The organism is Paenibacillus sp. S150 (assembly GCF_019352175.1).
In the GTDB taxonomy this organism is placed as follows: domain Bacteria; phylum Bacillota; class Bacilli; order Paenibacillales; family Paenibacillaceae; genus Paenibacillus_AQ.
The window spans coordinates 1-115,343 of the sequence record NZ_JACBYI010000016.1; the positions used below are offsets into that span (position 1 = coordinate 1).

The 115,343-nt window shown below is 53.3% G+C and carries 111 protein-coding genes, 3 riboswitches and 1 other annotated feature (1 of these 115 running past the window's edge); of the genes, 21 read left to right on the forward strand and 90 right to left on the reverse strand.

Features of this window, described 5'->3' with window-relative positions:
- Positions 1 to 161: 161 nt before the first annotated feature.
- From HYD27_RS15745 to HYD27_RS15895, 31 genes are all read right to left on the reverse strand, one after another.
- Entirely contained in the window at positions 162 to 341 is a 180-nt protein-coding gene (locus HYD27_RS15745; RefSeq protein ID WP_020427670.1) for an IDEAL domain-containing protein, read from the reverse strand.
- 18 nt (positions 342 to 359) lie between these two features.
- Complete coding sequence (locus HYD27_RS15750) at positions 360 to 866, reverse strand: gamma carbonic anhydrase family protein (protein ID WP_219216698.1); 507 nt, start codon at positions 864 to 866, stop codon at positions 360 to 362.
- Between the two features lie 112 nt (positions 867 to 978).
- Positions 979 to 2,064, reverse strand: coding sequence for a hypothetical protein (locus HYD27_RS15755; protein WP_219216881.1), 1,086 nt, complete (start codon positions 2,062 to 2,064; stop codon positions 979 to 981).
- 90 nt (positions 2,065 to 2,154) lie between these two features.
- Positions 2,155 to 2,742 (reverse strand): histidine phosphatase family protein, encoded by a 588-nt coding sequence (locus HYD27_RS15760; protein WP_219216700.1) that lies wholly within the window; start codon positions 2,740 to 2,742, stop codon positions 2,155 to 2,157.
- Positions 2,743 to 2,960: 218 nt separating this feature from the next.
- On the reverse strand, positions 2,961 to 3,407 hold the full coding sequence (locus HYD27_RS15765; protein ID WP_219216702.1) for a hypothetical protein: 447 nt from the start codon (positions 3,405 to 3,407) through the stop codon (positions 2,961 to 2,963).
- Positions 3,408 to 3,559: 152 nt separating this feature from the next.
- Entirely contained in the window at positions 3,560 to 4,147 is a 588-nt protein-coding gene (locus HYD27_RS15770) for an RNA polymerase sigma factor (protein WP_219216703.1), read from the reverse strand.
- 809 nt (positions 4,148 to 4,956) lie between these two features.
- On the reverse strand, positions 4,957 to 5,097 hold the full coding sequence (locus tag HYD27_RS32695; RefSeq protein ID WP_219216704.1) for a starch-binding protein: 141 nt from the start codon (positions 5,095 to 5,097) through the stop codon (positions 4,957 to 4,959).
- Between the two features lie 803 nt (positions 5,098 to 5,900).
- A complete protein-coding gene (locus HYD27_RS15780; RefSeq protein ID WP_219216705.1) occupies positions 5,901 to 6,995 on the reverse strand; it encodes a prephenate dehydrogenase in 1,095 nt (364 codons plus the stop codon).
- A gap of 47 nt (positions 6,996 to 7,042) precedes the next feature.
- Positions 7,043 to 8,140, reverse strand: coding sequence for a histidinol-phosphate transaminase (gene hisC / locus HYD27_RS15785; protein WP_219216706.1), 1,098 nt, complete (start codon positions 8,138 to 8,140; stop codon positions 7,043 to 7,045).
- Positions 8,141 to 8,192: 52 nt separating this feature from the next.
- The gene (gene trpA / locus HYD27_RS15790; RefSeq protein ID WP_219216707.1) at positions 8,193 to 9,014 is read right to left on the reverse strand and encodes a tryptophan synthase subunit alpha; all 822 of its coding nucleotides are present in this window, start codon (positions 9,012 to 9,014) and stop codon (positions 8,193 to 8,195) included.
- On the reverse strand, positions 9,014 to 10,210 hold the full coding sequence (gene trpB, locus HYD27_RS15795) for a tryptophan synthase subunit beta (protein WP_219216708.1): 1,197 nt from the start codon (positions 10,208 to 10,210) through the stop codon (positions 9,014 to 9,016). Before trpB ends, trpA begins: the two co-directional genes overlap by 1 nt.
- Entirely contained in the window at positions 10,207 to 10,884 is a 678-nt protein-coding gene (locus HYD27_RS15800; protein ID WP_219216883.1) for a phosphoribosylanthranilate isomerase, read from the reverse strand. Before HYD27_RS15800 ends, trpB begins: the two co-directional genes overlap by 4 nt.
- A complete protein-coding gene (gene trpC, locus HYD27_RS15805; RefSeq protein ID WP_219216709.1) occupies positions 10,877 to 11,707 on the reverse strand; it encodes an indole-3-glycerol phosphate synthase TrpC in 831 nt (276 codons plus the stop codon). The genes HYD27_RS15800 and trpC overlap by 8 nt, the downstream gene beginning before the upstream one ends.
- Positions 11,697 to 12,737, reverse strand: a complete 1,041-nt coding sequence (gene trpD, locus HYD27_RS15810; protein WP_219216710.1) for an anthranilate phosphoribosyltransferase — start codon at positions 12,735 to 12,737, stop codon at positions 11,697 to 11,699. Before trpD ends, trpC begins: the two co-directional genes overlap by 11 nt.
- A gap of 71 nt (positions 12,738 to 12,808) precedes the next feature.
- Entirely contained in the window at positions 12,809 to 14,362 is a 1,554-nt protein-coding gene (trpE, locus tag HYD27_RS15815) for an anthranilate synthase component I (RefSeq protein ID WP_219216712.1), read from the reverse strand.
- A 342-nt stretch (positions 14,363 to 14,704) separates the two neighbouring features.
- Entirely contained in the window at positions 14,705 to 15,076 is a 372-nt protein-coding gene (gene aroH / locus HYD27_RS15820) for a chorismate mutase (protein ID WP_219216714.1), read from the reverse strand.
- Entirely contained in the window at positions 15,070 to 16,173 is a 1,104-nt protein-coding gene (aroB, locus tag HYD27_RS15825) for a 3-dehydroquinate synthase (protein ID WP_219216884.1), read from the reverse strand. The genes aroH and aroB overlap by 7 nt, the downstream gene beginning before the upstream one ends.
- A 2-nt stretch (positions 16,174 to 16,175) precedes the next feature.
- Complete coding sequence (gene aroC, locus HYD27_RS15830) at positions 16,176 to 17,345, reverse strand: chorismate synthase (protein WP_219216716.1); 1,170 nt, start codon at positions 17,343 to 17,345, stop codon at positions 16,176 to 16,178.
- A 198-nt stretch (positions 17,346 to 17,543) separates the two neighbouring features.
- Positions 17,544 to 17,705 (reverse strand): hypothetical protein, encoded by a 162-nt coding sequence (locus tag HYD27_RS15835; RefSeq protein ID WP_219216718.1) that lies wholly within the window; start codon positions 17,703 to 17,705, stop codon positions 17,544 to 17,546.
- Positions 17,706 to 17,821: 116 nt separating this feature from the next.
- On the reverse strand, positions 17,822 to 18,625 hold the full coding sequence (locus tag HYD27_RS15840; protein WP_220101633.1) for a CheR family methyltransferase: 804 nt from the start codon (positions 18,623 to 18,625) through the stop codon (positions 17,822 to 17,824).
- 26 nt (positions 18,626 to 18,651) lie between these two features.
- On the reverse strand, positions 18,652 to 19,095 hold the full coding sequence (ndk, locus tag HYD27_RS15845) for a nucleoside-diphosphate kinase (RefSeq protein ID WP_219216720.1): 444 nt from the start codon (positions 19,093 to 19,095) through the stop codon (positions 18,652 to 18,654).
- Between the two features lie 99 nt (positions 19,096 to 19,194).
- Positions 19,195 to 20,163, reverse strand: coding sequence for a polyprenyl synthetase family protein (locus tag HYD27_RS15850; RefSeq protein WP_219216722.1), 969 nt, complete (start codon positions 20,161 to 20,163; stop codon positions 19,195 to 19,197).
- Positions 20,160 to 21,020: a menaquinone biosynthetic enzyme MqnA/MqnD family protein gene (locus HYD27_RS15855; RefSeq protein ID WP_219216724.1), complete on the reverse strand. Its 861-nt coding sequence runs from the start codon at positions 21,018 to 21,020 to the stop codon at positions 20,160 to 20,162. Before HYD27_RS15855 ends, HYD27_RS15850 begins: the two co-directional genes overlap by 4 nt.
- A gap of 3 nt (positions 21,021 to 21,023) precedes the next feature.
- Positions 21,024 to 21,626: a UbiX family flavin prenyltransferase gene (locus tag HYD27_RS15860; RefSeq protein WP_219216726.1), complete on the reverse strand. Its 603-nt coding sequence runs from the start codon at positions 21,624 to 21,626 to the stop codon at positions 21,024 to 21,026.
- The gene (locus HYD27_RS15865) at positions 21,623 to 22,498 is read right to left on the reverse strand and encodes a UbiA-like polyprenyltransferase (protein WP_219216728.1); all 876 of its coding nucleotides are present in this window, start codon (positions 22,496 to 22,498) and stop codon (positions 21,623 to 21,625) included. Before HYD27_RS15865 ends, HYD27_RS15860 begins: the two co-directional genes overlap by 4 nt.
- On the reverse strand, positions 22,491 to 23,243 hold the full coding sequence (locus HYD27_RS15870) for a demethylmenaquinone methyltransferase (protein WP_219216729.1): 753 nt from the start codon (positions 23,241 to 23,243) through the stop codon (positions 22,491 to 22,493). Before HYD27_RS15870 ends, HYD27_RS15865 begins: the two co-directional genes overlap by 8 nt.
- A gap of 3 nt (positions 23,244 to 23,246) precedes the next feature.
- On the reverse strand, positions 23,247 to 24,116 hold the full coding sequence (locus HYD27_RS15875) for a heptaprenyl diphosphate synthase component 1 (protein WP_219216730.1): 870 nt from the start codon (positions 24,114 to 24,116) through the stop codon (positions 23,247 to 23,249).
- Between the two features lie 114 nt (positions 24,117 to 24,230).
- Entirely contained in the window at positions 24,231 to 24,770 is a 540-nt protein-coding gene (locus HYD27_RS15880; RefSeq protein WP_219216731.1) for a hypothetical protein, read from the reverse strand.
- A 110-nt stretch (positions 24,771 to 24,880) separates the two neighbouring features.
- On the reverse strand, positions 24,881 to 25,129 hold the full coding sequence (mtrB, locus tag HYD27_RS15885) for a trp RNA-binding attenuation protein MtrB (protein ID WP_219216732.1): 249 nt from the start codon (positions 25,127 to 25,129) through the stop codon (positions 24,881 to 24,883).
- 112 nt (positions 25,130 to 25,241) lie between these two features.
- Positions 25,242 to 25,514, reverse strand: a complete 273-nt coding sequence (locus HYD27_RS15890; RefSeq protein WP_019909963.1) for an HU family DNA-binding protein — start codon at positions 25,512 to 25,514, stop codon at positions 25,242 to 25,244.
- Between the two features lie 98 nt (positions 25,515 to 25,612).
- On the reverse strand, positions 25,613 to 25,837 hold the full coding sequence (locus tag HYD27_RS15895) for a hypothetical protein (protein ID WP_219216733.1): 225 nt from the start codon (positions 25,835 to 25,837) through the stop codon (positions 25,613 to 25,615).
- 31 nt (positions 25,838 to 25,868) lie between these two features.
- On the opposite strand from HYD27_RS15895, the gene HYD27_RS15900 reads away from it, so the two are divergent.
- Entirely contained in the window at positions 25,869 to 26,177 is a 309-nt protein-coding gene (locus HYD27_RS15900; RefSeq protein ID WP_219216734.1) for a hypothetical protein, read from the forward strand.
- 220 nt (positions 26,178 to 26,397) lie between these two features.
- On the opposite strand, the gene spoIVA is transcribed toward HYD27_RS15900, so the two are convergent.
- From spoIVA to HYD27_RS15990, 18 genes are all read right to left on the reverse strand, one after another.
- Complete coding sequence (gene spoIVA / locus HYD27_RS15905) at positions 26,398 to 27,876, reverse strand: stage IV sporulation protein A (RefSeq protein ID WP_219216735.1); 1,479 nt, start codon at positions 27,874 to 27,876, stop codon at positions 26,398 to 26,400.
- 382 nt (positions 27,877 to 28,258) lie between these two features.
- A complete protein-coding gene (locus HYD27_RS15910; protein WP_309242075.1) occupies positions 28,259 to 29,011 on the reverse strand; it encodes a hypothetical protein in 753 nt (250 codons plus the stop codon).
- A 42-nt stretch (positions 29,012 to 29,053) separates the two neighbouring features.
- Positions 29,054 to 29,422 (reverse strand): 2Fe-2S iron-sulfur cluster-binding protein, encoded by a 369-nt coding sequence (locus tag HYD27_RS15915; protein ID WP_219216736.1) that lies wholly within the window; start codon positions 29,420 to 29,422, stop codon positions 29,054 to 29,056.
- Positions 29,423 to 29,449: 27 nt separating this feature from the next.
- On the reverse strand, positions 29,450 to 30,061 hold the full coding sequence (locus HYD27_RS15920) for a hypothetical protein (protein ID WP_219216737.1): 612 nt from the start codon (positions 30,059 to 30,061) through the stop codon (positions 29,450 to 29,452).
- Between the two features lie 82 nt (positions 30,062 to 30,143).
- On the reverse strand, positions 30,144 to 30,323 hold the full coding sequence (locus tag HYD27_RS15925; protein WP_219216738.1) for a DUF2768 family protein: 180 nt from the start codon (positions 30,321 to 30,323) through the stop codon (positions 30,144 to 30,146).
- Positions 30,324 to 30,487: 164 nt separating this feature from the next.
- Positions 30,488 to 30,763: a stage VI sporulation protein F gene (locus HYD27_RS15930; RefSeq protein ID WP_219216739.1), complete on the reverse strand. Its 276-nt coding sequence runs from the start codon at positions 30,761 to 30,763 to the stop codon at positions 30,488 to 30,490.
- 68 nt (positions 30,764 to 30,831) lie between these two features.
- The gene (locus HYD27_RS15935; RefSeq protein WP_219216740.1) at positions 30,832 to 31,872 is read right to left on the reverse strand and encodes an NAD(P)H-dependent glycerol-3-phosphate dehydrogenase; all 1,041 of its coding nucleotides are present in this window, start codon (positions 31,870 to 31,872) and stop codon (positions 30,832 to 30,834) included.
- Positions 31,865 to 32,482: a glycerol-3-phosphate 1-O-acyltransferase PlsY gene (gene plsY / locus HYD27_RS15940; RefSeq protein WP_219216741.1), complete on the reverse strand. Its 618-nt coding sequence runs from the start codon at positions 32,480 to 32,482 to the stop codon at positions 31,865 to 31,867. Before plsY ends, HYD27_RS15935 begins: the two co-directional genes overlap by 8 nt.
- 11 nt (positions 32,483 to 32,493) lie before the next feature.
- Positions 32,494 to 33,819: a ribosome biogenesis GTPase Der gene (gene der, locus HYD27_RS15945; protein WP_219216742.1), complete on the reverse strand. Its 1,326-nt coding sequence runs from the start codon at positions 33,817 to 33,819 to the stop codon at positions 32,494 to 32,496.
- Between the two features lie 174 nt (positions 33,820 to 33,993).
- Positions 33,994 to 35,331 carry a 30S ribosomal protein S1 gene (rpsA, locus tag HYD27_RS15950; protein WP_228745166.1) on the reverse strand — a complete coding sequence of 446 codons (1,338 nt, stop codon included), beginning with the start codon at positions 35,329 to 35,331 and terminating at the stop codon, positions 33,994 to 33,996.
- Positions 35,332 to 35,501: 170 nt separating this feature from the next.
- On the reverse strand, positions 35,502 to 36,089 hold the full coding sequence (locus HYD27_RS15955; protein ID WP_219216743.1) for a lysophospholipid acyltransferase family protein: 588 nt from the start codon (positions 36,087 to 36,089) through the stop codon (positions 35,502 to 35,504).
- Positions 36,086 to 36,796, reverse strand: a complete 711-nt coding sequence (cmk, locus tag HYD27_RS15960) for a (d)CMP kinase (RefSeq protein WP_219216744.1) — start codon at positions 36,794 to 36,796, stop codon at positions 36,086 to 36,088. The genes HYD27_RS15955 and cmk overlap by 4 nt, the downstream gene beginning before the upstream one ends.
- 180 nt (positions 36,797 to 36,976) lie before the next feature.
- Positions 36,977 to 37,630: a flagellar brake protein gene (locus HYD27_RS15965; RefSeq protein WP_219216747.1), complete on the reverse strand. Its 654-nt coding sequence runs from the start codon at positions 37,628 to 37,630 to the stop codon at positions 36,977 to 36,979.
- 1,709 nt (positions 37,631 to 39,339) lie between these two features.
- Positions 39,340 to 40,698, reverse strand: a complete 1,359-nt coding sequence (gene ypeB / locus HYD27_RS15970; RefSeq protein ID WP_219216749.1) for a germination protein YpeB — start codon at positions 40,696 to 40,698, stop codon at positions 39,340 to 39,342.
- Between the two features lie 112 nt (positions 40,699 to 40,810).
- Positions 40,811 to 40,957: a hypothetical protein gene (locus HYD27_RS15975; protein WP_219216751.1), complete on the reverse strand. Its 147-nt coding sequence runs from the start codon at positions 40,955 to 40,957 to the stop codon at positions 40,811 to 40,813.
- Positions 40,958 to 41,033: 76 nt separating this feature from the next.
- Positions 41,034 to 41,729 (reverse strand): glutamic-type intramembrane protease PrsW, encoded by a 696-nt coding sequence (gene prsW / locus HYD27_RS15980; protein WP_219216753.1) that lies wholly within the window; start codon positions 41,727 to 41,729, stop codon positions 41,034 to 41,036.
- 103 nt (positions 41,730 to 41,832) lie between these two features.
- Positions 41,833 to 42,447: a genetic competence negative regulator gene (locus HYD27_RS15985; protein ID WP_219216755.1), complete on the reverse strand. Its 615-nt coding sequence runs from the start codon at positions 42,445 to 42,447 to the stop codon at positions 41,833 to 41,835.
- A 221-nt stretch (positions 42,448 to 42,668) separates the two neighbouring features.
- Positions 42,669 to 43,040, reverse strand: a complete 372-nt coding sequence (locus tag HYD27_RS15990) for a hypothetical protein (RefSeq protein ID WP_219216757.1) — start codon at positions 43,038 to 43,040, stop codon at positions 42,669 to 42,671.
- Between the two features lie 85 nt (positions 43,041 to 43,125).
- On the opposite strand from HYD27_RS15990, the gene HYD27_RS15995 reads away from it, so the two are divergent.
- Positions 43,126 to 44,070, forward strand: a complete 945-nt coding sequence (locus HYD27_RS15995) for a polysaccharide deacetylase family protein (protein WP_220101634.1) — start codon at positions 43,126 to 43,128, stop codon at positions 44,068 to 44,070.
- Positions 44,071 to 45,660: 1,590 nt separating this feature from the next.
- Here the strand turns inward: HYD27_RS15995 and HYD27_RS16000 are convergent.
- The 3 genes from HYD27_RS16000 to HYD27_RS16010 are packed head-to-tail and all read right to left on the reverse strand — an operon-like array spanning position 45,661 to position 47,476.
- Positions 45,661 to 46,515, reverse strand: a complete 855-nt coding sequence (locus HYD27_RS16000) for a metallophosphoesterase (protein WP_219216760.1) — start codon at positions 46,513 to 46,515, stop codon at positions 45,661 to 45,663.
- The gene (locus HYD27_RS16005) at positions 46,509 to 46,886 is read right to left on the reverse strand and encodes a hypothetical protein (protein WP_219216762.1); all 378 of its coding nucleotides are present in this window, start codon (positions 46,884 to 46,886) and stop codon (positions 46,509 to 46,511) included. Before HYD27_RS16005 ends, HYD27_RS16000 begins: the two co-directional genes overlap by 7 nt.
- Positions 46,883 to 47,476: a CPBP family intramembrane glutamic endopeptidase gene (locus tag HYD27_RS16010; RefSeq protein ID WP_219216764.1), complete on the reverse strand. Its 594-nt coding sequence runs from the start codon at positions 47,474 to 47,476 to the stop codon at positions 46,883 to 46,885. Before HYD27_RS16010 ends, HYD27_RS16005 begins: the two co-directional genes overlap by 4 nt.
- 65 nt (positions 47,477 to 47,541) lie before the next feature.
- Here HYD27_RS16010 and HYD27_RS16015 point away from each other — a divergent pair, with 65 nt between their 5' ends.
- Together HYD27_RS16015 and serA are read left to right on the forward strand one after the other, a co-directional pair.
- The gene (locus tag HYD27_RS16015) at positions 47,542 to 48,447 is read left to right on the forward strand and encodes a hypothetical protein (protein WP_219216766.1); all 906 of its coding nucleotides are present in this window, start codon (positions 47,542 to 47,544) and stop codon (positions 48,445 to 48,447) included.
- Between the two features lie 112 nt (positions 48,448 to 48,559).
- Positions 48,560 to 48,787, forward strand: a binding site (T-box leader).
- A 244-nt stretch (positions 48,788 to 49,031) separates the two neighbouring features.
- The gene (serA, locus tag HYD27_RS16020; protein ID WP_219216768.1) at positions 49,032 to 50,624 is read left to right on the forward strand and encodes a phosphoglycerate dehydrogenase; all 1,593 of its coding nucleotides are present in this window, start codon (positions 49,032 to 49,034) and stop codon (positions 50,622 to 50,624) included.
- 120 nt (positions 50,625 to 50,744) lie between these two features.
- Here serA and HYD27_RS16025 read toward each other — a convergent pair whose 3' ends face one another.
- Complete coding sequence (locus HYD27_RS16025; RefSeq protein ID WP_219216770.1) at positions 50,745 to 51,587, reverse strand: SDR family NAD(P)-dependent oxidoreductase; 843 nt, start codon at positions 51,585 to 51,587, stop codon at positions 50,745 to 50,747.
- A gap of 163 nt (positions 51,588 to 51,750) precedes the next feature.
- Here HYD27_RS16025 and HYD27_RS16030 point away from each other — a divergent pair, with 163 nt between their 5' ends.
- From HYD27_RS16030 to HYD27_RS16055, 6 genes are all read left to right on the forward strand, one after another.
- On the forward strand, positions 51,751 to 52,725 hold the full coding sequence (locus HYD27_RS16030) for a helix-turn-helix transcriptional regulator (RefSeq protein WP_219216773.1): 975 nt from the start codon (positions 51,751 to 51,753) through the stop codon (positions 52,723 to 52,725).
- Between the two features lie 107 nt (positions 52,726 to 52,832).
- The gene (locus HYD27_RS16035; protein ID WP_219216894.1) at positions 52,833 to 54,083 is read left to right on the forward strand and encodes a methyl-accepting chemotaxis protein; all 1,251 of its coding nucleotides are present in this window, start codon (positions 52,833 to 52,835) and stop codon (positions 54,081 to 54,083) included.
- Positions 54,084 to 54,578: 495 nt separating this feature from the next.
- Positions 54,579 to 54,672, forward strand: a riboswitch (cyclic di-GMP riboswitch).
- A 213-nt stretch (positions 54,673 to 54,885) separates the two neighbouring features.
- On the forward strand, positions 54,886 to 56,529 hold the full coding sequence (locus HYD27_RS16040) for a thiamine pyrophosphate-binding protein (RefSeq protein WP_219216776.1): 1,644 nt from the start codon (positions 54,886 to 54,888) through the stop codon (positions 56,527 to 56,529).
- Between the two features lie 82 nt (positions 56,530 to 56,611).
- Complete coding sequence (locus HYD27_RS16045; protein ID WP_219216777.1) at positions 56,612 to 56,980, forward strand: carboxymuconolactone decarboxylase family protein; 369 nt, start codon at positions 56,612 to 56,614, stop codon at positions 56,978 to 56,980.
- A 191-nt stretch (positions 56,981 to 57,171) separates the two neighbouring features.
- A complete protein-coding gene (locus HYD27_RS16050; protein WP_219216780.1) occupies positions 57,172 to 57,522 on the forward strand; it encodes a hypothetical protein in 351 nt (116 codons plus the stop codon).
- 167 nt (positions 57,523 to 57,689) lie between these two features.
- Positions 57,690 to 58,682 carry a 3-oxoacyl-[acyl-carrier-protein] synthase III C-terminal domain-containing protein gene (locus HYD27_RS16055; protein ID WP_219216782.1) on the forward strand — a complete coding sequence of 331 codons (993 nt, stop codon included), beginning with the start codon at positions 57,690 to 57,692 and terminating at the stop codon, positions 58,680 to 58,682.
- 129 nt (positions 58,683 to 58,811) lie between these two features.
- Here the strand turns inward: HYD27_RS16055 and glpK are convergent, their stop codons facing one another.
- The 12 genes from glpK to ytfJ form a co-directional block, all read right to left on the reverse strand.
- Positions 58,812 to 60,305: a glycerol kinase GlpK gene (gene glpK / locus HYD27_RS16060; RefSeq protein ID WP_219216784.1), complete on the reverse strand. Its 1,494-nt coding sequence runs from the start codon at positions 60,303 to 60,305 to the stop codon at positions 58,812 to 58,814.
- A gap of 127 nt (positions 60,306 to 60,432) precedes the next feature.
- Positions 60,433 to 61,872: a HAMP domain-containing sensor histidine kinase gene (locus HYD27_RS16065; protein WP_219216786.1), complete on the reverse strand. Its 1,440-nt coding sequence runs from the start codon at positions 61,870 to 61,872 to the stop codon at positions 60,433 to 60,435.
- Entirely contained in the window at positions 61,873 to 62,589 is a 717-nt protein-coding gene (locus tag HYD27_RS16070; protein WP_020427515.1) for a response regulator transcription factor, read from the reverse strand.
- A gap of 74 nt (positions 62,590 to 62,663) precedes the next feature.
- A complete protein-coding gene (ccsA, locus tag HYD27_RS16075; RefSeq protein WP_219216787.1) occupies positions 62,664 to 63,926 on the reverse strand; it encodes a cytochrome c biogenesis protein CcsA in 1,263 nt (420 codons plus the stop codon).
- Complete coding sequence (resB, locus tag HYD27_RS16080; protein WP_219216896.1) at positions 63,923 to 65,593, reverse strand: cytochrome c biogenesis protein ResB; 1,671 nt, start codon at positions 65,591 to 65,593, stop codon at positions 63,923 to 63,925. The genes ccsA and resB overlap by 4 nt, the downstream gene beginning before the upstream one ends.
- Positions 65,594 to 65,607: 14 nt before the next feature.
- On the reverse strand, positions 65,608 to 66,132 hold the full coding sequence (locus HYD27_RS16085; protein ID WP_219216789.1) for a redoxin domain-containing protein: 525 nt from the start codon (positions 66,130 to 66,132) through the stop codon (positions 65,608 to 65,610).
- Positions 66,133 to 66,243: 111 nt separating this feature from the next.
- Positions 66,244 to 67,002 carry a pseudouridine synthase gene (locus HYD27_RS16090; RefSeq protein ID WP_219216790.1) on the reverse strand — a complete coding sequence of 253 codons (759 nt, stop codon included), beginning with the start codon at positions 67,000 to 67,002 and terminating at the stop codon, positions 66,244 to 66,246.
- Positions 67,003 to 67,022: 20 nt separating this feature from the next.
- Complete coding sequence (locus tag HYD27_RS16095) at positions 67,023 to 67,367, reverse strand: peptidoglycan recognition protein family protein (protein ID WP_219216791.1); 345 nt, start codon at positions 67,365 to 67,367, stop codon at positions 67,023 to 67,025.
- A gap of 181 nt (positions 67,368 to 67,548) precedes the next feature.
- Entirely contained in the window at positions 67,549 to 68,082 is a 534-nt protein-coding gene (locus HYD27_RS16100; protein WP_304623773.1) for a spore maturation protein, read from the reverse strand.
- Positions 68,083 to 68,089: 7 nt separating this feature from the next.
- Positions 68,090 to 68,755, reverse strand: a complete 666-nt coding sequence (locus HYD27_RS16105) for a nucleoside recognition domain-containing protein (RefSeq protein ID WP_219216792.1) — start codon at positions 68,753 to 68,755, stop codon at positions 68,090 to 68,092.
- A gap of 33 nt (positions 68,756 to 68,788) precedes the next feature.
- Complete coding sequence (locus tag HYD27_RS16110; protein WP_219216793.1) at positions 68,789 to 70,003, reverse strand: D-alanyl-D-alanine carboxypeptidase family protein; 1,215 nt, start codon at positions 70,001 to 70,003, stop codon at positions 68,789 to 68,791.
- A 185-nt stretch (positions 70,004 to 70,188) separates the two neighbouring features.
- Positions 70,189 to 70,677, reverse strand: a complete 489-nt coding sequence (gene ytfJ / locus HYD27_RS16115) for a GerW family sporulation protein (protein WP_219216794.1) — start codon at positions 70,675 to 70,677, stop codon at positions 70,189 to 70,191.
- Positions 70,678 to 70,913: 236 nt separating this feature from the next.
- Between ytfJ and HYD27_RS16120 the strand changes: the two genes are divergently transcribed.
- Positions 70,914 to 71,828 carry a hypothetical protein gene (locus HYD27_RS16120; RefSeq protein WP_219216795.1) on the forward strand — a complete coding sequence of 305 codons (915 nt, stop codon included), beginning with the start codon at positions 70,914 to 70,916 and terminating at the stop codon, positions 71,826 to 71,828.
- A gap of 117 nt (positions 71,829 to 71,945) precedes the next feature.
- Here HYD27_RS16120 and HYD27_RS16125 read toward each other — a convergent pair whose 3' ends face one another.
- The 8 genes from HYD27_RS16125 to mscL form a co-directional block, all read right to left on the reverse strand.
- Positions 71,946 to 72,668, reverse strand: a complete 723-nt coding sequence (locus HYD27_RS16125; RefSeq protein ID WP_219216796.1) for a DUF2953 domain-containing protein — start codon at positions 72,666 to 72,668, stop codon at positions 71,946 to 71,948.
- 174 nt (positions 72,669 to 72,842) lie between these two features.
- On the reverse strand, positions 72,843 to 73,448 hold the full coding sequence (gene scpB / locus HYD27_RS16130) for an SMC-Scp complex subunit ScpB (RefSeq protein ID WP_219216798.1): 606 nt from the start codon (positions 73,446 to 73,448) through the stop codon (positions 72,843 to 72,845).
- A complete protein-coding gene (locus HYD27_RS16135) occupies positions 73,417 to 74,208 on the reverse strand; it encodes a segregation and condensation protein A (RefSeq protein ID WP_219216799.1) in 792 nt (263 codons plus the stop codon). The genes scpB and HYD27_RS16135 overlap by 32 nt, the downstream gene beginning before the upstream one ends.
- A gap of 136 nt (positions 74,209 to 74,344) precedes the next feature.
- A complete protein-coding gene (gene ribH, locus HYD27_RS16140) occupies positions 74,345 to 74,812 on the reverse strand; it encodes a 6,7-dimethyl-8-ribityllumazine synthase (protein WP_219216800.1) in 468 nt (155 codons plus the stop codon).
- Between the two features lie 38 nt (positions 74,813 to 74,850).
- Entirely contained in the window at positions 74,851 to 76,104 is a 1,254-nt protein-coding gene (locus tag HYD27_RS16145; protein WP_219216801.1) for a bifunctional 3,4-dihydroxy-2-butanone-4-phosphate synthase/GTP cyclohydrolase II, read from the reverse strand.
- Between the two features lie 60 nt (positions 76,105 to 76,164).
- On the reverse strand, positions 76,165 to 76,833 hold the full coding sequence (locus tag HYD27_RS16150; protein WP_219216802.1) for a riboflavin synthase: 669 nt from the start codon (positions 76,831 to 76,833) through the stop codon (positions 76,165 to 76,167).
- Positions 76,834 to 76,857: 24 nt separating this feature from the next.
- A complete protein-coding gene (ribD, locus tag HYD27_RS16155) occupies positions 76,858 to 77,958 on the reverse strand; it encodes a bifunctional diaminohydroxyphosphoribosylaminopyrimidine deaminase/5-amino-6-(5-phosphoribosylamino)uracil reductase RibD (RefSeq protein ID WP_219216803.1) in 1,101 nt (366 codons plus the stop codon).
- 221 nt (positions 77,959 to 78,179) lie between these two features.
- A riboswitch (FMN riboswitch) is annotated at positions 78,180 to 78,350 on the reverse strand.
- Between the two features lie 96 nt (positions 78,351 to 78,446).
- Positions 78,447 to 78,848 (reverse strand): large conductance mechanosensitive channel protein MscL, encoded by a 402-nt coding sequence (gene mscL, locus HYD27_RS16160; protein ID WP_219216804.1) that lies wholly within the window; start codon positions 78,846 to 78,848, stop codon positions 78,447 to 78,449.
- Between the two features lie 194 nt (positions 78,849 to 79,042).
- On the opposite strand from mscL, the gene HYD27_RS16165 reads away from it, so the two are divergent.
- The 4 genes from HYD27_RS16165 to HYD27_RS16180 all read left to right on the forward strand — a co-directional run bounded on the left by HYD27_RS16165 (position 79,043) and on the right by HYD27_RS16180 (position 83,876).
- Entirely contained in the window at positions 79,043 to 79,744 is a 702-nt protein-coding gene (locus HYD27_RS16165) for a response regulator transcription factor (RefSeq protein ID WP_219216805.1), read from the forward strand.
- A 6-nt stretch (positions 79,745 to 79,750) separates the two neighbouring features.
- A complete protein-coding gene (locus HYD27_RS16170) occupies positions 79,751 to 80,866 on the forward strand; it encodes a sensor histidine kinase (RefSeq protein ID WP_219216899.1) in 1,116 nt (371 codons plus the stop codon).
- A gap of 109 nt (positions 80,867 to 80,975) precedes the next feature.
- On the forward strand, positions 80,976 to 82,343 hold the full coding sequence (locus tag HYD27_RS16175; RefSeq protein WP_219216807.1) for an MBOAT family O-acyltransferase: 1,368 nt from the start codon (positions 80,976 to 80,978) through the stop codon (positions 82,341 to 82,343).
- A 54-nt stretch (positions 82,344 to 82,397) separates the two neighbouring features.
- Complete coding sequence (locus HYD27_RS16180) at positions 82,398 to 83,876, forward strand: copper amine oxidase N-terminal domain-containing protein (RefSeq protein WP_219216809.1); 1,479 nt, start codon at positions 82,398 to 82,400, stop codon at positions 83,874 to 83,876.
- A gap of 79 nt (positions 83,877 to 83,955) precedes the next feature.
- Here the strand turns inward: HYD27_RS16180 and HYD27_RS16185 are convergent, their stop codons facing one another.
- A complete protein-coding gene (locus HYD27_RS16185) occupies positions 83,956 to 87,396 on the reverse strand; it encodes a collagen binding domain-containing protein (RefSeq protein ID WP_219216811.1) in 3,441 nt (1,146 codons plus the stop codon).
- 356 nt (positions 87,397 to 87,752) lie between these two features.
- On the opposite strand from HYD27_RS16185, the gene HYD27_RS16190 reads away from it, so the two are divergent.
- A complete protein-coding gene (locus HYD27_RS16190) occupies positions 87,753 to 88,508 on the forward strand; it encodes a YwaF family protein (protein WP_309242076.1) in 756 nt (251 codons plus the stop codon).
- 126 nt (positions 88,509 to 88,634) lie between these two features.
- Here the strand turns inward: HYD27_RS16190 and HYD27_RS16195 are convergent, their stop codons facing one another.
- The 5 genes from HYD27_RS16195 to HYD27_RS16215 form a co-directional block, all read right to left on the reverse strand.
- Positions 88,635 to 89,066 carry a peptidylprolyl isomerase gene (locus tag HYD27_RS16195; protein ID WP_219216815.1) on the reverse strand — a complete coding sequence of 144 codons (432 nt, stop codon included), beginning with the start codon at positions 89,064 to 89,066 and terminating at the stop codon, positions 88,635 to 88,637.
- 144 nt (positions 89,067 to 89,210) lie between these two features.
- The gene (lysA, locus tag HYD27_RS16200) at positions 89,211 to 90,545 is read right to left on the reverse strand and encodes a diaminopimelate decarboxylase (protein WP_219216817.1); all 1,335 of its coding nucleotides are present in this window, start codon (positions 90,543 to 90,545) and stop codon (positions 89,211 to 89,213) included.
- A gap of 194 nt (positions 90,546 to 90,739) precedes the next feature.
- Entirely contained in the window at positions 90,740 to 92,467 is a 1,728-nt protein-coding gene (locus HYD27_RS16205; protein WP_375373922.1) for a spore germination protein, read from the reverse strand.
- A gap of 903 nt (positions 92,468 to 93,370) precedes the next feature.
- Positions 93,371 to 93,796 carry a stage V sporulation protein AB gene (locus HYD27_RS16210; protein ID WP_219216818.1) on the reverse strand — a complete coding sequence of 142 codons (426 nt, stop codon included), beginning with the start codon at positions 93,794 to 93,796 and terminating at the stop codon, positions 93,371 to 93,373.
- Positions 93,793 to 94,455: a stage V sporulation protein AA gene (locus tag HYD27_RS16215; protein ID WP_219216820.1), complete on the reverse strand. Its 663-nt coding sequence runs from the start codon at positions 94,453 to 94,455 to the stop codon at positions 93,793 to 93,795. Before HYD27_RS16215 ends, HYD27_RS16210 begins: the two co-directional genes overlap by 4 nt.
- A gap of 306 nt (positions 94,456 to 94,761) precedes the next feature.
- Between HYD27_RS16215 and HYD27_RS16220 the strand changes: the two genes are divergently transcribed.
- Entirely contained in the window at positions 94,762 to 95,796 is a 1,035-nt protein-coding gene (locus HYD27_RS16220; protein ID WP_219216822.1) for a glycoside hydrolase family 53 protein, read from the forward strand.
- A gap of 1,043 nt (positions 95,797 to 96,839) precedes the next feature.
- Here HYD27_RS16220 and HYD27_RS16225 read toward each other — a convergent pair.
- The 3 genes from HYD27_RS16225 to HYD27_RS16235 are packed head-to-tail and all read right to left on the reverse strand — an operon-like array spanning position 96,840 to position 101,986.
- A complete protein-coding gene (locus tag HYD27_RS16225) occupies positions 96,840 to 98,555 on the reverse strand; it encodes a type 2 periplasmic-binding domain-containing protein (protein ID WP_219216824.1) in 1,716 nt (571 codons plus the stop codon).
- Between the two features lie 30 nt (positions 98,556 to 98,585).
- Positions 98,586 to 100,226, reverse strand: coding sequence for a response regulator (locus HYD27_RS16230; protein ID WP_219216826.1), 1,641 nt, complete (start codon positions 100,224 to 100,226; stop codon positions 98,586 to 98,588).
- Between the two features lie 2 nt (positions 100,227 to 100,228).
- The gene (locus HYD27_RS16235; protein ID WP_219216827.1) at positions 100,229 to 101,986 is read right to left on the reverse strand and encodes a sensor histidine kinase; all 1,758 of its coding nucleotides are present in this window, start codon (positions 101,984 to 101,986) and stop codon (positions 100,229 to 100,231) included.
- Positions 101,987 to 102,083: 97 nt separating this feature from the next.
- On the opposite strand from HYD27_RS16235, the gene HYD27_RS16240 reads away from it, so the two are divergent.
- Together HYD27_RS16240 and HYD27_RS16245 are read left to right on the forward strand one after the other, a co-directional pair.
- The gene (locus tag HYD27_RS16240; protein WP_219216828.1) at positions 102,084 to 102,224 is read left to right on the forward strand and encodes a hypothetical protein; all 141 of its coding nucleotides are present in this window, start codon (positions 102,084 to 102,086) and stop codon (positions 102,222 to 102,224) included.
- An 11-nt stretch (positions 102,225 to 102,235) separates the two neighbouring features.
- Positions 102,236 to 102,454 carry a hypothetical protein gene (locus HYD27_RS16245; protein WP_219216829.1) on the forward strand — a complete coding sequence of 73 codons (219 nt, stop codon included), beginning with the start codon at positions 102,236 to 102,238 and terminating at the stop codon, positions 102,452 to 102,454.
- 911 nt (positions 102,455 to 103,365) lie between these two features.
- Here HYD27_RS16245 and HYD27_RS16250 read toward each other — a convergent pair.
- The gene (locus HYD27_RS16250; RefSeq protein WP_219216830.1) at positions 103,366 to 104,355 is read right to left on the reverse strand and encodes a DMT family transporter; all 990 of its coding nucleotides are present in this window, start codon (positions 104,353 to 104,355) and stop codon (positions 103,366 to 103,368) included.
- Between the two features lie 125 nt (positions 104,356 to 104,480).
- Positions 104,481 to 104,630, reverse strand: a riboswitch (FMN riboswitch).
- A 206-nt stretch (positions 104,631 to 104,836) separates the two neighbouring features.
- Here HYD27_RS16250 and HYD27_RS16255 point away from each other — a divergent pair.
- Positions 104,837 to 106,012 carry a PstS family phosphate ABC transporter substrate-binding protein gene (locus tag HYD27_RS16255; protein ID WP_219216831.1) on the forward strand — a complete coding sequence of 392 codons (1,176 nt, stop codon included), beginning with the start codon at positions 104,837 to 104,839 and terminating at the stop codon, positions 106,010 to 106,012.
- A 995-nt stretch (positions 106,013 to 107,007) separates the two neighbouring features.
- Here the strand turns inward: HYD27_RS16255 and HYD27_RS16260 are convergent.
- The 4 genes from HYD27_RS16260 to HYD27_RS16275 form a co-directional block, all read right to left on the reverse strand.
- Positions 107,008 to 108,516 (reverse strand): carboxylesterase/lipase family protein, encoded by a 1,509-nt coding sequence (locus HYD27_RS16260; protein ID WP_219216833.1) that lies wholly within the window; start codon positions 108,514 to 108,516, stop codon positions 107,008 to 107,010.
- A gap of 19 nt (positions 108,517 to 108,535) precedes the next feature.
- The gene (locus tag HYD27_RS16265) at positions 108,536 to 109,684 is read right to left on the reverse strand and encodes an AI-2E family transporter (protein ID WP_219216835.1); all 1,149 of its coding nucleotides are present in this window, start codon (positions 109,682 to 109,684) and stop codon (positions 108,536 to 108,538) included.
- A gap of 147 nt (positions 109,685 to 109,831) precedes the next feature.
- A complete protein-coding gene (locus HYD27_RS16270) occupies positions 109,832 to 110,677 on the reverse strand; it encodes a GNAT family N-acetyltransferase (protein ID WP_219216837.1) in 846 nt (281 codons plus the stop codon).
- Positions 110,678 to 110,814: 137 nt separating this feature from the next.
- Positions 110,815 to 111,174, reverse strand: a complete 360-nt coding sequence (locus HYD27_RS16275; RefSeq protein ID WP_219216839.1) for a (2Fe-2S) ferredoxin domain-containing protein — start codon at positions 111,172 to 111,174, stop codon at positions 110,815 to 110,817.
- A gap of 183 nt (positions 111,175 to 111,357) precedes the next feature.
- Here HYD27_RS16275 and HYD27_RS16280 point away from each other — a divergent pair, with 183 nt between their 5' ends.
- On the forward strand, positions 111,358 to 111,579 hold the full coding sequence (locus tag HYD27_RS16280; protein ID WP_219216842.1) for a YczF family membrane protein: 222 nt from the start codon (positions 111,358 to 111,360) through the stop codon (positions 111,577 to 111,579).
- On the opposite strand, the gene HYD27_RS16285 is transcribed toward HYD27_RS16280, so the two are convergent.
- The 3 genes in view from HYD27_RS16285 to HYD27_RS16295 are tightly spaced (at most 36 nt apart) and all read right to left on the reverse strand, a layout consistent with a single transcriptional unit that may run on beyond the window.
- Positions 111,573 to 112,679, reverse strand: a complete 1,107-nt coding sequence (locus tag HYD27_RS16285) for a GerAB/ArcD/ProY family transporter (protein ID WP_219216843.1) — start codon at positions 112,677 to 112,679, stop codon at positions 111,573 to 111,575. The genes HYD27_RS16280 and HYD27_RS16285 overlap by 7 nt on opposite strands.
- Before the next feature lie 36 nt (positions 112,680 to 112,715).
- Positions 112,716 to 113,921: a Ger(x)C family spore germination protein gene (locus tag HYD27_RS16290; protein ID WP_219216845.1), complete on the reverse strand. Its 1,206-nt coding sequence runs from the start codon at positions 113,919 to 113,921 to the stop codon at positions 112,716 to 112,718.
- Positions 113,918 to 115,343: the 3' portion of a spore germination protein gene (locus HYD27_RS16295; RefSeq protein ID WP_219216846.1), read on the reverse strand. It continues 146 nt past the right edge of the window; the window shows 1,426 of its 1,572 coding nt (coding positions 147-1,572); its start codon lies beyond the right edge, outside the window — the gene reads right to left on this strand; the stop codon is at positions 113,918 to 113,920. Before HYD27_RS16295 ends, HYD27_RS16290 begins: the two co-directional genes overlap by 4 nt.

Below are 115,343 nucleotides of genomic sequence, written 5' to 3' on the forward strand. Positions count from 1 at the left end.
CGTTTGAGCCTGAACATCTCAATTCTATCGGAATGGTCTTGGTGGTCAAACCCTCGTTCCCTCCACCCGCATAGCGGGTGGTTTTTTGTTTCGCGCGTTTCACGCACTCAACTGGCTAAAGCCAGAAAAAAAGAAATGCGCAAAGCGCATTTCCGGTATTTTTAAGCCAAACTTTTCAATTCTTCAGTTAGATTGCGGAACGCCGTCTTATCCCCGGCAGCCAGCGCCGTGTCGATCTCCCGGTACAAGATGTCGGTACGACGCTTTCGCAGCGCTTCATCCCACACCATTTCTGCCGCAAGTCCTAGCATCACTTCATAGGTAGCCTTCATTTTGTCCATTCGATACACCTCCGCTGTTTAGATCCTTCCATATTCCTTTGCTTTTTGTACATAGCTTTCACTTGTGCGGGCCATTCGCTGCAGATCCCGCTCGGTTAATTCTCGGACCACTTTGGCAGGCGAACCAAATGAGAGGGTATAGGGCGGTATGACTTTGTTTTCGGTTACAATAGATCCGGCTCCTATTAAAGCATATTCACCAATCTCGGCCCCGTTCAATACAATTGCACCCATTCCGATTAATGTGCCTCTGCCTATCCTGCAGCCATGGATAATCGCGGAATGACCCACAGATATGTCATCACCCAGCAAGAGCTGCTGCCCGTCCGCCACATGCCCTACGGAGCCGTCCTGGATATTGCAGCGGTCCCCGATAATTACCGGAGCCAGATCTCCCCGAAGTACGGCGTTGAACCACACACTGGACTGTCGTCCAATCCTTACATCACCTACCAGCTTCGCACCTTCCGCGACGTATACAGACTCATCAAGCTGCGGTATGTAGTTCCCATAAGCAATCCGCATTTCTTCTCCCCCCAGCACTCGTTCAACACCTGCTGCAATTCGAACTTACCCTAGCTTCCGCCGTCAAAAATGCTTCTGTGACTTCCCCGGCTGCGGCTCCAGGCGTACATATCTACAGCAGTTGCTTCGGCACAGCCGCCTCCAGCCCCCATGGCGTCATCATAACGGCCGGCCCCTCCGCCGTTTCGCCCAGCCGCAGCATTCCCAGATGCAGCAGCATCCGGAGGATGCGCTGCTCCAGAATCGAAGCGGCATCATCGTAATAAAACGGCTTGACCAGCCAGCCCAGAGCTTCTACGAGCGAAGCCACCGTGACCCACTTCCCCGCACTTATACTAATCCAGTATACGAGAGATGGCAGATTTGGTATAGCGCCTTTATACAGTTTTAACCAAAACATGTATAACTGCATCAGCTTCTCGGATTTCCCCTGCTCCAGCAGCGTTTCTCCGGCCAGGGTAAGCTTCAGCCGCTGGCCTTCCTCAGAGGTCCAGCGGCGGTGGCGGGCATAATCAACCATCAGGGCGAGCCGTGGAGGATAATGCTCACCCGCTCTTCCATAGCCGAATTTCCAGCCGCCCTTGCCGAGGAGAGGCTCAGAAATTTGGATTGCGTTCATCACCCCCTGCTGGTACCTTTTGTGCATCGCACCCTCCTGGTTCAGTTCGGGTTCATTCTCCTTCACATAACGCAGAAAGAGCAGCAGGTCGCCAGCAAGCATATCTCCTTCACCGCGGTAAATTGCAGGCTCGGCACTTGGAGAGACTTGCTCCTTGAGAAATTCCCCCATCCGCTCACGGAAGCGGTTCTTCAGATCCTGCGGCACTTGAAACAGGTACCTGCCTTGCAGGGAAGCGCCATTGAAGAGCCAACCGCCATTTTTGAACCTTGCGACCATCTCGCGGTACCCTCCGCCAGTGCCGGGAAGAGCATCGAAGGAGGCCTGCCTTGCCGCAGCCAGCAAATCCTCAAGGCTGAAGTGGCTGCGCTCATCGAACAGCAGCGTATTCAGAAACCGCAAGTCCTCGGGTGCGCACTCCCTGATGTGGTTCTCCATGAACTCGCGGCTTCCCAGTGTGATCAATATACTCTGAATCAAATCATGTTTGGAATTTCGTTTGCAATCACACTGGTAGCGTCCCGCAATGGCGGTAAGCTGACCAATGTCCGCATAGTTAAGCATATCCGCCAGATTCATCATTTATCGCCTCACCGTTTTACTACCATTATGGGAAATACAGCCCTTTTTATTCCTGAATGTACAAAAAAAATAACCCGAAGGGTCGGGTCAATGCTGATTTTGCAGAATATGGCGTGTACAGTTGTACAACAGCGGGTTCCATTCCTTCTCTTTCTTCTCCAGAATAGTGAGCGATAGATTGCCAAGACGCTCGGAATATTTGTCCTTGTACAATGCGATATAGAGCTGAGCCAGAAATCCTCCATGAGAGATGACCAGGATATTCTTCTCCGGATACCGCGCTGCAATCTCTTCCATAAAAGCCAGGGCACGCACCTGAAGCTGCTCATCCGTCTCCTGTCCAAGGGACAGCAGATTCCAATCCTTGCCCCATTTCTCCTCACGCTGCATTGACGTCATGCCCTCAACCTGTCCGTAGGCACGTTCACGGATGCGCTCGTCCGGTTCAAGCAATGGAATTCCCAGCTTGGCCGCGATAATTCTGCCCGTCTCTGCTGCCCGGGAAAGACTGCTGGTGATACAGTAATCCCAGCGGTACGTTTCCTGCAGCAGGCGGTCTCCCAGCATCTCAGCCTGCCTCCGGCCTTCGTCGTTAAGCGGAATGTCGCTTTGCCCTTGTATCCTGCCTTCCGCATTCCAATCCGTCAGCCCATGGCGTATTAAGCCGATCAGCATCTCCTATCACCCTTCCTTTCCACTATGTTTGCTTAATAATGTAACACGAATGAAAACAAATGTCTTCTTTTTAAAGGTTTATTATGCATATTCATGACCTCTGCAGGACGCGCCTCGGAAAGCTCTCCAAATGCGGCTCCGGCTTCGTTGCCTGTCAGGTGCCTGCGGGACTCCAAATGCAAAAAAAGCCCGCTTTACCCTGGAGTAAAGAGAGCTTCCTATTGTCTGCGGTAACGGTTCAGCCGGAACAGCAAAAAAATCGACAGGCCTACACCCAGCATGGACAGCATCATCCAATATTGCGGATGGGTAGGTCCCATGCTCACCACGAGCGGTTCAATAATACCGCCGCCAGATTCGGAGGCGGGATAGGAGGAGGACCAGTCCAGAGACAAGCCGGCTACTCCGGTCTCCACAATTCCGCTTTGCGCCGCCGTCGTATTGGCGGGTGTTCTGAACATCGTGAAATACAGAAAGCTGGATATAAAAACAGCCAAAAAACAGGCAATCCAGAGACTGAGCCGGCGGCGGAAAACGGCAGTATTCCCTGCAGACTTACCATCTCCAGGCATGAGCCAGGGACTTTCCAGATAGATCCGCTCCATGACCCGGAGATTCACAGCCTCCGCACGTTCTTCGCTGACCTCAACCCGTGTTTCTTGCATAAGCTGGCTGCTCTCCTGCCACAACGCCCCTTCAGCGGCACAGTAAGGACAGTTCGCAATATGCCTTTCAAGCTTAATCCGCTTAGGGTCGGTGGGGGGAGCGTCCCACAAAAGCGGAATGGAATTCTGTGCTTCCCTGCAATTCATAGGCCTTACACCCTCTCAGCCTGCTCTTCTGCTTCAGGCTCATAAAAATAGGATTCGAGTTGAAGCTTCACACTGCTCCTGGCACGGAACAATAATGATTTCACGGAGCTGACACTCTGATCCAGAATCACAGCAATTTCCTGGTAGTCCATTTGATCGTATTCCCGCAGAATCAGCGCGGAGCGCTGCTTCTCCGGAAGATTATTAATCGCTTCACGAACCAGGTTCATCCGCTCTTTACGGAGAGCAGCCTGTTCCGGCGCCACCTCAATCGGGGCTACCGGTGTATATCCGCTTTCCTCCAGAGATACGTTCCCGGCACGGTTCTTGCGAAGCTCGCTGAGCACAGTATTCCGCGCAATCGTATACAGCCAAGTCGAGAATGACGCATCCACTTCCCGGAAGGAATGCAGGCTGCGGAACGCTTTATAGAAGGTCTCCGAGCATAGATCTTCGGCTAGAAGCTCCATGTGGGAATTTTTGAGCATATGGTAGACAAAAGCCAGTATTTTACGTTGATACCGCCGCATTAATTCTGAATACATTTCTGTGTCGCCTTGCTTGATTAGCTGGATCAACTGGGAATCCGTCATGGTGAGTTCGGCCCTCCTCGCCCTAGCGCATGAAATCCCGTCCGGTCCATACTTCTTATACCGGCCGAGACTTCAAAAGTTGCGGTGCTTCTTCAAATTTGCACAGTTAAACGCAATACTTCCTATGTATATTCAGGCACCCGATAAATAAGGCATGCTGTAAATGAATACAGAAAGAAAAACGCATATCCGCAGATTTCCGGCAATCCCCGACAGGTCGCATTCTGGCACCTACTGGAAATCTATAAATATACTTAACCCAGTATAGCACACAATCTAACAGTATGACATTAATAGACTTATGACAGCAGCTATGATTGTATTTCCCATCATATGGAGTCGAATTCCGCAGGAAATGTCATACTGGGGAGAATGGCGCACCCTATCGCCGGTCGGCTGGCAGGGCCTCTTGCAGGAACGGATAGTCAGATTGGCCGTAATGGTTCGGTCAGGATAAACAGGTTCGCCTCCCTTTAGCTGGTCCCAAATCCCCGGCCGGGGATGCTCCCTGAAAGATATACATTTCATCTCATTACTGCCGTTGTGTTCTTGACAGTGAACGTAGCTGCGACTGTGCCAGCAGCACTGCTAGCGTCCTTCTATGTGACTGCAACCTCCAGGCTATCGCCGCTGAAGCTGCCCTCCGCTTCGTCAATTGTGATTGTTGATGCAGCCACATCGGGGTTTTGCGTGTAGATTACGCCGTCCTTGATCCATACTTCACCGCTTACGCCATACCCGGCCTGCCGGGGATGCGGGAATCTGGCTGCTGCCTGGGTTGAAGATGACTTCTCCCTGCGTCCAGGAGGTTATTGAACAGGGTACCAGCCGTTGCCTTCATTGGTCATTCCACTTCCCGGCCAGGCGGGTCCAGTCTTGGTTGGGGTCACGCTGTCATCATAATAATAGATGTTCGGAGTACCCCAGGCCGCCGGCTTGGAATAGTGCACTGTTAACGCTGCATTAGGGTCTTCTTTTACAAAATTGCAGGACCGAAGATTTTCTAAATAATCTTTGAATAAAGTGTTGACAAAATGTAAACGGATACATATAATAAAAGTACAGTATGGTTTCTCTCCACTCCTATCCAAATACTATACGGTTCCAAGTAATTGTGAACTGTAACCGCTTATTATGTAAGCGGTCTTTTTTTTGTCCATTTTTAGCATCAATTGGCGAAAAGGGTTAAGTCCCTCTGACTCCCCATGCGGCAGCAAATCCTTGACACTTGTGGACGCCCGGTAAATATTATGCTCCTATATAAGCTGAGCTTGAAACAACAAAATAACCCCACAAAGCCATCCATGCCGCTGACGCGGCACCACAGATGATGGAAATGGGGGCGTAAAGTTATTTCCAGGGTAGTGGGGCCTTGGCTTCGATGATCAAGATGAACTTGAACCATTCATCCAAAGGGCAGCCATTTTAGTGGGAAAAAGGATAACTAAGGTAGCACATTCAGATTCCGGATCATCCCTAGTGGGAAAAAGTACAACTAATTCGGCTGAAATCAGGCATTTGGGGGGAGTGGGCCTCCATTAGGTGTACAAAATCCCACTAAAGCCCGTTCAAGCCAGAATTCCAGACCATTAGTGTTACTTTTTACACTTCGCTTTCGTTCCCTGTGAGCCTCCTTGCATTCCACCAGCTTTTTCGGGTTCTCCGCTTTAAAAAAACCCCTTCAAGTCCACTCATCCTTATATCTAACTAATCAAGGGGTTTATGAGCGGCTTAAAAGGGGGGTTATCCGTTTCTACACGTATACAGTATAATTGCTCTGCTGCAGCAGAAGCTTGGCCCGCTCCATATCATTCTCCTGGCGGAAGGAGAGGCGCATAATGCCCGGCACATCCTCACGGCTCTCAATAATCTGCACGTTGCTGAGGTTGATGCCCTGGTCTCCCAGCTCGGTGGCGATCCGTCCGATGATGCCCGGGTGATCGGGAACATCGATATGCAGATCGAACAGCGGCGTGATCATCCCCTTGCGCCGCTCCGGCAGCTGGCTGCGGAAGCCGCCCGCTTCAACAAAGGCTTCTTCTATGCCCTCTCCGTCCGCATTCTCCAGCAATTGAACAAATGAGGAAACCTCCTCGTTCCAATCCTTCAGCAAACGAAGCATAACCAGGCGGTTATTCAGCAGAATATCGCGCCAGATGATCGGATCGCTGGATGCAATGCGCGTGATATCACGGAACCCCCCGGCAGCCAAGGTGCTGTACAAGGAGTCTGTGTCGTCATACGCGCGGATCTGATTCACCAGGGCTACCGCAATAATATGCGGCAAATGGCTGATCGCACCGACAATCTCATCATGGCGCTCCGGATTAAGCCGGACGATCTGCGCTTTGGTATGTAGAAGCAAAGCTTCAAGCGCCTTATACGCTTCCTCCGGCACTCCCGGCGGCGGTGTCAGCACATAATAGGCGTTCTCGAACAGCAGCGAGGAAGCCGCTTCCACACCCGAACGCTCGGAGCCGGCCATCGGATGTCCGCCGATGAAATGCACCCCGGGAAGGTCCAGCGAAACCGCGCAGGCGGCAATCGTGGCCTTGGTGCTGCCGACATCCGTAATAATACAGCCCGGCTTGAGGGGAAGCTTGCTGAGACGCTGCAAGTAGTCCTCCAGCATGCCTACAGGCACGCACAAAAAAATGAAATCGGCGTCCAGCGCCGCTTCCTCAAGCGAAAGTGTGGCCTGATCGACCACACCTCTGCTGACGTATTTAATTGCCGATTCAGGACGGTGGGCATGGCCTACAACGGTCAGGCCTTCCTTGCCTTTGAAGCAAAGGGCCAGTGAGCCTCCGATCAGACCGACACCGAAAATTGCTATTTTTGTCGTCATGTCCTTTGAACTACCTGCCTTCTGTAGATTCGTCTGCCGGCTGCCCCTCAGACCCTTACTCCCTGTTCCTTCAGCGCCTGCTCCAGAGCTGCGATAAAAGCCTTGTTCTGCTCAGCCGAACCGACGGTGACACGAATATGGGTCGGGTACAGCTTATGCCCCGCTCTGACAATAATCCCCTGCCGCAGCAAGGCATCAAAAACATCGGTTGCCGGCTTCCGCACATCCACCATAATGAAATTGCCATGAGCCGGAAAAGAGTCAAGGTCCAGCCGTTTGAACTCATCCTGAAGCTGCAGAATTCCTGCGCTGTTAAGGCGGCGGCACTCCTGCACGTAATCCTGGTCGGCCAGCGCAGCCAGTGCCCCAGCCTGCGCCAGACGGGTGGTATTAAAAGGTTCCCGCACCTTGTTGATCAAGGAAATGATCTGCGGACTCGCCACCCCGTAGCCGATGCGCAGCGCAGCCAAGCCATAAATCTTGGAGAAGGTGCGCAATACAACCAGATTCGGATAAGCGTCCAGCAGCTTGATGCCGTCTGTGTAGGACAGGTCCGTCACATATTCAAAATAAGCCTCATCCAGAACAACCATTACTCCGGCCGGGACCGCGTTCAGGAACGTGATCAGCGCTTCCTCCGGCACAATCGTTCCGGTAGGGTTATTCGGATTGCAGATCCAGATAATTTTGGTCCGCTCTGTAATCCGGGCCAGCATCGCATCCAGATCATGTGTACCGTGTGCCAGAGGCACTTCAATGGAGACCGCACCTTCAATATCGGCATTGCTCTTATATACGGAAAAGGTCTGGTCCGCCATAATAGTCTCGTCCCCCGGCAGGAAGAAAGCACGGGCAATCAAGGCAATGATCTCATCGGAGCCGCAGCCAAAAATGAGGTTGTCGCTCTGCACACCAAGGTGGCCGGCCAGCGCAGCCGTCAATTCGGCAGCTGAACCGTCCGGGTAGAGATAAAGGTTGTCGAGCTCCGCAACTATGGCGGCTCTTGCACTCGGTGAAGACCCGTAAGGATTCTCATTGGAGGCCAGCTTAATGACATCGCTTAAGCCAAGCTCCTTCTTCACCTCCTCGATAGGCTTCCCCGGTTTATATACAGGGAGGTTAACGATATTCGGTTTCGGGTTCATGAACGGTCCTCGCTCTCCATAAATAGTAAAACCCCGGTCTGCCAGCAGACCGTTATGGTCTTAATTGTGCCACAAATTCACGAATTTGCAACAGGCCATCACTTCGGGTGGCAGGATTGTCCAGCAGCGGTATAACGTCCTCCACCTTGCGGACGATTGCGCTGCCTACGACTACACCATCGCAGATGCGGGCAAAGCGCGCCACCTGCTCGCCGGTCGAGATGCCGAAGCCCACCGCCACAGGAAGGTCCGTAGCCTGGCGGACAGACGCAATGAATTCATCCACACCGGCATGAAACGTGGAGCGTTCTCCCGTAACTCCAAGCGAGGAGACACAGTAGACGAAGCCGCTGGCGCCGGAGACAATCCGGGCGATGCGTTCGCTGGAGGTAGGCGCAACAAGCGGAATGAGGTTCACTCCGGCTTCATGGCTGAGCCTGCGCATTTCCTCCGACTCTTCCACCGGAAGATCGGGGATAATCAGACCGCTGATCTCATGGGCGTCAAGTGCGGCGAAGAAGGTCTCCAGTCCCATCTGCATGACCGGATTATAATAGGTGAACAGAATAAAAGGCAGCTTGCTGCCCGCCTGCCGGGCCTTCAGCGCCGTCTCCATACAGGTGCGCAAATGGATATTGCCGCGCAGCGCCCGGGAAGAAGCCCGCTGGATCACCGGACCGTCCGCAAGCGGGTCGGAATATGGCACACCCAGCTCCAGAAGATCCGCCCCGGCCGCTTCCAGCTCGGCGATGATCTCAAGGGTAGTCTCCAGATCGGGATCGCCGACAGTCAGAAAAGGAATCAGCGCCGTCCGGCCTTCCTCCTTAAGCCTGCGGAAGGTCACATCCATACGGTTCGTCGTTTCGGTTGTCATCACTTACCCGCTCCTTCCGTATAGGCCATGATTGATTCAACATCCTTATCGCCGCGTCCGGACAAGCAGATGACCACGATATCATCCTTGGTCAGCGTCGGCCCTATCTTGGCGACATGGGCAATGGCATGCGCAGACTCAAGGGCCGGAATAATGCCTTCGGTAACGCACAGCAGCTTCAGGGCTTCCAGCGCTTCATCATCCGTAATCGGAACATACACTGCCCGGTGTACATCCTTAAGATAGGAGTGCTCAGGGCCAACTCCAGGATAATCCAGACCGGCCGAAATCGAATGCGCCTCCTGAACCTGACCATGCTCATCCTGCAGCAGATAGCTGAGCGAGCCCTGGAATACCCCCTGGGTGCCTTTGCTCATTGTTGCGGCATGAAACGGAGTATCTACGCCCTTGCCGGCAGCTTCCACGCCGATCATCCCCACCCGCTCATCCTCCATGAACGGATAGAACATGCCAATAGCGTTGCTGCCGCCGCCTACTGCGGCTACGAGCAAATCCGGCAGCCTGCCTTCGGCCTCCAGAATCTGCCGCCGGGTCTCATCCCCGATAATCCGCTGGAAGTTGCGGACCATCATCGGGTACGGATGCGGTCCGACAGCGGAACCAAGCACATAGAATGTGTCTTCCACGTTGCTGACCCAGTAGCGCAGCGCTTCATTCCCTGCATCCTTAAGGGTCCGGGAGCCGGAGGTCACCGGAATGACTTCTGCGCCCAGCAGCTTCATGCGGAATACGTTCAGCGCCTGGCGGCGTGTGTCCTCTTCCCCCATGAACACCTTGCATTCCATGCCGAGCAGTGCGGCTACCGTAGCCGTTGCCACCCCGTGCTGGCCTGCGCCGGTTTCGGCGATGACCTTGGTTTTGCCCATCATTTTGGCAAGGATGCCCTGGCCGATCGCATTGTTGATCTTGTGTGCTCCGGTATGGTTGAGATCTTCACGTTTCAAATAGATTTTGGCTTCTCCCAGATGCTTGCTGAGCCGCTCCGCGTAATAGAGCGGAGTCTCCCGTCCTGAGTATTGCTTAAGCAGGTAATCCACTTCCGTCTGGAAAGCCGGATCTGCCGAAAATCTGTTATAGGCCTCCTCCAGCTCAATCAGTGCATTCATCAGCGTTTCAGGGACGAAGCGGCCTCCAAAAGAACCAAAACGCCCGTTTTTGTCCGGTACTTGTATCATGATTGCTTCACCCTTTCCACAAAAGCTGTTATCTTGGCGATATCCTTGATCCCATCGCTCTCTACTCCGCTTGAAACATCTACACCGTATGGGGCATAGCCGTCCAGCAATTCACGGACATTGTCTGGATGCAGCCCGCCGGCCACAAATAAAGGCAGGCCATATTCTGAAGCCGCCTGTTGATAAGCTGGAATCCTGTCCCAATCAAAGGTTCGGCCGGAGCCGCCGCCGGCCGGGTCATATGTATCCAGCAGCAGGGCATCGACGGCTCCGGCATATTGCTGCAGCATATGAGCACCTTCCCCAGGGAAGCCGGCATCGCTTGCGGCTACTGACAGAGCCTTCCATACCTGGACCTGCGGAAAAGCCGCCTTGACGGCCCGGCAATAGTCCGCGCTCTCCTGTCCATGCAGCTGAACAACATGCAGCGGCACGGAGGAGAGCAGCGCTTCCAGCTCCGCAAGCGAAGGGTTCACGAACACTCCTGCCGCAAGCGGAGATTTCACATTCTCCCAACCCGCAAGCTCGGCAACAAGCTCTGCCGCGCGTTCAGGGCTCACCCTGCGGCGGCTCTCCGCAAACACAAATCCCACATAATCCAGAGGTAATCGCTTCATAGATTTTAGCACTTCAACGTCCTGAAGTCCACAGATTTTTACCCTCGCCTCAGCCATGGGCGGCACGTTCCTTCCCTTCCGGCAACGCACCAAGCAGGTCATTTACCGCCTGTTCCACATCCGGCTGGCGCATCAGATACTCTCCTACCAAAACACCGGCCGCTCCGGCTGTTCTCAGATAGCCGATATCGCCAGGACCGGCTATTCCGCTCTCGCTGATTACCGGAACACCGGCGGGAAGAAGTGCGGCAAGCTCCGCTGTAGTAGACAATGACGTTTCGAACGTATGCAGATTACGGTTGTTAATGCCCAGCAATACGCCCGGATGCTGCACCTTTCCGGTAGCCAGAACCGTATCCAGCTCCTTCCGGTCATGGACCTCAATTAAGATATCCAGTCCCAGCTCCGCTGCTGTATCAGTGAACGAAATCAGCTGCTCTGGAGTCAGGATGGCTGCAATCAGCAGAATCGCATCGGCCCCCAGCAGCCGCGCTTCATAGATCTGGCGGTCATCGATAATGAAATCCTTGCGCAGGAGCGGAAGCCTTACCGCCTCCCTAACTTGCTGCAAATAAGCACCGCTGCCCTGAAAATAATCTGTATCCGTAAGGACGGATAAACAATCCGCCCCTCCTGCTTCATACCCCTTGGCAATGGACACCGGATCGAAATCCGCCCGGATCAGCCCTTTGGAGGGAGAAGCCTTCTTCACTTCGGCAATCAGACCGGTGGATCTGTTCCGTGACTCCGTAAGCGCTGTCCGAAACCCTCTTGTCGGCGGCAGCGCTGCGATCTGACGCTTGGCCTCCTCCAGGGAGAAGGTTTGGCTCAAGGCTTCTACTTCATTGATTTTGGTGGCAACTATCCGCTCAAGATACATAATCAAGCTCCTTCGTCATGGCTTTAAGCTGCTCCAGCTTAAGCAGTGCGGCACCGGAATCCACTACAACGCCGGCTTTGTCCACACCTTCTTTTAAGGTATCCGCAAGTCCTGCTACGTAGATGCAGGCGCCCGCATTGGCAAGGACAATATCACGGTACGGGTTCAGCTCGCCTTGCAGCACTCCGGTAATAATTGCAGCATTCTCCGCCGCATCTCCGCCCAGCACATCCTCCAGTGGATGCGCACTCAGTCCCAGCTCTTGCGGAGTGACCTGATAAGTCGTAACCACACCGTTTTTAAGCTCAGACACCTGTGTCGGCGCCGAGATGCTGATTTCGTCCAGACCGTCCAGACTGCTTACAATCATCGCCCGCTTTGAACCGAGCTCCTTCAGAACATTCGCTACGGTTTCCGTTTTGTCCCGGTCGTAGATTCCCATCAGCTGACGGTCAGCTCCGGCCGGATTGGTCAGCGGACCCAGCATATTGAACACGGTGCGGACTCCCAGCTCCCTCCGGGGCGCTGCAGCATGCTTCATCGACGGATGATAAATTTGCGCGAACAGGAAGCAGATACCGATGCTGTCCAGACACTGCCGGGCCTGCTCCGCATTCAGATGAATATTGACGCCAAGCGCTTCCAGCACATCGGCGCTGCCCGCCCTTCCGGATGCGGAACGGTTGCCGTGCTTAGCCACCCTTACGGAAGCGGCAGAGGATATGATGGCCGAGGCGGTGGAAATATTGAACTTATGGATGCCCGAGCCGCCGGTTCCGCAGGTATCCAGCAGCTGTGAGCGTTCGGTAACCACATGCGTGCCGAAGCCGCGCATCGCTTCCGCGAAGCCGGTAATTTCTTCAACAGTTTCCCCTTTGATCCGCAGTGCGGTCAGCAGCGCGCCAATCTGCGCCGGCGAGGCAGCGCCTTCCATTATTGTACCCATAATTTCACGCGCCTGCTGGCGGGTAAGGTCGCGCCCTTCGATCAGGGCGGCAATTCCCGATTGTATCAATTGGCTTGCATCCATTGTTATCTCCTCCTAAACTTTTTTGGGGGCAATTCATTATGATTCAGCTCCGCACAACGTTCCCCTGTTGGTCAAGGGGTATATTCATACATGTAATCCTGATTGATTACCTGCTTCTCTTTGACTTCCTCCGGGAACATGGCTTCCGCCATCCGGATGGCCTTCAGCATTGCTTTGGCCTTGTTGACCGTCTCCTCATATTCCTTCTCCGGAACCGAGTCCCACACAATTCCCGCTCCCGCCTGCACATAAGCGCGGCCCTTGCGGAAAATAATGGTTCGGATCGTGATACAGGAGTCCATATTTCCGGAAAAGCCAAGATAGCCGATGGCTCCGGCGTATGCGCCTCTCGCTTCCTGTTCCAGTTCGGCGATAATTTCCATTGCCCGCAGCTTGGGCGCTCCCGAGACCGTGCCTGCCGGCAGGCAGGAGAGGAAGGCATCGAAGAAATCCTTGCCTGCGTCAAGTGTGCCTGACACATTGGAGACCATGTGCATCACATGCGAGTATTTTTCAATTTCCATGAATGAGTCGCATTTCACACTACCGAATTTTGATACCCGGCCCAGGTCATTGCGTCCCAGATCCACCAGCATCAGATGCTCCGCCCGCTCCTTCTCATCCTCAAGCAGCTCGGCGGCCAGCGCCCGGTCATGAGCTTCATTCTCTCCGCGGGGCCGCGTTCCCGCAATCGGCCGGGTCTCCACACGGCTTCCGTCCACCTTGACGAGCGCCTCAGGCGATGTGCCGACGATGATCTCCCCGTCCATTTTGAGATAATACATATACGGCGAAGGATTCAGCGTGCGCAGCATACGATAGACATGCAGCGGAGATACTTCAGTCTCAATATGGAGCCGCTGTGACAGCACCACCTGAAAAATATCCCCTGCCCGGATATATTCCTTCGCCCGCTCCACATTGCTGATATATTGTTCTCTGGTGAGGTTCGAATGAATTTCTCCAAGCTCGATGTCCTGGGGGATGCTGCGCCGGTTGACATTTTCCTTCGGTCCTTCCTTTTGCAGCTCTTCAGCCATCTGCTCCAGCTTACCGCTTAATTCCTCATACCCGGCGCGGATATCGGAATCCGTATCGCCGTCCTTGACATGCAGATTGCCTACCAGCAGGATCTGCTGCTTCACATGATCGAAGACAATGATGCGGTCACAGAACATAAAACGGATATCATCCATCTTCAAATCATCCACCGCATGCGCAGAGAGCTTTTCATAATACTGCAGCAGATCGTACCCGAAGAATCCGATGGCTCCGCCGGTAAAAGGAGGCATACCGTCCAGCTTGGGACTGCGAAAGGAGCGAAGCAGCGCCTTCAGTTCCTCAATCGGCTTGCCGAGCAGCTGTCTTTTCTCTCCGCCGGCCTCCACATGGATTACACCTTTTTTGCCGGAGATCATCAGGAAAGGGTCGCTGCCGATAAAAGAATACCGCGCCCACTGGATTCCGCCTTCCACACTTTCCAGCAAAAATGCCCGTTCCTGACCGGCAAAGCGCTGGAATAACCGGATAGGCGTCTCCATATCGGCAAGCAGCCTTTTGACTACAGGAATCAGATTATATTCCCGCGACAAGGACAGCACTTCTTCTACGCTTGGATTTGTCATTTGGGATACCTCCTTGGGATATTGGTTATGTTGTCCGAAATACAGAAAAACCTCTACCGGAGTAGAGGTTTGTGTAAGTAAGTATATGAATAAGCGCAAAGGACCGGCATCCAGCCACCGCAAATGATGCACTTCTCCATAAAAGAATACAGCGATAGTGCAAATCAGCACTAAAAGGTACCCCAAACAGAGAACTGCAAACAAACGGCATGCCTGTACTCAACTAAAATCCTGCACTCTGCTCAACTATACTCATCTCAGCTTAACTAAACTCTGCTCCACTCGGCTAACTACACTATACATGATGGCCTTGGCTCATGGCAACCCCGCACAGGATATTTGTTACTCCTTCTGTGAGAGATCCGGACGCAGCCGCTGGGCTTCATTCAGATAGACATGGCGGATATCCCGCTGTGACTTGTCCGTGTTGACCTGCACCATCAGCCGGATGCACATCGGCAGGCCGCCCTTGACGGGAATCTCCACGGAGCACATCAGAGGCACCAGATCCCAGCCTTCAATTTCACGGATAGCCCGCGCCGGAAAGGTGGCATCCAGATCGCCGGTCACGGTAATCCACACACTGCAGATATCTTCGGCAATGACATCATTGCGCTCGACAATTTCACGCAGCAGCACAACGGTTTCCCGCAAAATCTCATTCTCCTCGTTATTGGTTACGGTTGTTGCACCGCGTATCCCACGGTTCACCACGGGCTTCCCTCCTTCTTAAGCTGCGCGATAACCTCGCGCACGGCGCTCTCCTGCACATCATTTACGATGCTGACGGCACCGATCGAATCGGGCACGATAAAGGTCATTTTGCCTTCCTTGAACTTCTTGTCATGCATCATCGCTTCCATCAGCTCATCCTCGCCGAGCTCCGCTGGCAGCCTTACCGGCAGCGAAAGCGCGGACAGCATAGAAATGGTATCCTCGTAAATTGCCTGATCCCGGCCAAGCTTGGCCGCGAGAAGCGCAGAGCCGGCCATTCCGATGGCAATGGCTTCACCATGAAGGAACACCCCGTATCCGCCCACCGCTTCTATTGCGTGTCCGATCGTATGTCCAAGGTTCAGAATCGCCCTTTGCCCGTGCTCGCGCTCGTCATTGCCAACGACCTCAGCCTTAATCGCGCACCCGCGCTCCAGCGCGTAACCCAGCGCTTCCGGATTCAGGGCAAGCAGCGCAGAAGCATGCTCACGGCACCAATAAGCGAATTCACGGTCCAGAATGAGACCATGCTTCACCACTTCCGCAAGGCCCGAAGCGACCTGGCGCGGCGGAAGCGTGCCCAGAGTATCCAGATCATACAATACCATTGACGGCTGATAAAAGGCGCCGATCATATTCTTGGCCAGCGGATGATTGACTGCCACCTTGCCGCCCACACTGCTGTCATGGGCCAGAATGGTCGTCGGAATCTGAATGAAGCCTATACCGCGCATGTAGGATGCGGCTACAAAGCCCGCGAGATCGCCTACTACCCCGCCCCCGAGTGCCAGAACCGCAGAACTGCGGTCCAGACCGGCCCGGATGGCTGTTGTAAGGACTTCTTCATATACAACCAGTGATTTGGAGGCTTCTCCGGCTGGAATGATATGGCTTACGGCGGTATAGCCGCGTTCGCGCAGGGAAGCCAAGACAGCCTCCAGGTAACGCGGCGCCACTTCGCTGTCACTCACAATCAAAAGCGTGCTGCGCAGCGGGTAACCCGCCTCTCTGCAGCGCTCGCCAATCTCACGCAGCAGCCCGCTCCCGATATGGATCGGATAGGAGCGTTCGCCTAATTCTACTGTTATGCTGCGCATCATCAGTAGCTCTCCAGCTGTGACTGGTAGTTGTTGTAGTTGGCCCGGATCTCCTCAATGGAGTCGCCGCCGAACTTGTCCAGAAAGGCTCTGGCGATTTCCCAGGCCACTACATTCTCAAGCACTACGCAAGCAGCCGGGACAGCGCATGCATCCGAACGCTCGACCTGGGCGGTGAACGGCTCCTTCGTGTCGATATCGACACTTTGCAGCGGCTTGTACAATGTGGGAATCGGCTTCATCACACCGCGGACCACCACAGGCATCCCGTTTGTCATTCCGCCTTCAAAACCGCCCAAGCGGTTGCTCGCCCGGTAGTAGCCCCGGGAGGCTTCGTACATGATCTCGTCATGCACCTGCGACCCGCGGAGCTTGCCCGCTTCAAAGCCGATGCCGATTTCAACTCCCTTGAAGGCGTTGATGGACATCACCGCTCCGGCAATCGCACTATCCAGCTTGCGGTCATACTGCACATAGCTGCCCAGTCCGACAGGCAGGCCTTCAACGATGCATTCCACAATGCCGCCGATGGAATCTCCTTCCTCCTTAATCTTGTCTATGTAGGCTTCCATCTTCTGCTCGGTTTCTTGATCCACGACTCTTACAGAAGAGGCTTCAGTGCGCTCAATCAGCTCTTCAATCGGCAGATTGTTCACGGGCGCTTCAATTTCACCGATACGGATGACCTGGCCGGCGATCTTCACTCCGAACGCAGCCAGCAGCTGCCGGGCCACTGCACCCACGGCTACTCTGGCCGCCGTTTCTCGGGCGCTGGAGCGTTCCAGCACATTCCGCAGGTCCGTCAGATTATACTTCAGTCCGCCGTTCAGGTCCGCATGTCCCGGACGCGGGCGGTTAACGCGCCGCTTCTCTTCATCGCTGCCCGGTATGGGCTCAATATTCATAATATTTTTCCAGTGGGTCCAATCCTTATTCTCGACAACCAGAGCTACAGGCGCACCTGTTGTGTAACCATGGCGCACACCGCCGGCAATCTCTGCGGTATCCTTCTCAATCTGCATCCGGCGTCCCCGCCCGTAACCCTTTTGCCGCCGCTGCAGCTGAAAGTTGAGCTCTTCGAAATCAAGTGTCAAATTGCTGGGCAGTCCTTCAATAATGGCTGTAAGCTGGGGGCCGTGCGTTTCCCCCGCTGTTAAATAGCGTAAACTCATGCTGCGTTCCCCCTTCACACTTTTAAACTGTAAACCGCTAAAATGTTAAATGTCTTTGCTCATTATAGTATAGGCCATCCGCTTTGACAAGAAAGGGATAAGCCCGGATTCCCCTCTGCCGGCAGGAAAAACAGCAGCGCCGCCTCTACTCTTGCGAGTAAAGACGGCGCTGCAATACACCCAGGGCGTGCCCTGTCTTCAACTGCCGATTCTCCGGCTGGTCGGCATACAGGCCGGCTTGCCTTCTTCGAGCATGAGCAGGCTTTGCAGCTGCCGCTCTTCTACACCAAGAATCTGCCCGCATTCGCGGACGGTCAGGAAGCCGCGTCTGTAGGCGTCAATGACCTTTCTTTTATCCATCGCAATGAACGACCTTTCGCATGGCGTACGTAATCTGTCTACTGTTCAGTATCTCTGAAAAAAGACGAAAATATACGTAAACCAGTGGAATGCCTTATCCCGGGTCCACGGCTGGATTATTTCTTGCGGTAAAAGAACGTCTCTGTCGACTCGAATCCGTACTGCGCCGGCGTGAAAATCTGCTCCGTGCTGCCCACGAACAAATATCCCCCCGGACGCAGGCTCGCTGAAAACTTGTGATACAGCTTGTTTTTGGCCTCTTCCGTAAAATAAATCATGACATTGCGGCAGATGATCAAATCAAAGCCTTCATCAAATTTGTCCAGCAGCAGGTTCTGCTTGCGGAAATCAATATTTTTCTTGAGGCCGTCACTGACTTTGAACACTGGCCCTTCCGGTGTAAAATAGCGCTCGGAAACATCCTTCGGCACATCCTTCAGCGAACGCTCCAGATAAATGCCCTGCTTCGCTTTGGCCAGCGCACCGTCATCAATGTCGGTTGCCAGAATTCCGGTCTGCGCCAGTATATTTTTGTCGGAGAGGATCATAGCCAGTGTATACGGCTCTTCTCCAGTGGAGCAGGCCGCGCTCCAGAGCTTCAGCCTGCGTCCCGAACGCTGCAGCTCGGGAAGAATAATATCGCGCAGCACCTCCCAACGGTTCGGGTTGCGCCAGAATTCAGAAACATTGATGGTCATGCGGTCCAGGAATTCATAGAATAAAGCCTTGTCCTTCATCATTGCGGCAAAAAAATCACTGAAGGACGAATAGCCGTTTTTCATCCGCAGCGTGGTCAGACGCCGCTTCATCTGCGCTTCCTTGTACTGGGCCAAATCAATTCCTGTGCTTTGCTTGACGTTATGAATAAAGCCGGTGTAATCCGGATCTGCAATTGTTGATGTGTCTTCTCGTTCAGCCATTAATTTCCCCTGCCTCCCGCCTGCAACTACATCCAGGCCGCGATGTCTTTATTGTAATCCGCCAGTTCATCCGGAGCAAAGAAATTGGCGATTTCACGTTCTGCGCTTTCCGGGGAATCCGAACCATGAATCAGATTCAGAGGGGTATGGCTGGCAAAATCACCGCGGATCGTACCCGGCAGCGCTTCGCCTACCCGGGTCTTGCCGATCATCAGGCGGGAGAGCGCCACTACATCATCGCCTTCCCATACCATGGCAAATACAGGACCGGAGGTAATGAACCGCACCAATTCCGGGAAGAAATCCTTGCCTTCATGCTCTGCGTAATGCTTCTTGGCCTGCTCTTCCGTAACAGTGGCCAGCTTCGCGGCCGCCAGCTTGAATCCCTTGTCCTCCAGACGGGCCACAATCCGCCCGATTAAGCCGCGCTGTACTCCGTCCGGCTTGATCATCAGATACGTTTTCTCCATAGAGTCACTCTCCATTTTCTATTATTCCGAACGAATAATAAGCTGTTTTTCTGATAGTATCAGAAACCGTGCCATCTGTGAACGCTTAATATTTTGGGCTCAGTAAGCTCTGCCTGTCACAAAAAAAGCGATATCCTTCAAATTGCGTTTTGTCCGGTTGCTGGGGAGCTGGTCCAGCGCCTCAAGCGCCTTGGCAATGTAACGGGAGGCCAGTTCTTCTGCCCTGGAAATGCCCTGGCCGGACAGGATTAAATCAATGGCTCGTCCCACGCCGCTGTGCCCCGCACGGATCGAAGCCAGCTCCTCCAGCAGCGCCCCGCGCAGCTGCCGGTCCTCCAGGCTGTAGATGACCGGCAGCGTGATATTGCCCTGCCGCATATCGCTGCCCGGAGGCTTGCCGATTTGCTTCTCCGTCCCGGAAAGATCGAGCAGATCATCACGGATCTGGAACGCCATGCCGACGTTATACCCGTAATCATAGAGCAGTCTGGCCGTATCCGGCTCCGCCTCTGCCGCCAATGCGCCCAGCTGGCAGCTGATGGCGATCAGCAGCGCTGTCTTCCTGCGGATGCGCCGGAGATAATGGCGCACACTCTGCTCGCTGTTGAAGAAGTCACGGATCTGCTCCATCTCTCCGATCGACATTTCCACCATCGCCTTGGAGAGGATTTGATGTATTCTCGGGTTGCCCAGCTCCGCGGACATCACCAGCGCTTTCGCATAAATATAGTCTCCCGTGTACATGGCGATTTTATCGCCCCATTTCGCTTTGACCGTAGGCTCGCCGCGCCGCAGCTCCGCATCGTCGATCACATCGTCGTGGACAAGGGAAGCGCTGTGGATAAGCTCCAGAGGAATGGCAACGCGCTTCAGCTTCTCCAGATCATATTGTCCGAATTTGCCGCCCATCAGCACAAAGACAGGACGAAGTCTTTTGCCGCCCGCCTTCAGCAGATGCAGTGACGTCTCTGTGAGCAGATCGTCGTCCCCCTGCACACTGCGGTAGAGCTCTTTTTCAATCTGGTCCATATCTTTGTTCAGCAAGCCAAACATTTGCGTTCGTTTCATTCTTTCACCCGTGTCAGCAGATTATGGCTCCAAATCTCTATCTTCACTTCCCGCGGCAGCAAGCCCAGCTCGTAGGCATAGCGGAAATAGAGGTTCAGACCCTCCTGTTGCCTTTCCCCAAAGTCATAACATAAATTATGGAAGTACCTGTCCCAGTAGGCTGCCGTCCCCCCAACTGCTGTGCATGCCTCCTGGATAATGGGTGCCAAATTCCGCTGGCCCTGCCTTTTGCTCTCCACAAAGGCTTCGGCAATTTCAGCAACCGCTCCGGGCCTCATTCCGGCGGCCTCCCTGTTCACAGCCCAGACCGCAAAGGTCATGCCAAGTCCGGTCCATTCCTTCCATAGCTCGCCAAGGTCGGTAACGGTGTACCCCTGATCCTGCCAGGAAGCCCTGATCGCGTTGTCGCCAATAAGCAGACAGGCATCAGCCTGCTCCATCATCCGGTCAATATCCGGAGCGGCGCTGATATATTCAGGCTGGCCCCCCATCGCTTTCTCCAGCAGGATTTTCAGCAAATTGACCGATGTCGCGGAGGTGTTCGTTACGGCGATTGTCCCGGAGGCAATTCCAGCCAGCGGCGCCCGTGAAAACAGCAGGATGGATTGCACCGGGCCATCTGCGCTGACCGACAGGTCAGGAAGCAGCAGCAGACGGTCACTCGCGGCCGCATAAGCGAAGGAGGACAATGCCCCGACATGGATGCTTCCGCGGGCCATGCCCTGATTAAGAATGGCTGGCACTTCACTCACCATCTCTGCGGGGAAGCTTAACAGGGATGGGTGGAAATTGTGAAATACCGGCCATGAGTTGGTATAGCTGATTTTACCGATAACGGTTGGTTCCGGATGGCTCATCCTTCATTCCCCCCATCTGCGAAATAAATCATGCTCAATGCTCAAGCTGTCCAGCACTTTGCCCACCATAAAGTTAATCAGATCATCCATGGTTGCCGGGCCAAAATAAAATGCGGGCATCGCCGGAATCATCTTCACCCCGAGGCGGGACAGCTTCAGCATATTCTCCAGATGAATTGCATGCAGCGGTGTCTCCCGGGGCACAAGCACGAGCGGGCGTCCTTCCTTCAGCATGACGTCTGCAGCCCGTGTCATCAAATTATCGGAGCTTCCTTGGGCCACGGCAGACAGCGTTCCCATGGAGCAGGGCATAATAATCATCGCTTCTGTGCGGAAGGAGCCGCTGGCAATGGAGGCGCCGATATCGGCTATCGGGTGATAGTGCAGAGAACCGGGACAGCCTCCGAACCGTTCGTTCAGAAAGCCTTCCCGGTCTGAAACGGCGAAGCCCAGCTCTTCCTTAAATACACGCCAGCCGGCATTGCTAACCACCAGATGAACCGAGTGTCCCAGCGAAAGCAGGGTTTCGGTCAGCCGAACGCCATAAATACCGCCGCTCGCTCCCGTAATGCCCACAACAAAGTTCTTCGCCTTGAGCTCATTCATTTGTTGAATTGCACCACCAAGTCAATCAGAGTAAAGGAAAATACCACGATGCTCAGCACACCGTTCATTGTGAAGAATGCCGTCTGCAAACGGCTCAGGTCGCTCGGAGATACAATATGGTGCTCATAAAAAAGAATAATGTAGGCAATCAGCATTCCCGCCACGTACCACCAGCTCAGGTCGGTAATAAACAGCAGCGAGACAAAGCCTATGCCTGTAAGCATGTGAAACACTTTGGCGATGGTCAGCGCACGGGCGACGCCAAAGCGGACAGGAATGGAATACAGTCCCTCTTTCTTATCGAATTCAACATCCTGGCAGGAATAAATAATATCAAAGCCCGCCGTCCAGAATACAATTGTGAAATAGAATACCATAGAAGTCCAGTCCACCGTACCGGTGACGGCAACCCAGCCGCCCAGAGGGGCCAGAGCGATAGTCAGGCCGAGGATTAAATGGCAGGCCCAGGTAAAGCGCTTCGTGAACGAATAAAAAACCAGAAGGAAAACTGCGATCGGCAGCAGCTTTGCCGATAAAGGATTCAACTTGAATGCGGCCCAGAACAGCAAAAAAAATGAGAACCCGATAAACAGGGCCACCTCTCCAACCTTGAGCAATCCGGCGGGAATAGCTCTTCCCGCCGTTCGGGGATTCTTGGCGTCGCTGATCCGGTCAATCAGCCGGTTCAGCCCCATTGCCGCGCTGCGGGCGCCGAACATGGCGATCACTATCCAGCCGATTTGACCCCAGGAGGGCAATGCCCCGAACATTACGACCGAACCGAGCAGAGCGCCCATAAAGGCAAAGGGCAAAGCAAACACGGTGTGTTCAAACTTGATCATTTGCAAAAAGATGCCGATTTTCTTAAGCATTACAATTCTCCTTGAGCCCAATGTGTAGTGCCGCGATGCCTCCGGTCAAGGGGAAGGATTCCACTTTTTGCAATCCGGTTTCACGGAAGATTACTTCAAGCTGTTTCCTGTCGGGGAACAAGGCGAGTGATTCCGGAAGCCACTTGTACTGTTCATATCTCTTTGCGAATAGTTTGCCAAGCAGCGGAAGCACACGCTGGAAATAAAAATAATAAATGCCTTTGAACGGCTGCTTCATCGGTTTGGACAATTCCAGGCAGACCACCATGCCTCCCGGCTTCACCACACGCTTCATTTCGTTCAATACCCGGGCCGGGTCCGGCACATTGCGGAGCCCGAAGCCTATCGTTGCATAGTCGAAGGAGTTATCGCCGAACGGCAGCTCCATCGCATTGCCCTGTATCAGGGATATCCGGTCCTGAAGATTGCGTGCCTCTACCTTGCGGCGGCCCACCTCCAGCATGCCCGCACTGAAATCCAGCCCCATGACACAGCCGTCGCCGCTGGCTTCAGCGAGTGCGATGCTCCAGTCACAGGTGCCGCAGCACAGGTCAACCGCGGAGTCGCCGTGCTTCACCGCCATCTTGCGCATGGCGAACTTACGCCATGCCTTATGTCTGCGGAAGCTGATAATGTCATTCATCAGATCATATTTGCCGGCAATGCTCTCAAAGACGGAATGTACAAATTGTTCCTTGGGTTTGGTCCCTTGATCACTGAGTGCGGTAGTTTTCTCCATTGTCATTCCCTAACCCTCCACGGCTGCTTGTCCGGTAATTTTCATGTGCAGGAAAAGGCGGTCAAGCGCGGCACTCAGCTCGCTGAACAGGTTCTCGTCCTTAACCCCCTGCAGCAGTCCCTGAATGGACTGAAGCGATCCATGCAGCTTGTCTGTCAGCAAGGAGTCGCATTTGTATTTCATCTTCAGCTTCTTCCAATCCTTGAGATCAAGCTTCTGCTCCAGAAGCAGCCGCCGTTCCTCCTCGGCAGCCGTCTCCAGCACTTTCCAGTAGCAATAGCCCTCAAAGGCATTTACCGGATCATCTCCGCGGCGCAGCTCCAGAAGAGCGGTCTCATACTGGCTGAATTCGGCCAGCAGCTTCTCCCACAGCCCTGTAAGGGACTCTTCAATCACCGGTGTAAAAGAAAGGAACAGCCTCATATTGAGCTGTACCGTGTGACGCAAGTATTGTTCAGCGGACAGGAGCCTGCCCTTTATCTTGCCGTACAGGTTGGCCTTCATTACATTAAGATCGGCAATGGCGGCGCTTAGAATCCCCACCATCTCAATCTGCTCTTGCTTAGCCAGCAAATGATAAAACCAGCCGCTGAAGTAATCGCCGGCCAGCACTTTCAGCTGAAGGGAGCGCATGGGATCTCCGCCGGGCTCATCCTGCGTGCGGTCAATGCTTTCATGGGTATCCAGCCCCAGCTGCACCAATCCGGTTACAAGCGTGAACAGCTCTCCGTTCTGCAAGACGGACGGGGAACCGTGGCTTAAAAAAATATATAGCAAATGACTACGCCCATCTGAAAACGGCGGCAATTCCGTATGCCGCTGAATCATGTCGTAGTCGATGTAAGGTTTAGCCAGTTGCGGTATGCGATACGGTTTCATTTCAGCCTCCGAAGCCATTGACGTTATGACAATATCTTTGTTCACAATCTTGTCTATTATATCACATGTTTTTTGGTCACGCACTGTGAGCCGTTCTAGTTTCTTTTACCCAGATCAGGGATAAATGAACTGCTTCTTCCACAGCTCGCTCTCACTGATGCGCAGCCCGCTCTTTACGGATTCCGGAAGCGGACAGTTCGCGGCTGTCTGCAGCGCCTCCTGCAGCCGGAGCGACCATTCGGTGCGCCGGATATCCCCTGCGAGCAGCAGACGGCGGCTGTCCAGCCATTTGTCCTCGGCAACAACCCGCAGCAGCAGCTGGTCGACATTGGCGGTCTCCTGAAAAGCAAAGGAAATGGCCAGGGCCATATTCTGATAGAGCTCCTGGGGCTCGGGATCATTGCCGGTCACCTTCAGATCCAGAGAGAGAACCCGTCCCTTCCACCCGACCCGGTCAATGGACAGGCTCAGCGGAAGCTCCTCCAGCCTGTCGACTAGATTGTCGTTATCAAGAACCACGCCGCCCCCGCCGAAGGTCTCCACAGCTCCATGCTGCCTCTGTATGGAAGGCTCAAGCGCGGCCAGCTGCGGCAGAATCAGGGCGGAAGCCGCGGTTATAAGCAGCGCTGTTCCAATCAGCCAGCTCCTGTTCATGACAAGCCCCCTTATCATTCATAGTTGCCGCCTCTTTGAACGAATATACGGGAAATGAGACATGGCTATCTTTAGTTATATTTTGAAAAAAAGCAGGCTATGCCTGCTTTTCAGCTTTCACTTTCCAATTGTCCGTGTTTGCTCCATATTTCGGCCTTTCCGCGGATTTTCATGGCTGAGGTATGATCCGTGAATTGGGCGATAAGCACCTCGCCTTTGTCCAGCTTTTCCGTATGATGAAACCGCGTGTCCATTCCCCGGGTAAGCCCGATAACCTGAACGCCGTTCTCCTTGGCTTTGATTACGATGTAGTCGCTGCCTGCCGGGGCGGAATTAACGCCATTATTCTTCTCGGTCATGTCGAAGCCTCCTAATGTTTGGTGAGTCTGTGCCCTCTCAACAACAAATGCCGCCTTGAAGGGCGGCATCGTTGTTACTCAGAAAGACTATGAGATAGATATGTAGAAATCTCTATTTGATTCCGTCTTTAAGAGCCTTACCCGGTTTGAATGCCGGCACCTTGCTCGAAGGAATTTCGATTTCTTCACCAGTCTGTGGGTTGCGGCCTTTGCGTGCGGAACGTTCGCGCACTTCAAAGTTTCCGAATCCAACCAGCTGTACTTTATCGCCGCTTTGCAGAGCTCCTGTGATTGCTTCGAAAACGGCATCTACCGCTTTAGTAGCATCTTTCTTGGGAAGTTCAGTTGCTTCTGTAACCACGTTGATCAAATCTGATTTGTTCATGTCTTCTCACCTCCCTAGGCAAATTTCCGGTATCATACACTGTTTCCGTTTCAACGCAAAATATACATGATAATCCCGTTTATTACTGGATAACGGCGCTACTCTTCCAAGAAGCGCAACAAACTTATAGTAATACAGCCTACCCAGAATTTCAAGGCGTTACTTAAAAAAGGAGCAGAAAGTAGCATTTTTGCCTGCAAAACCCCTGTTCCGATCTCTGCACCAAGTGAAACGGCTTCACCGTCCTTATAAGGGACGGGGCGTTTCAGCGAGAAAGATAAGCCTAATTTATAGCATGAAACATATAAATTCTTATCTTTCAAGAAAGACGCCTATCGGCGTCCTATATTAAGAATGCTGCCATTTCAGTGGGGAGGAGAAGAATCATTTCGCGCTGATTTCACCGTCCAGCCGGCTTCGGGCGAATTCAAAGGCACTTCTGCCTTTGATTCCCTCGTCCAGCCCGCTTCGGGCGAATTCAAAGGCACTTCTGCCTTTGATTCCCTCGTCCAGCCCGCTTCGGGCGAATTCAAAGGTACTTCTGCCTTTGATTCCCTCGTCCAGCCCGCTTCGGGCGAATTCAAAGGCACTTCTGCCTTTGATTCCCTCTACCTGCCCGCTGCGGCCAACGCAATCGCGCAGTTTGCTTGTCCGAAGTCCTGATCCATTCTTTCAGCGCAGCCGTGAATTAACGGATAAGCTTCGCTTCCCCCAAATCTGATCTTTCAAGTGGAAACGGCTTCCCCGTCCTTATAAGGACGGTATCCGTTTCAGCGAGAAATAGAAGGATAATTGAGTGTGCCAAGCATATAAATTCTTATATTTGCAGCAAAAACGGAGCGGAATTTCTTCCGCCCCGTTCTCTTTCCGCTCTATGGCTCACTTACAGAATGATAGCAATCAGCCCTCCTGAGCCTTCGTTGATGATCCGGCCCAGCGTTTCCTGCAGCTTATAGCGGGCGTTGTCCGGCATCATCGCGATTTTGCCCTGGATGCCCTCCCGGACAATGGAATGCAGCGAGCGGCCAAAAATATCGGATTCCCAAATCTTGATCGGATCGTTCTCGAAATCCTGCATCAGATACCGCACCAGCTCTTCGCTCTGCTTCTCCGTGCCGATAATCGGCGAGAACTCAGATTCAACATCCACCCGGATCATGTGAATGGATGGAGCCGTAGCCTTCAGCCGGACTCCGAAACGCGAGCCCTGGCGGATCAGCTCAGGCTCATCCAGCGCCATTTCAGCGAGGGATGGAGCGGCTATTCCGTAACCGGTTGTCTTCACCATTTCCAGCGCTTCCGAGAAGCGGTCATATTCACGTTTGGCGTGCGAGAAATCCTGCATCAGCTGGAGCAGATGATCTTTCCCGCGGATTTCCACACCGACAACCTCCATCAGAACCTGATCATAAAGCTCTTCAGGCGCGTACAGATCAATTTCTGCCACACCCTGGCCCATATTCATTCCGCTGAGGCCGGCTCTGTCAATGAAATCATACTCCGTGAACTGGGAGACCAGGCGGTCAACATCCCGCAAGCGGCGGATGTCCTTCACGGTATCACGGACAGAATTCTCGTAGCTGCTGCGCAGCCAGTGGTTCTCTCCGAGCACCATTACCCAGCTTGGCAGATTCACATTCACCTCATGTACCGGGAATTCATAGAGCACTTCACGCAGCACCCCGGTTACATCATCCTCGGTCATATTGGCTGCACTGAGCGTCATGACCGGAATGTCATATTTGGCAGCCAGTTCGCCGCGGAGCTGCTGCGTCTCTTCGCTGCGCGGCCGGGTTGAGTTGATCACAAGCACAAAGGGCTTGCCAACCTCCTTCAGCTCAGCAATAACACGCTCTTCGGAATCCACATACGAGTGGCGCGGAATTTCAGCAATCGTGCCGTCTGTAGTCACTACCACACCCAGTGTGGAATGCTCCTGAATAACCTTCCGGGTGCCAATTTCCGCCGCTTCCTGGAATGGAATCGGCTCCTCAAACCAAGGTGTGGAGATCATCCGAGGACCATTTTCATCCTCATAGCCCTTGGCACCTTCAACCGCATACCCGACACAGTCAACCAGCCGTACATTGACCTCCAGCCCTTCCGCCACCTTGATCTGCACCGCATTGTTCGGCACAAATTTCGGCTCCGTCGTCATGATTGTTTTACCTGCCGCGCTCTGCGGAAGCTCATCCACCGCTCTTACCCGGTCCGCCTCGCTAGTAATGTTCGGCAAGACGATCGTTTCCATGAAGCGCTTGATGAATGTTGATTTCCCTGTGCGAACCGCGCCGACGACGCCAAGATAAATGTCTCCGCCGGTACGCTCGGCAATGTCCTTGAAAATATCCACTTTTTCCAAAAGAGATCCCCTCCTCATATTACTCCGAAGAAAAAATGCCTGAAGAGCATCGACTTCGCGTTCCGCCGGCAATCTGACCCTTGCAGGACATCCACCGGACTTGACATGGTCCGCCAGGGAGTCTAGCTGCTGACTTTAAGGGTTCAAGAAGCATTCCCCCAAGCTAAACCCCGAATGCTCGGACATGCATTTGGACTAGTATCATCATATGTATCCAGAACGGATTTATGACCCGCTACCCGCGCAATTTATATCGGAATTTCAGAAACCAGCCGCTGCGCGCCGCAGGGCGTCACGACGCCCGGAAGTCTTCTCAGCTAGCATATGAGGGAGAAAACAGGGTTAGAACTTTCTTATGGGGAGGATTTGGGCAGAGTCTTTATCACAGCGGGGATTGGGGGACCGGCTGGCCATCCACCCAGTAATAAGGCAAAGATTTCACAGGCACATAATAAGAGGCCTGCTCCAATTGGAGACGCAGGTCGGTGCCCGCTTCAGAAGAACCGCCGTTCTTTTGAACCGCAGACATAATATCAAGGCTGTAATCGGCATATACCGCACCGTTCCTGTCCATGATGAAAGACAGCGGCTGTCCGGAATAAATACTGTTCAATGTAATGGAAGCCGTACCCGCTTGCCGGGCATCAATTGTAAAAAGGTCAGGATAAATCTCCTCCCCCACCGGGAGTCTTCCTCCATGCCCCGACTTGAACCGGTTAATCTGGCGCTGGACATCGTTCACCTTCTGCACGGTAACAAGATCCATCAGCTTGACCGTTGGACGGCTTTCTTCGTCCAATATTAGAAAATAGGCGCTGCCGCCCTTCTCGAAAGCTGCCGCCGGAATTACCTCCAGATATCCCGTTTCCTGCAGTTTCTTCAAATCGATTACGAATTTCTCATACCGGGGAACGGCTTCATCCGCGTTAAGAATAGGAAGCAGCCCTTCCTGCTGCCGGTAATCCTCCACAGCGGCCTGTACCCGCTGAACACTTTCGCGGTAGCTGCTGCCTGTCTGCTGCGCCTTCCCGGGGTACATACAGCCTGTGAGCGGGCTTCCCAGCAGAATGAACGCCGCCAGCAAACCAGCCCTTATTTGGGGCTTCCACTTCTTCTCCCGCCTTATGAAGCTCACCAAGCCCGCCTCCCTCCGTATCCTAGGATGATGTTCGCCGTATTACCACAGCCCGTCTTCTTCGCCGCGCCGCGCCGCCTCAAGCCTGCGGCGCACAGCAGCTTTGAGGGGGTCCTCAGGAGTATGCACGGTCACGTCGTTCCATACGGCAGCCTGACAGGCCAGACGGACACCTTCGTCCAGGAGATTGCCCAGCTTTCGCCGTTCGGCATCGCCGGCCGGACTGAGCGCAGCTGCATATTCATCTTCAACCTTCACTTTGCACATCAGGCAACCGGCCTTTCCCCCGCAGCGGGTACTTATGGCAACTCCGGCTTTGCGCGATGCCTCCAGCAGCGAGGTACCGTGCATGACTACGGCCGAGCGGCCATCCGGCTGAAATGCGACGGTCCATCCCTTTTGCCGTTTCATGATGCAGCTTCCTTTCTCGGCATTCCGTTATGTTTGTATGAATGGTGGAATTCCCAGCAGTTCATCCAGTTTCAGCTGAAAGGACAAATCCAGTCCATTATCCAGAATAAGGCTGTGCAGCAGCGGCAGATGGACAGACAGGTCCTGCCTCAGATAAGCAGCAATGCGGCAGCAGCGTTCAGCCCTGCCGCGCAGTATATTGAATATCAGCTCATGCGCCGCAGGCATCAGCCGCAGCAGGCCGATCCCCGCAAAGTCTTGCACAGGAGCATATGCCAGCAGCCGCTTGATGTCCGCGGAATACTGCCAGGAGCCGTATCCGATCCGAAATCCGCATACCAGCTCAACAGAGATGTGTTCCACAGCATAGCGGCTGCGCAGCGAGAAACAGCCGCGGCTGTAGTCCTCCTCCGGCCCGCTTACCGCATATCTGCTAAGCGCCTCATGAAGAACTTGCGCGTCCCCAAGATCCGCATACAGATCAATGTCACGCGGAGCCGCGTCCAGACTCACGCCATGCAGCAGCAGTCCGCAGCTCCCGCCCAGCAGCCATACCGGGGGCTGCTCCAGCCAAGGCAAGCTTAACGCCTCCGCAGCACCTCCAAGCGCTCTCCCCAATGATTCCGGTATCGCCGCCAAGGCCATACCCCCACGCCCCATTCCTGTCAAAAAGTCAAACGGTTCTTCCAGAAATATGTCTGACTGAATTCAATGTAAATGCTTACATAATCGAAGCGGCCCCGCCCAGCAAACCGATTAACATCATCACAAAAGCGATTACAGACAATACGCCCCTCAATAGGCCTTTGGTCTTACTGCGCGCAAAGGTAATCAGAAACACGGATACTCCCATAATCAGGATTGCGACCAGGGACAACCACATCTTTGTCATCGGGTCCATGCGCTGCGCCCCCCATTCGGCGAATTTGGATTATCGACTATTATAACATGAAACCCTATCCATTTCTGCAGGAACAAACGAGTGAATAACTCAAAAAAAGAGCAGAAATTCACGGAATCTGGGCGGATTCCGGAATATCTGCTCTTGCTGCATGAAGCGTCAACCTATTTTTTCATCATCATTTTCAATAAAGACTCCATTGTGCCCGAATTCGCGCCGCCTTTTTTGACTGCGTTGATAATCTCCTGCACCGTAGCTTCACTAACTGGCACTTTGGCCATTGATGACACCTGTTTGATCAACTGGCGGAGCTGGGCTTCATTCTGCGTTGTTCCCGGCTTGACCGTGCTGGCCAGCTTTTTGACGGCGCCTTCCGTAATGTTCTTGCCCGCCTTTTTGTTAATGGCGTTCAAAGCATCCTTGGAAAAATCTCTGCTCACTATTCATCCCTCCTCCGTCAATCCCCATTTACAACATATGAGAATTTCCGGCAAAAGGTGAACATTCATCAGGAATGCCATTGCTCCCAGGTTTCCTGTGAAATGGCTTCCATCTCCGTCTTGCGGTCCCGTCCCATCAAAGCCTCTACCGCACTGCGCGGCGACCTGCCCTTGAACAGGACATGATAAATCTGATCGGTAATCGGCATCTGCACATTAAGGTTAAGCGAAATTGCAAAGGCCGCTTCCGTCGTGCGAATGCCTTCGACCACCATCCCCATCGATTCCAGCACTTCAGCCAGAGGCTTGCCCTGGCCCAGCATCGAGCCGGCGCGCCAGTTGCGGCTGTGCTTGCTGGTTGCCGTTACCACCAGGTCGCCCAGGCCGGCAAGGCCGGAAAAGGTCAGCGGATTGGCGCCAAGCTCAACGCCGACCCGGGAGATCTCAGCCAACCCGCGGGTAAGCAGAGCGGCCTTGGCATTGTCTCCAAAGCCCAAACCATCAGAGAGCCCGGCACCCAGGGCAATGATATTCTTCAATGCACCGGCCAATTCCACGCCGACCTGATCCCGGTTCGTGTATACCCTGAAATCGTTATTGATGAAGAGCTCCTGCGCAGCGGCTGCGCGGTGTTCATCTGACGACGCCACCACCACTGTAGTCGGGCACAGACGGACCACTTCCTCGGCATGACTGGGTCCGGAGAGCACTACAATCTCCCCCTCGCTGCAGCCAAGCTCTTCGGAGATTACTGTGGACATCCGTTTCATGGTTTCGGTCTCAAACCCCTTGGTCGCATGAATGCAGAGCATTCCGTCCCTCCAGAAGGGCTTCAAAGCACCGGCAACCTGCCGCATAGCGGAAGATGGCGCGACAATAACAACCGCCTTGGAATCCTTGACGGCCGTCTCCATATCCGTAGTGGCAATAATGTTCAAAGGCAGTGTAATTCCCGGCAGAAAATGCTGGTTCGCATGGGAGTTGTTAATTTCGGCAGCCTGTTCGGGTTTCCGTGTCCACAGATAAACTTCCGAGTGGTTAGCCGCCAGCACAGATGCCAGCGCAGTTCCCCAACTGCCCGCGACCAGCACGGTTACTTTATCAGACAACGCGGTTCCCCTCCTTGACTTTGGAGCCGATTTTGTTCTCCCGCCCCTGGCTGATCTTCACGATATTGCTCCGGTGCCGCCAAAATGCGAACACGGCAATAATCAGACTGCCCCACAGCTCAGGCGGTGTAAAGCCGGAAAATATCAGAACTGCCGGGGTCAGCGCCACAAAAAGCAATGAGCCCAGGGAAACATATTTCGTCAGCACAATGGCCGCTATCGCGACAATGCCGGCGATCAGCGCAGGCCAAAAGCAAAGCGTCGCCATAACGCCAATGGTGGTTGCAATTCCTTTGCCGCCGCGAAAGTGGAAGTATAAGGGCCAATTATGCCCGATGATGGCCGCGATACCGCAGGCTACAGCCACCCAGGTCCCCCATCCGCCAGCCCAGGTTCCGAGCCAGACCGCAGCAATTCCCTTCAGTACGTCCAGAACCAGCACAAGAGCCGCCGGCCCTTTGCCCATCACGCGCAGTGTATTGGTAGCTCCGGCATTTCCGCTGCCGTATTGACGGATATCAACACCCTTCAGCAGCCGGACCAGCAACACGCTGAAACTGACAGAGCCAAGCAAATAGCTTACAACGATAACCAGAAGTTCAAACGCCACTGTCTTCTCCCCTAACCTTCGTTCTCGGATTTGCGCCGTGTAAAGAGACGGATTGGTGTGCCTTCAAAATTGAACGCCGCGCGGATCTTATTCTCCAGGTACCGTTCATAAGAGAAGTGCATCAGCGAAGGATCATTAACAAAGACCACGATCGTCGGCGGCTTCACGGCCACCTGGGTCACATAGTTGATGCGCAGGCGGCGGCCTTTGTCCGTTGGCGGAGGATTAATGGCGACAGCATCAGAAACCACATCATTTACGAGATGTGTCGTAATCCGCAGCGCATGCTGCTGGGCCACGTGTTGGACCACCGGCAGCAGCTTTTGGAGGCGCTGTTTGGTGAGCGCAGACAAGAAGACTACCGGAGCATAGCTCATAAAAAGGAAATGGTCGCGGATATTGGTCTCAAAGTTCTGCATCGTCTTGTCATCCTTCTCGACGGCATCCCACTTGTTGACGACAAAAATCGAAGCCTTGCCCGCATCATGGGCATATCCGGCAATGTGCTTGTCTTGGTCGATGATGCCTTCCTCGCCGTTGATGACAACGAGCACGACATCGGCCCTCTCAATCGCACGCATGGCCCGCATTACGCTGTATTTCTCTGTCGTTTCATACACCTTGCCGCGTTTGCGCATTCCCGCAGTATCAATCAGCACATACCGCTGTCCATCCCGTTCAAAAGGCGTATCAATAGCGTCACGCGTAGTGCCGGCGACATCGCTGACGATTACGCGCTCTTCACCCAAAATGGCATTGACCAGCGAGGATTTGCCTACATTCGGACGGCCGATCAGTGCCACACGAATGACATCCTCATCATATTCCTCTTCAGTAGGCTCCGGCAGACGCTCGGTTACCGCATCCAGCAGATCGCCGATTCCCGTGCCATGGCTGCCGGAAATACCGATAGGATCGCCGATTCCAAGGCTGTAAAATTCATAAATATCATCTGTTCGCTTCAAGTTGTCGACTTTATTAATCGCCAGAACAACCGGCTTGTTGGAACGGAAGAGAATTTGTGCCACCTCTTCATCGGCATTCGTCAGTCCGCTCTTCGCCTCACACATAAAGACGATGACATCCGCTTCTTCAATGGCCAGCTCCGCCTGCACGCGGATGGATTTCAGAATGGCATCCTCACCGTCAATTTCAATTCCTCCGGTATCAATGACGCTGAAGGATTTGCCGTTCCAATCGGAAACCCCATATATCCGGTCGCGCGTAATTCCCGGTTTATCTTCTACAATGGCCAATCTATCGCCAATCAGCCTGTTAAATATCGTCGATTTACCGACGTTAGGCCTCCCGACAATGGCCACAACGGGTCTTGCCATATTTATTCCTCCTGTCTTCCTTACGCTACTCATCATAGCAAAAAACCATTCAATTGGCTAACGCGCTTCCGTTCGTCCGCCGTGATCCTCCGGTCTGTAAAAGACAATCGGCGAACCCCCGTATCGAGGGTTCGCCGATTACTTTACCCGTATATGAGTGTAAATACGAAGAGATTAGTTATTACCCTTGAATTTGTCAAGCTTGTCGCCGAAACGTTCAGCAAGCGTAAAGCTGAGTCCTTCATTGCTGAGCGAAACGTTAGGGTTGTTCAGTACTTCTTTGGGCGCTCTGTCTCTGCTGTTGCCGCGTTCAGGTCTGGACGCTGGAGCCGGAGCTTCTTCGGTTTCCTTGATGCTCAGGCTGACGCGCTTCTCGGATGGATTGAAGTCCAGAACTTTCACCTGTACCTCCTGGCCTTCCTTGAGCACTTCATGCGGAGTGCCTATGTGCTTGTGGGAAATCTGCGAAATATGAACCAGGCCTTCCACGCCTGGAAGCAGTTCAACGAACGCGCCGAAGTTCACAAGGCGTTTGACTTCGCCCGTTACCACGTCGCCGATGTTGATCTTGCCGGATGCCGAATCCCAAGGACCCGGAGCGGCAGCTTTGATGCTGAGGCTGATTTTTCCTTTTTCAGGGTCAACCTTAAGTACTTTAACCTTAACCTTTTCCCCTTCGGATACAACATCAGAAGGCTTCTCTACATGGTTCCAGGCGATCTCGGATACATGAACCAGACCGTCAACGCCGCCTACATCAACAAATGCGCCGAATTGGGTCAGGCGTTGCACTGTACCTTCGATGATTTGCCCTTCGGACAGCTCGGACATAATCTTCTGTTTGTTGGCTTCGAATTCTTCTTCCAGCACTTCTTTGGCAGAAAGAATGACCTTGCTGTTCTCACGGTCCAGTTCCTTCACTTTCACACGCAATGTGCGGCCTTTGTAGTCGCTGAAATCTTCTACGAAGTGACGTTCAACCATGGAAGCCGGAATAAATCCGCGCGCGCCAACATCAGCCACCAGGCCGCCTTTGACAACGTCAGCCACAGTAACTTCGAACGCTTCTTGGGAAGCAAAATATTTTTCGAGATCTTCCCATGATTTTTCGCTGTCGATTGCACGTTTGGAAAGCACCAGACTTTCCTTGTTGTCGTTGATGCTGACAACCTTGCATTCCACTTCTTGTCCAACTTCCACCGCTGCTGCAGCGTTGTCCAGTTGTACGGAAGACAATTCGCGAATCGGAATCACGCCGTCGTATTTATATCCAATGCTCACATAAGCTTGGTTATCTTCGATTTTGACGATTGTTCCTTTCACGGTATCGCCTTTTTTCAGAGAAATGATTTCCAGACCTTCTTGGCTGGTCACTTCTTCTTCATTGCTGGCAACCGCTTCTGCAGCACTGTTATTCTCTGCTGCTGCGGTTTCCACAGTTTCCGTCGCTTCTACAGCTTCATTGTTGTCAACGTTAGCCGCAGTTTCCTGATTTCTAGTTTCTTCAGACATGTGATTACCCTCCTCGATTCAAAACCCCATTTATTTAAACCCGCGTAGAGCAGAGTTCAAAACAAGCCATGCACGATATCACTTACACTTTCTCGTTAGTATGTTCCAAAAAATAGCGGTTATGCCGTTATTTATTCTAATCAGCGGAACATCCGCTTGCCGTCCACCGCTTAGCCAGCAGTAGGCTTTCCGGTCCTTGCCATCTCATAGATGCGCCCCATAATAACATCGGTGACTGCCTCAAGAGATTCGCTGCCCGCCCCGGCAAATGAACTGAGATCTATGGGAGCCCCATAAATAACGGTCATCCGGCGGAAAGGCTTGTAAGACCCGACAATAGCGGCAGGAACAACTGCTGCGCCGCTGCGGAGCGCAAAACTTGCTGCGCCCTTCTTAGCCACACCGGAGTCAGAGTTTCGCGTCCCTTCCGGAAAGATGCCCATAACATGTCCGCTGCGGAGCGTATTAAGGGCCGTTTTGATGGATTCTTTGCTTACGCCGCCGCGCTTGACAGGAAAAGCGCCCAATTTGTTAATGAGCCAGCCCAGCACAGGAACCTTGAACAGCTCCGCCTTGGCCATGTACTTCACCTGGCGTCTCAGCTTGATTCCGATAGTCATCGGATCGAGCAGACTGATATGATTGGCGCACAGCAGAACTCCGCCCTCCTCCGGCACATTCTCTTTCCCTATAATCTTAAGCGGAAACAAAATGGCGTAAATCAAGCGAAGCAATCCACGGCAAATGACATAAATCATAAATGATTTCTCTCCCCGTCAACATAAGATCTGCAATGGGAGACGATAGCTTCCACGGCTTGATGGATATCCATATGCGTCGTATCGAGAAGGATAGCATCCTCTGCCCGGCGCAGCGGCGAGATCTCCCGTCCTTCATCAAGACGGTCCCGCGCGGCAATATCCTGTTCAAGCTGCTGGAGCGTCACAGCTTCCGCATCTTTCAGTTCCTTGTAACGGCGGAGAGCCCGTTCTTCCACACTCGCCGTCATAAATATCTTCACTTCGGCATCCGGCAGCACGGTCGTACCGATATCGCGGCCATCCATCACCACTCCCTTGCGGAGCGCCATTTGACGCTGCAAATGGCTCAGTCTGGATCTTACACCCTCGATCTTCGAATACTGCGACACGAGGCCGCTTACCTCAAGGCTGCGGATATGCGGAGTCACGTCCTCCCCGTTGATCAGCACCTTTTGCACATCCTGCTCCGGGATCAGCTCGATCACCATTCCGCGGACATTTTGCTCCACCTGATGATCATCTTCAGCCGGGATGCCTTCACGGATCATATACCAGGTTATCGCCCGGTACATTGCACCCGTATCAACATAAATATAGGACAGCTTCTGTGCTACCAATCGGGCTACGGTGCTTTTGCCTGCCCCGGCAGGTCCGTCGATGGCGACGTTAATTCTGTCGTAAGTATGTGTACCCTGCCTATCCAACGGGGCATTCCTCCTCAAACACTCTTTCAGTAAGAAAAAACAGGCTTGCTGATATTATCAAGAAAAAAGCAGGCATTGCCTGCGACTTATAAAATTATACCACAGTTTATACCTCAGTGCAAAAGTGCAAGGAGGTATTTATACAGAAAAATTGTCTGTTTATGTCTTTTCTTGCGCCTGTCAACGGTTGCGGAAATCGAACTGCCGCTCAAAGCAGTACCGGATAATTTTTTGGCGCTCCGAGTCCGTAATTGCCGCAAACTTCAGCATAACCAGATTCCGGCCGTTCTCCAGAGTTTTGATCCGCACAATCTCGCCTTCAAAGTTCACATGCTCCGTGCTGCCGTTGCGGTAAGGAATCAACAGCCAGCAAAGCAGCCTCGCTCCCACCTCCAGCTGAACCTTCGCATCGCTGAGAAACGAGGTCCCCCCGCCGCCGATATCATCGGTACGCACCAGAAAGCGGCTTCCGAGAGAGTCCTTCACTGCCAGCTCAAGCTCGGCGTTCACACGGAAAAAGCTGCGGCGCTGGACTTTTAGAATGGAGTCTTCCGCCGGTTTCCGCACCCGGACCATGCGGATTACATCCTCTTTGAATCCAACCACATGTGTATTAAAGTAGTTCTTGATGCCCCCTTCCGTGAGAAAATAAACGGACAGCTCGTCCCCGATAAACAGCTTTTTCAGCCGTCCGTTATTTTCCTGCATCGGAATTTCAATCAAAAAAGCCCCGTCTTCCATCTCTGCAATTCTTGATCTGTATTCCACTTCCGCTTCAGCGGCATCGCTTGAAGCAATCTGTATGTATAGATATTCGTTGATTTTGGGATACAAGCCTGTCACCGCCACATGATTAATGATATATTCTAAAGCTGATTATAGCATGGAGATATAGTGCCCGCTGAGAAATATTGTTTGGATTTTTAAAACAAGTGGAAACGGCTGCGCCGTCCTTGACCGGGCAGCGCAGCTGTTTGCATTTCAGGTGTAAGGCTGGCTGCTGAAGCCAGGCGGGAAGCCAAGTGCAAACGGTCACTTCATATTCCCCCAGCCGCTTTTTCGCAAGTGTTAGCGGGAAAAAGGAACCCTAATCGTTCCGTTTCCTCCCCTGCAGAGGAATACGCCTGCATTAAGATGGAACTTGGACCATTCATCCAAAGGGCAGCCATTTTTAGTGGTAAAAAGGATAACTAATCCACCGCATTCGGAGACTGGATCATCCCTAGTGGAAAAAGTACAACTAATCCGGCTGAAATTAGCCGTATGGGGGAGCGGGCCTCCATTTAAGTGTACAAAATCCCACTAAAGCCCGTTGAATCCAAAATTCCAGCCCATTAGTGTTACTTTTTACACTTCGCTTTAGTTCCTTATGAATCTCCTCCTTGCGTTCCATCCGCTTGTTCAGGTTCTCCGGTTCATTTCATATAAGACGGTTCCATTCATATACATTAAGTTTCTTTATTGTGTTTTTTAAAGACTACAGAACCGCCTCCCGCTTAAACAGCGGAGCGGACGGACCCGCGGAACAGCGGCTGCGGCCGCCTGGGTCTCCGGATTTTCACCGCTAAGAGACTGCGACGAAATAAAGTACCGCTACATTGTTGACAAAACTCCCAAAACCGTGGAAATTTTGTCAACAAAAGCGGGTACTCATTTCCTCGCAGCTCCTAAGGGGAATGAAATAAATCTGGAGAGCACAGCGACCCAGGACAACGCTCCGTTCGCGGAGCCGTCCACTCCAAAAGCCTACGTCTATCCTACGGAACAAAATCACCCTAACGGGTGAATAACGTTCTAGCCAGCGATTACTTGTCCGCTGGCTCTTCTTTTCTTACTAACGTTCCGTTACATGGAATGTACGCTTATTGTTCTCCTTGGCCGCATGACCTAGCTTTTCTTGGAGTTCTTGAACTTTTTCCTTGGGTGTCGTTAGCCGCTTGGCATTCACTCACTCGTACCTCCTCCACAAGCATAAACCAAGCAGGGCTTCTTCCCTCCCTAAGGTTATGTTGTCCTTAGGTTCCTGGGTACTATGAGCCCCTCGGACTCCCTTCCCACAGACGGTTCATTTCGTCTTCTGGACTTATAGAGCGCCTCTTTACGGGTTCCTAAAAAAAATCCGTGTGGGGGGAGGGTCTCGTAAGTATCACTGCATTATCTTTCAAGCCATGCCGTTCCCTATACGCCGGAGGATTCTTCACTGCTGCTCCAAGTTCTGTACAGTTTCCTTGGCCTTCGTCCATTATAGCGAGACTCGGCACCCTCCGTTCCCCTTCGCAGGGCCTTTTTGACGACGCGGCAGGATTCACTTCATGTTGCGGCCTGGATTGTTGCTTGCCCGGTCTCTGACCGGTACTTTTGTCGATGCGCTTTTACACACAGTTTTCGCCATGCGCAAGCATCCTAGCTACAAGGAGTGGCTTGGCCCCCTCATGGTTGGACTTGCACCAACTAGATAAGGCGTGCCTCTGGGCACGCCTTTTAAACAAAAAGGCGCGTTCCCAAAGGAACACACCTCCTTGAATAGACTGCTTGTCACCGCATTATTTATCCTGCGCGCCTGAGGAGGGTCTGACCGCTTCCACCGATTCCTCATTGCCGTCTGCCGCATTCAAGTAAATCCGGTATTGTGAGCCGTTGATTTTGCCGCCGAACTCATAGGTCAGCAATTCTTCCGCATCCTCATTCTCAATCCAGGCCAGCCGGTTGTACAGCTCCTTGAATTCCGGATTCAGCTTTTTTCTGGCGGCGTCCAGCGGCAGCCCTGGCTTGGGGATGTCCCGTTTTTCCTGGCTCTCGCGGACATAGTCACTGGCCTGGAAGCCCGTGGCTTCTCCGGTATCCAGTCCCACGCGCACTGTCATTTTCTCCGGATAGATCAATACGCCGTCACGGCTGGTTACGAAGGTGAGATTTCCCAGATTGTCATACCGGTCCGCACTGACGGCAGTCATGCCGGGATAGCCTTTTTTCTCAAGGAACTTTGCGGCTTTGGCAACGGCCTGCTCCATCGAGACCTTGGCCGGACCCACGCTGCGGTTGTCATTAAAGGAGATCAGCAACCCGCCTTCCATCGTAAAATCCATGCTCACCGGCTCTTGGTGATCCTTGCTGGTCACCGTAGCGGTGTAGGAGGCCCACTCGGTCCCTTTGCCGTTCTCCCTGATTTCCACATTGGCATTGCTGCCGATATCAGCGAATTTGACTGCTTTGCGTTTCACATCCTCAGCAGTAACCGGCTTTCCGCCCAGCTTCTTGACGGAGCGTTTATCATAGATGCTGGCTACGGAAGGTCCATAATCCAGCTCGGGATAAGCGGCCACTCTTTTATCCACCGTTTTGAAGCCGTCGATAATCGTATTGTCCTCGGCCTTTTCCTCTGTTGCCAGCGCGGACTCCACATCCATCCAGCGGAGTCTGCTTGTGATGACCTTATTCTGAACCTCCTGCAGATCCTTGGAGATTTCACCCGAGCTCTTATAGAGCGCCTTTAAGTTGCCCATCTCATTTTCAGTAAGCGGCTTCTTGGTGAAATCACGCACTGCCGCTTTATAAGAGAAGTTGGAAATCTTGGAGAGAAACTCCTCCGTCTCACTGAATGGCAGCAGGGTAAGCGGGAGCTGGTTGATCTCATTCTGCGCTTCGCTGGTCAACCGCCAGACATTCACAAGGCCCTTGCGGTGCATTCCATTTGAAGTGGTGTTGACCGCCAGAGTGTTCCCGAGCTGGCTATGCAGCTGCTCCATGTGATAGGAAAGATCGTGAAAGGCCCGCTGGTACTGGTTCTCCGCCTTGATCAGAATCGAGTTCTTCTCCTGGTTCTCCTGATACCCCCATACAAGCGCTCCGAGCAGCAGCAGCGCAGTAACCGGGAACATTATGGCACTTAATCTTTTGTACATAGGGACGCAAGACTCCTTTCAGTAACTTATTGCCGTTAGTTTGACAATAACTGAGAAGTCTTATGCACCCGGAAGGTCTCCAAATTAAAGAGAATACTTCCAGGGCGCCCGGCTAAGCCTGCTCTTCAATCAAAAAGCCGCTGCTGCTGCTGCACAGGCATTGCTTGAAACCGGTCTGGATAACTCCCTGCTCCTTGATTCCTCTTAGTATGTAGCTCTCGCCGCACTGCTTGCAGATAATCCGGACTTTTACACGCAAAAAAAAGACACCTCTCTCCTCTCTGGAATTCCTTGCTTACGGAACTATCCGATAAGATTAAGTGTGTCCATCTCTATTAGAGGTTAACCTCTTCCTCACGCTTCAGGAACCGGAATGGAGAGCGGCTGTTGGCCCGGGCTACCTTCCCCATCCCCCCATACCACAATACAGCCATCAGAGGCACGATAAACCATATCCATGTATTGGTCATGGTACTGAGAATAAAGTCATAAATTCCGTGCCACAGCCAAGGCAGCAGCAGAGATATGAACAATCTCCCCCTCGTTTTGACACCGCCGGAGAATTTGGCCCTGCCCATGTGGTAGCCCATAACGACACCGAACATGGCATGCCCCGATACCGGAAGCAGCGCCCTCATGAACATGGAACCGAGTGAAGCATGGCTGTACCAGGCGTACATTACATTCTCTATAGTTGCGAAGCCGAGCGAAATTGCAACGGCATATAGTATTCCGTCGTATGGCTCGTCGAATTCGGTATGGTTGTAGATCATATGGTACAGCACAAACCACTTCAGGCATTCTTCCACGCCGGAGGAGATAAGGAAAGAATCCACATAGGGTCCGCCATTTAAACCGAGCACCAGGCCTCTTTGAATGATCATAATGGGAAAAACAATCAAAAGCCCCAGCAGAAACACCTTGAGCACCATATGAAACGGTTCCTGATCGTACTTGTCCTTAAGATAGAAAAAAGTCAGCAGGGCAAGTCCAGGTGCCACTGCTGACGAAATGACCGATAACCAAAGCACCGATTAGCCTCCCCGCGCTGTCACTTTTATCCACTGTACACACTAACCAATTAAATAAACGAGGAAGGCGCAAGGCTTGACACCCGGATGCCCTCCTCCATGATCATTGCTGGCGTTTGAAATGAGTGCAGAGCAGCTCTATTGCATTCTCAGGCATTACAGTCTTGCCGTACTCAGCCAGAACAGCTTCGGTTACCGGGGATGCGTCTCCGAACTCGGAGAGCACACCGACAAGCCCGGATAATGCGGTTTCCTCAAATTCCTTCGGATCAAAGTAGAGATACCATATATCATTATAAGAATACAGCTTTCCTTGAGAAGTAATATTGCCGAGAAGCACATGGGCCGCTTCAACCAGAGCTTCAAAATCGCGGAATGCATATACAATGGAGTCGCTTTGTTCCAGAGTAACTTCCATTTCATAAATCTCTTCGGGCAATTCTTCTTCACCGGACGCACCGTACTGATGGTGATCATATTTTCCCCTAGTCACTATAACGACCATGCCTTGCGCGGGCAATGCGAAGACTTCCACGGCAAGTGGACCCGTAGCGTCAAAACCAAGTTCACTGTACGCCTGATCCATCATTTCCGTAAACAAGTCATGCACCTTGGGAACTTCCTGCCACATATCTTCCTTCTGGATGCCCCGCTCGCTCAGGTCGTCAAAAGTGAGGAAAATCCGTATCTTATCTTGACTTAATCGCTCTATTCTCATGACAGGATCCTCCTTTTGCAAGCTCATTTATTATAATGTATGATGAGTCCCGAGTAATGAGCCAAAAATGGTTACTATGTATGTATGTTATCATTTTGCCACGGCAAATGCACGCAAATAAAAAATTATTTCTTTGCCGGGTAAAACGGGATTTACTCAAAAAAAAGAATCATTTTGCGGACGCAAGATCCCCAAAATGATTCTGCGGCAGCTTCCTGTGTTTACAGTCCGGGTATGGCCGTATGTGAATCCTTAAGAATCTGCTCCACTTCATGCTTCACATCAGGGTTGCTGCGGATGAAATCCTTCAGCATTCTGAGATTTGATTCTTTGGATTTCACCAGGGCTTCCCCCTTGTGTTCATCACCGCTATGGGAGGCATGCGCCCCGTTGTCATGATTGACGCCCGATGCCGTGCTTCCAAAGCCGGTCATTGCCATGCCCATGATTTTGTCCTTCGCTTTTTCACCGGCGCTGCTCATCGGACCGTTAGGCTGAAGCAGACCGGACATCATAGCTCCGCGTTTTTTGGACATAATCATACTGACGGCAGCACCCAGCAGCACTCCGCTTAAAAATGACGAAGTATTCATATCTCTAACCTCCTTGTATGGTAAAATCATGCTTAGTGTTCGCGGAAAGATTCCGGCTCATACAGCCAAACAAAAAGAAAGCGAGATGAAAAAAGTGGGTAAAGCAACATCAGTGCTGCTGCTGTCCGCTCTGCTGCTGGCAGCCTGCAGCAACGGGGGAACCAGCGGCAGCCCGGCGGCAGAAGCTACAGCTCAGCCCACAGCGGCTGCAACACAAGCACCAACGGAAACATCAGCCCAGGCATCCGCCAGCCCCGCAGCAAGTCCCGCTCCCGAAACGGCGCCGGCGCGCACATCAGGAACGGAAGGCTCGGCGGCAGCCTCAGCTCCGCAGGCCACCGAGGGCGGTGAAGCTGCGGCCGGCGGCGAAGCAGCAGCCGAGGTTCCGCTGCTCTATCACATGAACAAAAATTATGACATTGTTCCCAACGAGGAAGGCACGGAAAAAAAGGTCATCCTGCTGACCTTTGATGATGGTCCAAAGGATGCGGCGACGATCAATTCGCTGATGGATACCCTGGATAAACACCAAGCCAAGGCTATTTTTTTCGTGAACGGCTACCGGGTGAAGGAGCATCCCGAGCTGCTGAAGCTCATCCGGGACCGGGGCGGCATTATCGGCAATCACAGCTGGGACCATATCGTCCTGAAGGACAAGTCCTACACTGAAGTGAAGAAGCAAATTGAGGATGTCCAGAATATCGTCAAGGAAATCACCGGCTCAGCCCCGCAGTTTTTCCGGCCGCCTCACGGGGCGGGCGGCGATGTAGGCAAGAAGGTTGCGGCCGAGAACAACCTGCTCTATATGACCTGGTCCGTAGGCTCTCTGGACTGGGAAATGAAGGAGCAGGACAGCGGCAAAACAGCGAAGCTAGTCACAAACGTCACCGGTCAGCTGCATTCCGGCAGCAACATCCTGATGCATGAGCTTTCTTGGACCGCTGAGGCGTTGGACACGCTTCTGACCACGCTGGAAGGCAAAGGCTACAGCTTCGTTGATCCCCGCAGCATCGAACTGAAGATGCGCTGAGCTGTGATGCACAGCGCTTTGAACCAACCGGCTATGCCGTCCTTCATTGGACAGCATAGCCGGATTGGATTTCAGGTTTAAGGTTGCCCGCGCCTCTCCAGTTCGCCCTGTCCGGGCGGACTTATGCTTTTCCCGGTCCCTCGAGACCAACCTGCTGAGCCAGGACGGTAAGCCCCAGCGGAAAAAGTAAACCTAATCTCTCCCTTATCCCCTTTTCCGCAAGTGTTAATGGAAAAAAGAAACCTAATCCGTTCGTTTCGTCCTTTACAGGGGGAATACACTGAAATTAAATTTACTTTTCCCCACTATTCCTTCTACCGAACGCTTTTCGGTCCATTTAAGCTTATTAATTCCACTTCACTTCCCTGCCCTCCGCGATCTCCGTCTCCCCCCCCTAATTCCGAGAGCTTCCTCCTGCAAAGCAAAACCCACCGGTTCAGCATGATTATCACGCATTTTAACTGATCCCCATTCCGCAACAAATGGAAACGGCTTCGCCGTCCTTAAAAGGTCGGTATCCATTTCAGCGAGAAAGATAAGGCTAATGTATAGCCTGAAACATATACATTATCTTTTAAAAAAGGAATTCACAATTTCCTTAACAACAAAAAAGGCCAGCCCTACCAGCCTTAATGGTAAAAAGGAACACTAAGGCAGCGCATTCGGATTCCAGATCATCCTTAGTGGGAAAAAGTACAACTAATCCGGCTGAAATCAGCCGTATGGGGGAAGATGGCCTCCATGAAGTGTACAAAATCCCACTAAAGCCCGTTAAATTCAAAATTCCAGCCCATTAGTGTTACTTTTTACACTTCGCTTCCGTTCCCTATGAACCTCCTTGCGTTCCATCAGCTTGTTCAGGTCCGCCGTTTCCATTCCTGTACATTAAATTACCTTTTTATTAAATTACCTTTTTGGCTCAACACTAAAATCAGCGGTTGACGAGGTAAACGAAGTCCGCTGCGGGTTCAAAGGTTTCTTCCGGCCGCTGCAAAAGCCCGGTTTCCTGATTGCAATAAGATTACTGGTTGAATTTAGACGAAGCCAGCTTTTTCCCATGATTCCTTTAAGAGCTTTCCGTCCGTTGTAAGTGTACTAATCCTTAAGAATTCCACTTTACTCCATTCCACTTCACGTCCCTGCCCGGTAGCAGCCCCGGTTGGACCCGCTCTATTCCCGCTTCCTCCTGCAAAACATAGGACCCGCAGACTCCGCACCATTCAGCACAGCTCAGCAAACTCAGCACCATTCAGTACGATTAAGACGCATTATAATTTGCCCTAACTCATACCTTATCCACAATTGGCGAGAAGCACAATTTCCTTAACAACAAAAAAACAAAAAAAGATATCCCTGCCTATATAGATTGAACTTGTGATTGTTATAGTTTTGGTTCGGTCGTGACTCCAGAGAATGTTTGGACTTCCGGCCGCTGCCCGCCCTGCAGATTTCAATACCGCTGTCCGCGGTGGAAATCCGCAGACAAAGGCGGACGCTTCCGCTCCTGCAGTTCCTAACTTCCCTTCCGCCACTCTTCCTTTTTCAATGATGTTTTTATGTTCAATCTATATAGTGATCAGCCCCGGCTTGCTATTCCTGTTCTCCGCCAGCAGCCGGTCCCGATCCCCGGCGAAGCGTCAGCACATGCATTTCCGCCGGACTTCCCCAGCGCAGCGGAAGATGCGCTGTGCCGAAGCCGCGGCTGATCAGCATTTGGGCTTCGGCGCCGTTTCTTCCCGGAAGCACATAGCGGCCCGCGTTATACTCGCGGTAAAAGGGATCGACATGCCGGTGGCCGACAAAAGGCAAAACCACCTGGCCTCCATGTGTGTGTCCGGCCAGCACAAGATCGGCGGGAACCTCCGGTTGCCGGGACAGCCAGAGCGGATCATGAACAAGGATAATCCGGCAGAGCGAAGACTCCGCGCCGGTGAGCGGCGGCAATGGCCGGTAAGCCTTCTTGCCGCCCGAGCGGGGAAAGTCCACACCGGTCAGCAGCAGCCTGCTCTCATTTTTTTCTATGATAATGCTCTCATCCTGCAGCAGCCTTACCCCGCTGCCGCGGATAATATTGTCCACAAGCGCTGTATTTGCCCGGTAATCATGATTGCCATGTACGGCATAGACCGGGGCGAGCTCTGCCGTAAGTGTCATGTTATCGTGCAGACGGTTCATGGACCCGCCCCTTTCCGTCATGTCTCCTCCAAGAAAGACTGCGTCCACTTTCCCCTTCAAGGATTTCAGCAGCTTGCCAGGAAGGCGCCGCCGGTGGATATCGGATATGAAAAGGATGCGGAAGCCGTCAAAGGCTCCGGGCAGAGCTTCAAGGAATATTTCCTCGGCAATAATACGGTCTCTGAAGGCTGCCGCCAGCATCGCAGTCCCGAACCACACGAGCAGCAGCAAGCAAAACGCAAGCATGCCCAGCAGCCAGGCAGTTACCATAATTCATTCAGGTCCGGTGCCCCTATGAGTCCCCAATACAAAAGAAAGGCGAGGAGCAGCAGAAAAATCACAATTAACGAGTTAATGAACATTTTGCTGAAACGCAGCCGCTCGGACGGATAGGTTTCGGTACGGGAAGGCGTGGAGCTCTCACCTTCCGCAGGTTTTTCTGCCTGTGCGGCTGTTTTTCCGGATGGAGCTGTCAGGCGGCGGCTTTTTCTGGATAACGTTCCCGGTACCGCAACCGGCGCTTCGGCTGCCACAGTCGAAGCAGGTGAAAGCCGTGACTTTTTTTTGCTTTTGGGGCCGGAGGATTCTTCAGCTGTATTCTGCTTTCTGCGGGATTTCACCCGGCTCAGTTCTTCGCTCATGTTTCCCTCCGGTAACGGATCACAATACCCGAGAACACATCAATGAAAAAGTGGCATAAAATCGGTGCCCATAAGGTTCCGGAATGAATGTAAATATATCCCAGTCCGTAGCTGCTGAGAAACACCCACCCTGTAGGAATCCAGTGGCGCAGATAACGCACATGAATAACGGCAAACAGAATACTTGTCCAATACAGCCCAAATGAATGCTGGACGGCTCCCCGGAACAAAAGCTCCTCGCAAACCGAGACAAGAGCCGCAATTACAAGAATATGCCACAAGGGTCTTTTGCCGAACAGCAGCTCATTAATGCCTCCGTCATCCATGCTGTCTGCAGGAACAATATGGGTCAGCAGGAAATCAACCGCCAGCATAATTACGGCCAATCCAAGGCCCCAATACACAAATTGTGCGTTTTCCGGAAAATTTAATATGTGAATGGGATTTCTTTTCTGTAATAATATCCATATCAAACCGATAATTAAAGTAAGGCCCTGCGTTATATACAAATTAAGTAAAAGAAGCTTATCGGTTAACTGCTGAGGATCGGCTTTTTTGATCTTGATTTCGCCAAATTTGAATTTTTTCATTGTAACCTGCCTGTTCTATATTGTTTTTACATAAGATAATTTCCCTAGACGAAGGAGCATTAATTATGAACAGCCGTACCTCCCGCACTCAAATGTTATACACACTGGGTTTTCTATTTTTTCTGATTTCCGCATTCGCCGCTTTTTTTACGGGAGTGAAGGTTGGAGCAGACAAGACAGAGGCCAAATATGCACACCTCGATAATAAGGAGGCCGTGGAGGAATTCTCCGGCTCCTACCAGCAGCAGGATCTTGTTACGTTCTATCATAACGTATTTTTGCCCTATCGGGAATTCAAGCGGAATTGGAACACCGGACTGGACAGTCTGGCCCGCAGCACAGATGCGCGGCAGAACGCGGCAACTCTGAAAAATCTCAGTATTCTGGCAGACAAGCAGTATGACAAGGTCACGCAGGATTCCATCTTCACAGGTTCACCGCTGCTCTACGAATCCCAGCTTAATATCCTGAAGAGCCTGACCCTGTTCTCCCAAGCCTCCAGCAAGATAACCGCAGGCGCATCAGGAGCCGAAACGGCCAAGGTGCTGAAGAGCGACAAATTTACGGCAAGCGCCGTGAAATTCGGACTGCTCGCACAGAAGAACTTCTATGACTCCATGCTCAAGTGGGGGGCCAAGAGCAACAGTAAAATTCCGGCGGAAGCCGGGGCGCTGAAAACCCTCACCTTCGTGCAATGGAAAAAGATGCCGCTGCTGCTCAAGAATGCTTCCATCGCCGACATGATGCTGAACCGTACGATCTATGCGGGTTATGACCCGCAGGATGTCACAGCCAAAATCGACGATATGCTCTATTCCGGCACAGTCAGCTCGCTGGATCTGAAGGACGTCCAATCCGCAGTCACCCTCCTGATCTCCACGGGAGCGGTACAGGAGCAGGATTTCATGAAATGGCGGGAACAATATTATGGCAAGGAAACGATGCCTCAGCTCCCTTTTTTTTATGAGTAGAACCAGCTATTGCATCATAACGAAAAATGAAGTCCACTTCAAGGCGGCTCATCTGCAATAAGCCTATTGACACATCTGGCATCGCCATGTTACATTATGAAAAATTAATCAAGCAAAACCGATGATGGAACAAGGATTCTGAAAGTCTTCAGAGAGCCGGTGGTTGGTGCAAACCGGTGGCGGACAGAACTCTTTAGCGCTCCTGAGATATTGTATCGAACCTATAGTAGGTACAATCGGATCACCTCCGTTACCAGTGTGGCCTTTGCAGGCCAATGAGGCTGCTTCTTCATAAGTTGCAGTGAATTAGGGTGGTACCACGACAACTCTCGTCCCTTACTACGGCAGTAGTATGGGGTTGGGAGTTTTTTTGTTATTCAGCTTCCTGCTTGCGGGCCTATAAGGCCCATACATCCGGGATTTGCCGCCTTGCTGCACTCTTTCTCTTTTATGCGACAGCGCGTTGCTTCGTCATTCCGACAAATTTCCCACCTGCTCTACCCGCTTCAGGTACTGCGGACTGCCTCTTCAGGGCATCCTTGGGCATATATATAGCTTTCCAAATTTAAGGAGGACAAGAAACCATGTTTAAAGTATTAGTATCGGATCCGATCAGCGATTTGGGCATTCAGCAATTAATGGACGCAAGCGATGTGACTGTAGACAAGAAAACCGGACTCAGCGAAGACGAGCTTATCGCTATCATCGGCGAATATGACGGCCTGCTTGTCCGCAGCCAAACCACCGTAACAGAGAAGATCATTGCAGCGGGCACGAACCTGAAGGTGATTGGACGCGCCGGTGTCGGCGTTGACAATATCAAGCTGGATGCAGCCACACAACGCGGTGTTGTCGTTATCAACGCTCCTGACGGAAATACAATCACGACCTGTGAGCATGCTTTTGCCATGATGATGGCCCTGGCCCGCCATATTCCGCAAGCCTATGCCAAAACCATTTCCGGCGTCTGGGACAAGAAAACCTTCCTTGGCGTAGAGCTGCGCGGCAAAACACTGGGCGTGCTCGGCATGGGCCGGATCGGCAGCGAGGTGGCCAAGCGGGCCAAAGCCTTCGGCATGAATATTCTTGCCTATGACCCTTTCCTGACCGCCGACCGTGCGGAAAAGCTTGAAGTGAAGCTGGCTTCCGTAGACGATATCGTTCGCGGAGCGGATTTCATCACCGTTCATACTCCGCTCACTCCTGAAACCCGCCATATGATCTCCCGTCCACAGTTCGAAGTCATGAAAAAAGGCATGCGCATCATCAACTGTGCCCGCGGCGGAGTCATTGATGAAATGGCGCTGATTGAAGCCATCGACAGCGGCATTGTGGCCGGAGCGGCCTTTGACGTATTCGAGAAGGAGCCGCCGCAAGCGGATCATCCGTTCCTTTCCCATCCCAAAATCATCGTAACTCCGCACCTGGGCGCTTCCACCGTAGAAGCCCAGGAGAACGTCGCCATCGACGTTTCGGAGCAGGTGCTGCATATATTGCGCAATGAACCGTTCATCAATGCTGTAAATATCCCGCCGGTTGCTCCGAGCGTGATGAACAAGCTTCAGCCTTACTTTACTCTCGGCGAGAAGCTCGGAAGCTTTGCAACACAGCTTACGGACGGCGCCATCCGTGAAATTCATGTGGAGTATGCAGGCGACCTGTCGGACGTGGACACGCAGCCGCTCAACCGCTATATTGTTAAGGGCGTGCTCTCGCGCCATTTCGGCAATGATGTGAACATCGTCAATTCGATGCATCTGGCCAAGACACGCGATGTCAATGTAATTGTAACGAAGGCCTCCAAGACCAAGGGCTTCACCAACCTGATCACGGTTACCCTGAAGGCTGATCCTGAAGAGGAACGTCTGGTAGCCGGAACCCTGTTGCAGGGCTACGGGGAACGCATTGTGCAGGTTAACAAGTTCCCGGTTGACATCGCTCCGGAGGGCCATCAGATTGTGATTTCGCATAACGATAAGCCGGGAATCATCGGAGCGGTCGGTACGCTGCTCGGGGAGAACGATGTCAATATCGCATCCATGCAGGTGGGACGCAAAATTGTCGGCGGCGCGGCGATTATGCTGCTGACCGTTGATAAGGCCGTGCCGCAGGCGGTTCTGGTGAAGCTGGCAGGCTTGCCGGAAATCAACACTGCGGAAGAAATCATTTTGCTGTAACCGTCTCGCTTAGGCGCAGGCACTAATAGCATTCAATATTTCATCACCAAAAGCTCTTAGGAAAGCAGACGGCCGTCTGCAATTCCAAAGAGCTTTTGCTTGTCCCGGCTGCTGCTCCGGTTATTTCGGCATCCGGAAGGGGGGAATCACTCTTCCGTCCGTATCGGTGAATCGATATTTCTCCGCAAGCCGGCCGGCCTGCTGCGGCTTGCCTGTCATGGACATCACCTCCGGATCGGCAGCCAGCTGCATGACAGCTCGGCCGACATAGGCCGCGGACTCGCTTGCCTCCAGCTCAGGCACCTCCTGCCAGTGCGCTTCATCCGTATTCATACTCTCCAGGACCAGCTCCGTCCGCATCCAGCCGGGAGACAGCGGAATTACAGCAATTCCGTCCGCCGCCAGTTCAAGCGACAGTCCGTAGGCCATACGCACAAGGGCATTTTTGGAGAGATCATAATAGAAGTTCCCCAAGTAGCCAAACTCGTCCCAAAAAGTGGTATGAACAATCAGCCCTCCCGCCCTCCTGCTGCGCATGAGCGGAATCGCATAATAGTTCGTCATAAGCTGCGCCCTTACTCCCGCACCGAACATATTGTCCCAATGCTCCGCAGGCAGCTCCCAGAACGGCTTGCTCTCAATGGCAAGCTTGTTGCCGCCCCATACATTGTTGACCAGGATGTCGAGCCTGCCGTGCTCTGCGGCTATCCGCGCGACAGCCGCTTCCGTATCCGCGTCAACCGTATGATCACAGCGAATCGCAGCGCCTGCTCCGCCATTCCTCACGATTTCGTCAAGGGCCCCGTCAACCGTCTCTTTCCGTAAACTGCTGCTCCCGTCGCCGGTGCTTCTGCCTGTGAGATAGACGTAAGCCCCCGCTTTGGCCAGCTCCAGGGCAATCCCCCTTCCCGCTCCTCTGCTTCCTCCGGTAACCAATGCGACTTTTCCTTTCAGATAGGTCATTTGCACAGCTCCTCTCCAAGCTTTGTTCTTATCGTGATGATCTGATTGTCTTCCTTTACTCATCATAAGCCTTATATATGACGACTTTTGACATATATATGTGCTACACTTAAAAGAATCAGGCCGCCAGAACCGCAAAGCTGAAAGGAAAGGAGCTGTACCCATGCGGGCAGACCGTTTGTTGTCCATCCTTCTATTGCTGCAAAGCCGCGGAAAAATCACTTCACGGGAGCTGGCCGGCAAGCTTGAGGTATCCGAACGCACCATTTTCCGTGATATGGAAGCGTTAAGCGCCTCCGGTATTCCTGTGTTTGCCGAAAGGGGCCGCGAAGGCGGCTGGATGCTCAGCGAAGGCTACAGGACCTCCCTGACCGGCATGAAGCCGCAGGAGATAGGTTCTCTTCTGCTGGCTCCGGATTCCTCGATACTGAAGGCGCTGGGGATAGAAGATGACTTCTCATCCGCTGCCCTCAAGCTGGAAGCCGCTTCCCCCAGTCTGCATAATTCTCCACTCGCGTATTTGAATCAGCGCATTCATATCGACGGAGCTGGCTGGCATCCTTCAGGCGAGGCCTACCCGTATCTCTCCCTGCTGCAGCAAGCAGTCTGGGAAGACCGGAAAGTAAAAATCAGCTATATGCGCGGTGAAGACAGCAGGGAGTATGTAATCTCGCCTTTGGGTCTTGTAGCCAAACGGGGGGTATGGTACGCTGCCGCCGAAAACGAAGGCATAATCAAAACCTATCGTGTGTCCAGATTGCTGTACGCAGAAATTACAGGCGGATTCTTCACGCGTCCGGAAGGCTTTGCGCTCGCTGACTATTGGCAGCAGTCCACCGCTGCGTTCAAAGCGGCTCTTCCCCGTTATCCGGCGAAGCTGCTCGTTAGGGCAGAGGCGATGAAGGAGCTGGAGCGTGAGCGGTATGTGACCATCCGCAGCAGCGCAGAATCACACCGCAGGGGATGGCTGTCGGCAGCTGCCGATTTTCATACTATAGAGTCCGCCTGCCGGATCATTCTCTCGCTAAGTCCGGATGTTATTGCCGTTGAGCCTGAAGACCTAGTAAATAGGATATTATCCGTGTTTTCCAAAACTATGGAATTATATGTAGATATCTCCTCAAAAAACAAGCCCTAAATAACTATCCCGGCGGTTTTATGTCAGTTTTTACAATAGACCTGCCCCCCGGGATCGCCTATAATATTACAATACACAACATTATTTTTTGGGGGGAACTTTTTATGATGGACTGGATGAACAAGCTTCCGTTAAAACAAAGAATTGTTGCCGGCTGCTACCTGGTTGCTGCTTTATTCGCCGTCCCTGTCTTGATCATGCTGATTGCGATGGGCAAGATCATTATCGGCATTATTTTGATAGCGGTATTGTCGGCACTGACTCTCCCTCTTGCACGCTTCATTGAGAGAACGCTTACATCTTCGTTTGACGACATTTCCAACGTAACGCACACCATTGCCAAGGGTGATTTTACAAGCCGGGCCGATGAGAGCGGCTCCATGGGCGACATCAGCCGTTCCTTCAACACCATGATCGACAAGCTGAAGAAAATCCTCACCGAAGCCTCGCAGATTACCCGCCAGGTTATGGATGCCAGCCGGGGGATTGAGGACAAGAACCAGAACCTGAAGATTGTTATGGCCCAGGTCGCTTCCTCTTCCAATGAACTGGCTCTCGGCGCAAATGAAATTTCAGTGGACATCGCCGATATGACGGAATCGATCAAAGATATAGAGACCAAAGTATCCAATTACACGAGCTCCACCAAGGAAATGAACAGACGTTCCGTACATACGCTGGAATTGGTTGAGAAGGGGCGGCAATCGGTGGATACCCAAGCCGAAGGCATGCGTAAGAACATACAAGCCACCCAGAAGGTGGCCGATACAATTGAAGCACTCTCGCAAAACGCCCGCGGGATCACAATGATCACCAAAACGATTACAGAAATTGCCGAGCAGACCAACCTCCTGTCGCTCAATGCATCAATCGAAGCCGCCCGCGCCGGCGAGCATGGCCGCGGCTTCGCCGTTGTAGCCCATGAGGTGCGCAAGCTGGCGGAGGAATCCACCGCCTCCACCAAAGAGGTCTTCAGTCTGGTCCGCAGTATAGAGAGCGATATCAAGCAGGCGATTGAGAACATAGCCATTAACGAGGAAGTCGTTCAGGTGCAGAATGAAATGATCCTTGAAACGGCTAATATCTTCGCACAGATTGTGCAAAGCGTTCAGTACATAACCGAGCAGATCTCTTCCTTCTCTGCCGAGAGTGATCTTATGCTGGAGAGCGCGCTCAAAATTTCCGGCGCCATCGAAAATATTTCTGCCATTACCGAAGAAACGGCAGCGGGAACCGAAGAGGTCTCCGCAGCAATGAACGAACAAATCCATGCCCTGCAATCCGTTGCGGAGGAGACCGAGAGAATGACCCAGGCTGTCTTCCAGCTGCAGAAAACAATCCATATCTTCAAATTTTAAATCATTCTGCCGGACTGCCGCTTACATCAGCGGCAGTTTTTTTGTTCACAAATTTATCGATGTTATATTCATCGAATTCAGTTTTTTTGCAGCGGCTGAGGCTGTAAAATCTTTTGCACTTCTCTCCTTCGATCCTTTGGAGATAACCAGCTGTCTGTAATTGGTATAGAACGAATTCTGCTTCATTTGTCCTATTTCGTTGCTTTAATTTACTTTTATCGCCATTATTCGGGTTATACACCTCTTTCCAATCCGAAATAGTAGTTCTAAATACTTAGTTTATTAACATTTCAATCTTTCTTCACAATTTGTATTTTAAGACTTTTTTTCAATTCCTCTATTGCCGCTTCGATTTTTGCTTGAGCACTGAAACACAGGTTTTATGCAATGCTCCTCAATCGCCAGATTCGTCAAAATCCGAGTCTATTCAGCACAAAGATATTGACAAAAGCTGAGTTAGAAATATATTGTAAAGTAAAAATATGCATTTTCATTAACACATATTGGCAAAGTTCACCGAAAGGGAATGACGCAAAGCCATGGATCTACAGTCTCATTTTTATGGGACCATGACAGCCAGGTTGCTGAACAACCGAACGCTTGGAATTTCCTGTCGTTCTTTTATGGTTATTTATGCAGCCGGCCTGTGCTCCCCCGAGTGCAGGTTTTCTATTTTGCTAAATAAACAAGTAGAAACGGCTTCGCCGTCCTTATAAAGACGGTATCGTTTCAGCGAGAAAGATAAGCCTAATTTATAGCGTGAAACATATAAATTCTTATCTTTTAAAAAACATTGGGTGGGGTGGATCTTCTGAAAACAGTCGCAGATTATATGGCTGAGGCACTACGAAACCTCGGTGTAACGCATTCTTTTGGCATAATCGGCAAGTCAATTTGTCCTGTGGTCCTAAAAATGGTTGATTACGGCATCGAATTTATTCCTGGCAGACATGAATCCAGCTCCGGGTTCGAAGCCGCCGGCTACGCTCTTAAAACCGGCAGGCTCGGAGTGGCTTTTGGAACCTCGGGTCCGGGCGGAACCAACCTGCTCACGGCTGCAGCGCATGCCAAGGCAAACAACCTTCCCGTGCTGTTCATTACAGGTCATCAATCCGTCAAGGAGCTGGGAATTCCCCAGTGCCAGGATTCCTCGGCCTTTCTTGCCGACTTGGCGGACATCTTCAGACCGGCAACGCTTTTCAGCAAGCTGGTGGAGCGCGGCGATAATTTCGGGGCTATTTTTAACCACGCCATTTCCGTTGCCCTCGGAGGGCAGCGCGGTCCGGTCCATCTCTGCATTCCCTTTGATGTGCAGACGGAAATGCTTGAGGAATGCCGGATAGTGATCCCCGAACGGGAGAATCCCGTCAGTACAGGCAATTTCGAACGTGTCCTTTCCGCAATCAATGAATCCAGCCATCCGCTTATCATAGCCGGTAAAGGCGTCAACCGTTCCGGAGCGCACAAGGAGCTCGTTCAGCTTGCTGAAGCCTTCAACATTCCGGTAGTGACATCCCCCGGCGGCAAGGGCGCCATCGCCTGGAATCACCCGCTCCACCATGGCCCCATCGGCGTCGGCGGCTGCAAGCACGGCGATGATTTATTGAACCGCAGTGATTTGTACATCGTGCTTGGCTCGCGCCTCAGCGATATGACCATCTGTAATCTTAAAGCAGAAAATCATCCCGAAACACTGATCCAATTTGATGTCGACCCTACCTTCGTAGGCAAAATATTGAGTTCAAAGACCATCGCTGTAGGAGGGGATTTGCATGATAATCTGGCCTTCTATCTTGAGAAGCTCGATACAGCTGCTATAAAAAAACACGAAACAGAAACCGATGTCCATTATGCGGAAAAGCTGCCTGAGCTGTCCAGGCTTTCGCTGGCTTCGGTCATGAGCACATTAAGCGACCAGATTCCGTATAACAGCACTCTTTTTGTAGATGACGGCAGCCATGGCTTCAATGCCGTGAAATGGTTCAACGTAAAGAGACCCGGCAGCTTTGTTTTTGATGCCTACTTCGCCTGCATGGGCAATGCAATCGGCATGGCTATCGGCGCCAAGGTGGCTTCCCCTGAAGAAACGGTCTTCTGCATCACCGGGGATGGCTGCTTCATGATGCTTGGCACAGAAATCAATACTGCCGTATGCAAGGATATTCCGGTGATCTTTATTGTGGTGAACAACATGCAGCTCGACATGGCATTAAAGGGCATGGAAAAAACAACAGGGAGAATTGACGGCACCCTTTTCGAGGTTCCCCTGGACGCCGTGAAATTTGCCGAATCTCTCGGAGCTGCAGGATACAGATGCGAAACAGCCGAACAATTCAACTCTGCCATTGAGGCTGCAGTAGCCTCCAAGCGTGTTGCTGTCATTGAACTGTTGACCGACCGTGATGAAATACCTCCAACAGCCCACCGCACCTTGACTCTCAACTAATATTTTCCAGATTTGACTGCGGCACGGATCAGACCTATCCCGGATTCTTCGTGCCGCTTATTACAACTCAGGAGGTATCTCTGTGGAAAACACCGTCAACAGCGGTCTAAAGCATTTTTCCAATCTGTCCGGGGAGTATGGAGCCAATGCACTGGCTCCAATCAAGGAGCATTTCCCGGAGTTGGCCGAGTATATCATGGGCAACGCCTATGGCGACATTTTTCAGCGTACAACGATTGGCGCCGACTGGAAGGAAATCGCCGTCATTTCGTCCCTCATCACCATGGGACAGTTCGAGCAGCTCGGAGTCCATTATGTGATGGCGCTCCGCGTCGGGATGACTGTGGATCAAATCAAGGGCATTTTACTGCATCTGGTTCCGTGTGTAGGCGCTCCGAGAGTTATTTCTGCCTTTAATGTGCTGCTTGCAGCGCTTGAAGAAATCCAATAAATTCTTCTGAAACATATTTTGACATGATTCGACTTTTTTCTTGCATATTTGAGAAATATATGATTATATTAAAGGGAAATTATCCCAAAACTAAAGTTCAAATGTCGAATCAAGGCATAAAATTTCAAGTTTTTTGGATATTATCATTGGCTGAACAGGTACACACATTCAATTATGGGAGAGATGAGCACATGGGTAAATTTGTTTTGAAAACCGATTCCGTTAACAAGATCATTAATATTGAATTGGAAGGTACCTTTTCCAATGAGGATGGTCTCAAATCGATTCAAGCCTACCAGCAGACAGTCAACCCGATCACACCTTCAGAATATGCGCTGCAGATTGACTGCAGAAAGCTGAATGTAACTGCTCCGGATGTTGTGCCGCTGCTGGAAGGCTGCTTCGTCATGTTCAAAGCGGATGGATTTGAAAAAGTAAGCCTGACCCTTGAAAACAACCCGATCCTCAAAATGCAGCTCGCGCGGCTTGGACGCAAAGCAGGGCTGGAAAACCTGGAGATTACTTCAACGGTTTCAGCTTAGCCGGTATATAAACCCTCAATACCCGGAGAATGATTGCGAAGCAGGCTGGTCATGAAGAATTCGATAAGTATCGCTGACTAAAACTAAGCGTGCGCTTCCGAAGCCGGTTATGCACGGTTGACGTTCAGGAAGCATTATTGCTCATAAAACTCTGAGGAGGAACTACCATGGCCGGAATTCGGATTAAGGATATTGATATCTATCATCCAAGCAAAAGGATTGGCAACGACTTTTTCATCGAGCACTTTGACGAAAAGGGCATTGATATCCGCGGACTTCTGGCTGCTCTGGGCCGTGAAAGCCGTTATAGCATCGACAGCGATGAAGAGAACTCTCTGACTATGGCTTTTGAGGCGGCAAGCAATGTGCTGGACAAGACGGGGCTTACCGGTGCCGACATTGACCTGATCGCATATGCCAGCCAAACTCCTGAATATATCTTCCCAACGAACTCACTGATGATTCACCGCTTGATCGGCGGCGCATCGCATGCGGTCTGCATCGACAGCAATGCGAACTGTGCAGGCATGACCGCCTCGGTGGAGCAGGTAAGCCGCCAAATGATGGCCAATCCAAGGCTCCGCCGTGCGCTGGTGATCGGCTCCGACCATATTGCCCCGCATGCCAACAAAAATGACCCGGTCTACTATGCCAACTTCGGTGATGCTGCCGCTGCAGTCATTCTGGAACGGGATGAAAATTCCGTAGGCTTCATAGATTCCATCTACCAGACTGACACATGTGTATATGGCAACTCGGTGTTTCCGGTGGAAGGCCTGGCGAACCTCGGACGCGGCGGTGTAGCTGCCGGAGAGTTCAATGTAAAATTCATTCCTTTTGATGATTCCATTTGTGTAGACGCCGCCTCCGAATCTATCAACACATTGCTCAGCAATAACGGGATTGCTCCCGAATCGATCAAAGCGGCCTGCTTCTCACAATTGTCCCTGCCCAACATTCGTGCAGTTTCCGACAAGACAGGCCTCGGCAGTGATGCAGCGGTCTACATCGGCGACGAGTTCGGCTATACTTCCACAAGCAGCCCTTTTGTGGCCCTGCACAAAGCAGTGACCACCGGGAAGATTGATCGCGGTGACAAGCTCCTGTTCTGGACCGTCGGAGCGGGCTGGCAGAACGTAGCTTTTGTAATGGAGTACTAAAAGAGGACCCGCAGGCAGTTCACACTTCTGCCTGCGGGTCCTTTTGCTGTTGAACGGTATATATGCGCTAAAGCTGAACTCCCTATGCTGCCCAAAATCAAAATTTACGATTCCCGCGTCCCCGTATGCCTAACGGTGCCCTTCGTGCTTCTCCCAGCCCATAGTGCGGGATACAGCATCCTGCCAGGCATGGTAGCGGCGTTCCCTCTCTGCTGCCTCCATAGACGGCGAGAAGACCTTCTCTGCCTTATTGAAGCTCTCCAGCTGCTTCCGTGTCCAGATCCCTGAAGTCAGGCCGGCAAGCAGCGCTGCGCCCAGTGCCGTCGTCTCCGAATAAGTTGTACGCGTGACCTCGCTGCCCAGAATATCCGCTTGAAACTGCATCAGCAGATCATTGCGCACGGCTCCGCCATCGACCCGCAGACCTGTCAGCGGCATTCCGGCGTCCTTTTCCATCGCACCGATTACATCCCGTGATTGAAAGGCCAGGGATTCCAGCGTAGCCCGCACCAGATGCCCCGCCGTAGTCCCCCGGGTCAAGCCGAACACCGCTCCGCGGGCATACATATCCCAGTAGGGCGCTCCAAGTCCGGTAAAAGCAGGAACCACCACCACCCCTTCACTGTCTTCCACTTCTCCTGCTCTTTCCTCCGAATCTGCAGGCTCTTCAATAAGCCCCAGTCCTTCATGCAGCCATTGTACCGCTGCTCCGGCCACGAACACACTGCCTTCGAGGGCGTAATACAATTCATCCCCCATGCCCCAGGCGACCGTGGTCAGCAGCCCGTGGCTGGAGGCTACCGCTTCGGTTCCGGTATTCATAAGAATAAAACAGCCGGTGCCGTATGTATTCTTGGCACTTCCGGCCTCCAGACAGGTATGGCCGAATAAAGCGGCCTGCTGATCCCCAAGCACGGAACGAATCGGAATTTCCATTCCGAACCACTTACTGTCCGCAGCCCCGAATTCTCCGCCGGACATTCTGACTTCCGGCAGCATTAAGCGCGGGACTCCAAGCTCCCCCATCAGCTTCTCATCCCATTTCCGCTCATGCAGATTATACAGCATGGTACGTGAGGCATTCGTAACATCTGTAGCATGCACAGCTCCGCAGGTAAGCTTCCAGATCAGCCAGGCATCAATGGTTCCCGCCAGCAGTTCGCCCCGGTCCGCGCGTTCTCTCGCGCCGGGTACATGATCCAGAATCCAGGCCAGCTTGGTTGCCGAGAAATAGGCATCCACCACAAGACCGGTTCTTGCAGCAATTTCTTCCTCGAGTCCGCGTCTCTTCAGTTCCTCACAATGTTCGGCTGTACGGCGGTCCTGCCACACGATAGCCGGGTAGATGGGCTTCCCGGTGGCCTTGTCCCATATAAGCGCCGTCTCCCGCTGATTGGTGATGCCAATGGCGGCTATCCCGGCAGCCGGCCTTCCGCTTTCTCTAATTGCGTCTCTGGCCGCCGCCAGCTGAGTCTCCCAGATCTGCTCCGGATCATGCTCTACCCAGCCGGGGCGGGGAAAGGACTGCCTGATTTCATACTGCCCTTGAGCGATCATAGCGGCCCCGTAATCGAACAAGATCGCCCGCGAGCTGGTTGTGCCTTGGTCTAATGATAAAATCATCTATATATGCCTCCTAATACTGGCTTCGCAAGCATGGCGGTATGTTCCACGATGAACAAGATTTATGTGGTGCTTTCAACAAAAAGCACCTCTGCGGTCAGAGGCGCTGTCATACATTGTCTTGGCTTTACTGTTTTTCGACAGGAAGCCGCAGGATGAAATCGGTTCCTTCCCCCAGCTTGCTTGCGGCAGTGATCGTACCGTGATGCGACTCGACGATATTTTTGACAATTGCCAGCCCAAGTCCGGTTCCTCCCGATTCTCCGCGCACACGTGCCTTGTCTGCTTTGTAGAACCGTTCAAAGATAAACGGAAGATCCTCCGGCGGAATGCCCACCCCTTCGTCGCGGATGGTAATCTCCAGATAACGGCGCCCTTCAAGCACCGTGGAGCCTGTCAGAACCGTAATCCGTTTGTCCGCAGGCGTATGCCGGAACGCATTGTCCAGCAGATTGGTCAGCACCTGCTCCAGCTTGTCTTCATCAGCCGCTTTGAGCAGCTGCGGATCACTTCCGCATTTCAGCTCAAGGTCAATTCCCCGCTCCTTGGCCCGGACGGAGAATTTGCGGTACACCCGCTCCAGCAGCCCGCCCATGTCCACCGGCACCTTCATCATATCCGTGTGTCCGGCCTCCATGCGGGCAAGGTCCAGCAGATCCTTCACAAGCCGGCCCATCCGCAGCGACTCGTCATGGATGACCTGAACCAGCTCACTGCTCTCCTCGGGAGAGGAAGCCATGCCATCCAGCAGCGCTTCGCTGTAGCCCTGCATCATCGACAGCGGCGTACGGATCTCGTGCGAAACGTTCGCCACGAAATCACGGCGCATCTTCTCCAGCTTGACTTCCTCGGTAACATCACGCAACACAGCCACTGCTCCGCGAATCGTGTCCTCGGAATACAGCGGAGCCATATGAACTGACCAGACTCCCTGGCGCACGTGAACCTGGGAGCGCTGATCCCCCCCTTGGCTCAGTGTGCTGAAGAACAGGGGCCGCAATGGCGGTGGCACCTCACTGTCACCCGCCCCTTGCGGATACAGCTCGGATTCACTCTCCTGCTCCCAGCCCAGATCACTCCAGGTCTCCAGCAGAGCCTGGCCATGAGGGTTGGTCAGGATGATTTTCCCCTCGATATCAAAGGTGAGAACAGCGTCGCTCATGCTGCGCAGAACACTGGACAAATGCCCTTTTTCGTGGTTCAGGCTGCGGATATTTTCTTCCAGCTCTTCTGCCATATGATTAAACGAGGTCGCCAGCTGGCCGATTTCGTCACTGGTAACCAGTGTCAGTCTCGTCCCGTATTTGCCCCGGCGGATATTGTCCGCCGCTTCAATCACCTGCTGCATCGGCTGCGTAATCTTGGTAAACAGGAACAGGGCGAAGAACGTCGTCAAGGAAAAGCCGATCATACAGGTGTACATAAACAAGCGTTTGATCGCCCCGGAATTGGCGAAGTTGCTGTCAATATAGGGCAGCAGGAAAAGCCCCAGTGTGATAAGCACGACAGCAACGAGACAGATGATCGTGATCCACAGCTTGCCGACAAGACTTCTCCAGAATTTCACTTATTTAGGCACCTCAAGCTTATAGCCTACTCCCCATACCGTTGTGATCATCGCTGCCGATTCCGGTGATACCTTGTTAAGCTTCTCGCGAAGCCGTTTGACATGGGTATCCACTGTACGCAAATCCCCGAAGAACTCATAATTCCACACATCCTTCAGCAGCTCTTCGCGCGAGAATACCTTGTCCGGCGAAATAGCCAAATAATGCAGCAGCTCGTACTCCTTCGGAGTCAGGCTTACTTCCTGGCCCCCGGCGGTTACGCGGTGTGCATCATGCTCAATAATGAGGTGGGGAAATACAATGTTGTTGCTGGAATTGCTCTCTTTGGATAAAAAGGCTGTCGCGGAGGAACGGCGCATAATCGCCTTCACCCGGTAGATCACCTCACGCGGACTGAACGGCTTGACTACATAGTCGTCTGCGCCCATTTCGAAGCCCTGCACGCGGTTGATCTCCTCGCCTTTGGCTGTAAGCATCAGGACAGGTGTGGATTTGACGCCTCTGAGCCGCGTCAGCACTTCAATACCATCGATTCCCGGGAGCATTACATCCAGCAGGATCAGGCCATAGTCATTGGCCGTTGCCTTGCGCAGAGCGATTTCTCCGTCCTCCGCTTCATCAATTTCGTAGCCCTCTTTTTCTAGATACATCTTCAGGAGGCGGCGAATGCGCTCTTCGTCATCCACCACCAGTATTCTGTTCAAATGCTCTGCCATTTCACAACAACCCCTTCATCAGTTACAGTACAACGCCAGCCGCAAGTTTAAGTGCCCCTTCGGCAGTCGCGGCCTTAGTCCGTTCCCGCGTAGGAATGAAGCCCGGCGATAACCAGATTAACGCCAACCAGGGTAAACATTACGACCAAAAAGCCGAGTACGGCGAGCCATGCGGATTTGCGCCCCTGCCAGCCGCGGGCCAGCCGCAAATGCAGGTAGGCGCTGTAGAACAGCCAGGTGACCAGTGCCCAGACTTCCTTGGGGTCCCATCCCCAAAACCGGCCCCAGGCCACCTGTGCCCATATCATTGCAAAAATCAAAGCCCCCAGGGTAAAAATCGGGAAGCCAATCGCAATCGCCCTGTACGTAATTTCATCGAGGTCATTCTCATCAATTCCATCCAGAACAGGATGAATCGCTCTGCCCAAAGGCTTGCGGGCAGCCAGACGCAGAATTCCGTAAAGAATCAGCCCGGAGATCAGCGACCAGAGAACCGTGTTGAATTTACGTCCGGCATTGACGCCATTCATCCAGGAAGGCGCTTCGAAAAGCGGCTCTTTCATTCCAAGAAACGACTGGAAGCTCTCAATTTCGCTATGGTAAGGTGCCACAATTGGCGGCATTTTATAACTCACTTTCTCTATTGTACTATCTCCCTGCCCGGGGCTGTCAATCGTAACGTTGGAACGGACGAAAACCGTTTCGTATCCGGCGCCGCGAAAAGCAAATACCGATCCAAGGAAACCAATTATAACAATGATTGAGAACAGAGTAAATTCCACCAGGCGCTGCTGCTTGCGGTCGCTCTTCTCTTTACCCGCAAAATTCACAGTGCGCAGCAGGTACATCAGCCCGGCGGCAAAGCCGACGGCAAAAAACGATTCGCCCAGTGCCGCCAGCGTGACATGAATATTCAGATAAATGGATTGAAGCGAAGGAATCAGCGGCTGGACCTCCTGCGGGAATACTGCCGCATACGCCATCAATATAATCGAGATCGGCACCGCGAAGACACCGAGAATGATTTTGCGGTAAATGGAGAAAATAACAGTAAAGGCCACCATGACCATCATGGATAGAAACGTCATGAACTCATACATATTACTGACCGGAATATGCCCTGCCCCCGCCCAGCGGGTAACGAAATAAGCAAGATGGCAGATTAGACCCAACGAGGAACCGATAAAAGCGATCCTGCCCCAGCGTGCGGTATGCTCCTCCGGCTTCCTGCCGGACCACTTGCGGCCCATAATGGCAATGGTATACAACATGAACGACCCGCTGTACATAAAAAACGCGGCAATAAAAACGTCACTGCTGAAATCGAGCAAGCTCATGCCAGGCCTCCCCCGTTGTCCAGAGATTTTTCATCCACTGTCAAATCTGTCTTCGCCAGAATTGAAACGATCTCCCTGCGAAAGCCGAACCAGTTCTTGTTCGTGTGGCCGCCGAGTACCAGTTCTCCTTGATTGGCTATCAGCCATATTCGTCTGTGCTGCCAGTAGAAGCCAAGCACCAGTCCAAGCATGACAATGCCGGCCCCGATCCACACAAAAGGCATCGCCCGGTCGACACGGATGTTCAGGTAGGATGTGGATTCCGAGAAATCCACATCGTCCATGCTGCTCACCTCAAGCTCCAGGAACCTCCCGCTGCCTCCCAGTTTATCATTGATGGCCGCCATCTGGAATTTCTCCTTGTCGGCCTGCTTCGGGAAATAGAAATATTGCTGCCCCTCGGCCGGCAGCTCCGGCCCCTTAATCAGGAACAGGAAGGCAGGAGCGTTCGGATACGGGGACTTCGACACCGGCTGCCCTTGTTCGTTCAAAGCGAAATCCATATATTTTTCTTTCAGCTCCAGCGTATAGGGGCCTGCCTGAAGTGTACGCTGCGGATTTTTCATGTCCAGCTTGAACTTGCCGTATACCTCCCCGCTTGATGCATTTATAAGCTCCGGCTGTACCGAACGCAGCACCGGCGTCAGGTCATAGTCAAACTGATACGCTTTCAATCCCTTATAGCTGAGCGGTGAGTTCACCTGAATATCGTGACCGGCCACTTCGGCCAGCTGCGGCTCCTTGGAGGGGTCAGTGCAATCCGCAGTGCATTCATAGAGAACAGCTTTGGTTTCGTAAAGTTTCGGGAGGATTTTGGTCCCGCGGAATTCCTTGGGCATTTCTTCCTCCGTATAGAACTCCACGGTAAACTTTTCGTTTTTTAAATAGAAGGTAGTGTCCGGTATCCTGACTGTTTCTCCTTGCGGAAAAGCCAGATGCTGATCCATATTCAGACCCGGAAGCCCTCGGGCCAGCACAGCCAGCAAAAAGATGATCAGGCCGATATGTATGACATAAGGCCCCCAGCGGCTAAAGCGGTGCTTCTCGGCCAGCAGCGCGCCCCCGTCCGTGCGGACGCGGTAGCCCTTTTTCTGCAGCGGCGGCACCACCCGTGCGACCCACGCTTCCGGCTCCTCCGGCAGCTCTGTCACCAGCGCCGCCTTTTGGCGGGTCAGGAACTGGCGGTGCTTGCGGATCTTCTGCCGGGTCAGGGCTTTATATAGGGGAAGCACGCGGTCCAGGCTGCAAATGACCAGAGAGGCTCCAATAAGCACCAGCAGCAACACGAACCACCAGGATTCATAGGTGTGTGACAGGCCGAGTTTATAATAGATCTCCCCGGCTGTTCCGTAAGTCTCCGGATAATAGGTCGAAGCATCAATATTGAGAAAGGTGCTCTCCTGGGGAAATATCGTTCCCAGCATGGAGCCGAGAAGCGTCAGGACAATCAGGTAAATGGCGATCTTGACCGAGGAGAAAAAATTCCACACCAGGTCGATCACCCCTGGATTCACGCGCTGCGAACGGCGGGCTATACCGTCGTACCGCATTTCCAGATTCCCCGAAGAACGCTGTTCCTCCGCATCCAGCGGCTTGCCGCAGGCTTCGCAGAGGAGCGTGCCCACCGGGTTCTGATGTCCGCATTCACATTTGGTGTTGGCAATCAGCGGCCTACGCTCCTTCACGGCTCCACCAGCTTCCCGATCTGATCGTCAAGCGTGCTGAGATCCAGCTGTCCAATATGAATGCTGTCCACCCTGCCTTTCGCATTAATGAAGAAGGTGGTTGGAAGCGGTGATACGCCATAGCTTCGGACGGCGTCGCGGCCGGAATCCATGACAACGGGAAAATCAATATTGACGAGCTTGACGAAATTCTCCACAGTCATTTGATCCTCACCGACATTGACGCCTACCACAACTACGCCCTGGTCCTTCCATTTCACCCACTCTGCCTGCAGGGCGGGCATTTCCTTCACGCAAGGCGCGCACCAGGACCCCCAGAAATTCAGCACAACGGACTTGCCCTTATATTCGTCCAGCGTGTGGGTCAGACCGTCAAGCCCAAGCAGTTCAAAGGAAGGGGCTCTCCCGCCTTCCCTGGGCCTTCCGTCTCCTCCGAACACCGAGGAACCGATTGCATAACCTCCAAGCAGAATTATCACGAACAGAATGACGATTTGAACCGGCTTTCTCGCTTTGCCCACACGCCAGGCCCCCTTCTGTGACGCAACTCATTACTTTAGTTGTTAGGTGTGAACATCCTATGAACATTATAACGAATATTGTCACAGTTTTAGGAGGGGAAATTGTGAACTTTATGTGTCCTTGCGCATTGGGTTTGCTTTTAGCATGCCTGCCTTGGCAATTTGCTGGAGCTGGTTAATTTCATCCTTGGTCAGATGGCGGTATGAGCCGCGTTTGAGATTCTGCAGCAGGATGTCTCCGAAGGAGATCCGTTTCAGGCGGATAACCGGATGGGAAATCGCTTCGAACATCCGCCGGACCTGGCGGTTGCGGCCTTCATGGATGGTAATGCTGATGACGGTTTCTTTGTTCACTTCGTCGATATCCTTGTATTCCACTTCCGCCGGAGCGGTCATTCCGTCCTCCAGCCTGATGCCGGCCTTCAGCTTGTCCAGCGCACTGCCGTGCGGAATACCCTTGACCGTGGCATGATAGGTTTTGGGCACATGGTGCTTCGGATGCGTGAGCAGGTTGGCAAACTCCCCGTCATTCGTCAGCAGCAGCAGCCCTTCCGTATCATAATCCAGACGGCCCACAGGGTATACACGCTCTTTGATGCCCTTCAGGTAATCCGTTACCACCTTGCGGCCCTTGTCATCAGACGCGCTTGTAATCACACCCTTGGGCTTGTTGAACATAATGTAAATCTTGTTCTCCCCCCGGATCAGTCTACCGGCGACCTTAATTATATCTGTTTCGGGGTCCACCTTCGTGCCAAGCGTAGTTACGAGTTCCCCGTTGACTTCCACTTTACCGGCCAAAATCATTTCTTCACACTTGCGTCTTGACGCCACGCCTGCCTGCGCCAAAATTTTCTGTAATCTTTCCATGTTCGACTATTCACCTCAGGTTAATGATAACCATCAGCGGGATAAATCACAAGTTCATTCCACGGAAAAAATACTCCGGGACAGGTTTTTGTATGGGTTTCCACGATCAGGGGGTCTATGTGATAACGAGCGGCCAATTCCAAAATGAGTCTGCCGGCCGCAAAGAGCTGATCCCTGCGCTCAGGCAGGGTTGGAAGCGCGTCCGCTTCCCCGTAGTTGCCTTCCAGGCAAATATGGATATAATCCGGGTCTGTCAGCAGCGGCGCGGCATAAACCGCCCCCTCCGTGCCCACCCAAAAGTCGAAGCCCTTGCCGTTAATGGACGGACAGTGGGAATGATGCAGAATAAAACCTTTGTACTCCATCGCATGCCGGCCTCCCTCCGTATTGCTGCAATAGCATATGATATGGGAGGGGGCGGGGTGAGGGGGCTGTTTAAAAATCTTTGAGGATTTCAGGGGGGCGTTGACTTATTGCAGCTCCGAGGAATGTTTGGACTTCCGGCTGCTGTTATGCCCCAGTTTCATGAGCACTGCAAAAACAGGATTAGCCAAACACCAGCAGACACACGGCAATGGCGGCAATGAAGCCAACGATGTCGGAGAAGAGGCCGACCTTGAGGGCGTAGCGCCCGTTGCGGACGCCTACAGCGCCGAAGTAGACGGTCAGCACGTACAAGGTGGTATCGGTGCTGCCCTGGATGGTGGAGGCAATCCTGCCGATCAGCGAGTCGGGCCCATGGACGCTGATCAGATCGGCGGTATAGGCCAGAGAGCCGGTTCCTGTAAGCGGGCGCAGCAGGCCGAGCGGGAGCACTTCGGGCGGCACCCCGATTCCCTGCAAGGCCGGCGCGATGAAGCCCATCAGGAAGTCCAGCGCGCCGGAGGCGCGGAAGACGCTGATCGCGACAAGCATGCCGACAAGATGCGGAATGATGGCGATGGCGGTGCCGAAGCCGTCCTTGGCCCCTTCGACAAAGGACTCATAGACCGGGACCTTGCGCGTAAAAGCATATAAGGGAATAAAAGTAATCATGACCGGAATGGCCCAGGCCGAGATAAGGCTGATTAGCTGTAACAAGGCAGGCTCACCCTTTCAGGGAAGAATGCGGGAGCGCGGTGCCCCCTCTTGGGGAATTGCCGTCTCTCCCGGCAGGCGGCCCGGGCGGCCTGCGCAGCAGAGCCAGACGGCGGCACAGCCTGTCTGCCGCAATGGCCGCAAATGTTGCCACCGCCGTTGCGGCCAGTGTTGTGCCGACAATGCCGGCCGGGTCCGCCGAGCCGTAATTAAGCCGGATGGCAATCAGCGTGGCCGGGATCAGCGTAATGCTGGCGGTATTCAGGGCAAGCAGGGTGCACATGGCCGGAGTCGCAGTCTCCTTGTCCGGATTCAGTGTCTGCAGCTCCTGCATCGCCTTGATGCCCATCGGGGTGGCCGCATTGCCGAGGCCAAGCAGATTGGCGCTCATATTGGAAAGGATGTAGCCGATTGCCGGATGCCCCTTCGGCACATCCGGGAACAGAAAAGAAACGACCGGCCCCAGCACTTTGGCGATTTTTCTCATCAGTCCCGCATCCTCTGCCACCCGCATGATCCCCATCCAGAACACCAGCACACTAATCAGCCCAAAGCTTACAGTAACTCCGCTTTTTGCTCCGTCAAACAGCGCTGCCGTGAATGCGTCCATACGCCCGTTCACGGCAGCGAACACAAAGCCGATGAGGATCATGCCCAGCCAAATCCCATTGATCATGCGTATCCCTCCCCATTCTCTCATGCGCTCTCTTCACTTGGCTGAAGCTCCCATCCGGAAAAGAACCCGCAGTGCACTGCCAAGCGCCTCCAGCCAGTTGTCCGCCGGATAAGCCGCCGCGCCTGCCGGCTGGTACTTCTTCTCATAGGCTGAGTACTCCGGCGGCAGCTGATCCGGCGAATAGACCGGAACCCGGCCAATTTCCTTGCCGCCGAGCTGGAGCACCAGCGCTCCCTTGAGGCCAAAGCTGCTGTTGCCGCGCGCCGTCTGCTGCCCTGCATTTGCCTTCTCCTGGCGGATCTCCAGCCTGGTCACAAGACGCGCTTCCTCTCCCTGCCCCAGCGGATAGGCAAAGGTCTTGCCGGTCACGAAGCCGTACCCGCTGATTCCTTCACCGCGCTCAACGAGCGTCTTCAGCGGATAGTGGTTAAAGCCGAAATCCAGCAGTGCGGCATGATCGTTCCAGTCATTCCCGTCATTCAGCGTAACGGCAACCAGCTGCTGGCCGTTCCGGGTAGCGGAGCTGACGAGACAGCGCAGCGCTTGCTTGGTATAGCCCGTCTTGACTCCGTCCGCCCCTTCATACAGGCGCAGCATTTTATTTTTGTTAAGCCATTTGTAGTCCCATTTCTCGTAAGGGTTGTCTGCCGTCTTCTCCTGGGTTTTCACAATTTGCTTGAACACGGGATTGTGCATGGCATAGGCGGTGAGCACGGCCAAATCATTAGCGCTGGAATAATGCCCTTCCGCATCAAGCCCATGGGGATTGGCAAAATGCGTATGGGCCAGTCCAAGCTCCTGCGCCTTGGCGTTCATCATATAGACGAAGCCTTCCTCCGAACCGCCGACATGCTCGGCAATCGCCGTAGCCGCATCATTGCCTGAGCGCAGCATCAGACCGTAGAGCATATCCTCCAGAGTCATTTCTTCGCCCAGCTTCAGATACAAGGAGGAGCCTTCCTTGGCAAAAGCATTTTTGCCGACCTTGACCTTGGACTGCAGATCACCGTTCTCTACTGCTACAAGCGCAGTCATGATTTTGGTAAGGCTGGCAATCAGCATGGGCTCGTCCCCGCGGCTGCTGTACAGAATTCTTCCGGACTCCACATCAATCAGCGCCGCCGCCCTGGCATGGGTGGAAATGGAGCTGTTCTCCGCCCGGACCAGGGGCAGGGGAGCCGCATACAGCAGCACTGCGCACAATATCACCATCAACGCTGGTTTTAGGTTTAGTGTCTTCATGTTCATCCTCCGGCTTCTTATCAGTTCGCTTGTGTTGTACAAGTGTATGCTGGGCAGCGGACAGGTATGTCCTTCTCTTGGCTGCTGGGCAGGAACCTGTAATTCCCCATATTCGCAAAAAAAAGGGGACACCGCCCGTTTAAGGCGATATCCCCGGTATACCGGTGCAAATTTCCAGAGCGTGCCACGGGCTAGTGCGTCGAGGAATCCGAAGTGACCGGCTCGTTTCTAACCACTGTCTTGGCAACCGGAGCTTCAACCACTTCTGCGCCTACCGGTGTGCCGCTCTGAAACATCGTTTGAATTTTGTCGATGAGATTCGGCGTCGCATCGATAATTTTCTCGAACAGATGGGTTTGATTGTCCAGCGGCACGATATGCACGCCCTCCCTGCCCACGACGAGAAAAGCGATTGGGCGAATGGATACCCCGCCGCCGCTGCCGCCCCCGAACGGGAGCATTTTAACACCGGTACCCGTACCGTTTATACCAGTTGATTCATCCTCTACCCGAAAATCACTGCCGCCTGCGGCAAAGCCGAAGGCAACTTTACTGATCGGCAGAATGACGCTGCCATCCGGGGTTTCTACAGGATCGCCAACAATCGTATTGACGTCCACCATGCCTTTAATATTTTCCATAGCGGTCTGCATGAGACCTTGAATCGGGTGATCTGACATCTAAGTATTCCTCCTCTGCAGTTTGAAAGATAAGGGAACTGCCTACTCTTGTACAGTCTGCTCATCTAATGGGAAGGATATGTACAGCATGAAGAAATTCATTGCCGGCGCCAGGAATAGACCCGCAATTGGCGGAAGCCCCAGATTAATCCTTCTTCAATTCGACCCACATAAAAATAAACTGCTCAACCAAAAATGATCACGTAGGTAAAACCACATCAACAGGAGGCAAAAAAATGACCTTTTTCAAGATTTGGCAAGCGGATATGGATAATAACGGGGTTATACCGCTTATCAAAGGGCTTAGCGAGAATCAAAAGCAACCGGAGAAGGGCTACGTCATTGTCGATATGAATCCGATGCCCGATTCCGGTTCTTCAGCGGGCGGCAGTGAGGCAAATGAAATCTCCGTGTTTGCGGAGGTTGTAATTCCGGAAAGCAAGCAGCGCTCCTATGACCTGTTCATGAAGCTTCATGACAACTATGACTGGAGGGCCAAGGAAAAGGAAGCTTCCACTCCCGGCGAAGCGGCAGAGATCAACGAATTCCTTCAATTTGCCGCCAACACGGCCCCTATGCGTCTCGCGCGCAAATATGCGGAGGACCACCACCAGCTCAAAGCAGGCTGTTCCACCGAAGAGTGGATAAATATGCTTAAATCCGTCTGGTTCACCACCTTTATGGATAAAAGCACCTCTTATTTCGAGCATGTTTTTCTCGGCGAGCAAGGCAGCAAACGGCGCAAGCTGGGCGGGCATCACTTCTGGTATCACTATTATGTAAATGACGGCCCCTTTGCAGCGCTTAAGAAAGACGACTCCATCGTCTTCATCAAGCATGTGGAGGTAGCCCGAACCGAACACAGCAGACTGGCGGAGGTTATTACCATTAAGTATACATTGGAGGAACGGAAGCCTAACGGCGAGCCACAGATTTTGATAAAAGATTTGGGCGGTTTCTTTGTCGGCACCAGTGCGGAAGGATTGATGGCGATGGGAACCGTAGCCTTCCTTGACGGACGGCAGGATATCCCTGTTGAAATTAACGGAGAGCGTTTGAACCTGGCAGTATTTCGCAGGAAAGAGGACGGCAAAGACTATGGAAGAACCTTCTTCCCCAAAATTGCAGAACCTGTTCGGGCCGGGCGGTAAAGCAGCGCTTGGCAATCTCCGGAAGCAGTCGGCAGGTTTTTTATGCGGACTGCTCTTTTTCTGAAGAATGCCCGCCAAGCGCTCCGGCCAATGGCTGCAGGAGGATACAAAGCCTCTTCAGTCCGAATTCTCCCGGGCTAAATTAGACTTATCGCGGCTCAGCAGTTCCTTCCAGCCGCGCAGTCCTCCCTTCACCCTGGAGATGCGCCGCAACAGCAGGAGCCCGGCAAACACAGCATAGCCCACCGATAGCTTTCCGGCGCAAACCGCCTCTGTGGAAAAGCACAGCTCGTCCCGGAACACCGGCGCAACAAACAGCCGCGGCGCTTTTTTCAGACGGACCCATCTCGACAGCCAGCCCGCAAAGCTCCATTTCAGTCCCCATAGCGCTCCCGCGGTTGTCGCGGTATATGCGGCATCGCCCAGAGAGAAATCGGTAGACCAGTCAAGCTTGCTGATCTGGACATGGGACAGTGTATTCCTCAGCCACTTCTTCAGCCCCCGGGTTGCCTTCAGCGCCTTGCGGATATTGCCCAGCCACTCAGTGACTGATTCCTTGTCGATCTGCTCCTCTTTGTCTTCATCCTTCCGGACCGGTGCAATGCCGCTTTCCTCCAGCTTCACCTTGATGCCCTTTTCGATCCCCTGAAATACCAGCGCAGGCAGCTCATAATGAAGTTTGACCAGCCCAAATACGGCCTTCAGATCAAATTCCAGGCGGTCATCCTTTCCCAGCCTGCACAGCCGGAAATGAAAATGTATGTATGAAGACAAGGTCAGGAACAGCAGCACTGCCGCGAGCAGCAGCAGGGCCAAGAGTATTGCCAGCCATAACGTCACGAGAGTAACCTCCATGCAGCCTATGATTAGGAGCCTTTGATTTAGTATGGCATATCGGGCTGGAAAAAATTCGGCATTCACGCAAAAAGCCCCATAGCGCACCCCCGGTGACCTTGCGGGCATCATCAGGAATGGCTATAGAGCCTGAGTACCGCTGTATAAATTATGCTGGCATTATGCCTGCTCCGTATCCTCAAATGTCATCTGGCTGTCCAGCTTGCTGAACAGGAGCTGTGTTTCCTCTTCCAGATCCTCCGAGGAAGCATCGAAGCTTGAGGGCTCCGGCAGCTCTTTGAGATCGGCCAGTCCGAAGCTCTCCAGGAACGACTTGGTCGTTCCGTACAGAATGGGGCGGCCTACCGCTTCCGCACGGCCGACCTCATGAATCAAATCCTTATTGTTCAGCGTATGAATGGCCCGCTCCGACTTCACACCGCGGATCTCCTCAATCTCCACCCGGGTAATCGGCTGGCGGTAGGCGACGATGGCCAATGTCTCCAGCGCCGCCTGGGACAGGGAGGCTCGGGAAGGCGAATAGGCAAGCCGCTCAAAATACGGCGCATGGTCCGGCAGCGTGGCCAGCCGGAAGTTTCCGGCAATCTGCACCACCTGCAGCCCGCGCTCCTGGGATGCATAATCCTCTTTCAGCTCCTGCAGCGCTTTGCCGGCAATATCCGACCGCTGCTCCGTGATTTCGGCAATCTGGCGGACAGACAGCCCCTCATCGCCGGACAAGAACAACAGTCCTTCAATAATTGATTTCAGCGTTTTGAATTCCACTGAGCGCTTCTCCTCCTCTCCACTCCATTACAATGTCATCAAATAATTTCTCCTGATAGCAGAAGATCGCCTTCATCTTCATCAGCTCCAGGATGGCAAGGAAGGTAACCACGATCTCATGCCGGGCCATTTCATCTTCCAGCAGCGCGGAGAAGCGCATCCTCCCGCCCGTCCCCTTGCGCTGGAGCGCTGCCGACACATCCCGTATGCGGTCCTTTACGGAAATCTCGTCGCGGGTAATCCGCTGATAGGAGGATCTTCTGGCCGCCTTGCTCAGCGCTTTGCGGAACGCGGCGATAAGATCTGCAGTGTGCAGCCCCTTCAGCGCATTATCCGTCTGTTCCGGCACAAAAGGACCCAGGTCCTCCGGCTCCTTGGTAAAAATCAGGCTGCGTTCGCTCTCCATGTCCAGCAGCTGCACAGCGATGCTCTTGAATTTGCGGTATTCAATCAGCCGCTGTACAAGCTCTGCCCGCGGGTCGTACCCGTCGTCCTCGTAATATTCGAAATCCTCGATTTCGATGACCGGCGGCTTCGGCAGCAGCAGCTTGCTCTTGATCGACAGCAGCGTTGCGGCCATCACCAGAAATTCACTGGTGATGTCCAGCTCAAGCTCCTGCATGCTCCGCAGATATTCCATGTACTGCTCGGTGATCTCGCTGACGGGAATGTCCTGGATATCAATTTCCGCCTTGTCAATCAAATGCAAGAGCAGATCGAGCGGACCTTCGAATGTCTCCAGCTTGTACAATACAGCCACGCGGTTTCCTCCCGCCAAAAAAAAGTAAAGTGCAGCGCCGCCTGGGCGCTACACAAGTAGAAAGTTCTTATAGTCCATGCTTTCTTCTCATACTTATAAATAAGCACGATTTCAACCCATTCGTCAAGAGGCTCTCTTATTTAAAGAGCTTGTTAAGGTTCGCCATTTCAATGGCAGAGGTTGCGGCATCCCAGCCCTTGTTGCCGGCTTTGGTTCCGGAGCGCTCGATGGCCTGCTCGATATTTTCGGTGGTAACCACACCAAAAATCGTTGGAATGCCGGTTTTGAGGTTGATCGCCGCCACGCCTTTGGCAACCTCGTTGCACACATAATCATAATGGGTTGTAGATCCGCGAATGACGGTTCCAAGCGCGATAACCGCATCATACTTGCCGCTTTGGGCCATTTTTTGAGCGATCAGCGGAATTTCGAACACGCCCGGAACCCAGGCTACATCCACTTCATCATCGGCTACGCCATGACGCTTGAAGGCATCGAGCGCACCGGACAGCAGCCTGCTTGTAATGAACTCGTTAAAACGTCCTACAACGACCCCGTATTTGAGTCCCTCGGATACTAAATGTCCTTCTAAATAATTCGGCATTGTATTCATCTACCCTTCATTAGTAAGTTATATGGATATTACAGCTTGGAATCCTCATTTTGCTCGATGTTGTCAAAAGTCAGCAGGTGGCCCAGCTTGGCCTGCTTGGTATGGAGATAATTGGTATTGTCCTTGTTCTCCGGCATTTGAATCGGTACCCGTTCCACAACCTCGAGACCGTAGCCTTCCAGCCCTTTGATCTTGCGCGGATTGTTGGTCAGCAGCCGGATCTGGCGGACGCCGAGATCCTTAAGAATCTGCGCTCCGATGCCATAGTCGCGCAGATCTGCCGGGAAGCCCAGCTTCAGGTTGGCGTCTACGGTGTCCAGGCCTTCCTCCTGCAGCTTGTAGGCGCGGAGCTTGTTGATCAGGCCAATGCCTCTGCCCTCCTGGCGCATATAGAGCAGAACCCCCCTTCCCGCTGCCTCGATCTGGCGCAGCGCCGCCTCGAATTGCGGGCCGCAATCGCAGCGGTGGGAATGGAACACATCACCGGTGAGGCATTCGGAATGCACCCGCACCAGCACCGGCTCCTCGCCGGAAATATCGCCCTTGACCAAAGCGACATGCTCTTTGTCGTCCACTTCATTGGTATAGGCAATCGTCTGGAAGTCGCCGAAATCGGTCGGCAGGTTTACCGACACCTCGCGGTTGACCAAATGCTCCTTCTCATTGCGGTAATGAATGAGGTCCTTAATGCTGATCAGCTTGAGGTCATGCTTGCGCGCAATCTCCACCAGATCCGGCAGACGGGCCATTGTACCGTCTTCCTTGACCACTTCACAGATCACGCTGGCCGGATAAGCACCGCACATGCGGGCCAGATCAACAGCCGCCTCCGTGTGCCCGGAGCGGCGCAGCACGCCGCCCTTCTTCGCAATCAGCGGGAACATATGGCCCGGTCTGCGGAAGTCGGAAGGCTTCGCGTCCGGGTCCAACAGCGCCTGGATGGTCCTAGATCTCTCCCCGGCAGAAATCCCTGTCGTGGTGTCTTTGTGATCGACGGAGACGGTAAAGGCCGTCCCGTGGTTGTCGGTATTGTGCGCCACCATAGGCTGGAGGTCCAGCTCCTCCGCACGCTCTGCCGTAATCGGCACGCAGACCAGTCCGCGTCCTTCCGTGATCATGAAGTTGATCACTTCCGGTGTAGAGCGTTCGGCAAGTGCAATGAAGTCTCCTTCATTCTCGCGGTCTTCATCATCGACCACGATGACGACCTTGCCGCGCATCAGATCATAAATTGCGTCCTCAATCGGGTCCAGGACACTGTCATTCTTCAATTGCTTGCTCATCTTTCTGTCCTCCTGACACTTTACGCAGCCCCGGCGGGCCTGCGTAAGCCTGATCATAATTTATACAAACCCGTTCGCAGCCAGAAATTCATGGCTGATCCCGGAGCTGTTATCTTCCTGTACATCCCCTGAACGCGAACCGTAATTCAGGAGATGGTCCACATATTTGCCGAGCACATCGCATTCGATATTGATCCGGTCGCCGCTACGCTTATGCGCCAGAACCGTTTCGCCCAAGGTATGGGGAATGATCGAAACGGTGAACGCAGAAGCCGAAGCGTCCACCACGGTCAGGCTGATGCCGTCGACGGTAATCGAGCCTTTGGGGATAATAAATTTGAACAGCGATTTGCGCTCCGGCGCAATCTCGAAGACCACTGCATTCTGATCGCGTTTCACACTGCGGATTTCACCGGTTCCGTCCACATGTCCCTGAACGATATGTCCCCCGAAGCGGCCGCCGGCGGCCATCGCCCGCTCCAGATTCATCCGGCTGCCGCTTCGCAGCTCCTTGAGCGTGCTGTTGCGGTAGGTCTGGGGCATCACATCAACGGAAAAAGAGTGATCGCCGATGGAGGTCGCCGTCAGACAGACGCCGTTGACGGACACGCTGTCGCCGATCTTCAAATCATCCATAATGAGGGAGGCGCCTATATTCAGCACCATCATTTCGCTGCCGCTGGTGACCCCGCGCAGGACGCCGACTTCCTCAATCAAGCCTGTGAACATGTAATCCCCTCCTGAAATTTGCTGTTAACGGACAGGTGTACCGCTGATACACACATTATCCCCGAGCACTTCCACTTCCAATCCTTCAAGCGTGACCGCGCTCTGCATCAGCTCTACACCCGGAAACTCGAAAGTCCCGGCTGCGGCTGCACCTCCGCCGACGATTTTCGGAGCGAAGAAAAGAATGATGCGGTCCACCAGTCCCCTCTCCAGCATCGCGCCGTTCAGAGTGCCGCCGCCTTCCAGCAGAATCGAGCCGATTTCCAGCCCGCCCAAGGCGGTCATGGCGGCTTGCAGATCCACACGCGGGCCCGCACCGCTGACCACGAGCTGCACTCCCGCCGCAAGCAGCGCCGCTTTCTTGTCCGGATCAGCAGATTCCGTAGTTACGACAATCGTAGGCGCCTGCCCGTCACTGACAACCGCCGATCCCAGCGGAATGCGCAATGTGGAGTCAACCACGATCCGGACCGGATTCAGTCCCGGCACTGTCATTCTTGTGGTCAGGGAAGGATTGTCGGCAATGACCGTGTTGACACCGACCATGATTCCCTGGTGGCGGTGCCGCAGCGTATGTACGATCTCCCGCGCCTGGCCGTTCGAAATCCATTTGCTGTCGCCGGTCCGGGTCGCCAGCTTCCCGTCCAGCGTGCTTGCACTCTTCAGTGTAACAAAAGGCTGCTTCGTCAGAATGTACTTGATGAACTTCTCATTGAGCCGCAGCGCCCGGCTGCGCAGCAGTCCAACCTCAACCTCAATCCCCTGCCCGCGAAGCATGGCAATGCCCCTTCCCGCAACCTGCGGATTAGGGTCTTCACAGGCAACTACCACACGGGCTACACCTTCATCAATCAGCCTTTGGCTGCAGGGCGGTGTCTTGCCGTAATGGCTGCAAGGCTCCAGCGTCACATAAGCTGTACTGCCCCGGGCCTTGCCTGCCGCCATATTCAGCGCATGCACTTCAGCGTGGCCGGTCCCGCGCTGCAAATGGGTGCCAAGGCCAATCATGGCGCCATCCTTCACGACAACACAGCCCACAACCGGGTTAACGCCTGTCTGTCCTTGCGCTCTTTCCGCCATATCCAGGGCGAGCGACATATAATACTCATCGTTCATTGTGTCCATGTCCTGCCTCCGATCACCTAGCTGTATCTGCCCCTAAGCCCGTTCAAAACAGAAAACCCGTCTCAATCTCCAGGTGGAGTTCAAGACGGGTTATACGAGAGTTTACCGGCAGTTCTAATAAAACTGTGCGTTTCACAGCCAAAAGGTTGAAATGTGAAAGTTCGCACATAATATTTGATAACACTGCAGCACGCCTGCCCTTATCCAAGCACAGAACGTCATCTCTCCTTCTTCCATCCAGACTATACTGTCGGTCCCGGAATTGCACCGGGTCCACCGTCCGTATGGGATATACGGAGCGGGTAGCGGACTAAGCAGTTCAACCGGCATTCTCAGCCAATTGCAGATGCATCACCGCCGGTAGGGAATTACGCCCTGCCCTGAAGGATTGATATATTTAATTAGTTTCAAGTTTTGCCTACAACAAAATTATCACTTTGCCGCAGGAAATGCAAGTGCGTTTGCGAAACCTGCTTTATTTATGTAACTTAATTATCTTTTTGAGCACGCTTGTCCGCAGACAATAAATCACGGATTTCCGTTAGCAACGCTACTTCCGGTCCAGGTGCGGGTTCCTCCACAACCTCAACCTTTACAGTTTCCTTGCGCTTAAAGCGGTTAGCCAGCTTGACCACCATGAAGATGGAGAAGGCGATGATGAAGAAATCCACGACGGACTGCAGGAATATGCCATAATTCACAACAGCATCTTTATAGGTAAAATTAAGCCCCTTCAAATCAATGCCTCCGGTAAGCATGCCGACCAGCGGCATAATAATGTCCGTGACAAGCGACGAGACGATTTTGCCGAAGGCTGCCCCGATAACAACCGCAACCGCCAGGTCAAGCACATTGCCCTTCAGGGCAAATTTTTTAAATTCCGTCCACATCATATTCCCTCCGAAATTTTGAATTTTAAGTTATTATAGCATTTCTGAAGACTTTTTAAGAAAAAAATAAGATTTCCTTCATGTCCTCCCCCTCCGTCTTTAAGAACTCTGCGTTTAAATGAAGTGGGACTTTGCCCCATAAGGTATAATCCTTATATACAGCAGCCTGACTGGCTGGAAAGGAAGATGGAAGCATGCATAACGGGACACTCCTGCTCGTGGATGACGAAGCGGAGATTATCAAATTGATGCAGATATATCTGGAGCATGAAGGCTACCGGCTGTTGACCGCACGCAGCGGACCGGAGGCGCTCGACATTGCCGCCAAAGAAACCGTTGATCTGATGGTGCTTGATATTATGATGCCGGAGATGGACGGGCTGGAGGCCTGCATCAAAATCCGGGAGACGAAGAAATTTCCGATCATTATGTTGTCGGCCAAAAGCCAGGAGATGGATAAAATCACAGGATTGAGCCTTGGCGCAGATGATTATGTCACCAAGCCCTTCAGTCCCCTTGAGCTCGTCGCCCGGATCAAATCACAGCTGCGCCGCACAAGAAATTACCAGGGTGATTCTGCCGCCAGGGAGGATCAAATCCTCATTGACGGGCTGCTGATCAATTCGGCCAAGCATGAGGTAGCCGTGGAGGGACAGCCGGTCAAGCTGACGCCGAGAGAATTCGCCATTCTGGAGCTGCTGGCCCGCAACTGCGGGCAGGTACTCAGCATGGAACAAATCTTTGCCAAGGTCTGGAAAGAGCAGTACCTGGACAGCAACAATACACTTATGGTGCATATTCGCAAAATCAGAGAAAAAATCGAGGTTAACCCCCGGAAGCCCAAATATTTAAAAACGGTGTGGGGTGTGGGCTACAAAATAGAAAAGGGGAGGTGAGCGGCACTGAATATGAAACGCTTCGATACCTTATCGTGGAGGCTGGCCGGGTTCGGCCTGGCCAGCCTGATGCTGACATGCCTTATCCTGGCGGGCGCTTTCTTCGGCGCCTCACTGCTGCTGTGGCTGAATCCCTCCCGCTCCTTCTGGCTGGTTAAGCTGATCCGCTGGACGATCAACAATATCGGCTCCCTACCGGTTCTGCTGCTCGCCGGAGCTCCGCTTTATGTCTTCTTTTTTCTCGCTTTGACCAAATCTACGATGGGCTATCTCCGCAGCATTTCCTCCGGTGTGCAAAATATAGCCGGCGGCAACCTGTCCTACCGGATTGCTGTCCCGGGGACGGATGAGCTGGGGACACTCGCGGACAATATCAATAAGATGGCCGTGAAGCTGAAAACAGCCATGGAGGAGGAGCGGTCGGCAGCCAAGGCCAAGGACGATCTCATTACGGGGGTGTCTCACGACCTGCGGACGCCGCTGACCTCGGTGCTCGGATTTCTGGAGTTTGTGGAAAAGGACCGGTATGCCGATGAAACGGAGCTCCGTTATTATGTTAACATAGCCTATGACAAATCACTTGCGCTAAAAAAGCTCATCGACGATTTGTTCGAGTATACCCGGGTCTCTTCAACCGGACTCCCGATCCGCCATGAGCCAGTGAACCTCGGCAACCTGCTCGAACAGCTGGCCGAGGAATTCGTTCCCGTGCTGGAGGGAGCCGGTATGACTTACCGCATCCATACTGGTGCAGGTCCGCTCATGATACGGGGAGATGCCGATGAACTGGTCCGGCTGTATGAGAATCTGTTCACCAATGCCGTGCGATACGGCAAGGAGGGTAAAATCCTCGACATCTCCGTGTCCAAGAGACAGGATAAAGTCATTGGCGTCTGCACCAATTACGGCCAGCCAATTCCCGCCGAGGATATTCCCCACCTGTTCCAGCGTTTTTACCGGGTGGACAAATCCCGCTCACGGGAAACCGGCGGCAGCGGGCTTGGCCTGGCGATTGCCAAAAGCATCGCCGAGCTGCACAGCGGGCTGATTACGGTCAAAAGCTCACGTAAGCAGACCGAATTCGAAACGGTTTTTCCTGCAGGCTGCCCTGACAAAGAATAATATATATAGGCTCCGCCGTTAAGAAAATGATAAGATTTATCCCCCGTAAGCCTTAAGAACTCCCGTTTATAGTGATTGTTATACTAATTCTCTGTAAGCGGGGGTTCTTATGCTATTCAATTCGTACACCTTTCTGTTCGGTTTCCTGCCTGCCGTGCTCGCCGGGTACTTTATTCTGAACCGGTTCCGGCTCTTCACCTGCGCCAAACTGTGGCTTGCACTGGCTTCACTGGTCTTCTACGGCTGGTGGAATCTCCGCTACATCCCTTTAATTCTCACATCCATTCTGTTCAATTACCGGATAGGCCAGCGAATGCACAGCGGAAGAATCCGCCCCCGTGCACTCCTGGTATTTGGCTTAAGCGCCAATCTGCTGCTGCTCGGGTATTACAAATATGCCGATTTCTTCATTACCAACTGGAACGGGCTGGCCGGAGGAAATATCGCTGCTCTTCATCTGCTGCTGCCTTTGGGAATCAGCTTCTTCACCTTTACGCAAATTGCGTATCTCGTCGATGCTTACCGGCAACAGGTGCGTGAATACAGCCTGGTGAGCTATATCCTTTTTGTAACCTTCTTCCCGCATCTGATTGCCGGTCCTATTCTGCATCACAAGGAGATGATGCCGCAATTCGACAGGCTGCGCGGGAAGCTGTGGAACTGGAGCAATGTCTTAAGTGGAAGCCTGCTGTTCTGCATTGGCCTCGGCAAAAAGGTGGTCATTGCCGATACACTCGCAGGCTATGCCAACAGCGGCTTTGCCTCCGCTGCCCATATGGTCGATTCCTGGGCGGCCGTGCTGTCCTATACGCTGCAAATCTACTATGATTTCAGCGGCTATACGGATATGGCTATCGGCATTGCCCTGCTCTTCAATATCCGGCTGCCGCAGAATTTCAACGCCCCGTACCGTGCGGTAAGCGTCCGGGATTTCTGGCAACGGTGGCATATCACGCTAAGCCGGTTCCTCAGAGACTACATTTATATCCCGCTTGGCGGCAACCGCACAGGCTTCTGGACCTCGATCCGCAATGTGATGGCTACCTTCCTGCTTGGCGGGCTCTGGCACGGTGCGGGCTGGCTGTTCGTACTGTGGGGGCTGCTGCACGGAGCAGGACAAGCGGTGGAGAGGATCTGGCTCCGCCGCGGCCTTGCCGTCCCGCCCAAGTGGCTCGCCTGGCTGCTTACCTTCGTTTTCCTCAATATCACCTGGGTATTCTTCCGGGCCGAGAATATATCCTCAGCGCTCAGGCTGCTGAAGGGAATGAGCGGCTTGAACGGCATAGGCCTCGCAGCTGCGGGTGAATTAAAGTGGAATGCGCTGTTCATTCTGCTGCTCCTTGGAATAATCCTATGGCGGCCCCAGGCTCCCGTACGGGTGCGCGGCTGGACAACCGTTGTGGCCATGGCGCTGATTTTTATCTTTTCCTTATTTTTCTTCAACCGCATTACTCCCTTCCTGTACTTCAATTTTTAGGACAGCAGCAGGGCATATTTATAGATTTACATTATCGTTTCAGGAGGCACCACTATGCTGGAATCACGGGTTCGGCTGCAGGCCGGCAGAAACGCAACGCAAACACGCGGCTTTCACAGCAGATCCAAATCTTTAATGGCATTATTCCTTTTATTTTCGCTGTTATTTGCCACACTGGCTGCACTGCTTACAGCTTTCATTGATCCGCTGCAGTTCTACCACCAGCCAAGCTGGTATACTCCGCTGCTCTCGGAGGAGGAGCGGTACCAAAACCCCGGGCTGGCTAAAAACTTCGATTACGACAATATCATTATCGGCACATCTATGACGCAGAATTTTCTGCCTTCTCAGGTGAGCGGACAGATCGGCGGAACAACCCTGAAGCTGTCAATGGAAGGCTCCACAGTGGACGAGCATTACCAAATCGCCAGGCTCGCCCTGAAAACCGGCAAAGTCAAGCAGGTCATCTGGGGCTTGGATTATTTCTCTCTGAAGCTGGAGACAAGCGATGCCTCCGGAGAATTTCCCGATTATCTGTATGACGGCAAGCTGTGGACGGACTATAAATACTGGTTCAACGCCTCGGTGTACTGGCAGTTTGCGCTCAGCGTCAAAAGCATGCTGACAGGCACTCCCGGCAAGGATCTGGAGCATCTGAACAACTGGAACGATGAAGTCGTATTCGGCAAAAGGCATGTAGCCAAATCCTATCTTGCCGTGAGCGACAGCGAGCAATATTTCGGTCTGAACGAGGAAAGCACCGGACAGCTGCAGGAGAATTTCAGCACCTATATTCTTCCGCTGCTCAAGGAGTATCCTGATGTGAAATTTTACTTTTACTACCCTCCTTACAGTGTTATGCGGCAGGTGGCCTGGTACGCAGGCAATCCTGTACGCTTCAGCAACCAGCTGATGATGAGGGCATGGATGTATGAGCAATTCAGGCAGCTTGACAACGTTACGCTGTATGATTTCCAGTCCGAGCAGGAGTGGACCTTCAATCTTGATCTGTACAAGGATTTGAGCCATCACAGCGGAGAGGTCAATGGCTGGATTGCCGAAGCGATAGGCAGGCAGGATGCCAAATATCTCGTGACCGGTGATAATGTGAACACGCTGAATGAAAAGCTGGAGGCGCAGGCGGCAAGCGCCGTTATCGACGGCAGCGGCAATGTGTATCAGGGCAGTGTCGAAGTGAACGGCAACCCCGTAAGCTTCACCTCGCGCCTGATTCAGGGCAACGGACAGCTATGGTTGTCCGCCAAAGAAATTGCGGCCGCTCTGGGGGCGGAGGTGGAATGGGATGCGGCCGGCAAGACGGTAACTGTAGACTCAGGCGGTCACAGCATTGTTATGACCATCGGCAGCAGCAAGGCGCTGGTGGACGGCACTGAATTTGCGCTGGAAGCCGCTCCCCTGCTGGCTGGAGGCAAAGCTCTCATTCCGCTGGCCTTCACAGCCGAGAAGCTCGGGTGGGAGGCCGGCTGTCAACAGGAGAACGGCTGGATTCGATACACACTGACTTCGGAATGAAGAGCAGCGATCGGCAATAAAAGAGCACCCGGCGCTGAATCTGCCGCGTGCCCTTTTATTATAGCTGTATGGAAGCAGCCTACTCTTTGCGTCTTCTGAATACTCTGCTGAGTATGAATCCGGCAAGGATCAAGCCCATACCCGCCAGGTATACCGGCACCGGACTGTTCTCTCCGGTCTGCGGGAGCTTGCCGCCCGCAGGGTCGGCAACCGTTCCTTGCGGGACCTCCTCATCGTCGATCTCCACTCCGCCAAGCGGAATGTCATCATCAATCGGCGTTTCCTCAGCCGGATTGCCTCCGCCCGCCGGAGTTGCCGAAGGCGTCGCTCCCGGGCCTGCCGGAATCTGCGGCTCCTCAATAATGACACCCGGCTCTCCGGTAACTGCAGGGGTTGGCGTTGGCTCCGAAGGATTGCCTGTCGGCGTTGGCGCCGGTGTCGCCCCCGTTGTAGGAACAGTTGTCGGTGATTCCGTCGGTACCGTTGACGGCGTTGGTGTCGCTGACGGCGGCTCCGTTGGCGTTGGAGTCGGTTCTGCAGGCGGCGTAGGCGCAGCTGTCGCCGGTACCAGCTTCGTATTCAGCACGGTCAGGTTAAGATTGGCTGAAGAGCCTATCGTGACCGGATATTCCCGGGTATCCAGCTCGTAGCCTGCAGGAGCTGCCGTCTCAATCAATATATAGCTTCCCAGCCATATATTATTGAACACTGCGCTGCCTGCGTCATCAGTGGTCCGGGTGTTGACCAGTATCCGTTCGGAGCCGTTCAGACGGTACAGCTCAAAGGTCGCCCCGGTAAGCGCGAGCTGGCTGTCAGCCGCATCCAGCTTGTGAACCGTCAGGGTTCCCCGTACACCGCTGCCTGTTCCCGACCCGCTGGATACACCTACGATCACCTCTTTCGCGGTGTCCTGGGTCACCAGCTTCACATTTTCGCCGCTGAGATTTACGGTATTGACCAGCTTATCCCCGGTATTCGCAACGATCAGCGATTGATAGTCCAGAATATAGGCTGAATCGATATCGTGGAGGAAGCTGAGCACGAAGCTCTGCCTGCCGTCGGCATCGGCGCTGATGTTCAAGGTATAATCCGCATCCCTCACCAGCTTGGTTCCGCCTTTGACAATCTCCCCGTCCACTGCCGCACTGGCCGGATAGAGATGGAATGAATCCGGCAGCAGAATCTGATTGGAGCTCGGTGTGTCGGCCAGCACCGCATTCTTCACAAATGACTGGCTGCGGTTAATCGCAATTGTCCAATCCAGCTTATCTCCATTCTGCAGGCCGTCCTTGTAGACATATTCACCTCCGTAAGGGATGCTTACAGATGCAGTTAAATCCTTGGATACTTTCTTGGTGCCGTCCAGCAATTTGGCCGTATTGGATACGGAAGTATCAATCAATTGCCCTTCAAGGCTGGTCTTGAAGACAATGTAATACGGTGAGCTGATGGAACCTGCAAACTCCAGCTTCAGCTCATTGCCGGTGCCAATACTGTAGGCATAAGCGCTGCTGCCGACCTCGGAGCCTTGTGAAGGCTCGCCTTTGGCATCGATATTCATGTTATAGACCTTAAGTGATCCAGGCACCAGAGTCTGCCCCGAGTCCAGGATATCCGTTACCTTCGGGTCGGCAATGGACCTGCTGTTGTAGTTGACGCCTACAGTCCAGGTAATCTCTTTGGCTGAGGCATCATAGGACCCGGCCTTGAAGCCGTTGTTCTTCACCTCGGCACGGGGAATGAACAGCCCCTTCGCTTCGGTCCACAGCGCTTTGCCGTCGGCGTCCTTCCAATCAACCCGTGCATTATTGATGAAGTTATCGGTATTTCCCGTTAGCCAGTCATTGCTGAACTGGGTGGTATAAGCGATGGTATAAGTTCCTGTGATCGGCGAGTTGAACTTCACCTTGAACCCGGCATTCGGCTGCACCGGTGAATTATACTCCAGTGTGTAAGCAGAAGCGTTCAATACCGTTCCGCTTGCATTCCTTACGACCACTGTACCCGGAATAAACTTCTGACCGCCCTGAGGGAAGGTGTCCGTAACGACAACTTCGCTCATTGGATAGCTGTCGCCGTTCAGGGTGATTTTCCAGTCGGTGGTATGGTTAGTGTAATTGACGCCCGACAGGGTCTTATAAATGATCGCCGGACGGATCAGCTGTGTGGCCTGTACGCTGTAGGTGCCATCCGTAACTGTATTGGTAATCGTGGTGTCGCTGAATACGCGATCCGGCGACTTCGTTTTGTACTCAATCCGGAAGGCTGAAGAGATCTCGCTGGCGAATTCCAGCTTGAAGCCCTTTGTACCGTCCGTGGTTACGGCAGTCGCTGTATAATCCACGTTCTCCGCCAGAGCAGCGCCTTTTATGGCTGTGCCTGCGGAGTCCAGCGTCACCGGATAGACCTTTACCGAACCCGGCACAAGCTCCTGAGAATTATTGAATAAATCCGTCAGCACCCCGCTGCCTTGCGGAATCGTCTTCTTGTTGTAGTTGTATTCGATGGCCCAGGAGATCACCTGGTTGCCCCATTCATAATTCGTTGCCAGCTTGTTCAGGCTTCCCCCGCGCTCAACCGTTACGGTGGCTGAAGAGCTTACAGGATCGCGCCCGTCTCCCGTAAAGGTGGCCGTATTGGTGAAGCTGCCGGCATCACTGACCACCGCCGTCGAGTAGGCAATCCGGTAAGCTCCGCTGATTACGGGATCTGTGAAGCGCAGTGTAAGCGTTCCATCTGCAACTTCAGCGGTATATTTGCTGCTGTCGAGCAAGATGCCTACGCTGACCGTTCCATCCAGCTGGACCCCCAGCTGATATACCGCAAGCGTAGCCGTGCTGTCCAGGGATAAGCCTTGGGGAATCGGGTCTGTAACGACAGCGCCCGCAACCGGCTCCAGCTTCTTGTTGACATCGACGGTCCAATCAATATGATCCGCATTGAAGCCGCCCGAGACGCCCTTCTTCTCTATCGTTGAACCGACGGAGGGCTTGAAGTTCACCGTAACCGTCTGGGACCCGCCGTTGACCGGGAACACAATCTCCTGCACCGTGCTTTCCGAGATGACCTGCTTATCGAATTTGGTATTGATTCTTAGCGTACCCTGCACACTGGCATGTGTCTCAATGTAGCTGTTGAAGCTCATGACCACTTGATGCGTGGACATGCTGACGGTGAAGCTGCCAACTTCTCCGTCCTCCGACACCAGCGATCCGTTAATGTCGTTGAACAGCTGGAACTGTGCCGGAAGCTGAAAAGCAAAGGTATCTCCGGCACTGTAGCCATGACCGTCCGGGAGCGACCACGCATAGTCCAATGTAACCGTGGAATCCACATCATACACATTTCCGGTTACCGTCTGGCCGTCAGGCCCATATACCGCCATGGATACACTGTTGATGATGTTCCTGTCATTCTCAATTCCTGCAGCCGTAGCCTGCGCGGCAAACCCGATGCCGTATGCATATTGCACGAACAGCATGAGGATGACCATAGCCGCACTTGTTCTTTTTTTCACCATACCCAAAAGCCCCCGTTCCCCAAATTTAGTATGGGATTCACCAATCCCGTTTGCAACAGCTGTACCCTCTCTGATACCATGAGCCTCTATCGGAAAAATAGCCGGATCAACACAAGTTGCTTGTCAGATTTGCGCCTGAACGCCCAGATAAAAACATACTCCGCTTGATGGCCAGTTATGTATTCCGGTTATTCTGCGTCCATCTTATGTGAATTTCACGAATCTCTCCCTTTATTGGCCAGAGACTGCGATATATACTTATATCACCTAAGTGTAGATCTTTAGAATCAGAATTTGTTAAAATTCAGATGATTTATTTTTGCCAAAATATTCTGTTCCGCCAAGGGGAGAAGTCTGTGAACCGTATAACTTTTTTTGACAGGCAGCATCATACCGATTTCATAATGTTTTCATCTTCGCATATTGTTGCCATGTCTTTAGTCGCATGTTTTTGCCTGCTGCTCTACGGGGCGCGTTTCTCCCTTCGCTCGAACCCTGGAGCCAGAACATTTGTCCGCCTGCTGCTTGCAGCTGTCCTCGTGTTCTCGGAGGGAGGGCTGCAAATATGGTACATCAGCCAGGAGGCATGGAAAAAAGGCTCCTCCCTGCCGCTGGAGCTGTGCGGAATCACACTGCTTCTGTCTATCCTCATGCTGCTTACCCGCAGCCGTCTGCTGTATTCCTTCCTCTATTTCGCCGGAACCGGCGGCGCATTCATTGCACTGCTCACACCCAATCTGGTGTATCCCTTTCCCCATTTCCGCTTTCTGCTGTTCTTCGTCGCCCACGGCGGGATTATTCTGGCGTCACTGTATATGACCTGGATCGAAGGCTGCAGGCCAACCTGGAAATCGCTGTTCTTCACCATGCTGTGCCTCAATATCATAGCCGCCCTTGTCTACGCCGCAGACCGCGCTCTTGGAGCCAATTACATGTTCCTGGCGGACAAGCCGGGCACCTTTTCGGTGCTGGATTATTTCGGTCCTTACCCCTACTATCTGCTGGTTGAAGAAGTATTCGCTTTTGTTGTCTTTCTGCTGATGTATCTGGTGTTCTTCCGGCTGCCGCAGCGCTTCAGCGCCCGCCATGACCGCAGGAGGCGCATCATGTGACCCCGGGCCGTCCTTCAACGGACAGCCTGGCCGTTTGCACGAAATTCCCTAACTAAATACAAGAAAGCAGACCTCCATAACAGAGATCTGCTTCTTTGAATCGGACAACCTTGGCAATGATATGAATTAAGCTTCGATAATTTCCACCGAAGTCATTTTGTCGCGTCCCTGGAAAGCATCTACTTTGTCCATGCCTTCGACCACTTTGCCGAATACGGTGTGTACGCCGTCAAGGTGAGGCTGCGGTGCGTAAGCAATGTAGAACTGGCTTCCGCCTGTATTCTTGCCGGCATGCGCCATAGCCAGCGAACCGCGTTCGTGCTTGTTCGGATTGATCTCGCAGTCGATGGTATAGCCAGGACCGCCGGAGCCTGTACCATTGGGACAGCCGCCTTGGGCTACGAAGCCTGGAATCACGCGGTGGAATACCAAGCCGTTGTAAAACCCTTCTTTTGCCAGCTTCTCAAAGTTGGCCACCGTATTGGGAGCATCCTTTTCAAACAGGTCGAGCAGCACAACGCCGCCGTTTTCGAGTGTAATTTTCGCTTGCTTTGCCATATGTAAATACCCCTTTCGAAATAACAGATGTAGAACACGTTTATTAGTTTACTATGAAATCACGCACAAAGCAAAGCAGGCGGAAGTGAATTCCGCCTGCTTCATCCTGCTGTACGTTCTCTGCCGGGTCTTGCGCAGAAATATTTACTTGGCCACCGCCTGCTTCGCGATGCGCGCCGGGACAATATCATTGGCGATAATGTCCTGATGCGACTCGCGGCGCACTACAAGGTCACTCTGCCCGTTCTGGACGAACACTACTGCCGGACGGCGAATCCGGTTATAGTTGCTGGCCATCGAGTAATTGTACGCACCTGTGCAGGCCACGGCCAGCAGATCCCCGCTCTCTACCTTCGGAAGCTCCACATCCCAGATCAGCATATCGCCGCTTTCGCAGCATTTGCCGGCAATGGAGACTGTTTCTTCGTTCGGTTCAGCCGCACGGTTCGCGAGCAGCGCCTCGTATTTGGATTCATAGAGCGCCGGACGCGGATTGTCGGTCATGCCGCCGTCAACGGCAACATATTTGCGTACACCGGGAATCTCCTTGTTCGTGCCTACAGTGTACAGCGTGGTTCCGGCATCGCCAACAATGCTGCGGCCGGGCTCTACCCAGATCTGCGGCAGCGTCTCGCCGATTCCGGTAAAGTGCGTCTTCACCGCACCCGTGATTGCCGCCACATATTCGGATACCTGCAGCGGCGTATCGCCTTCCACATAACGGATGCCGAAGCCGCCGCCGAGATTGACCACCGGGAATGCGACGCCCAGCTCTTCCTTCACCTTGCGCGTGAAGTCGGCAATCCGCTCAACCGCAAGCTCGAAGCCCTCCGTTTCAAAAATCTGTGAGCCGATATGGGAATGAACGCCCAGCAGCTTGAGATTGCTCTTCCCGGAAGCGGCTCTTACCGCTTCCAGCGCAGAGCCGTTGCCGATGTCGAAGCCGAACTTCGAGTCGGTCTGGCCGGTGGATGCATAGGCATGATGGGCATGCGCCTCCACACCCGGAGTCACGCGCAGCAGAATGTTCACCGTTACTTCCTTGCGCAGGGCGATCGCCTGCAGCATCCCAAGCTCCACCAGATTGTCGGCTACAAAGCAGCCGATTTCCGCATCAATCGCCATTTCAATCTCGTCCGGCGTTTTGTTGTTGCCGTGAAAATGGATGCGCTCCGCCGGAAATCCGGCCTGCAGCGCCGTATACAGCTCTCCATCCGACACAACGTCCAGCGACAGCCCTTCTTCGTCGGCCAGGCGGCACATAGCCATGACCGAGAAGGCTTTGCTGGCATAAGCAACCTGAAAACCGAGCCCGGAAGCTGCAAAAGCATCCATGTACTCGCGGCAGCGGCGCCGGACCAATTGCTCGTCCACTATATATAGCGGGGTACCATACTCCGCCTTCAATTCTGTCACATCACATCCGCCGATCTCCAGATGATTGGCATCATTAATTCGGCTCGTCCCGTGTAAAAACATTTGCGCAGTCCTCCAATTTCTGTGGAAAATCTTTGTTCCACCCTGTCTATTGTATGTTTTGAAGCCCCGCCGAGTTCCTGCCATCAGCCTGCCGGAAGGCAATCTCCGCTTTTGAGGGGCCATTTAGTGTATTCAGTATACCAGACAGAGGGAACGCCATAGAATGGACTAATTTGCAGTTGATTTGTATTTTCCTACTTTTTGTGCTCTTTCTCCTGGACAAGCGGCATCCGGGTATTGTCTCTGGTTTTATTGAAGGAAGGCCTTGTTTTGGAGCTGAGTACCGGCTGGCGCAGCAGAATCTCACCCATCGCCTTTGCATTAAACGGTATAAACGGCCACAAATATGACGAATTGTAGGAACGGTGCGTAGTCAGCAGCACGACAAGCAGCGTGGAGCCAATCATGAAGCCCGGCACCTGGAATACGGCTACGGCGAGCAGCAGCGCAAGCCTGACAATCCGGTTCGCCAGTCCCAGCTCATAGCTGGGTGTGGCGAACATGCCGATGGAGGCGACCGCCATGTACAGCACGACCTCATTGACGAAGAGGCCTGTCTGCACGGCAATATCGCCAACCAGAATGGCGGCAATGAGACCCATGGCCGAGCCAAGCGGCGTCGGAGTGTGCACAGCCGCCATGCGCAGCAGATCGACCCCAATCTCGACGATCAGGAACTGGGCGAGAAGCGGAATTTTGGCCGTCTTTTGCGGTCCGATGAACTCCAGCATCGCCGGCTTAAGCTCGGGATGGATAACAAGCAGCATCCAGAGCGGCAGCAGGAACATCGAGGCAAAGATGCCAATGAACCGCACCCAGCGCAAATACGTCCCCATAAACGGAGTCTGGCGGTTCTCCTCGGCATGCTGGCAGAGATCAAAAAACGTCGTCGGCAGGATCATGACACTCGGCGAAGTATCGACAAACACCACAACCCTGCCTTCCAGCAGATGGGACGCAACAACGTCGGGACGTTCCGAGTAACGCACAAGGGGGTAGGGATTCCAGCCTCCGCCCACAATGGCCTCTTCAAGCTGCTTGTCCGCAAGGGGAATGCCGTCGATATCCACGCCTTTAATTTTATCGGTGACGGCCTGCACCTGGGTTTTATCAACAATATCGTCGATATAGGCCAGACAGACATCGGTGCGCGTCCGCCGGCCCACCTGGTGCATCTCAAGCTTCAGGCCCGGATCGCGTACCCGTCTCCGTACCAGGGCGATGTTGCTCAGCAGTGTCTCTGTGAACCCGTCGCGCGCTCCGCGCACTACCCGTTCAATGGACGGCTCATCGGGACTGCGCGATGGATAGGAGCGGGTATCCATGACGATAACTTCCGTTTCTCCTTCAAGGAAGATAACGCTCATACCCGAGAGGACTTTATTGATGCTCTCGCTTAATAGCTCTCCCTTCTCCACCTGCACATGGGGGATGTACTCGCTCATGAAGCTGGCCAGCACATCCGCAGAAATATTCTCCGGGGTCAGGTAGGTCAGGCGCTTCAGGATTTCATCGATAATGGTATCCTTGGCGAATCCGCTGATGCACAGCAGAGCCGCCTTGCGTCCGCCAAAGGTCATCTCCCGGAACACCACATCAAAGGATGAATTCAGGCCCATGACTTCAGCGAGTGTTTTTTTGGTGTCCTCCAGCATCGGCGGAATTTTGTCATTGCCCTGCCAGTAAATAATCGAACTCTCCAGGGAGCCGGACTGCTCGGCATCGCGTTTCTTTTGCATCGGGTCGGCGTCCTTCTTCGCCTCTGCCCGGCTGGCGTTATTCTTCCCGGCGCGTTCCCCGTTCTTCTCCGGCTGCTGTGCCCGGGCGTCCCCGGCCGGGCCAGCCTGTGCTTGTTCGCCCGCAGCCCCATCATTGTCATCGCTGCCGGTGTCTTCCTCCGGTTCTTCGTCGTCCCCGAACAGTCTGGCAAAAAAACCTTTTCTGCCGCTCTCCGGCTCCTGTGCTCCCAGCTCGTCCGCAGCCTCCGTGTCCTGCGCATTCCCGCCGCTTACACTGCCTCCATCACCGCTGACTTCAGCCGCCTCAACAGTATCCCGATGCTTTGTTCCCTCCTGACCGGATGTGCCCGGTCCATCGGAAGGCTGCAGATCATGATCTCCATATCCGGTTGCTCCGGCGTCTACTCCAATGCCGGCACCGCTGCCGGACGAATTGCCCGCCTGGTGCTCTTCGCCGTCTCCCGCAGCCGAAGCGCCGTCAGCGGACGAACCGCCGCCATCAGGCTCGTCCGGGTCCGGGGCATCGGCATCCTGCTTGCCTCCGCCATCTTCTGCCTTGGCAGCGTCAGCTTCTGCAGGCGCCGCGTCACCGCCGTCACGTTCGCCTCCTGAAGCCTCACGGGTTCCTGCCCCGGCGCCGTCTCCGGAATCCGTTTCAGCTCCAGATGATGCTTCCTCCGGTTCCTCTTCGTCTCCGAACAAGGAGGCCAGGAAGCCCATGGCGCCGCTTTTGGGCTTCTCTGCCCCGGGCTCCTCCGCTGCCTCTGCATCCTGGGGGCGGCCGTCTCCGGGAACAGCGGCAGCTGTTCCTGCCCGGCTCCCCTGATCCGTTGCCCCGGCTTCCTCCGGCGCCCCTGTTTCATTCGAGGCTCCGTCAGCATTTGCTCCGGTTGGCGGCGCGGCTGCCTCTTCCTCCATATCCGCAGGCGCCTCTGTCCGGGCTTCCCCGTCATTCGAATCCGTTTGGGCGGCGGCTTCGCCATCACTGTCCTGCCTGTGCGCCTGTTCCGCCGCCTTGGCTTTTTCTTTTGAAGCTTCTACGCAGTCTCCGCTGTGAACATACCTGACCACACCATAACCCCCTTTTTACTGTCGGTACACAAACCAGTCAAACAATGATCCCGCGACCTTGCCGCACACCATGGCCATCAGCAGTCCGAGCAGCAGATGGGTCATATGCAGGCGCTTGGCCAGGATTGGCAGCACATTCAGCACTTCGGTCAGGGCCGCAGCCAGCATGCCGACAAAAACCCCGTCGAACAGGCCTACCCCCAGCTCCGCCAAAGGCCCGGCCGCAATCCTCCAGTTCCAGAAATCAGACATGGTGCCCAGGAGCGAGCCGCCTACCATAGCCCCCTCATACCAATGCACTTTATCGTAGGATGAGGTCAGCTGGGCCAGCCTGGGAACCATATCCAGCACAATAAAGAGAGCAATCACTCCGCCGCCGACAGCAATGCCTCCGGCAATGCCCAGCAGCAGATTCAGTCCCAGCGACAGCTGTGCAGTCATGATCCATCCTCCATGCGTCCGGAGGCTTCAGCGCCACGGCGTTTCATTTTGCTGTACTCTTCGTTGACGACATACTGGTCGATATTTTTCTGGTACAGGAACATTTCCACTTCGAGCGGGGTCGGTTCCTCGTTCCACTTTTTCTTGAATAAATGATTGAAAAAAATCACCATGCCAAAGCCGATGCCGAGCGAATAGGCAATCTGGAAGACATACGGATGCTCATCCCGGCGGCCGGTCAGCATCTCGACAATCCTCACCTGCACCTCCAGCATGCTGACGTCGGCATGGAAATTCATAATCGTCAGCGCCGAGCCGAAGAACAGCAGCAGCCAGACCAGCACAAACAATGCAATGGACGGCTTGCGCCTTTCCAGAGGACCTTTAATCTGCACCAGCGTCCGCCCCTCGCCAATCGGCTGGATATCCGCACCCGGCACAAGCTCCTGGATCTTCGGAATCACCGTAAGCAGGTCTATCAGGATCAGGTTGCCGTCGCTTTGAACGGGGTCCAGCAGGCGCAGCGAATACAGCGGTTCCCTCCACTCCGGATCGGTAATCAGATAGGCTACATCACGCAGCAGAACACCCTTGCCTTTGGGCACCGTCACCCGGTTTTTGAGCTGTATGTAAATAGCGGGGGCCGAATCGGCAGTCATGCGCGGACACCTCCTGAAAAATCTGATGAGAAGCGTTTCGAGATCAAAGAATAACGGTAGTATGGGAGAAAAGGCTTATTTTTACTCTTTGCCGCTTCAAAACAATATTTTGGCGCAAAATTGCCGGAGCAGGACTCACAGAAAATGCGCGCAAAATGATTTCCAAAAATGCATAAAAGTTGGTTTTTTATAGGTACCGTGATCCTCTGTGCGGGCTTACACTCTTCATGGAAACCAAAGGAGGCGATACATTGTAAGCGGATTCAAGGAGTGATTCCAAACAACCTAATTCCGGGAGGGTATAACATGGTTCAAATTTATGCAAAACGATGGCTCAAGCTGGGCCTCTGCCTGATTCTGGCGTTCGGCGCCTGTTTCAGCTTATCAGGAGACAAGCGCGCTGTTGCTGCCGCGGCGTTTGCCAAGGGGGCCGATGTAGGCTGGCTGTCCGAAATGGAATACTATAATTGGTCCTTCTACAATGACAGCGGAGCCAAGCAGGATTTGCTGCAGATTCTCAAGGATCACGGGATGAACTCCATCCGGCTGCGGGTGTGGGTCAATCCTTCCATCAACTTCTCGAATAAGGCCGATGTGGTCAAGCAGGCGGTGCGGGCCAAAAACATGGGCTTCCGCATCATGATCGACTTCCATTACAGCGACACCTGGGCTGATCCGGGCAACCAGAAGAAGCCCGCCGCCTGGGCCAGCAAAAGCTTCAGTGCGCTGAAGACAGCGGTATACGACCATACCTACGATGTCCTGAATACGCTTAAGAGCAATGGCGTGACGCCGGAGTGGGTGCAGGTCGGCAATGAAACGAACAACGGCATGCTCTGGGAGGACGGCAAGGCCTCGGTGAGCATGGGCAATTTTGCCGCCTTGATTAATTCGGGCTACAGCGCGGTCAAAGCCGTCAACAGCGGCACCAAGGTCATAGTCCATCTGTCCAACGGCTATGACAATTCCCTGTTCCGCTGGATGTTTGACGGCCTCAAGGCGAACGGCGCCAACTATGACATCATCGGGATGTCGCTCTACCCGACCACCAGCAACTGGTCCACACTGAATGCGCAAACCCTGACCAACATGAATGATATGGTCTCGCGCTACGGCAAAGAGGTGATGATTACCGAAGTCGGCATGGATGTCAGTGCTCCGGCAACCGCCAAAGCCTTCCTGACCGACATCATCAGCAAAACCAAATCCGTCAGCGGCGGCAAAGGCCTCGGCGTCTTCTACTGGGAGCCTGAATGCTACGGCACCTGGTATGCCTATACCAAAGGCGCCTTCGATTCCTCCGGCAAGCCGACGGTGGCGCTTGATGCTTTTTTGAACTAGGGCACTGTTGCAAGGAGCCAAGTGGAAACGGCTACGCCGTCCGTATAAGGACGGTATCCGTTTCAGCAAGAAAGATAAGGCTAATTTATAGCGTGAAACATATCAACCTGAATTTCGAAAGTAAGTATCCACAAATCATTAAAAAGCTCCACACGAAGGGATTTCTTGCTAAAAGCAGCTTGCACCCAATGGGTGAAGGAAAAAGAGGGTTATCCCTTGTCCGATCTGGACGGGTTCAATTCACTTTCGAAATTCAGGATCAATTCTTATCTTTCAAAATAACCCCGCAAAGCGGGGCCTTGGCTTCGATGATGACTCAGGTACTTTGCGGGGACCCCAAAACACATAAATTCTTATCTTTCAAGAGAAAACGGCCGCGCCGTCCTTAACCGGACAGCACAGCCGTTTTGTGTTATTAAGCGCCGGGAGCCCGCCACATAGTGAGGCAGTGATTCTCCCGCAGTTCCAGGCCACCTTGAGCCGCGGGGCAATCCCAAACGGAAAAAGTGATCTTAATCCACTCCGTTCTGCTCCAAAACAAGCGCTATATGAGCTGAACCGGAGAACCCGGAAAAGCTGGCGGAACGCAGGGAGATTCATAGGGAACGGAAGCGAAGTGTAAAAAGTAACACTAATGGGCTGGAATCCCGGATTGAACGGGCTTTAGTGGGATTTTGTACACTTCATGGAGGCCCGTTCACCCCATTCGGCTGATTTCAGCCGGATTAGTTGTACTTTTTCCCACCAGGAATGATCCAGGATCGGAATGCGCTACCTTAGTGTTCCTTTTTCCACTAAAATGGCTGCCCTTTGGATGAATGTTCCAAGTTCAGCTTATATAGTGGCAAAATACATTTAAGCTGGTCGATATGCACCATAGCAGGTGAACTCGCTTCAATATAAGTCTGCTAATTCCCGCTAACATGCCGGCGGAATGCTTTGAGCATATTAAAATTTACTAATTCAACTTCACTCCCACTGCTGCTCCCGCGAATGTGCTCCGGCATTCCACCCCGCCGTACCATCCGCAACGGTAAATCATATTAGCTCCCGTCATCCCTTACGCTGTCATGCCACTCATTCACCTCACGGGTAATCTGTTCACCGCCGCCTGCCTGCCAGGCAGCTACAAACGTTTCAAACGCGGCAAGCGGCCGCTCCCCGTAAATGATCGCACTGAAGACTTCATTCTCCAGGCTGTTCAGATAGTCAAGCCTTGATTTCATCGTTGCCGTGGCAGGTCCGGTAAACCTGTCCTTATAGGATTTGTCCTTCTGCTCCAGAAGCACCTTGGCTGCCGCCGGAGTGCCTTTGCCATAGTTGACCGAAATATCCTTCTCCAGCCGGGTAGACGGTGCCTTGCCATCGGCAAGATTGAGCATAGCCTCAAGCTGGGCATACGGTACGCGGGCACCGTCGCGGACCAGCAGATAACGAATGCTGTTGACGTAGCCGCCGGAGATCTTGTCGCTGGGCAGCATCCTGCCGCTTGCGCTCAGCTCATAATCATAGCCTGCAAACAGCCCGTACTCCAGCCCGCTTCCCGGCTGCGGGTTCGCGAAGTTGTCGAACAGATAATTCTCATAAGTAAAGAAGGCCTCCGGGTGTTGCATGGCTTTGCTGATCAAGGTGACCCCATTGGCAAACGGCGTGCCATGGCGCATTACCGTCCCATCCGGCCCGGCGGGAATAATACCGGGTGTCCACACGGCATCCGGGGCATTCTGCAGGGTATCCTGCAGCGGCCAGCCGCTCATCCAGTAAGGTCCGGGAATAATGCCCGCTGTGCCTGCAACGGCTGGCTCTGCGGTCTTGTTCTCATCCCACAGCGCCGCTTCCTGGGGAATATAGCCCTTGCCGAGCCATTCCTTCAGCTTCGCCAGCCCCCGCTTGATTCCCGGGTTCACGGAGCCGTATTCAAGCTTGCCGTCCCGGCCCATATTCCACTGCTGGGGAAGAGCGCCATACGCGCCGAAAATCCAGGAAGGGTCGCCCATCCACGTGTTCATCGTCGTCTTGAATCCAATGCTCAGCGGGGTTACCTGTTCCGGTGCCAAGCCGTCCGGGTTGCGGGTCTTGAAGGCCTCCATCACCTTCTCCAGCTCCCCGAGGGTTGCCGGCACCTGCATATGCAGTTTATCCAGCCAATCCTGGCGGTACCACAAAATATAATCATGATTATATGCATAATCGAGAACCGGCAGGCCCATTTTTCGGCTTCCCCGGCTGTAAGGGTTCCACACGTCCGGGTCCTGGGCCATCGCTTTCTTCCACGTCTCGGAGGCATAGGCATCGAACAGCCCGCCAACCTCGGCATACATCCCGGAATCAATCAGATCCTGGGCGAGTGCGGAGTCGGCCGTGCCGATGGTCACGATATCCGGCATTTCCTGCCCGGACGACATCGCAAGGCGCAGCTTCGTCCCGAACGCACCATTGGTATCGGTGATGGACCAGAGCGATTTGATATTGATGCCGAACATTTCCCTGGCCCACCTCGTAGCCACGTTATGCTCAATCGTTTCACCGTTCTTGAATTTAAGTTCCGGGTCAACCCCCCAGACGGTGGTGATCGTCACCTCCGGGTCGTACTTGTCCTTATAGACATTGCCAGCCGCAGCCTCTGCCGGAGCGGGAGCGGCGGAAGCCGGATTGGACGGGCTGCTCCCCTTGTCGTTGCCTTCGCAGCCTGCAAGACTGACCGCCGGCAACACGGCCAGGAACAGGAGAAGCAGCCGGATTGTTCTGTTCACACCCATGGTTTCCCCCTTTGCCTGATCAGCGTTCCTCTATCCTTCACGAAATTCGTTGGGTGTCATGCCGCAGTGCTTTTTGAACATCTTACTGAAATACTGCGGGTTCTGGTAGCCAAGCTCCGTCGTGATCTCATAGACCTTCTTGTTCGTGTGCTTCAGCAGATACAGGGCGCGCTCCATCCGCATGCGGATGATATAATCCCCCAGCGCTTCACCCGTCTCGGCCTTGTAGATCTTGGACAGATATACCGGATGCAGATACACCTGCTCGGCAATCGTCTTCACGGAAAGGTCATGTCCGGACGGGCTTCCGACCAGCGCATGCACCTGCTTGATGATATAGCTTCTGGTATATTGGTCGCTTTCCGACAGCTCTGCCTGCAGCCTGTCCAGCAGCTCAAGCGCCCACCCCCGCAGCTTGTCAACGGAAGAGCTGAGGCTCTGGGCAATCAGCGGATCAAGTGCGAGCTGGTCAAGCTGAAGCATGAACTGGCCGCCCTTGTGGGCAATGTACATATACGCGCTGGTGATGGACAGGAATACTTCATATAACTGCTCCCTGGAAACACACGTCCGCTCCATATCCCCGAACACATCCTCAAGCTTGCCGCGTGCCGCCTCCCACTGCTTCGATTCCAGCAGATGAATCAGGGTTGGCGGCCGGTACAGGCTCTCCAGCGACCCCAGGGCCAAATGCTCCCGCAAGTATCTGCCCTTCAGGAACACAACAGTGCCGGCTTCACCGGGCGGAGCCAAAACCATTGAACCGAGGCCGCTGCGGTATGCGGCAGTCATTCCGTCCGGGAAGCCGAACCACTCGGTAACGGTAAGGGAAATCTCTCCCTTCAGGCATTTGCTGACCGCCTCCCGGAAGCGCGCAATCGCTTCCTTCAGCATTTCCTGCCGCAGGACCTCATAATTGCCTGCCAGTACGAGCTCGCGCACAGTCTCTCCATGCGGCTCGGCCAGCAGAACGAGGCAATCATGGGGCGCTTTGCAGAACCATACGCGGAATTTGCTGTGAAAAAGCTCTTCGGCAATATTGCCGATGGCATATTCCATCAGCGAAATGGAATCATGATCCATCGCCGTGTAATGCCTGCCCGGCTGAATGAGCAGCAGCACCGCCTCCGCCCCGGGTTCAAAGTCAATTTCGTACGCCCTCAGCTTCTGCGTGAGCGCACGTTCGGACATCTGCTTCCCCAGCAGCAGATCGTGCATCAGCTTGCCGCGCAGCACACTGTAATCCCCCTTGCGGGCATACAGCAGCCGGTGGTATTTATCATGAGCCTCCCATTCATCCTTCAGGGATTCTATCGCACCGGAGACACTCTGCATAAACTCCTCATCACTAACCGGCTTAAGGATATAGTCGATGGCCTGAAGCTGGATTGCTTTTCTGGCATAATCAAAGTCGGAATATCCTGTGAGCAGAATGCAGCGGAGATTCGGCCAGCGGGCAGCGGCTGCCTCCATCAGCTGCAGTCCGTTCATCCCGGGCATGGAAATGTCCGTTACGATAATGTCAACGGCCTGCCGCTCCAGAATCTCCAGCGCTTCAGGCCCCGAGGCCGCCTGATGCACCTGCCGCACCCCCAGCTCCTCCCAGGGAATAGTGCGGGCCAGGCTCTCGGTCACATAGGTTTCATCATCAACAAGCAACAGCTCAATCATTCTTATCCCTCCCTGAGGCTCTTCTCGGAATTGTCCATGGGCAGCTGCCAGTACACAGTAGCCTGGAGGCCGCCCAGCGGTGAAGCTGCAAAGACAATGCCCGCCTCCCCGCCGTAACGCAGGCGCAGCCGCTGATGTACATTCCAGAGGCCGCAGCCCATCTCTTCATCCATTGCCCTTCCGAGCTTATTCTCCAGCAATGCGATGTCCTCCGGTGACATCCCTTGCCCGTCATCTTCAACGGTCAGCAGCATTTCCCTGCCGCTGCAGGCACCTGTAATCCGCAGGCGGCCGGCCGCCGCCTCAGGCTCAATGCCATGCAGCACCGCGTTCTCCACCAGAGGCTGGAGCATAAGCGGGGGGATCTCCAGCGTGCGCATTTGCGGCGGAATGCTTATGGTGTAGTGCAGCCTGCTCATCCGCATCTTTTGAATCTCCAGGTAATGGGTCACGAATTCCACCTCCTCGGGAAGCGGAACCAGCTCCCTCTCCTGCCGGGTGGTATACCTGTAATAACGGGACAGGTTATGCGACATGCCTACAACCGCTTTCATGTTGTCCAGCTTGGCCATGCTCGTAATGAAGGAGAAGCAGTTGTAGAAAAAATGCGGGTTGATCTGTGACTGCAGCTGCTTCAGCCGGGCCTCGCGCACATGGATTTTCTCCATCAGCACATTTTCGATCAGCTCCTGCATCTGCTCCACCATGCTGTTGAACCGGCCCGAGAGGAAGCTGAACTCATTTTTGCCCTTTATGCCGATCCGGACCGAGTAATCCCCCTGCTTCAGCCTTTGAAATCCGCCCACCAGCTGCCTGACCGGCACCTGCACCTGCACGTACAATACATAAGCCGTAAGACAGCTCATCAGCAGCAGGGCGCTGACCGAGAAATAGAACAGCCGGTTGGAGGTATGTATGGGCTGCAGGATTTCCGAGAGCGGCATATAATCGATCAGATACCAGCCCATTTTGGCAGAATAGACAATATTGACGCTGTAGGACCTGCGGTCAAGCTCCAGCGTCCGGTTCCCGCTTCCGTTCATCTGTTCCTGCTCCAGCTGCCTCACCAGCCGCCGGGCCAGCGCGCGGTCGGCGCTGCGGTTGAAGATCAGTCCCGTGCCCTCCTTGTAGTAGAAAGGATCTCTTCTGCCATCGCTCTTGAATTGATCCAGCATATCCTCAATGTTCCGGCTGTCGAACTCCACCTTCATAATCGTAGCTGCCTGGCCGGGAGAGAATACGGGCATAGACGGCGTATAAGAGAACCATGAGAAGCGGAAGCGCTCTTCGCCCTGATCCTTGACCGGGTCCACCTGCCAGCCCGCTTTGACCTCGTGCCTAAGCTCATCGTCACTGTACGGCAGGGCATCGTTCTCCGTCACCATCCGGTGGACAGAGGGAGAATACAGAAACAGCTTGCTGTTCCAGTTGGAGGAGCTCTCCTGAATGCTGATTTTGGTCTGAATGCGCTTTACAAGCTGCATAGCCGCAAGATTCAAGCTCTGCTGTTCCAGAGCGGTATCCTTGAGCTTCAGAATATCCGGATCATGAAGCAGCAGAATCGGCCAGGAGGACAGCAGCTCCATCTGGGTCTCCACCTGATTCTGAAAAAAACTGAGCTGGTTATTGTTCGAAGTGTTCAGCTCGCTGCGGAGGACATCGGTGGTCGTCTTGTTGGAATAGAAATAGAGAAGGGTAATCGGGATGAGCATAATGACCATGATACCAACAATTTTGCTGAATAAATTATATCTGTACATCTGTTTTCACACCCCGTGCCAGATTCGGTAGCTCTATTGTACATAGATTTGTCCGGGGCGCAAAGGCAACCGCTGGAATCCGCAAGCGGTTCCAATAATGGCGGAAGGCTCCCGCTCCGTTCAATCTGCCTGTTCCGGCTGCATCCCGGAAATCATTGGAGCCAGCCGTGGGGGCTACTATCAATATGTATTGCCGGACCCTGCCGAAACCGGGGCATATCTGCGCGGGACGGCATAGATTCCAACACTATGAGAAACAATCTCTGTCTGAAGAACTATTTTACAAATTCTGTTATGCTGGCTTTCTTGAGCGATAGTAAAGGGCATACGGCTGCCGGGGAAGGAAAGGCCACACTCCTTGCCAAAGATGATAACGGGCGTGTAGCTGCAGCATTGCTGCTGGGAAAGGGCGGTCATAAGCAAGACTTTGATGTAGCTGGCGGAGAATTAAGCAGCCAAATAGATTGAACTTGTAATTTTTCTATTTAGGATTAGCCGTGACTAAGGCTGCCTGCTGAAACCCGGCGGGAGGCCAAGTGGAATTAAGATGAACTTGAAACATTAATAAAAAGGGCAGCCAGCCTTAGTGGTAAAAAGTATAACTAAGGCAGCGCATTCGGATTCCGGATCATCCCTAGTGGGAAAAAGTACAACTAATCCGGCTAAAATCAGCCATATGGGGTGAGTGGGCCTCCATGAAGTGTACAAAATCCCACTAAAGCCCGTTAAAGCCAGAATTCCAGCCCATTAGTGTTACTTTTTACACTTCGCTTCAGTTCCCTATGTCAGGTTCTCCGGTTCAATTCATACAGCGTAAAATCTGCACAATGATCTCGGAGGCCGCGGGCATTGACTTTCAATATATTCCTGTTGACAACGAACCAATGAAGCAGGTATTCGGGGCGGCTGAATGGGAATTTAGGCGGATACCGTTGAAAAACCGGCTGGCCGTAACCGTTGACTGCCCGAGATCTTGTGGATCAGTAGAGCTTTGTATGGAATACAAAGTAACCGCCTATGCCGGCCTGAACCCAAATGTAACCAGCTTCTCGGTTAAACCCCAACAAAACAACCCCGCAAAGCCATCCATGCCGCTGACGCGGCACCACAGAGGATGGAAATGGGGGTGGATTTTGTTGCGTTTTCTTGCGGCCTTTAAGCGCTTATCCTCATCCGTAAAGTTATTTCCAGGGTAGCGGGGCCTTGGCTTCGATGATGACTCAGGTACTTTGCGGGGACCCAAAACATAAATTCTCTTTTAAAAAACAGACCGGAGACAGCAGCGGCAGACTATAGCTCCCGCCGGATGAACAGATACCCCCTAACCGTATGGCTGGGAGGCATCTTTATATTACAGAAGCGCCCTGGGGCCAGTCCCCTCAGGCGCTGCGCTTATTGGATTGGGACAAATCCGCGCTCGCCGGCACGGCCTGCCGGCTCTGCTGGGCCGAGATAAAGAACAGGGCTGTCCAGATCAGCGCAAAGCCGGCAATTTGCGGCAGTGTAACAAGCTGGTGGTAGACGATCCAGTTAATCAGAATGCCCGTCATTGGAAAGCTGAGCTCGGCAAGCGTTGCGAAGGAGGCTTTGGTAGTGTTGAGGCCTTTGTAATAGAGCAGCATACTGAGCAGTCCGGGCAGCAGCGCCTGCAGCAGCAGATTAACCGCAACTGCCGCAGATGCGCCTATGCCGCCGGTACTCTGCCAGGGCGCCCCCTCCATGCTGGTAATGACGAACAGCAACGGCAGCGCCAGGATGAAGCGCAGCGAGGTGACCGTCTCATATTTCATCGAACCGAGCAAATACCGTCCCATGACGGTAGAGCCGCCCCATAAAGCCGCGGCTCCCAGCGCCATCAGACTGCCCACGCCCATGAAGCTGTTCACATGTCCGAACGGAATCGTCCAGCCGAAGGTCAGCAGGTAGGTTCCCGCCAGAGCAACGATAATCAGCGGTCCGAAATTTTTGGGCAGACGTTCCTTCAGAATGACAGCGGCCAGGCCAATGGCGAACAGCGGCTGCAGCTTTTGCAGCAGGAGCACTGCATTGAAGTCACCGCTGGATAAGGCTGTGGTGAACAGAATGGTGGCTACGGCAGAGCCGCCCCACGATACAATCAGCAGTGCGGCAGCTTGGCGAAGGCGGACAGCCTTCAGCTCGGCGCGGTGCCGCCACAGCACAGGAGCTGCAGCAAGAAAGAGCACGGCATGCTCCAGCAGCACAATCTGTGAAGAGGTCAGTGACTTGAGCAGAATAATGCGGAACAGCGGATCGACGCCCCATAGCGCCGCTCCCAGGACTACCAGCCAGAAGCCGCTGCGCAGCGGTGCGGTGCGGGCATCTGAGGATGAAGCTGTAGCTTGACTCATAATACCATTCTCCTTGTCGATACAAACCCTCGATAAGAGACCAAAACCCCCGAAACGCCTAAGAAGGCCGTAGCTCGGGGGTTGTTAAGGCAAAGACAACAGAAATAACCCTGCCGCCCTTGTCTTATGATCCTCTCCCATCCGGACTTTACCGTCGGCTCTGGAATGTCACCAGATCAGTCCTTCCCTCTGCTGCCAGAGAAAAGAAGTCGCGGGCTTAGTTCGCTTTGAACATCACCGCCGGTCAGGAATTTCACCTTACCCCGAGAATCTTGTATTCCGTTATATTTTTCACAATCTCAGGATAACGCCGTTTGCGCTTTTCGTCCAGTGCTTTATGAAAATATTCACATTTCTTTCATCAGACGCAGCCTACCTGAAGACAGGGGAAGCTCATAATCCGGAAGAAATCATGCGGGAATTAAGATATAATAGAGCAGTGTGTTTATCCATATTTCCGCTCCAGGAAAGAGAGGCTGCAGTGAAAAGATCATTCGGCTTGAACCTGTTCTATACCCTGCTGCTTCTGATTGCTCTTGCCTTTGCCGGATTTATCGGCTATTTCTTGGCAGCCTTAACCCTTGGACTGGCCTTCTACGCACCGCTTGTAGTGGCCGTCGCCTGCGGGCTGGGCATTTATTCTGTAATCGCAATCTTCCAATTGCTCTCCCGCCGGTTCCGGCATCTGGCGCTGGCTGTTTTTGCCGGACTGTGCCTGCTTGCCACAGCCGGATATGAGCTGAATAAAGCTTATATGAACAGATTTGAGGTCGTTGACGACCGGGAGGTGGACCTGAACCGGTACAAACCGTTTGATGCCGGCTCCAGGACCGCAGCACTGGATAGGCCGGCGGCGTATCAAATCCAGGACCAGCTTCCGCGTCTGGACGGTGCGACAGCGCTGTATCCGCTTTATTCCGCTTTTGTGCAGGCAGTCTACCCGGAAGATCAGTACGATGTCTATGATTTCGATAAAGGCACGGTAATCTGTTCCTCCACCGCTTATGCCTACAAACGGCTGATCGCCGGAGAGACGGATATTGTTTTTGCGGCAGCCCCTTCCCTGTCCCAGCAGAAAGAAGCCCTGCGGGCTGGCCAAGAGCTGAAGCTTACGCCGGTCGGGCGCGAAGCCTTCGTCTTTTTTGTCAATAAGCGCAATCCGGTGTCGGGACTGACCACTGAGCAGATTAAGGATATCTATTCGGGAAAGCTAACCCGATGGAACGAGGTAGGCGGCAAGAATAACCGGATCCGGGCCTTCCAGCGGGAGGAGAACAGCGGCAGCCAGACCATGCTGGAGAACCTTATGGCCGGGCGCACGCTGATGACTCCCCCGCAGGAGGATGTGATGGATCTCATGAGCGGCATTATTAGCCAGACCTCCAGCTACCGCAATTTCAAGGATGCCCTTGGCTTCAGCTTCCTGTTCTATGCTTCGGAGATGAACGCCAATGATCGCATTAAATTGCTGGCCATTGATGGTGCAGAGCCTGACAAGGAAAGCATCCGCAGCGGGAAATATCCGCTTTCCACAGAGTTCTATGCCGTGACTGCGGGCAGCGCCAATCCTAATGTCCAGCCGTTTCTGGACTGGATACAGTCTTCAGAGGGACAGGAGCTGGTGGAAAAGACAGGCTATACATCATTGAAGCAGTGATTCCGGTTAGCCCCCTAACTCCCCGCTTCCTGCCAAGCAGACCCCGCTGGTTCAGCTGGTTTGCCACACATTCCAACTGATTTCCAGCTTTACCCATACCTTAGCTGCAGCCAAAAGAAGTTCATCATTTCCTAAGCAACAAAATAACCCCACAAAGTGGGGCCTTGGCTTCGATGATGACTCAGGTACTTTGCGGGGACCCCAAAACATATAAATTCTGATTTTTCAAGAAAGACGCCTATCGGCGTCCTATAATAAGAATGCTGCCATTTCAGTAGGGAGGAGAAGAATCATTTCGCGCTGATTTCACCGTCCAGCCGGCTTCGGGCGAATTCAAAGGCACTTCTGCCTTTGATTCCCTCGTCCTGCCGGCTTCGCGCGAATTCAAAGGTACTTCTGCCTTTGATTTCACCGTCCAGCCAGCTTCGCGCGAATTCAAAGGTACTTCTGCCTTTGATTCCCTCGTCCTGCCGGCTTCGCGCGAATTCAAAGGTACTTCTGCCTTTGATTCCCTCTATCTGCCCGCTGCGGACAACCCAATAGCGCAGTTTGCTTGGCCGAAATCCCGATCCATTCTTTCATATACAGCGCAGCCGTGAAATAACGGATAAGCTTCGCTTCCCCAAAACATATAAACCTGAATTTCGAAAGTAAGTATCCACAATTCGTCTAAAAAGCTCTACACGAAGGGATTTTTTGCTAAAAACAGCTTGCACCCAGTGGGTGATGGAAAAAGAGATTTTATCCCTTGTCCTATCTGGAATGGTTCAATTCACTTTCGAAATTCAGGATAAATTCTTATCTTTTGAGAAGAAACGGCTACGTCCTTGTATAGGACGGGGTGTTTCAGCGAGAAATAGAAGGATCATTCAGTGTGCCAGGCATATAAATTCTTTATTTAAAAAAAGAGCAGGTGGCCGGCAATTGCCCAGCCCTGCTCTTCAATTTATGCTCTGCAGCCTGCAGGCCGCCAACCGCCCAGCCGGTTACCGCAGCTAATCCCGCGCCCCGGCGGAAAAGGCCTTCGGCCAATTGGACGAAGCGGAGAACAAACGCCGCCGTTTCTCCGCATCCGGGTCCAGCACCACCCGCGTCTCTCCGTCAAAAACCAGCGTGGCACGCGTATCCGCGCTGTACTGCGGCCATTCCAGGCTGTCCAGGGACGGATCTCCCCGGTGGGCGAACGCCGTCCAGGTCTTCAGCATCCAGCCGGACAGCTGCTGCATTTCCGGAGTTACCGTTAAGCCGAGCTGCTTCAGCAGGTCCAGGTTGCCAAACACATACAGAATTTCCGCGCCGTGGACAGCCTTCTCCAGCAGCGGATGGCCGGGAACCGTCCAGTCGAAGCGGTACATCCAGACAGGGGCTGCCGCCGACTGGCTCTCGGCAAACGCAATGGAGCTGCCCCAGAAATAAAGATCGGTCAGGAATGCCGCCTGTCCCGCCCAGGATTTCGGATAATCGCCGGCAAGCCCGGCCAGATCGTCGATGCCCATCAGCAGCTCCAGCGATTTCAGTGACTGCTCGAAGCTTTCGCCTTGCCGTTCTTCCCGGAAGAACAGGCTCCCTTCATGCAGATTGGTGCCGATCAGCAGCGGAATCCCGCTGGCCGCACCGCCCGCTACAGCCCCAGCCGGCTCCTCCGGCAAGGTGGCAGGCTCCACTACCGGCTGGAAAAACATGCTGAGCGCTTCACCGGACAGCTTGTAGGCCATGCGCGCTGCCGCTCCAAGAATCTGCTCCGCCGGAAGGGTGTGCAGCAGCGTCAGATCGGCGCCCGGTGCAAGCCCCAGCTCAGCCAGCAGCGCCGCAGCAATCTCCCGGCCCTGCCGGGAAGGCAGGCTCTGTGCAGCTCCACTCTCCATGATTGCTCCCGCGAACAGGCCTTTCGCCGCAGGCATCGCCAGCAGCGCGGCGATGCTCATGCTGCCCGCCGATTCCCCGAAGACAGTAACCCGCCGCGGATCACCGCCGAAAGCGGCAATGTTGCCCTGCACCCATTCCAGCGCGGCGATCTGGTCCAGAAGGCCGGCGTTGGAGGCAAGCCCCCCGCCGAATGGGGACAGATGCAGAAATCCGAACGGTCCCAGCCGGTAGTTCACCGTTACCAGAACCACCTTGCCCCTGCGGGCGATATGGGTGCCATCGAACATCGGCTGGCTGCCTGCCCCGGTCACAAAGGTTCCCCCATGAATCCAGACCATTACGGGCAGGCTCTCCCCTGCTGAAGCAGGAGACCATACGTTCAGGTACAGGCAGTCTTCAGAATACACCGGAGACAATCCGCCAAACCGGGTGCCGCCGGTGCTTACAGGCTGATGGCTGACCGGCCCGAAGGAGAGCGCCTCCCTCACCGAAGCCCAAGGCTCCGGCGCCTGCGGCGCACGGAAGCGCAGCTGACCGACCGGAGGCGCGGCAAAAGGAATCCCGCGCCATATCTTCACGCCGTCCGCCTCGGCTCCCCGCACCTTTCCGTATAAGGTATCCGCCACTGGTGCTGTCATCTCTATCAACCTCTTCCCGTTATTCCTTGTTTTCTTCAATCTGCTTGTAAAGCCCGGAGCGGAACCGGAACCACTGGAAGACATGGGTAACGACCACTTTCAGCACGGCATATCCCGGTACGGCCAGAATGATGCCGAGCACTCCGAACATTTTGCCGGCGAAAATAATAACAAAAATAATCGTAATCGGATGAATCTTCAGCGTTTTGCCCATAATCTGCGGAGAGATAAACTTGCCTTCAATCAGCTGAACGGCGGTCCAGACGAACACCATTTTCAGCAGCATGAACGGAGAGGTCACCAGCGCAACGATCAAGGCCGGAGTAATGGCAATGGCGGGACCGAGATATGGCACGACTGCGGTACAGGCGGCGACAATCGCCAGCACCAGCGAATACTCAAGCCCGATAATCAGATAGCCGATATAGAGCAACGCGCCAATACAGCAGCTGACAATAATCTGCCCGCGGATGTAGGAGGCCACCTGGCTGTTCATTTCCGACATCACCATGCGGGTCTGCGGCTGCAGCCTCGTAGGAACGAACCGCAGCAGATAATCCGGCAGCCTTTTGCCGTCGAGCAGCAGATAGAACAGAATAAAGGGGGTAGTCACCACTGCAAGCACTATTTCCGTCAGCGCCCCCACAAAGCTCCCGACCCCGACCACGGCATTGTTCAGAAATGAGGTTCCCCAAGCGGTTGCTTTGCTCGTAATATCACTGACATCCGTCCCTACATTCTCCTGTATCCGCCCGAACAGCTCACTGCCGGTCAGGTTGATGAATTCCTCCTGAATCTGGGTACTGTATTTAGGAAAATTATCAATCAGCCCGACCAGCTGGGTGCGGATGATCGGAATCACCGTAAGCAGAATCAGCGTAATGATTCCGGCGATCACCAGATACAGAATAACGATGCCGTAAGGACGTCTGATCCGGCTCCTCCGCTCCATCCGGTCCACCAGCGGATTCAGCAGATAATAGGCAATTCCCGATAACAGAATCGGTGCGGCCACCGTATGCAGCAGAACTGAAATCGGCTTGAAGATAAACGAAATCCTGGAAAACACCAGAATGTTCACCCCGATCAGCAGCACAATCAGCAGCGTTAGCACAAACTTGTTATTCAGAAAAAACTTCTTGAATTTCTCCGGCCACAGCCTCTCCATCGTCCCCCGTCCTCCTTGCCACATTTGCTTCAATTTATGTGTGATTATTTGCACTTTGTAATAGCATAGTCAACACGGGGGCTGCAAGTCAAATTCCCTCCTGTTTTACATAAGCAACATTCATTAATTCCTTATCGGATCCCGCGTTCAGTCAAATTTGAGATCAGCAATCCGTCCGGCATGCTGAAAGCCGATCGACCGGTAGACCTTGTTGGAGTCAGGATTCTTGCCGTCCGCATAAAGGAGCGGAGTTAAGCCTTCACTCAGCAACCGGCCGCTCAGCTCAGCAACCAGCGCGCTGGCATACCCATGCTTGCGTTGACCGGATGGCGTGTATACATCGTTGATCCGGGCATGTCTGGGCGAGCGGTGAGTGATTTTGGCCATGGATACAGGCGCCTGGTCGACCACCCACAGGTATGAGCTGCCGGCGGCGACATCTTCGGCTGCTATGGCAAGAAAATCCTCGGCCCGCAGCCTCTCCCCAAAAGCATCCTGCAGGAAACCGGCCAAAAACTCCGCAATCACCGGAATATCCCCTTCCTTGGCCCGCTCCATGCGGCCGCTGACCCCGGCAGGCTTCCGCACTTCCAGACAGTGATAGACCTCCAGCATCATATGCGTATGATAGAGCTTGCCCTTAACTCCGCAAAAAGCCTCCGCAAACGTCTTCGCCAGCTCCGGCTGCGCTGAAATTCCGGGAAACTCGCAGCCGCCCACCCATTCCGCCAGCTGCTGTACGAGCTTGGTCTGCTGCTCCGCCCCAAGTTCTCCCGACACCCACAGCCAGGGATTATGCCCCTGGGATTGCGTGAAAATCAGCTTGCGGTCTGCCGAGGCCAGCCGGATAGCTTCGGGATATTCGGTAATCCTGTGAATCAGATTAAACCGTACCTCATCCAGTAAGAATGCCTCGCTTTGCAGCACCGGGTCTCCCGTTTCAAAGCTCTCAAACATCGCCGTTCCCCCCAATTTCCCTTTTCTCTTAATCATAAACTTCCCTTCTGCAAAAATAAACAGCCGCCGCCCAATTTATTCCCGGCAGCAGGCTGTTCTGCAGCAATGACATTTTTTGAGCCGGGCTCCCCGTAATAAATCATCGGTGCGCCTGGGCTTATTCCGTGTAATTTTCACTTCTTCTTTTTCCCCTTGGCGCCTTTCTCTGTCTGTGCCTGCAGCCCGCCATCATAGGTGTAGAGCAGATGATCTTTCAGCTGTTCGCCTTGAAGAAGCTTCCTCACCAGCTTCTTGCCCGCCTTGGGGGTCATCTCGCTGTACCAAACGCCTTCCGGATAAGAGATGACTACACAAGCGTCCGAGCATCTTCCGTTGCATTCGGTCAACGTGGTATGTATATTGCCTGCCGCCTCCTGCTTCTCAATCTCGTCCTCAATGGCATCAGCCACCTCGCCGCCTTTATTCTTCCGGCAGCTGCTTCCGCCGCAGATGAGCAGATGGTTAACCGTTCCTTGCAGATTCCAGGTCGTCATGAAATGCCACGCCCCCTTCTGAACACTAATACCCTCCTGACGGATCATTCTAAACTCTAGCCGCTCGATGGTTAACCGTCAATAGAATCAAGTCTTGGTTACCGGCTTCCCAAACTGGGGATAATAGCTTTAGCTTGCCGGATTCACCCAACCTTTATCAAGCAAGAAGGAGAATAACATCTTATGAAAATCCTCTTTATTTACGCTTTGCTCGCCTTTCTGGGCTTGTCCATCGTGATATCCGTGGATTGGTTAACCGGAACCCCATTATCCCAGTCGTTCAGCTTCCTGACCTCGATCTTCGCCACTACAACCTTTCAGGAGCTGGTGGTCATCATTATTTTTCTCTTTCTTCCGGTTTTTCAGATCGTGAAAGAGGCTTTCAAAAAGAAAACCGGTCAATGATGCTCCCGGTACCAGCCGAACCGCTTGCGCAAATGGTGTACAAGAAACAGCAGGATAGGAACCGCCGCGCAAAGGACCGGAAGGATATACTTCAGAAACACTCTCCCTTCATTCAGATGACTGGAGTAATTCTCTGCGCTGATAAATGAGATGAACAGCACCACTGCCCCCACAGGAATTACTAATTTCCGGTAGTCCTGAACCTTAAACAAATCCGCAGCAATTACAGTCGCCGCATAGCAATAGATGGACATTTTGAAGAACACACCAATAATTAGGGTTAAAATGACCAACGCATCCAACCGCTGGATAAAATTAGCCACATCGACCAGTGTGATTGTCGTGAATATGGGAAAGGCAGCCCTGCTGTAGAGGTCCTCTCCAAGTACGGATATTTCAATCGCATGGGTGAAGCTGAGCATCAGACCGGTTAAAATGACCGCCGCCGCGCCTGTTTTCCCGGATTTGCTTGATTTATTGAAATGGGGCAGAATCGTTGTGATGCATACCAGCTCACCGTAGGGAAATATCCAGATATTCGGATAGGCTGAACCCAGGGCATCTATCCAATCCTTGGCATGCAGAGGAAACAGATTTTTAAAATCCACCAACCCCGCAAAAATAACCATGGAAGTGCAGATCAGGCCCATTATCAGGATAATCCACATATAAATCTCCGCGGTTCTGGCAAAGACCTCAATACCCTTGTTCAGGATATACATAACGGCTATCACCATAATGGAGTTAATGATCAGAATCGGCGTCCTGTCATAAGAGGCCGAGATCAGCAGGTCTCCCGCTTCCCGCAAATTTCTGGAGCCGTTGAACATCAGCACCGGAATAAACAGCAGGCTTAGCGGCCAGCCGATAGCCTTTCCGAGGATTTTCTGTGTATACCCGCTGATAATCAGATTTGGAAATTTCCGGTAAAGGTTATTGTAAATCAGATACAGCATCACCCCTCCGGGCAGAGCCATCAGGATGGACAGCCATACCGCATGGCCGCTTTCCAGCCCTATAGGCACCACTATAGCGGTGCCCAATTCAAACAGCACAATCATGGCGAATAACTGGCTGGGGCCGATGACTTCTTTTTTCATATGGCAGTTCTCCCTATCCGATTCATTCAGAACCGGTTATTCCTCAGGCGACGTCAGCGGGGTCAACCGCATCCCTGTAGCCCGGATATAGGCTTTAACCTGGAGATCCAGTCTGCCTTTGGCAAAAGTTTGATCCCAATTTTTCTCGACGGTTTTCCATAGAGCCGGATTGACCCGCTTCAATTCATTGGAAAAGTTCAAGTAATCGCATTCGAGTCTTTGTGCGGCATCAAAAGCTATCTGTATTTCCTCCTTTGTCCGTTTCTCCATCTCCTTCTCCAGCTTTCTGATTTCCTTGTTGTTGCCCAGGTCCACATCGCTCCGCGTTTCATTGATATTTCCTTCTTCACTGACGCGGACATGGAAGACCGGCAGTCCGTTCTGCATGTCTATTTTGACAGTTGTCTTTGAAAATACCAGGTTTACGGCAACCCCGTCAGGCCGATCCTCGGAATCGATATTCAAATTGGTTTCGATGATTTTGTCGAGAATCCACTGGGTGCCCCTGGCTTCAGCCCCTTCGATCCAGTTCTCCAGCTTTCCTTTTTTGAATACGGCCTGGCCGCTCATCAGTATGGAGGTTTCCGCCTTCGACTGCTCCAGACTTGCCTTCTTCTGCCCGTTCTCCGCGCTGCCGGCCATGCGGACCCCGCTGACCGTAAAACCGCCGCCGCCCGTTAATTCCCTAATCAGCTCAAACACATTGACTTGCGGTGTTTCTCCCCAGACCTCGGAGGTGTTTTCCGTCTTTTTGTCCATCCCGATGGCAGGCACGCTCTCCTGCGGCAGCAATACCTTCAGAATGGAGGCGGCATCTGTATCTCTTGACACCAGAACAGTTGTATTCAGCCGAAGCTCATGCGATCTTTCAAAAATATCGAAAATATCGGTGATGCCGTTTTGTGCCAGTGATTCTCCCAGTACGAGCAGCTGTGTATGGGCAAAAAACAGCTGCCGGGTTGCCTGCTTCGAGGCCCGCCGCAGCGCTCCGAATACCGTCCGGTCGTTGGCCGAATAAATTGTAATCGGCGATTGGCCGGTGCTTGCCCCCTGGGTGGTGGCCGTTGCCGAGGGATTCACAACCTGGAACGTAACCCGCAGCTCCCCTGTCTCCGGAATCCGGTCTATTCCGATCCCGCTCACAATCGCAAGCTCGTTCAGTTCCCTGCTGTTCCAGCAGCCGGTCAGGCTCAGGGATAGAAGAGCGCACAGGATGAGAACAAGCAAGGCTTTGATTCTCATGCCTGCTTCCTCCCGTTTCCCTGTTTGCCTTTATCCGCTTTCATGCGGACACTGCTGTTGGCTGCCAGGCGAGGCCGGATCTTCATGAAATGGATAGGCGAACGGATAAAGGTGTCTTTCTGATCCTCAAGATTTAAAGGGGCCATTGGCGACATATACGGAACGCCGAGCGACCGCAGGCTGCATAAATGCGCAACCAGCATCAAGGCCAGAATCGCTATGCCGTAAAGCCCCATAAACGCCGCAACAAACACAATGGCAAAACGCAGAAACCGCACAGAGAGCGCCATATTAAAAGCGGGTGTCGTGAAGCTGGAAATCCCGGTTAATGAAACAATAATAACCATGGCCGGCGAGACAATCCCCGCCTGTACTGCGGCCTGGCCCAGAACCAGGCCTCCGATAATGGAGACCGTCTGTCCGATCGGAGAGGGCAGGCGGATTCCCGCCTCGCGGATGATCTCAAACGTAACCTCCATCATCAGCGCTTCAACAAAGGCGGGAAAAGGCACCCCTTCGCGCTGTGAAGCCAAATTAATGAGCAGCGGGGTAGGGATCATCTCCTGATGAAAGTTAAGCGCGGCCACAAAGACGGCAGGGCCAAACATCGAAATAAGCAAGCAAAGATACCGCAGCAAGCGGATCAATGTGGAAATATCAAACCGCTGATAGTAATCCTCCACGGTATGAAAAAACATAAAGAAGGTTGTGGGGGCAATAAGGACAAAAGGAGTTCCATCCACAAAAACTGCAATTCTTCCATCCAGCAAATTCCCCGCTACGCTGTCCGGACGTTCGGTGTTGTACAGTGTCGGAAAAGGAGAATACCCGCTTTCCTCAATTAACTGCTCTATATATCCGGACTCCAGAATGGAATCCACCCTGATTTCCTGCAGCTTCTCCTTCAGCTTCTTAATGGTATCTTCGTTTGCAACACCTTTCAGATACATAATCGCCACATTCGTCTGGGTTACAGCCCCAAGCGTCATTGGCTCTACCCAGAGATTGGGATTTTTAATTTTACGGCGGACAAGAGAAATATTGGTCCCGATCGTTTCCGTGAAGCTTTCCTTGGACCCGCGGATGGATACCTGGGTACCCGCCTCGGAGACAGGACGAACCTCTCCCCCGCTGGTGTTGCCGCAGAGCGCTTCTTCCAGGCCCTCAAACAGGATAATGGTATTGCCGGACAAGAGGGCTTCAAAGAGCTCTACCATATTTCCAGCCGGCTTAACCTTGCCGATATTCAGCGCTTTTTCTTTCATATAACTGTAAACTTCAAGACCTGTGGATAGCTTCTGCCCCGCCTCGTTTACAGTTTGAAAGGACATGGCATGGTTCATGAAATCGTCCACCATTTCTTTGTCCGTAATGCCTTCCATGTAAACAGCGGCCAGCTGAAGAGCGTTATCTATCGTTTCA

Excerpts from the sequence above, each read along its gene's own strand:
- HYD27_RS15870 (WP_219216729.1), bottom strand. The coding sequence starts at position 23,243 with ATGACAATGGAGAAAACTACCGCACTCAGTGATCAAGGGACCAAACCC.
- ytfJ (WP_219216794.1), bottom strand. The coding sequence starts at position 70,677 with ATGTCAGATCACCCGATTCAAGGTCTCATGCAGACCGCTATGGAAAAT.
- HYD27_RS15860 (WP_219216726.1), bottom strand. The coding sequence starts at position 21,626 with ATGAATGAGCTCAAGGCGAAGAACTTTGTTGTGGGCATTACGGGAGCG.
- HYD27_RS15985 (WP_219216755.1), bottom strand. The coding sequence starts at position 42,447 with ATGAGAATAGAGCGATTAAGTCAAGATAAGATACGGATTTTCCTCACT.
- HYD27_RS16035 (WP_219216894.1), top strand. The coding sequence starts at position 52,833 with ATGGACTGGATGAACAAGCTTCCGTTAAAACAAAGAATTGTTGCCGGC.
- trpE (WP_219216712.1), bottom strand. The coding sequence starts at position 14,362 with ATGACAAATCCAAGCGTAGAAGAAGTGCTGTCCTTGTCGCGGGAATAT.
- HYD27_RS16010 (WP_219216764.1), bottom strand. The coding sequence starts at position 47,476 with ATGAAAAAATTCAAATTTGGCGAAATCAAGATCAAAAAAGCCGATCCT.
- HYD27_RS16175 (WP_219216807.1), top strand. The coding sequence starts at position 80,976 with ATGCTATTCAATTCGTACACCTTTCTGTTCGGTTTCCTGCCTGCCGTG.
- HYD27_RS16245 (WP_219216829.1), top strand. The coding sequence starts at position 102,236 with ATGAGAAACAATCTCTGTCTGAAGAACTATTTTACAAATTCTGTTATG.
- trpC (WP_219216709.1), bottom strand. The coding sequence starts at position 11,707 with ATGTATCTTGAGCGGATAGTTGCCACCAAAATCAATGAAGTAGAAGCC.
- HYD27_RS16055 (WP_219216782.1), top strand. The coding sequence starts at position 57,690 with ATGGCCGGAATTCGGATTAAGGATATTGATATCTATCATCCAAGCAAA.
- HYD27_RS15990 (WP_219216757.1), bottom strand. The coding sequence starts at position 43,040 with ATGAATACTTCGTCATTTTTAAGCGGAGTGCTGCTGGGTGCTGCCGTC.
- HYD27_RS16180 (WP_219216809.1), top strand. The coding sequence starts at position 82,398 with ATGCTGGAATCACGGGTTCGGCTGCAGGCCGGCAGAAACGCAACGCAA.
- HYD27_RS16120 (WP_219216795.1), top strand. The coding sequence starts at position 70,914 with ATGACCTTTTTCAAGATTTGGCAAGCGGATATGGATAATAACGGGGTT.
- HYD27_RS15890 (WP_019909963.1), bottom strand. The coding sequence starts at position 25,514 with ATGAACAAATCAGATTTGATCAACGTGGTTACAGAAGCAACTGAACTT.
- HYD27_RS15780 (WP_219216705.1), bottom strand. The coding sequence starts at position 6,995 with ATGACGACAAAAATAGCAATTTTCGGTGTCGGTCTGATCGGAGGCTCA.
- ribH (WP_219216800.1), bottom strand. The coding sequence starts at position 74,812 with ATGCCGAATTATTTAGAAGGACATTTAGTATCCGAGGGACTCAAATAC.
- HYD27_RS16095 (WP_219216791.1), bottom strand. The coding sequence starts at position 67,367 with ATGGAGTACAAAGGTTTTATTCTGCATCATTCCCACTGTCCGTCCATT.
- HYD27_RS16270 (WP_219216837.1), bottom strand. The coding sequence starts at position 110,677 with ATGATTAAGAGAAAAGGGAAATTGGGGGGAACGGCGATGTTTGAGAGC.
- HYD27_RS16275 (WP_219216839.1), bottom strand. The coding sequence starts at position 111,174 with ATGACGACCTGGAATCTGCAAGGAACGGTTAACCATCTGCTCATCTGC.
- rpsA (WP_228745166.1), bottom strand. The coding sequence starts at position 35,331 with ATGTCTGAAGAAACTAGAAATCAGGAAACTGCGGCTAACGTTGACAAC.
- HYD27_RS16220 (WP_219216822.1), top strand. The coding sequence starts at position 94,762 with ATGGTTCAAATTTATGCAAAACGATGGCTCAAGCTGGGCCTCTGCCTG.
- lysA (WP_219216817.1), bottom strand. The coding sequence starts at position 90,545 with ATGTTTTTACACGGGACGAGCCGAATTAATGATGCCAATCATCTGGAG.
- HYD27_RS15765 (WP_219216702.1), bottom strand. The coding sequence starts at position 3,407 with ATGCAAGAAACACGGGTTGAGGTCAGCGAAGAACGTGCGGAGGCTGTG.
- HYD27_RS16290 (WP_219216845.1), bottom strand. The coding sequence starts at position 113,921 with ATGAGAATCAAAGCCTTGCTTGTTCTCATCCTGTGCGCTCTTCTATCC.
- HYD27_RS16260 (WP_219216833.1), bottom strand. The coding sequence starts at position 108,516 with ATGACAGCACCAGTGGCGGATACCTTATACGGAAAGGTGCGGGGAGCC.
- HYD27_RS15865 (WP_219216728.1), bottom strand. The coding sequence starts at position 22,498 with ATGCTTAAGAAAATCGGCATCTTTTTGCAAATGATCAAGTTTGAACAC.
- HYD27_RS15850 (WP_219216722.1), bottom strand. The coding sequence starts at position 20,163 with ATGAAACGAACGCAAATGTTTGGCTTGCTGAACAAAGATATGGACCAG.
- HYD27_RS15900 (WP_219216734.1), top strand. The coding sequence starts at position 25,869 with ATGCTGCCATTTCAGTGGGGAGGAGAAGAATCATTTCGCGCTGATTTC.
- HYD27_RS15755 (WP_219216881.1), bottom strand. The coding sequence starts at position 2,064 with ATGAATCTGGCGGATATGCTTAACTATGCGGACATTGGTCAGCTTACC.
- HYD27_RS16240 (WP_219216828.1), top strand. The coding sequence starts at position 102,084 with ATGGCGGAAGGCTCCCGCTCCGTTCAATCTGCCTGTTCCGGCTGCATC.
- HYD27_RS16025 (WP_219216770.1), bottom strand. The coding sequence starts at position 51,587 with ATGACCTATCTGAAAGGAAAAGTCGCATTGGTTACCGGAGGAAGCAGA.
- HYD27_RS15915 (WP_219216736.1), bottom strand. The coding sequence starts at position 29,422 with ATGAAACGGCAAAAGGGATGGACCGTCGCATTTCAGCCGGATGGCCGC.
- HYD27_RS16005 (WP_219216762.1), bottom strand. The coding sequence starts at position 46,886 with ATGAGCGAAGAACTGAGCCGGGTGAAATCCCGCAGAAAGCAGAATACA.
- HYD27_RS16165 (WP_219216805.1), top strand. The coding sequence starts at position 79,043 with ATGCATAACGGGACACTCCTGCTCGTGGATGACGAAGCGGAGATTATC.
- mscL (WP_219216804.1), bottom strand. The coding sequence starts at position 78,848 with ATGTGGACGGAATTTAAAAAATTTGCCCTGAAGGGCAATGTGCTTGAC.
- HYD27_RS16195 (WP_219216815.1), bottom strand. The coding sequence starts at position 89,066 with ATGGCAAAGCAAGCGAAAATTACACTCGAAAACGGCGGCGTTGTGCTG.
- HYD27_RS16225 (WP_219216824.1), bottom strand. The coding sequence starts at position 98,555 with ATGGGTGTGAACAGAACAATCCGGCTGCTTCTCCTGTTCCTGGCCGTG.
- HYD27_RS16145 (WP_219216801.1), bottom strand. The coding sequence starts at position 76,104 with ATGAGCAAGCAATTGAAGAATGACAGTGTCCTGGACCCGATTGAGGAC.
- serA (WP_219216768.1), top strand. The coding sequence starts at position 49,032 with ATGTTTAAAGTATTAGTATCGGATCCGATCAGCGATTTGGGCATTCAG.
- hisC (WP_219216706.1), bottom strand. The coding sequence starts at position 8,140 with ATGAACCCGAAACCGAATATCGTTAACCTCCCTGTATATAAACCGGGG.
- HYD27_RS15770 (WP_219216703.1), bottom strand. The coding sequence starts at position 4,147 with ATGACGGATTCCCAGTTGATCCAGCTAATCAAGCAAGGCGACACAGAA.
- ndk (WP_219216720.1), bottom strand. The coding sequence starts at position 19,095 with ATGGAGAAAACGTATCTGATGATCAAGCCGGACGGAGTACAGCGCGGC.
- aroC (WP_219216716.1), bottom strand. The coding sequence starts at position 17,345 with ATGAGTTTACGCTATTTAACAGCGGGGGAAACGCACGGCCCCCAGCTT.
- HYD27_RS16000 (WP_219216760.1), bottom strand. The coding sequence starts at position 46,515 with ATGGTAACTGCCTGGCTGCTGGGCATGCTTGCGTTTTGCTTGCTGCTG.
- ypeB (WP_219216749.1), bottom strand. The coding sequence starts at position 40,698 with ATGTACAAAAGATTAAGTGCCATAATGTTCCCGGTTACTGCGCTGCTG.
- HYD27_RS16050 (WP_219216780.1), top strand. The coding sequence starts at position 57,172 with ATGGGTAAATTTGTTTTGAAAACCGATTCCGTTAACAAGATCATTAAT.
- HYD27_RS16110 (WP_219216793.1), bottom strand. The coding sequence starts at position 70,003 with ATGAACATGAAGACACTAAACCTAAAACCAGCGTTGATGGTGATATTG.
- HYD27_RS16070 (WP_020427515.1), bottom strand. The coding sequence starts at position 62,589 with ATGGCAGAGCATTTGAACAGAATACTGGTGGTGGATGACGAAGAGCGC.
- HYD27_RS16090 (WP_219216790.1), bottom strand. The coding sequence starts at position 67,002 with ATGGAAAGATTACAGAAAATTTTGGCGCAGGCAGGCGTGGCGTCAAGA.
- trpA (WP_219216707.1), bottom strand. The coding sequence starts at position 9,014 with ATGACAACCGAAACGACGAACCGTATGGATGTGACCTTCCGCAGGCTT.
- HYD27_RS16230 (WP_219216826.1), bottom strand. The coding sequence starts at position 100,226 with ATGATTGAGCTGTTGCTTGTTGATGATGAAACCTATGTGACCGAGAGC.
- HYD27_RS16285 (WP_219216843.1), bottom strand. The coding sequence starts at position 112,679 with ATGAAAAAAGAAGTCATCGGCCCCAGCCAGTTATTCGCCATGATTGTG.
- HYD27_RS15855 (WP_219216724.1), bottom strand. The coding sequence starts at position 21,020 with ATGAGCCATCCGGAACCAACCGTTATCGGTAAAATCAGCTATACCAAC.
- ccsA (WP_219216787.1), bottom strand. The coding sequence starts at position 63,926 with ATGAGCTTGCTCGATTTCAGCAGTGACGTTTTTATTGCCGCGTTTTTT.
- HYD27_RS15880 (WP_219216731.1), bottom strand. The coding sequence starts at position 24,770 with ATGAACAGGAGCTGGCTGATTGGAACAGCGCTGCTTATAACCGCGGCT.
- aroB (WP_219216884.1), bottom strand. The coding sequence starts at position 16,173 with ATGCGCAGCATAACAGTAGAATTAGGCGAACGCTCCTATCCGATCCAT.
- HYD27_RS15840 (WP_220101633.1), bottom strand. The coding sequence starts at position 18,625 with ATGGCTGAACGAGAAGACACATCAACAATTGCAGATCCGGATTACACC.
- trpD (WP_219216710.1), bottom strand. The coding sequence starts at position 12,737 with ATGGATGCAAGCCAATTGATACAATCGGGAATTGCCGCCCTGATCGAA.
- HYD27_RS15800 (WP_219216883.1), bottom strand. The coding sequence starts at position 10,884 with ATGGCTGAGGCGAGGGTAAAAATCTGTGGACTTCAGGACGTTGAAGTG.
- mtrB (WP_219216732.1), bottom strand. The coding sequence starts at position 25,129 with ATGACCGAGAAGAATAATGGCGTTAATTCCGCCCCGGCAGGCAGCGAC.
- HYD27_RS16030 (WP_219216773.1), top strand. The coding sequence starts at position 51,751 with ATGCGGGCAGACCGTTTGTTGTCCATCCTTCTATTGCTGCAAAGCCGC.
- HYD27_RS15835 (WP_219216718.1), bottom strand. The coding sequence starts at position 17,705 with ATGGATAAAAGAAAGGTCATTGACGCCTACAGACGCGGCTTCCTGACC.
- HYD27_RS16215 (WP_219216820.1), bottom strand. The coding sequence starts at position 94,455 with ATGACTGCCGATTCGGCCCCCGCTATTTACATACAGCTCAAAAACCGG.
- HYD27_RS15925 (WP_219216738.1), bottom strand. The coding sequence starts at position 30,323 with ATGGACCCGATGACAAAGATGTGGTTGTCCCTGGTCGCAATCCTGATT.
- trpB (WP_219216708.1), bottom strand. The coding sequence starts at position 10,210 with ATGATACAAGTACCGGACAAAAACGGGCGTTTTGGTTCTTTTGGAGGC.
- glpK (WP_219216784.1), bottom strand. The coding sequence starts at position 60,305 with ATGATTTTATCATTAGACCAAGGCACAACCAGCTCGCGGGCGATCTTG.
- HYD27_RS16235 (WP_219216827.1), bottom strand. The coding sequence starts at position 101,986 with ATGTACAGATATAATTTATTCAGCAAAATTGTTGGTATCATGGTCATT.
- ribD (WP_219216803.1), bottom strand. The coding sequence starts at position 77,958 with ATGGACACAATGAACGATGAGTATTATATGTCGCTCGCCCTGGATATG.
- HYD27_RS15955 (WP_219216743.1), bottom strand. The coding sequence starts at position 36,089 with ATGATTTATGTCATTTGCCGTGGATTGCTTCGCTTGATTTACGCCATT.
- HYD27_RS16150 (WP_219216802.1), bottom strand. The coding sequence starts at position 76,833 with ATGTTCACAGGCTTGATTGAGGAAGTCGGCGTCCTGCGCGGGGTCACC.
- HYD27_RS16185 (WP_219216811.1), bottom strand. The coding sequence starts at position 87,396 with ATGGTGAAAAAAAGAACAAGTGCGGCTATGGTCATCCTCATGCTGTTC.
- HYD27_RS15875 (WP_219216730.1), bottom strand. The coding sequence starts at position 24,116 with ATGAAACCGTATCGCATACCGCAACTGGCTAAACCTTACATCGACTAC.
- HYD27_RS15745 (WP_020427670.1), bottom strand. The coding sequence starts at position 341 with ATGGACAAAATGAAGGCTACCTATGAAGTGATGCTAGGACTTGCGGCA.
- HYD27_RS16280 (WP_219216842.1), top strand. The coding sequence starts at position 111,358 with ATGAAAATCCTCTTTATTTACGCTTTGCTCGCCTTTCTGGGCTTGTCC.
- HYD27_RS16105 (WP_219216792.1), bottom strand. The coding sequence starts at position 68,755 with ATGATCAATGGGATTTGGCTGGGCATGATCCTCATCGGCTTTGTGTTC.
- HYD27_RS15995 (WP_220101634.1), top strand. The coding sequence starts at position 43,126 with ATGAAAAAAGTGGGTAAAGCAACATCAGTGCTGCTGCTGTCCGCTCTG.
- der (WP_219216742.1), bottom strand. The coding sequence starts at position 33,819 with ATGGCAAGACCCGTTGTGGCCATTGTCGGGAGGCCTAACGTCGGTAAA.
- HYD27_RS16210 (WP_219216818.1), bottom strand. The coding sequence starts at position 93,796 with ATGACTGCACAGCTGTCGCTGGGACTGAATCTGCTGCTGGGCATTGCC.
- HYD27_RS16250 (WP_219216830.1), bottom strand. The coding sequence starts at position 104,355 with ATGAGTCAAGCTACAGCTTCATCCTCAGATGCCCGCACCGCACCGCTG.
- HYD27_RS16015 (WP_219216766.1), top strand. The coding sequence starts at position 47,542 with ATGAACAGCCGTACCTCCCGCACTCAAATGTTATACACACTGGGTTTT.
- HYD27_RS15760 (WP_219216700.1), bottom strand. The coding sequence starts at position 2,742 with ATGCTGATCGGCTTAATACGCCATGGGCTGACGGATTGGAATGCGGAA.
- HYD27_RS15750 (WP_219216698.1), bottom strand. The coding sequence starts at position 866 with ATGCGGATTGCTTATGGGAACTACATACCGCAGCTTGATGAGTCTGTA.
- HYD27_RS16265 (WP_219216835.1), bottom strand. The coding sequence starts at position 109,684 with ATGGAGAGGCTGTGGCCGGAGAAATTCAAGAAGTTTTTTCTGAATAAC.